The organism is Pseudomonas sp. GW821-FHT04D07, assembly GCF_059420225.1.
Map to the genome: position 1 here is coordinate 173,015 of NZ_JBWKTH010000007.1, position 100,531 is coordinate 273,545.

At 60.9% G+C, this 100,531-nt stretch carries 95 protein-coding genes, 2 tRNA genes, 1 other RNA gene and 1 pseudogene; 53 read left to right on the forward strand and 46 right to left on the reverse strand.

Annotated features, from left to right (window positions below; genetic code table 11):
* Positions 1-120: 120 nt before the first annotated feature.
* Positions 121-546 carry a hypothetical protein gene (locus AC07T0_RS11880; RefSeq protein WP_495001354.1) on the reverse strand — a complete coding sequence of 142 codons (426 nt, stop codon included), beginning with the start codon at positions 544-546 and terminating at the stop codon, positions 121-123.
* A gap of 132 nt (positions 547-678) precedes the next feature.
* Here AC07T0_RS11880 and AC07T0_RS11885 point away from each other — a divergent pair, with 132 nt between their 5' ends.
* Together AC07T0_RS11885 and AC07T0_RS11890 are read left to right on the forward strand one after the other, a co-directional pair.
* Complete coding sequence (locus AC07T0_RS11885) at positions 679-1,338, forward strand: glutathione S-transferase family protein (protein WP_495001355.1); 660 nt, start codon at positions 679-681, stop codon at positions 1,336-1,338.
* 485 nt (positions 1,339-1,823) lie between these two features.
* The gene (locus AC07T0_RS11890; protein WP_495001356.1) at positions 1,824-2,024 is read left to right on the forward strand and encodes a hypothetical protein; all 201 of its coding nucleotides are present in this window, start codon (positions 1,824-1,826) and stop codon (positions 2,022-2,024) included.
* A gap of 483 nt (positions 2,025-2,507) precedes the next feature.
* On the opposite strand, the gene AC07T0_RS11895 is transcribed toward AC07T0_RS11890, so the two are convergent.
* Positions 2,508-2,747, reverse strand: coding sequence for a hypothetical protein (locus AC07T0_RS11895; protein ID WP_495001357.1), 240 nt, complete (start codon positions 2,745-2,747; stop codon positions 2,508-2,510).
* A 437-nt stretch (positions 2,748-3,184) separates the two neighbouring features.
* Between AC07T0_RS11895 and AC07T0_RS11900 the strand changes: the two genes are divergently transcribed.
* The 3 genes from AC07T0_RS11900 to AC07T0_RS11910 all read left to right on the forward strand — a co-directional run bounded on the left by AC07T0_RS11900 (position 3,185) and on the right by AC07T0_RS11910 (position 5,363).
* Positions 3,185-3,931, forward strand: a complete 747-nt coding sequence (locus tag AC07T0_RS11900; RefSeq protein ID WP_495001358.1) for an SDR family oxidoreductase — start codon at positions 3,185-3,187, stop codon at positions 3,929-3,931.
* Between the two features lie 13 nt (positions 3,932-3,944).
* Entirely contained in the window at positions 3,945-4,799 is an 855-nt protein-coding gene (locus AC07T0_RS11905; RefSeq protein ID WP_495001359.1) for a DJ-1/PfpI family protein, read from the forward strand.
* A gap of 81 nt (positions 4,800-4,880) precedes the next feature.
* On the forward strand, positions 4,881-5,363 hold the full coding sequence (locus AC07T0_RS11910; RefSeq protein ID WP_495001360.1) for a YybH family protein: 483 nt from the start codon (positions 4,881-4,883) through the stop codon (positions 5,361-5,363).
* A gap of 69 nt (positions 5,364-5,432) precedes the next feature.
* On the opposite strand, the gene AC07T0_RS11915 is transcribed toward AC07T0_RS11910, so the two are convergent.
* Both AC07T0_RS11915 and AC07T0_RS11920 read right to left on the reverse strand, forming a co-directional pair.
* Entirely contained in the window at positions 5,433-6,386 is a 954-nt protein-coding gene (locus AC07T0_RS11915; RefSeq protein ID WP_495001440.1) for a GlxA family transcriptional regulator, read from the reverse strand.
* A 288-nt stretch (positions 6,387-6,674) separates the two neighbouring features.
* Positions 6,675-7,037, reverse strand: a complete 363-nt coding sequence (locus AC07T0_RS11920; RefSeq protein ID WP_495001361.1) for a winged helix-turn-helix transcriptional regulator — start codon at positions 7,035-7,037, stop codon at positions 6,675-6,677.
* Between the two features lie 113 nt (positions 7,038-7,150).
* Between AC07T0_RS11920 and AC07T0_RS11925 the strand changes: the two genes are divergently transcribed.
* Together AC07T0_RS11925 and AC07T0_RS11930 are read left to right on the forward strand one after the other, a co-directional pair.
* Complete coding sequence (locus tag AC07T0_RS11925) at positions 7,151-7,885, forward strand: SDR family NAD(P)-dependent oxidoreductase (protein WP_495001362.1); 735 nt, start codon at positions 7,151-7,153, stop codon at positions 7,883-7,885.
* Between the two features lie 74 nt (positions 7,886-7,959).
* Positions 7,960-8,562, forward strand: a complete 603-nt coding sequence (locus tag AC07T0_RS11930) for an NADPH-dependent F420 reductase (RefSeq protein WP_495001363.1) — start codon at positions 7,960-7,962, stop codon at positions 8,560-8,562.
* Positions 8,563-9,100: 538 nt separating this feature from the next.
* On the opposite strand, the gene AC07T0_RS11935 is transcribed toward AC07T0_RS11930, so the two are convergent.
* The 16 genes and pseudogenes from AC07T0_RS11935 to AC07T0_RS12010 form a co-directional block, all read right to left on the reverse strand.
* Positions 9,101-9,538 (reverse strand): hypothetical protein, encoded by a 438-nt coding sequence (locus tag AC07T0_RS11935; RefSeq protein ID WP_495001364.1) that lies wholly within the window; start codon positions 9,536-9,538, stop codon positions 9,101-9,103.
* Complete coding sequence (locus AC07T0_RS11940; protein WP_495001365.1) at positions 9,519-10,286, reverse strand: SDR family NAD(P)-dependent oxidoreductase; 768 nt, start codon at positions 10,284-10,286, stop codon at positions 9,519-9,521. Before AC07T0_RS11940 ends, AC07T0_RS11935 begins: the two co-directional genes overlap by 20 nt.
* A gap of 8 nt (positions 10,287-10,294) precedes the next feature.
* Positions 10,295-11,065, reverse strand: coding sequence for an SDR family NAD(P)-dependent oxidoreductase (locus AC07T0_RS11945; protein WP_495001366.1), 771 nt, complete (start codon positions 11,063-11,065; stop codon positions 10,295-10,297).
* Between the two features lies 1 nt (position 11,066).
* Positions 11,067-12,215: an oxidoreductase gene (locus AC07T0_RS11950; RefSeq protein ID WP_495001367.1), complete on the reverse strand. Its 1,149-nt coding sequence runs from the start codon at positions 12,213-12,215 to the stop codon at positions 11,067-11,069.
* Positions 12,216-12,228: 13 nt separating this feature from the next.
* Complete coding sequence (locus AC07T0_RS11955; protein WP_495001368.1) at positions 12,229-13,428, reverse strand: AfsA-related hotdog domain-containing protein; 1,200 nt, start codon at positions 13,426-13,428, stop codon at positions 12,229-12,231.
* A complete protein-coding gene (locus tag AC07T0_RS11960) occupies positions 13,425-13,955 on the reverse strand; it encodes a DUF2867 domain-containing protein (protein WP_495001369.1) in 531 nt (176 codons plus the stop codon). The genes AC07T0_RS11955 and AC07T0_RS11960 overlap by 4 nt, the downstream gene beginning before the upstream one ends.
* A gap of 13 nt (positions 13,956-13,968) precedes the next feature.
* On the reverse strand, positions 13,969-14,562 hold the full coding sequence (locus AC07T0_RS11965) for an NAD(P)H-dependent oxidoreductase (protein ID WP_495001370.1): 594 nt from the start codon (positions 14,560-14,562) through the stop codon (positions 13,969-13,971).
* Positions 14,563-14,706: 144 nt separating this feature from the next.
* Positions 14,707-15,282 carry an acyl-homoserine-lactone synthase gene (locus tag AC07T0_RS11970; RefSeq protein ID WP_495001371.1) on the reverse strand — a complete coding sequence of 192 codons (576 nt, stop codon included), beginning with the start codon at positions 15,280-15,282 and terminating at the stop codon, positions 14,707-14,709.
* 159 nt (positions 15,283-15,441) lie between these two features.
* Positions 15,442-16,158, reverse strand: coding sequence for a helix-turn-helix transcriptional regulator (locus AC07T0_RS11975; RefSeq protein WP_495001372.1), 717 nt, complete (start codon positions 16,156-16,158; stop codon positions 15,442-15,444).
* Between the two features lie 175 nt (positions 16,159-16,333).
* Positions 16,334-16,504: a hypothetical protein gene (locus AC07T0_RS11980; RefSeq protein WP_495001373.1), complete on the reverse strand. Its 171-nt coding sequence runs from the start codon at positions 16,502-16,504 to the stop codon at positions 16,334-16,336.
* A gap of 418 nt (positions 16,505-16,922) precedes the next feature.
* Positions 16,923-17,271 (reverse strand): annotated as a pseudogene (locus AC07T0_RS11985) (integrase arm-type DNA-binding domain-containing protein); the annotation flags it as partial.
* Positions 17,272-17,457: 186 nt separating this feature from the next.
* Positions 17,458-17,849: a transfer-messenger RNA gene (gene ssrA / locus AC07T0_RS11990) on the reverse strand.
* Positions 17,850-17,928: 79 nt separating this feature from the next.
* Positions 17,929-18,207, reverse strand: a complete 279-nt coding sequence (locus tag AC07T0_RS11995) for a PA2433 domain-containing protein (protein WP_495001374.1) — start codon at positions 18,205-18,207, stop codon at positions 17,929-17,931.
* Positions 18,208-18,331: 124 nt separating this feature from the next.
* Positions 18,332-21,148 carry an FAD-binding and (Fe-S)-binding domain-containing protein gene (locus AC07T0_RS12000; protein ID WP_495001375.1) on the reverse strand — a complete coding sequence of 939 codons (2,817 nt, stop codon included), beginning with the start codon at positions 21,146-21,148 and terminating at the stop codon, positions 18,332-18,334.
* Between the two features lie 80 nt (positions 21,149-21,228).
* Positions 21,229-22,374 carry an FMN-dependent L-lactate dehydrogenase LldD gene (gene lldD / locus AC07T0_RS12005; RefSeq protein WP_495001376.1) on the reverse strand — a complete coding sequence of 382 codons (1,146 nt, stop codon included), beginning with the start codon at positions 22,372-22,374 and terminating at the stop codon, positions 21,229-21,231.
* Between the two features lie 70 nt (positions 22,375-22,444).
* Entirely contained in the window at positions 22,445-24,139 is a 1,695-nt protein-coding gene (locus AC07T0_RS12010; RefSeq protein ID WP_495001377.1) for a lactate permease LctP family transporter, read from the reverse strand.
* A 261-nt stretch (positions 24,140-24,400) separates the two neighbouring features.
* Between AC07T0_RS12010 and AC07T0_RS12015 the strand changes: the two genes are divergently transcribed.
* Complete coding sequence (locus AC07T0_RS12015) at positions 24,401-25,168, forward strand: GntR family transcriptional regulator (RefSeq protein ID WP_495001378.1); 768 nt, start codon at positions 24,401-24,403, stop codon at positions 25,166-25,168.
* 165 nt (positions 25,169-25,333) lie between these two features.
* Here AC07T0_RS12015 and smpB read toward each other — a convergent pair whose 3' ends face one another.
* Positions 25,334-25,816 carry an SsrA-binding protein SmpB gene (gene smpB / locus AC07T0_RS12020; RefSeq protein ID WP_100939616.1) on the reverse strand — a complete coding sequence of 161 codons (483 nt, stop codon included), beginning with the start codon at positions 25,814-25,816 and terminating at the stop codon, positions 25,334-25,336.
* A 127-nt stretch (positions 25,817-25,943) separates the two neighbouring features.
* Here smpB and AC07T0_RS12025 point away from each other — a divergent pair, with 127 nt between their 5' ends.
* Positions 25,944-26,378 carry a type II toxin-antitoxin system RatA family toxin gene (locus AC07T0_RS12025; RefSeq protein WP_495001379.1) on the forward strand — a complete coding sequence of 145 codons (435 nt, stop codon included), beginning with the start codon at positions 25,944-25,946 and terminating at the stop codon, positions 26,376-26,378.
* Positions 26,371-26,685: an RnfH family protein gene (locus tag AC07T0_RS12030; protein ID WP_495001380.1), complete on the forward strand. Its 315-nt coding sequence runs from the start codon at positions 26,371-26,373 to the stop codon at positions 26,683-26,685. The genes AC07T0_RS12025 and AC07T0_RS12030 overlap by 8 nt, the downstream gene beginning before the upstream one ends.
* Positions 26,686-26,729: 44 nt before the next feature.
* On the opposite strand, the gene AC07T0_RS12035 is transcribed toward AC07T0_RS12030, so the two are convergent.
* Entirely contained in the window at positions 26,730-27,257 is a 528-nt protein-coding gene (locus AC07T0_RS12035) for an outer membrane protein assembly factor BamE (protein ID WP_495001381.1), read from the reverse strand.
* Positions 27,258-27,354: 97 nt separating this feature from the next.
* Here AC07T0_RS12035 and fur point away from each other — a divergent pair, with 97 nt between their 5' ends.
* A complete protein-coding gene (gene fur / locus AC07T0_RS12040) occupies positions 27,355-27,762 on the forward strand; it encodes a ferric iron uptake transcriptional regulator (RefSeq protein WP_495001382.1) in 408 nt (135 codons plus the stop codon).
* Between the two features lie 99 nt (positions 27,763-27,861).
* Here fur and recN read toward each other — a convergent pair whose 3' ends face one another.
* Positions 27,862-29,535, reverse strand: a complete 1,674-nt coding sequence (gene recN, locus AC07T0_RS12045; protein ID WP_495001383.1) for a DNA repair protein RecN — start codon at positions 29,533-29,535, stop codon at positions 27,862-27,864.
* A 243-nt stretch (positions 29,536-29,778) separates the two neighbouring features.
* Here recN and grpE point away from each other — a divergent pair, with 243 nt between their 5' ends.
* The 8 genes from grpE to AC07T0_RS12085 all read left to right on the forward strand — a co-directional run bounded on the left by grpE (position 29,779) and on the right by AC07T0_RS12085 (position 40,214).
* Positions 29,779-30,345, forward strand: coding sequence for a nucleotide exchange factor GrpE (gene grpE, locus AC07T0_RS12050; RefSeq protein WP_495001384.1), 567 nt, complete (start codon positions 29,779-29,781; stop codon positions 30,343-30,345).
* 100 nt (positions 30,346-30,445) lie between these two features.
* On the forward strand, positions 30,446-32,362 hold the full coding sequence (dnaK, locus tag AC07T0_RS12055; protein WP_495001385.1) for a molecular chaperone DnaK: 1,917 nt from the start codon (positions 30,446-30,448) through the stop codon (positions 32,360-32,362).
* Between the two features lie 194 nt (positions 32,363-32,556).
* Positions 32,557-33,681 carry a molecular chaperone DnaJ gene (dnaJ, locus tag AC07T0_RS12060; RefSeq protein WP_495001386.1) on the forward strand — a complete coding sequence of 375 codons (1,125 nt, stop codon included), beginning with the start codon at positions 32,557-32,559 and terminating at the stop codon, positions 33,679-33,681.
* 10 nt (positions 33,682-33,691) lie between these two features.
* The gene (gene dapB / locus AC07T0_RS12065; RefSeq protein WP_495001387.1) at positions 33,692-34,498 is read left to right on the forward strand and encodes a 4-hydroxy-tetrahydrodipicolinate reductase; all 807 of its coding nucleotides are present in this window, start codon (positions 33,692-33,694) and stop codon (positions 34,496-34,498) included.
* Positions 34,499-34,844: 346 nt separating this feature from the next.
* Positions 34,845-35,981 carry a glutamine-hydrolyzing carbamoyl-phosphate synthase small subunit gene (gene carA, locus AC07T0_RS12070; protein ID WP_495001388.1) on the forward strand — a complete coding sequence of 379 codons (1,137 nt, stop codon included), beginning with the start codon at positions 34,845-34,847 and terminating at the stop codon, positions 35,979-35,981.
* A gap of 105 nt (positions 35,982-36,086) precedes the next feature.
* Complete coding sequence (gene carB / locus AC07T0_RS12075) at positions 36,087-39,308, forward strand: carbamoyl-phosphate synthase large subunit (RefSeq protein ID WP_495001389.1); 3,222 nt, start codon at positions 36,087-36,089, stop codon at positions 39,306-39,308.
* Positions 39,305-39,781 (forward strand): transcription elongation factor GreA, encoded by a 477-nt coding sequence (gene greA / locus AC07T0_RS12080; protein ID WP_248796130.1) that lies wholly within the window; start codon positions 39,305-39,307, stop codon positions 39,779-39,781. Before carB ends, greA begins: the two co-directional genes overlap by 4 nt.
* A gap of 28 nt (positions 39,782-39,809) precedes the next feature.
* The gene (locus AC07T0_RS12085; protein WP_495001390.1) at positions 39,810-40,214 is read left to right on the forward strand and encodes an MFS transporter; all 405 of its coding nucleotides are present in this window, start codon (positions 39,810-39,812) and stop codon (positions 40,212-40,214) included.
* Between the two features lie 12 nt (positions 40,215-40,226).
* Here AC07T0_RS12085 and yhbY read toward each other — a convergent pair whose 3' ends face one another.
* Positions 40,227-40,535, reverse strand: a complete 309-nt coding sequence (gene yhbY, locus AC07T0_RS12090; protein ID WP_100939603.1) for a ribosome assembly RNA-binding protein YhbY — start codon at positions 40,533-40,535, stop codon at positions 40,227-40,229.
* A 106-nt stretch (positions 40,536-40,641) separates the two neighbouring features.
* Between yhbY and rlmE the strand changes: the two genes are divergently transcribed.
* The 16 genes from rlmE to AC07T0_RS12170 all read left to right on the forward strand — a co-directional run bounded on the left by rlmE (position 40,642) and on the right by AC07T0_RS12170 (position 56,637).
* A complete protein-coding gene (gene rlmE / locus AC07T0_RS12095) occupies positions 40,642-41,271 on the forward strand; it encodes a 23S rRNA (uridine(2552)-2'-O)-methyltransferase RlmE (protein WP_495001391.1) in 630 nt (209 codons plus the stop codon).
* A gap of 203 nt (positions 41,272-41,474) precedes the next feature.
* Positions 41,475-43,385: an ATP-dependent zinc metalloprotease FtsH gene (ftsH, locus tag AC07T0_RS12100; protein ID WP_248796133.1), complete on the forward strand. Its 1,911-nt coding sequence runs from the start codon at positions 41,475-41,477 to the stop codon at positions 43,383-43,385.
* 8 nt (positions 43,386-43,393) lie between these two features.
* Positions 43,394-44,245 carry a dihydropteroate synthase gene (gene folP, locus AC07T0_RS12105; protein ID WP_495001392.1) on the forward strand — a complete coding sequence of 284 codons (852 nt, stop codon included), beginning with the start codon at positions 43,394-43,396 and terminating at the stop codon, positions 44,243-44,245.
* Between the two features lie 16 nt (positions 44,246-44,261).
* Positions 44,262-45,599, forward strand: a complete 1,338-nt coding sequence (gene glmM, locus AC07T0_RS12110; protein WP_495001393.1) for a phosphoglucosamine mutase — start codon at positions 44,262-44,264, stop codon at positions 45,597-45,599.
* 66 nt (positions 45,600-45,665) lie between these two features.
* Complete coding sequence (tpiA, locus tag AC07T0_RS12115; protein ID WP_495001394.1) at positions 45,666-46,421, forward strand: triose-phosphate isomerase; 756 nt, start codon at positions 45,666-45,668, stop codon at positions 46,419-46,421.
* A gap of 4 nt (positions 46,422-46,425) precedes the next feature.
* A complete protein-coding gene (secG, locus tag AC07T0_RS12120) occupies positions 46,426-46,806 on the forward strand; it encodes a preprotein translocase subunit SecG (protein WP_495001395.1) in 381 nt (126 codons plus the stop codon).
* A 29-nt stretch (positions 46,807-46,835) separates the two neighbouring features.
* Positions 46,836-46,921: transfer RNA gene (locus AC07T0_RS12125), tRNA-Leu, on the forward strand.
* A gap of 96 nt (positions 46,922-47,017) precedes the next feature.
* Positions 47,018-47,094, forward strand: a tRNA-Met gene (locus tag AC07T0_RS12130).
* A gap of 143 nt (positions 47,095-47,237) precedes the next feature.
* Positions 47,238-47,696, forward strand: a complete 459-nt coding sequence (gene rimP, locus AC07T0_RS12135; RefSeq protein ID WP_495001441.1) for a ribosome maturation factor RimP — start codon at positions 47,238-47,240, stop codon at positions 47,694-47,696.
* A gap of 47 nt (positions 47,697-47,743) precedes the next feature.
* On the forward strand, positions 47,744-49,225 hold the full coding sequence (gene nusA, locus AC07T0_RS12140; protein WP_100939596.1) for a transcription termination factor NusA: 1,482 nt from the start codon (positions 47,744-47,746) through the stop codon (positions 49,223-49,225).
* Between the two features lie 27 nt (positions 49,226-49,252).
* Complete coding sequence (infB, locus tag AC07T0_RS12145; protein ID WP_495001396.1) at positions 49,253-51,778, forward strand: translation initiation factor IF-2; 2,526 nt, start codon at positions 49,253-49,255, stop codon at positions 51,776-51,778.
* Positions 51,779-51,937: 159 nt separating this feature from the next.
* Positions 51,938-52,354, forward strand: coding sequence for a 30S ribosome-binding factor RbfA (gene rbfA / locus AC07T0_RS12150; protein WP_495001397.1), 417 nt, complete (start codon positions 51,938-51,940; stop codon positions 52,352-52,354).
* Between the two features lie 3 nt (positions 52,355-52,357).
* A complete protein-coding gene (truB, locus tag AC07T0_RS12155) occupies positions 52,358-53,275 on the forward strand; it encodes a tRNA pseudouridine(55) synthase TruB (protein WP_495001398.1) in 918 nt (305 codons plus the stop codon).
* Positions 53,276-53,418: 143 nt separating this feature from the next.
* On the forward strand, positions 53,419-53,688 hold the full coding sequence (gene rpsO, locus AC07T0_RS12160; RefSeq protein WP_002555121.1) for a 30S ribosomal protein S15: 270 nt from the start codon (positions 53,419-53,421) through the stop codon (positions 53,686-53,688).
* Positions 53,689-53,886: 198 nt separating this feature from the next.
* Positions 53,887-55,992, forward strand: a complete 2,106-nt coding sequence (gene pnp / locus AC07T0_RS12165; RefSeq protein ID WP_495001399.1) for a polyribonucleotide nucleotidyltransferase — start codon at positions 53,887-53,889, stop codon at positions 55,990-55,992.
* Between the two features lie 291 nt (positions 55,993-56,283).
* Entirely contained in the window at positions 56,284-56,637 is a 354-nt protein-coding gene (locus AC07T0_RS12170) for a BON domain-containing protein (RefSeq protein WP_495001400.1), read from the forward strand.
* Between the two features lie 269 nt (positions 56,638-56,906).
* Here the strand turns inward: AC07T0_RS12170 and AC07T0_RS12175 are convergent, their stop codons facing one another.
* The 16 genes from AC07T0_RS12175 to dksA form a co-directional block, all read right to left on the reverse strand.
* Entirely contained in the window at positions 56,907-57,200 is a 294-nt protein-coding gene (locus AC07T0_RS12175) for a DUF2845 domain-containing protein (protein WP_495001401.1), read from the reverse strand.
* 2 nt (positions 57,201-57,202) lie between these two features.
* Positions 57,203-60,130, reverse strand: coding sequence for a DUF748 domain-containing protein (locus AC07T0_RS12180; RefSeq protein ID WP_495001402.1), 2,928 nt, complete (start codon positions 60,128-60,130; stop codon positions 57,203-57,205).
* A gap of 109 nt (positions 60,131-60,239) precedes the next feature.
* Positions 60,240-61,256, reverse strand: a complete 1,017-nt coding sequence (locus AC07T0_RS12185; RefSeq protein WP_495001403.1) for a class I SAM-dependent rRNA methyltransferase — start codon at positions 61,254-61,256, stop codon at positions 60,240-60,242.
* A gap of 44 nt (positions 61,257-61,300) precedes the next feature.
* The gene (locus tag AC07T0_RS12190; RefSeq protein ID WP_495001404.1) at positions 61,301-62,173 is read right to left on the reverse strand and encodes an oxygenase MpaB family protein; all 873 of its coding nucleotides are present in this window, start codon (positions 62,171-62,173) and stop codon (positions 61,301-61,303) included.
* A 45-nt stretch (positions 62,174-62,218) separates the two neighbouring features.
* Entirely contained in the window at positions 62,219-64,156 is a 1,938-nt protein-coding gene (gene acs, locus AC07T0_RS12195) for an acetate--CoA ligase (protein WP_495001405.1), read from the reverse strand.
* Between the two features lie 241 nt (positions 64,157-64,397).
* Positions 64,398-66,062, reverse strand: a complete 1,665-nt coding sequence (pgi, locus tag AC07T0_RS12200; protein ID WP_495001406.1) for a glucose-6-phosphate isomerase — start codon at positions 66,060-66,062, stop codon at positions 64,398-64,400.
* 248 nt (positions 66,063-66,310) lie between these two features.
* Positions 66,311-66,691 carry an aspartate 1-decarboxylase gene (panD, locus tag AC07T0_RS12205; RefSeq protein WP_495001407.1) on the reverse strand — a complete coding sequence of 127 codons (381 nt, stop codon included), beginning with the start codon at positions 66,689-66,691 and terminating at the stop codon, positions 66,311-66,313.
* Positions 66,692-66,796: 105 nt separating this feature from the next.
* Positions 66,797-67,657, reverse strand: coding sequence for a pantoate--beta-alanine ligase (gene panC, locus AC07T0_RS12210; RefSeq protein WP_495001408.1), 861 nt, complete (start codon positions 67,655-67,657; stop codon positions 66,797-66,799).
* Positions 67,654-68,454 (reverse strand): 3-methyl-2-oxobutanoate hydroxymethyltransferase, encoded by an 801-nt coding sequence (gene panB, locus AC07T0_RS12215; protein WP_495001409.1) that lies wholly within the window; start codon positions 68,452-68,454, stop codon positions 67,654-67,656. Before panB ends, panC begins: the two co-directional genes overlap by 4 nt.
* Before the next feature lie 431 nt (positions 68,455-68,885).
* Positions 68,886-69,368, reverse strand: coding sequence for a 2-amino-4-hydroxy-6-hydroxymethyldihydropteridine diphosphokinase (gene folK, locus AC07T0_RS12220; protein WP_495001410.1), 483 nt, complete (start codon positions 69,366-69,368; stop codon positions 68,886-68,888).
* 4 nt (positions 69,369-69,372) lie between these two features.
* Positions 69,373-70,761 (reverse strand): polynucleotide adenylyltransferase PcnB, encoded by a 1,389-nt coding sequence (locus AC07T0_RS12225; protein ID WP_495001411.1) that lies wholly within the window; start codon positions 70,759-70,761, stop codon positions 69,373-69,375.
* Between the two features lie 784 nt (positions 70,762-71,545).
* Positions 71,546-72,979: a sigma-54-dependent transcriptional regulator gene (locus tag AC07T0_RS12230; RefSeq protein WP_495001412.1), complete on the reverse strand. Its 1,434-nt coding sequence runs from the start codon at positions 72,977-72,979 to the stop codon at positions 71,546-71,548.
* A 22-nt stretch (positions 72,980-73,001) separates the two neighbouring features.
* Positions 73,002-75,956, reverse strand: a complete 2,955-nt coding sequence (locus AC07T0_RS12235) for a sensor histidine kinase (RefSeq protein WP_495001413.1) — start codon at positions 75,954-75,956, stop codon at positions 73,002-73,004.
* Positions 75,940-76,116 carry a hypothetical protein gene (locus tag AC07T0_RS12240; protein WP_003176118.1) on the reverse strand — a complete coding sequence of 59 codons (177 nt, stop codon included), beginning with the start codon at positions 76,114-76,116 and terminating at the stop codon, positions 75,940-75,942. The genes AC07T0_RS12235 and AC07T0_RS12240 overlap by 17 nt, the downstream gene beginning before the upstream one ends.
* Before the next feature lie 77 nt (positions 76,117-76,193).
* Positions 76,194-77,084 carry a tRNA glutamyl-Q(34) synthetase GluQRS gene (gene gluQRS, locus AC07T0_RS12245; RefSeq protein ID WP_495001414.1) on the reverse strand — a complete coding sequence of 297 codons (891 nt, stop codon included), beginning with the start codon at positions 77,082-77,084 and terminating at the stop codon, positions 76,194-76,196.
* Between the two features lie 102 nt (positions 77,085-77,186).
* Positions 77,187-77,633: an RNA polymerase-binding protein DksA gene (gene dksA / locus AC07T0_RS12250; RefSeq protein ID WP_100939578.1), complete on the reverse strand. Its 447-nt coding sequence runs from the start codon at positions 77,631-77,633 to the stop codon at positions 77,187-77,189.
* Positions 77,634-78,069: 436 nt separating this feature from the next.
* Here dksA and AC07T0_RS12255 point away from each other — a divergent pair, with 436 nt between their 5' ends.
* Together AC07T0_RS12255 and sfsA are read left to right on the forward strand one after the other, a co-directional pair.
* On the forward strand, positions 78,070-79,242 hold the full coding sequence (locus AC07T0_RS12255; protein WP_495001415.1) for a pyridoxal phosphate-dependent aminotransferase: 1,173 nt from the start codon (positions 78,070-78,072) through the stop codon (positions 79,240-79,242).
* Entirely contained in the window at positions 79,242-79,949 is a 708-nt protein-coding gene (sfsA, locus tag AC07T0_RS12260) for a DNA/RNA nuclease SfsA (RefSeq protein ID WP_495001416.1), read from the forward strand. Before AC07T0_RS12255 ends, sfsA begins: the two co-directional genes overlap by 1 nt.
* Positions 79,950-79,953: 4 nt before the next feature.
* Here sfsA and AC07T0_RS12265 read toward each other — a convergent pair whose 3' ends face one another.
* Positions 79,954-80,271 carry a Rieske (2Fe-2S) protein gene (locus AC07T0_RS12265; RefSeq protein ID WP_495001417.1) on the reverse strand — a complete coding sequence of 106 codons (318 nt, stop codon included), beginning with the start codon at positions 80,269-80,271 and terminating at the stop codon, positions 79,954-79,956.
* 196 nt (positions 80,272-80,467) lie between these two features.
* Between AC07T0_RS12265 and deoC the strand changes: the two genes are divergently transcribed.
* Positions 80,468-81,250, forward strand: a complete 783-nt coding sequence (gene deoC, locus AC07T0_RS12270; protein ID WP_495001418.1) for a deoxyribose-phosphate aldolase — start codon at positions 80,468-80,470, stop codon at positions 81,248-81,250.
* 235 nt (positions 81,251-81,485) lie between these two features.
* On the opposite strand, the gene AC07T0_RS12275 is transcribed toward deoC, so the two are convergent.
* The 4 genes from AC07T0_RS12275 to AC07T0_RS12290 form a co-directional block, all read right to left on the reverse strand.
* Entirely contained in the window at positions 81,486-82,286 is an 801-nt protein-coding gene (locus AC07T0_RS12275; RefSeq protein ID WP_495001419.1) for a Crp/Fnr family transcriptional regulator, read from the reverse strand.
* A gap of 15 nt (positions 82,287-82,301) precedes the next feature.
* The gene (locus AC07T0_RS12280; protein WP_177090230.1) at positions 82,302-82,574 is read right to left on the reverse strand and encodes a TfoX/Sxy family protein; all 273 of its coding nucleotides are present in this window, start codon (positions 82,572-82,574) and stop codon (positions 82,302-82,304) included.
* A gap of 259 nt (positions 82,575-82,833) precedes the next feature.
* The gene (locus AC07T0_RS12285; protein ID WP_495001420.1) at positions 82,834-83,175 is read right to left on the reverse strand and encodes a pentapeptide repeat-containing protein; all 342 of its coding nucleotides are present in this window, start codon (positions 83,173-83,175) and stop codon (positions 82,834-82,836) included.
* Positions 83,176-83,264: 89 nt separating this feature from the next.
* Positions 83,265-84,818: a bifunctional aminoglycoside phosphotransferase/ATP-binding protein gene (locus AC07T0_RS12290; RefSeq protein WP_495001421.1), complete on the reverse strand. Its 1,554-nt coding sequence runs from the start codon at positions 84,816-84,818 to the stop codon at positions 83,265-83,267.
* A 116-nt stretch (positions 84,819-84,934) separates the two neighbouring features.
* Between AC07T0_RS12290 and mrcB the strand changes: the two genes are divergently transcribed.
* From mrcB to AC07T0_RS12305, 3 genes are read left to right on the forward strand one after another with little or no spacing between them, the layout of a single operon-like run.
* Entirely contained in the window at positions 84,935-87,265 is a 2,331-nt protein-coding gene (gene mrcB / locus AC07T0_RS12295) for a penicillin-binding protein 1B (RefSeq protein WP_495001422.1), read from the forward strand.
* Positions 87,266-87,281: 16 nt separating this feature from the next.
* The gene (locus AC07T0_RS12300; protein ID WP_495001423.1) at positions 87,282-88,064 is read left to right on the forward strand and encodes a tetratricopeptide repeat protein; all 783 of its coding nucleotides are present in this window, start codon (positions 87,282-87,284) and stop codon (positions 88,062-88,064) included.
* The gene (locus tag AC07T0_RS12305; protein ID WP_495001424.1) at positions 88,064-88,396 is read left to right on the forward strand and encodes a YqcC family protein; all 333 of its coding nucleotides are present in this window, start codon (positions 88,064-88,066) and stop codon (positions 88,394-88,396) included. The genes AC07T0_RS12300 and AC07T0_RS12305 overlap by 1 nt, the downstream gene beginning before the upstream one ends.
* Before the next feature lie 107 nt (positions 88,397-88,503).
* Here AC07T0_RS12305 and AC07T0_RS12310 read toward each other — a convergent pair whose 3' ends face one another.
* The gene (locus AC07T0_RS12310) at positions 88,504-88,935 is read right to left on the reverse strand and encodes a DUF4124 domain-containing protein (RefSeq protein ID WP_495001425.1); all 432 of its coding nucleotides are present in this window, start codon (positions 88,933-88,935) and stop codon (positions 88,504-88,506) included.
* A gap of 404 nt (positions 88,936-89,339) precedes the next feature.
* Here AC07T0_RS12310 and AC07T0_RS12315 point away from each other — a divergent pair, with 404 nt between their 5' ends.
* The 12 genes from AC07T0_RS12315 to msrQ all read left to right on the forward strand — a co-directional run bounded on the left by AC07T0_RS12315 (position 89,340) and on the right by msrQ (position 100,037).
* On the forward strand, positions 89,340-91,064 hold the full coding sequence (locus AC07T0_RS12315; RefSeq protein WP_100939711.1) for an acetolactate synthase 3 large subunit: 1,725 nt from the start codon (positions 89,340-89,342) through the stop codon (positions 91,062-91,064).
* A gap of 1 nt (position 91,065) precedes the next feature.
* A complete protein-coding gene (gene ilvN, locus AC07T0_RS12320; protein ID WP_003176102.1) occupies positions 91,066-91,557 on the forward strand; it encodes an acetolactate synthase small subunit in 492 nt (163 codons plus the stop codon).
* A gap of 48 nt (positions 91,558-91,605) precedes the next feature.
* Positions 91,606-92,622, forward strand: coding sequence for a ketol-acid reductoisomerase (gene ilvC / locus AC07T0_RS12325; protein WP_218226383.1), 1,017 nt, complete (start codon positions 91,606-91,608; stop codon positions 92,620-92,622).
* A 175-nt stretch (positions 92,623-92,797) separates the two neighbouring features.
* Positions 92,798-93,487: a YjfI family protein gene (locus AC07T0_RS12330; protein ID WP_495001426.1), complete on the forward strand. Its 690-nt coding sequence runs from the start codon at positions 92,798-92,800 to the stop codon at positions 93,485-93,487.
* A gap of 22 nt (positions 93,488-93,509) precedes the next feature.
* Positions 93,510-94,214 (forward strand): PspA/IM30 family protein, encoded by a 705-nt coding sequence (locus tag AC07T0_RS12335; RefSeq protein ID WP_495001427.1) that lies wholly within the window; start codon positions 93,510-93,512, stop codon positions 94,212-94,214.
* 97 nt (positions 94,215-94,311) lie between these two features.
* Entirely contained in the window at positions 94,312-94,971 is a 660-nt protein-coding gene (locus AC07T0_RS12340) for a DUF2491 family protein (protein WP_495001428.1), read from the forward strand.
* Between the two features lie 13 nt (positions 94,972-94,984).
* Positions 94,985-95,410 carry a DUF350 domain-containing protein gene (locus tag AC07T0_RS12345; RefSeq protein ID WP_495001429.1) on the forward strand — a complete coding sequence of 142 codons (426 nt, stop codon included), beginning with the start codon at positions 94,985-94,987 and terminating at the stop codon, positions 95,408-95,410.
* A 27-nt stretch (positions 95,411-95,437) separates the two neighbouring features.
* Positions 95,438-96,178, forward strand: coding sequence for a DUF1190 domain-containing protein (locus AC07T0_RS12350; protein ID WP_495001430.1), 741 nt, complete (start codon positions 95,438-95,440; stop codon positions 96,176-96,178).
* A gap of 14 nt (positions 96,179-96,192) precedes the next feature.
* Positions 96,193-97,350: a glutathionylspermidine synthase family protein gene (locus AC07T0_RS12355; protein ID WP_495001431.1), complete on the forward strand. Its 1,158-nt coding sequence runs from the start codon at positions 96,193-96,195 to the stop codon at positions 97,348-97,350.
* A gap of 126 nt (positions 97,351-97,476) precedes the next feature.
* Entirely contained in the window at positions 97,477-98,334 is an 858-nt protein-coding gene (gene pssA, locus AC07T0_RS12360) for a CDP-diacylglycerol--serine O-phosphatidyltransferase (RefSeq protein ID WP_495001432.1), read from the forward strand.
* 63 nt (positions 98,335-98,397) lie between these two features.
* The gene (msrP, locus tag AC07T0_RS12365; RefSeq protein WP_495001433.1) at positions 98,398-99,411 is read left to right on the forward strand and encodes a protein-methionine-sulfoxide reductase catalytic subunit MsrP; all 1,014 of its coding nucleotides are present in this window, start codon (positions 98,398-98,400) and stop codon (positions 99,409-99,411) included.
* Positions 99,411-100,037: a protein-methionine-sulfoxide reductase heme-binding subunit MsrQ gene (msrQ, locus tag AC07T0_RS12370; protein WP_495001434.1), complete on the forward strand. Its 627-nt coding sequence runs from the start codon at positions 99,411-99,413 to the stop codon at positions 100,035-100,037. Before msrP ends, msrQ begins: the two co-directional genes overlap by 1 nt.
* Positions 100,038-100,531 lie beyond the last annotated feature (494 nt).

Genomic DNA, 100,531 nt, shown 5'->3' on the forward strand with positions numbered 1-100,531 from the left:
GCGATCCAAGTCACTTCAACCCGTACCGCACACCGCGTCCGCTGCCGTGCTGCTCCAGATGGTTTCGCTCGGTCAGGCTGTCGTCGTTCGGTGTCGGGTGTCAGCCAAGGAGCTGTTCAGTCAGGGCTTCAAGGCGTCACATTGGCTGCGCAGGTCGCTGTTGGAGATCGAAAGGCAGCTACCGTGACCGGTCTTGGCGTAGCAATAGGCTCGCTGGTCACTGTCGGAGATCGAAAGGCAACTGCCATTGCCGGTTTCCGCATCGCAGGCACTGCGCAAGTTGCCATTGGAGATGGAAAGACAGCTGCCATGACCGGTCTTGGCGTAGCAATAGGCACGCTGGTCACTGTCGGAGATCGAAAGGCAACTGCCATTACCGGTTTCCGCATAGCAGGCACTGCGCAAGTCGCCGTTGGAGATGGACAAACAACTACCCTGACCTGCCTTGGCATAACAATAGCTACGCTGATCACTATCCCCGATGCTGAGGCAGTCGGCATAGGCGTAACCACTCAACATCAACAGCATTGCAATGATGACTCTCATCACACCCTTCCATGATTTGCCAGGAAACAGCCTGGTACTGTTGGGTCAATATGTTTCAGCGCCACAGGTGCGCTATCAAATTGACACTATCATGGGGAAAAGTTCCCTTGAGTATTCCTGGAGACTCTTGACATGGCGCTTGTGCTCTACGGTCATCCCTTCTCGTCGTACACACAAAAAGTGCTTATCGCGCTCTACGAAAACGCGACCCTCTTCGAGTTCCGCTGTCTCGGACCGGACACACCGCAGCACTCGGCCGAATGGTTGCGACGCTGGCCGCTGCGCAAGTTTCCGTTGCTGGTGGACGGCGAGCGCAACGTAGTCGAAACCAGCATCATCATCGAGTACCTGCAACTCGCGCATCCAGGGCCGGTGCACTTGCTGCCCGGGGACCCGATGGCTGCGCTGGATGTGCGCTTCCTCGACCGTTTCTTCGATCTGCACGTAATGAGCCCGGTGCAGCACGCGGTAAGCGGTGCGCTGACGGGCGATCCGGTGAGGCGTCAGGAAGGGCTGGCGCTTGCTGAGCAAAAGCTGGAACTTGCCTATGCGTGGCTCGAAGGGCAGCTTACCGGCAGGATTTGGGCCGCAGGTGCGGACTTCACACTGGCGGACTGCGCGGCCGCACCGGCGCTGTTCTACGCGGATTGGACGCACCGGATTTCCGAGGCATTTCCCGTGCTCCGCGCGTACCGCGCGCGGTTGCTTGGCCGACCGTCCTTCGCCCGGGCGGTGGAGGAGGCACGGCCGTTCCGTCCGCTGTTCCCGCTCGGGGCGCCCAATCGAGACTGAAATACACAGATGTTCACCATTGTCATGGCGATAGGGCCAGACCAAAGCAGAGATGGATACACCGGCCTGCTGTTTGGCATGTCCTGCCAAGGTCTCTGCCCAGGCAGCCGCGGCGCTGCTCTTCGCTGCCCCGGTGAAAAGGGCTCTGCCTGGTACCCAAGCCATCGTATACTCGCCACATCAAACAATTATTCTTCTTTCCCTCACCACTGCGGCTTCTCCAGTCCCACCGTACGACTTGAAGTCACTTTTTGATACAGTGTTAATGCTGTTATCCCATGGGTCCCAGTATGTGACAGACGAAACTGAGAGATCATGACCCAGTATAACTACAAAGTGGCCTTTGCTGAAGACCATTACTCCTTTAAAGGTATGGAGAGAATCAAAGAAAAGCTCGTATCGATCAAAATAATGCATTTCCCTAACAATCTTATAACTTATTAGCTGCGATGGCGACGTTGGTGTTGCTGGTGACGATTGCCCCGATGACGATGACGGCCCCGACACTGGCGTTGGCGTTGGCACTGCTGGTGACGATTGCCATGATGACGATGAAGGCCCCGACACTGGCGTTGGCGTTGGCACTGCTGGTGACGATTGCCATGATGACGATGAAGGCCCCGATACTGGCGTTGGCACTGGCACTGCTGGTGACGATTGCAATGATGACGATGAGGGTGAATTAGTCGAAGGAATCAGAACATGGTGATCAAAAGAGGTATGAGAGAAGTAATCACTGTTCATCTTTTGAATTAATGTCTTCCATTGGGATGCATCAATGCCGTCCTTTTTAGCATATCCCGGAAAATAGTTAATGATGGTTTGCTCTGTGACATTAAAGCCATTAATGCGCATCAGTACAGACATACACGCGGCCCAGCAGCTGTAATCTTGCGACTGAAACGTCAACCCACTACATGTGGCAGAAAATTCTTGAGGCGTGATTCCCGCATATGGCATAACCTATCTCCATGCTGGTATGTGGTCATTAGCGAAATTCGTTGAGTATTCCAAAAGCTGATTGCAGCTTGCTTAACCAGTTACGGCGACCTTCGTGCTATGGATGTAAGTAACGCAAATGCTTTTAGAGCAGAGCCCATTGTAGACCGCTTTCAAGGTAGCATCAGGGGCGGGCCAGGCACGGCCGTTCCGTCCGCTGCGATTAAAATTCATTGCAACTGCGCCAGCTTCGCCTCCACGGCATCGTCAAAGATGATGTAGAGCGCTTCGATATCGGCTGGCCGCAAGCGCTTGGCACTTTCCAGGCCGCCGATCCATTCAATCTGAATGGCCCTTTCAGCCTCCACGTCCGCAATGGTGCTGGCGGCATTGAAGGCCCGCACCAGGTCGCTGACGGGGTCCCGGATGGGTTTTGGAAGTCGTAACAGGTCGAGCCTTTCTTGTGGCATGTCTTCCTTAACCGATTGAATTTAATGGTTAATATTGATTTTTAATGCGGAATGAAAACTGGAATATCTTTCGCAATTACACGCCACTGTAACACCCATTTGAACTCGATCTGATAACCGATCGCCTGTCCGCGCAAGGCGCTGGTCCTTGGGATACAACTCCCCCTCACTCAGCCTCGACACTACGGTGTGCAAGCGTTGCAACAATGCTTTCATCGCCTTGGCCGACTCAGGGTTCAAGGGCTCCCGCAGCAAGGCGATTTCACACTCATCGCATGCCGTCACTGTGGCGTTTTTTGAGGGTTATACGACCTTTACGCCATAAAGAAGCTGTTTCCATAATTTGCCCAGGAAATCGAGCGCAGACATGCGCATAACCGTGATGACGCCGTGACCTTTCGGCTTGACCAATCACGAGGCAGAGAAGGGGACAGAAGATGAGGCTCAAGAACAAATCGGTTTTGATCACCGGCGGTACCAGTGGTATCGGGCTCGCCACCGCCAGGCTCTTCATTGCAGAAGGCGCGCGGGTCGCGGTTACCGGTCGCGATGTTGCTGTATTTGAGCGCGTGCAGGCCGAGCTGGGCGAGACCGCGCTGGTGCTCCAGGGCGACGTGCGTTCGCTCAAGGATATGCGGGCGATTGCCGCCGAGGTGAAAGAGCGGTTCGGCGCTCTGGATGTCGTGTTTGCCAACGCCGGTCGAGCATTCCCGTCGGCACTCAACGACATCGACGATGACCTCTATGACGAGATCATGGACATCAACGTCAAGGGTGTGGTGGTCACGCTTCAGGCGGTGCTGCCGGACTTGCGCGAGGGCGCTTCGGTCATTCTCAACACATCCTTCGTCGCGCAGACCGGCAAGCATGGCATCTCCTTGACCGCAGCGGCGAAGGCGGCCGTGCGATCACTGGCGCGCAGTTGGTCATACGAGTTCCTTGACCGGAAAATCCGCTTCAACGCGATTGCGCCCGGCGCGATGGACACGCCCCTGATCAGCAAGTGGGGTATGTCCGCTGAGTGGGTTCGCGAGCGTAAGGCCGAGTTCGCCCAGGCGGTTCCGGTGGGTCACATGGGCAAGGCCGAGGACATTGCGTATGCGGCGCTCTATCTCGCCAGCGACGAATCCTCCTATGTGGTCGGCACCGAACTGGTGGTCGATGGCGGAGCCTCGCAACTTTAAAGGAGAAATTATCGTGACCGACAATAGCGAAAACAACGCCGCCGGCGAGCGTCCACTCAGTACGGGGAGTTCCCGCCGCGATGTGCTCAAGTTCGGCGGCATCGTCACCCTCGGCTCCATCCTCGGCGGTGGAGCCCTGCTTGGCCGTGCCGCTCCCGCGTTCGCGCAGGCCGGCAGCGGTGGAGAACTGGCCGCGAACGAACCGCTGAATATTTTGATCGTGAATTACGACGGCGGCACGCTGCTAGATTTCGCCGGTCCCAGCGAGATTTTTCACCGGTTACCGAATACCAAGGTTCGTTATGCGAGCCTCAATGGTGGCAACGTGACCCTCGAATTCGGGGTCGTGTATGGCAACACTGAGCGACTGGCCGACATTGAGAGGACTGACCTGCTCCTGGTCCCTGGCGGTTCTGACTTGTCGGCGCCGATGCGGCCGGAGTACCAGGCACAGATCCGGCGCCTGGCTGAAAGTGCCAAGCATATTACGTCGGTCTGCAATGGATCGCTCGTGCTCGCCGCCACGGGTATTCTCAAGGGCAAGCGCAGCGCCTGCCATTGGGCCTTCGTCAACAAGCTGACTGAGTACGGAGCTATCGCTGTTCCGGATCGCTTCGTAGAGGACGACAACGGCCGGTTCATGAGCGGCGGCGGCGTGACGGCGGGCATCGACTTCGCGCTTCGTGTTGCCGCGAAGCTGCGCGGTCAACAGGCCGCCGAATTCACGCAACTCGTGATCGAATATGACCCCGCTCCGCCGTTCCATTCCGGTCATCCCAGGGACGCTCGGCCAGAAGTCATCGCGATGGTCGACAAGGAACTGCCCGGCGCGTCCAGGGGGCTCGCTCGCATACCCGGCGTTCGCTGAAACGCCGGCAGGCCATGTTGGCTGCACCTGCCCAATCGGGTGCAGCCCTCTTCCATTCAAGTCAATATCGGAAATTATCAGATGCGACAGATCCGTCTTTTCGCGGCTGCCCTTGCAGTCGGCTTCTCCTTTTTCGCCTTTACCCTGCCGGCCACTGCCGGTGACCCGCAGCATCTGCCCGAAGCGGCTATCAAGGCCGAGAATGCACGATGGGCGCAGGCCTTCGCGCGAGGTGACTATGAGGCGATAGGTCGCTTCTATACGGCAGATGGCGCTCTCTTGCCGCCCGGGGGCGACAGAGTCAGCGGAGCCCGCGCGATCACCGAATACTTCGCCAAGGGCTATGCCGGATCTGCGCCTGGCAGCGTATCTTTCAGCAATTACGAGTTCTACGGTGACGATCAGGCGGTTACCGAGGTTTCGGATGCCGAGGTCCGTGATCACAGTGGAGCGCTCAAGTTTCGCGGTAAACAGATCCTGATCTTCCTGAAGCAGGGGGGCGTCTGGAAGCTGCACCGCGACATGTGGAGTGATTACGGTCCGCTGAAACCTGACGCTCGTTGAGCGCCCGGGTCTGACCGCAGTGGCCCGGGTGGCCACTGACTGCGCTACGCGTGCTGATGGGGCGTCGATCTATCCGCGTTCACCGTTCAATCTGCTCTCGCGGCGGACCGATTGCGGCGGATGTCCATGCAGTTTGACGAAGGCCCGGCGCATCCGTTCCGGATCGGTGAACCCCACCGCCAGGGCAATCTGTTCGATCGGTTCACTACCATCGCGCAGGCGCAGGCACGCCGCTTCAACGCGCAAGCGCTCGACCGCCTTGGCGGGCGTTTCACCCGTTTCCCGGCGAAAGGCTCGTCCGAATTGTCGCAGGCTCAATCTGGCGGCCTCGGCGAGTCGCTCGACAGGTAGCGCTTCAGCCAGATGTTCCCGGGCAAAATTCAGCGCAATGCGGATGCGATCCGACTCCGGCTCCATTTGTGACATGGCGGAGAATTGCGACTGACCGCCTGGTCGACGATAGGGCACGACCAGCAGCCTGGCGGTATCCCGCGCGACTTCCGTGCCCATATCCCGTTCGATCATGGCGAGCGCCAGGTCGATGCCGGCGGCGATGCCCGCGGATGTCCAGATATGTCCGTCCGCTATATAAATACTGTTCCCCCCGACTTTGATGCCAGGGAAGCGCGACTGCAATTGAGCGGCGTACAGCCAGTGCGTCGTGGCCCGGCGTCCGTCCAGCAGGCCGGTTTCCGCCAGCAGAAACGCTCCCGTACACACGCTTCCCACCCGCGAGGCCTTGGCCCCCAGTTTCTTGGCGGCGGCGATGTTTTCCGCTGTCCGCATCGGCTCGATATCGCCACCAATGAACAGGATGGTGTCAAACCTGCGCCTGCCTGCCGCCGGCTGGGTCTCGATCGGAAGGCCGGCATTGCCCAGCACTGATCCTCCCGCCTGCGAGATGACCTGGAGATCATAGGGGGTATGGCCAGCGGCGGTGACCACCTGATTGAACGCCGAAAGGGGGCCGGCAAGATCAAGAGCATCATGGCCATGGCAAACGAAGAATCCGATTCGATGCATGATGAGGTCACTCAAAATCCGGGAGGGCGTATTTTGCGGGAAACCCTCGGATAGCGCCATGGCAAGTCAGTCGCGCTGCGTCACGTTTCCCCCGGTCAGTCGATCGTAGGAAGGACGAACCTTTCACTGAACGTAAGATTGACCCCTATGAGCGGTCCGCCGGTTTGCTGGAGTCGGCGGCATCTTTCCTGAAAGCGCGGAATGAGCAAGGCGGCGAGCGCGCCCGATAGATATGCCCACACCATCGGCAACAAGGTGCGGCGACTCAGCGGTTCTTCAGCCTCCTGCTTAGGGCAAAGCGTCGCGCTTGGCGAAGATGCCTGCCATTTCCGCCGCGTTCTCGGTCCCCCAGGTGCACAGCGGGACGATCGCCTCAGCCAGGCTGCGACCGAGCGGGGTCAGCGCGTAGTCCACACGTGGCGGCACCTCCTTGTAGTCGGTCCGCGCCAGCACGCGGTCGGCTTCCAGATCCTTCAATTGCTGGATCAGCACCTTGTCGCTGACGCCCGGGATCAAACGCTTGAGCTCGCCGTAGCGCTTCGGGCCATCGCGCAGAAAAAACAGGACCAGCGGTTTCCACTTGCCCGAGATGATGCGCAGCGTGGCGTTCAGCCCACAACCGGTATCGCAGATTTCAGAAGTCGTCGTCATTTTTTGATACTTACCAAAAGGTGCATACTTGTCCTTAGGTTATCAGGACCGCATCCTTGTCTTCAAGCAAGCAGTTTCCTGCTTGCGTAGAACTCCTACGAAGGATGCACGACATGACCAGACTGAATGGAAAGACCGCTGTGATCACCGGTGGTGCTACCGGCATCGGCCGCGCAGCGGCAAAGCGCTTCATCGAAGAGGGCGCCTTCGTCTTTATCTTCGGCCGTCGGCAGGACGCGCTCGACTTCGCTGTGGCCGAGCTCGGGCCCAATGCCCGTGCGGTGAAGGGCTCGGTCTCCGATCTGGACGACCTCGATCGACTCTACGCGGCGGTGAAAGCCGAGCGCGGAACCCTCGACATCGTCTTCGCCAATGCCGGGGCGGGAAGCCAGCTTGCGCTCGGCAAGATCAGCGCCGAGCACATTGACGAAACCTTCGACACCAATGTGAAGGGCACGATCTTCACGGTCCAGAAGGCGCTGCCGCTGATGGGCCCGGGCGGCTCGATCATCCTGACCGGATCGAGCGCCGGCACCACGGGCGCTCCGGCATTCAGTGTCTACAGCGCGAGCAAGGCGGCAGTGCGCAACCTCGCACGGACCTGGGCGGAGGACCTGAAGGGTACGGGCATTCGAGTAAACGTGCTGTCGCCCGGGCCGACGGCGACCGATCTCGCGAAGGAGGCGTTGGGCGAGGAGGGCATGAAGGTTTTCGCCGCGATGACTCCGTTGCAGCGCATGGCCGATCCGGCGGAGATCGGAGCGGCGGCGGCCTTTCTCGCATCGTCGGACAGCAGCTTTATGACCGCCAGCGAGCTCGCCGTTGACGGCGGCCTGGCGCAACTCTGACGCGTCACGCCCGAGCGGGCGCTCCATTCGAATATTCGGAGCACCGTAGGGCGTGCTGAACCCAAGGAGAATATATGAGCTACGCAATTATCGGCTTCGGCAAACTCGGCCAGGCCCTGGCCAAGGCGTTTGCCCGCAAGGGTATCGAAGTATCCGTTGCCACCACGCGTGACCCGGAAAGCTTTGCATCCGCCGCGGCCGCTATCGGATCCGAGATTATTCCCAATACACTGGCGGAAGCGGTCAAGGCGGACATCATCTTTTTGGCTGTCCGTTACGAGTCGCACCGGGATGTCGCGAAGGCGCTGCCGACTTGGAAGGGCAAGACCATCATCGATGTGACCAATGCCTACGGCGTGTCCCCTGAGGCGCTGGGAGGTCAGCCTTCTTCCAAGGTCGTCGCGCAGGCTTTCACGGGTGCAAGACTGGTCAGGGGCTTCAACCACCTGGTCGCTAGCGTCCTTGACCAGGATCCGGCTGTAAAGGGTGGCAGGAGAGTCGTGTTCCTGGCGAGCGACGATGATGGCGCCGCCGCGCAGGTAGGTACGCTTGCGGAACAGCTCGGGTTCTCGCCGATCAAACTGGGTGGACTTTCGGAAGGTGGGCTGCTTGTGCAGGCGCGCGGAAATAGCTGGGGTCAACTGATCTTCAAGGACTTGGTCAAGTTCGATGGATGAGTCGGGGTTGCGAGTTTTGATGCGATCCTGCTTGGTCTCACGGTCACGCCATCGATCTGGTGCTCTTCAATCCCATCGGTCAGCGCGGCGCCCGAGAAGCACACGATGCGTAGCGGCGGATAGTTCATCTTCGGTGCACGAGCCTTGTTCGGAATAGCCAGCCAAACCTCAAAATGTGCAAAGCGCCGCATTGTGCTGGCGCAAAGGCGTGAATCGATTGCTGATCGGCGGCCTCTTCCGACGCATCCAGGTCTCCCATATGAAGCTGTGCGCCAGTCGCGCATTTTGGTTGGTTGCGTACCCTCGGGCATCAGGTAGACCAACGCCTTGGCCAGGAACTGGTGATGACCACGGTGCGAGCCGTTGACTTCAACCGTGCAGCCAGCTGTAAGGGGCGCCGTAGAGTTGCTGGACGGTCTGTGCGGAGTCGGGCACCGAGGAGGGCATGGTCATTACCAAAAGGAGATACTTAGTAATGATAAGTATCATCGGCAAGATATTCTACCGTTCCATTGCCCGCAATCGGTGCCCGACGGGATCAGTAAGAGCGGGCTCCTTGTCGGGTGGGTTTGGCGACGTTGCGCTCGAATAATCTGTGGGAAAACTCCAGTACCGCCAACACCAGTTGAACGGCACCCAGCACCAGTAAGAAAGGCGAAGCGCCACCGCTGACGGCCAATACCTGCAGTACCACTACGATCACGCGCAGCAAGGCGCTGAGACGGGCGTGTTCGCGCGTGGGGGCTCGCCAACGCACAAAGCCCCACACAAGGTATGCCCAGGCGCCGATGTTGAGCAGGAACATGGCCGTGGGGTCGAGCGTCGAGAAGCGGCTGTCGAAGCCCAGTTGATGATCGAGCCATTGGATCAGTGAATAGGCCCAGACGGACACCATCGGCAAGGCGAATGGAGCCATTGCAAGAATGTCGTATACAGCGCCGACGCGTATGATTTTCTCATGTGTGGATTGGGTCATTGCGAGTCTCCTCCTGGAGTGGCTGGTTCAACAAGTCGCGAATTTCTTGGAACTCCCCCGATTTCAGTCCGTTACGATGGCGCTCGGCCAAGACTTGGACGATATGCCCAGCGCGGGACTCGGCGTCGACGATGTAGCCGGGAACTGCCGCTCGTTGCCGCAGCGCGACAAGATCGCTGAAACGTTCATCCGCCGCCATGATGGTCCGCGCCACAGTCGTCTGGACGTTGCAGAGCCCCAGAACTGCAAAGAATGTGTGTGGATTTTCCAATTGATAGATTTTTGCCAGAGCGTTCAACGCCGCCTTGGATACCGAATATGAGAGCATCCCGGCACGTTGGCGCAGTGCCGAAATCGATGATGAGAAGACCACGGTACTGGGGGGCTGCGTCGCACTCAGCATGATGTCCAGGACCATTTTCACGGCGCCCAGGTTGAGCGCCAAGACGCTATTGAACTCCTGCATCGAGGTCTGCGTGGCCAGTTGGGGTGCGCTGCCGAACCTTCCCGCATTCAGGTAGACGGTCTCTACCGGGGTAGGGGTGCGCGATAGCAACGCCTGCAAGATTGCCGGTGCGCGCTCGATATCGGTCAAATCGCACCGCAGGAAGTGGAAGTGCTCCTGTGGCGGGATATTGGCCGCAGGATTTCGTGACACCGCGAGCACCTCGTCGCCCCTGGCCAGGTGATAGCGTGCCAGAGCGTTGCCGATACCGGTGCTTACACCGGTGATCAATATGCTAGCCATGATTGCCCCTAGAATTTGCCGATGTGATAGCCACCATCGGCGCTGAGCACCGTGCCGGTGATGTAGCTGGATCTCTTGCTCAGCAAAAACACGATCGCGTCGGCGATTTCCTCTGGCAGGGCAAAGCGCTTCATGGCCGTCACGTCACGCTTGCGCTGGGTGTTTTCCGGATGGGCAGCCAGCCGTTCCGGAGAGTTCATACCTCCCAGTGTCGGCCCGGGCGCTACGGCGTTGACGCGCACGGCAAAGCGGGATTCGCTGTCGCAGGCATTCTCCATGGCGGCGACCTGCGTCAAGGCATTGAGCGCTGTCTTGCTGGCGACGTAGGCCGCCTGATTGGCCATAGGCATCACGCCAGCGCACGAGGACACATTGACGATCGCTCCATCGGGGTACTGGCTGATCAATGCCAGTTCTTTTTGCAGGCAGTAAAGGGGGCCGTTCAGGTTGGTGTGGATGACCCTGTTCCAGTCCTGCGGTTGAACTGTCGCGATCGGCGCGTAGGGGGCGGTAATGCCTGCATTGTTGATTGCGTAGTGCAAGCGATCAACCTCGCCGGCCACCGTCGCGAATGCCTCGGCTACTGAAGTTTCCGACGCTACATCGCAAAAGATGAACTGCGCCGAAGCACCTAGTATCTCCAGAGCGGCGGCGGCCTTTTGCTGGTTCCTGCTCATGAGGAACAGCCGCGCGCCTGCTCCGGCCAGTTGCTTTGCCACCGCCAGGCCGATGCCGCTTGCACCGCCGGTGATGACGATGTTCTTGTCTTGAAATTCCATGTTATTGATTCCCGTAATGGATGTGAGCGGGACGCTTGTAATGCTCATTCACACAGCAATACACCCGCTCGAGTTGCGGATTGCTCTTGTCCCGAAAGCAGTTACCGTCAAACCGGCATTGCTGGACCTGATCTTCATGACCGGAGAGTGACTTGCTGATCAGGTCGTTATCGGCAAAAAGGGCTCGGCTCATGCCGATCAGATCGCAGTGACCAAGCCGCAGTTGATCTTCTGCCTCCTGCAGGGAGCCAATGAAACCGGCATAGCCGACCGGGAGGGAGGTGAACGACTTGATCAGGCGTACCCCTTCGACGAACTGTCGCTGAATCGTCGGATGGGCAGAAAGCATGTAGCGGAAGGTTTCCTTGATGGTGATCGAGCACATGATTGCCGACGTCCCGGCGTCCGACAGGGCCGCCACGACGTCCTCGAGCAGTTCCGGTTGCTGCCCGTTCGCGCCCAGACAATCATCGATGCCCAGGCGCACGGAAACTTCCAGGTCTCCAGCGGTAACCCTGTGAATGCGGTCGATGACTTCCAACAGGAACCGCGCTCGCTTGAGCGGGCTGCCGCCATAGGCGTCACGGCGATGGTTGGTCCAGGGCGACAGAAAACTGCTCAGCAGATAGCCGTTGGATGCCTGGAGCTGGACCATCCTGGCGCCGGCCTGTCTGGCACGCAGAGCCGCTTGGGCAAACTGATCGCAGACAGCGTCGATGTCCTCGACACTCATCTCTACCAATAGATCGGCACCGCTGCTGCCGGATAACGCACTGCGGCTTGGGCAAAGCAGCGGTTGGCCGCTGATCTGCGTGCCACCTTGGGCTCCGTAATGCTGAAGTTGCACCACCACCGGACAGTCCCGCTGGTGGCCGTACTCCACCAGCGGCGCGAGCTTTTCCATGTTGGCATCGCTGTGCAGGCACAGGCCACGCGCATGCAGACGCGTGGAGGGCGCTATGGAGGAGTTGCCCAGCACCACCATGGCGCAGCCACCATCGATCACATGTTGATAGAAAGTGAGCATTTCTTCGGACAGCGAACCGTCCGAGGTGGCCAGGTCGATGCCCATCGGGGCGAAATACAACCGGTTTTTCAGCGAAACGCTCTGACCGATCACCAGTGGGCGTTGTGACATCTCATAGCTCATGGGCGCACGATCCTCATGCCACGATTTGCTCGTGGGCGAGAGGGGCAGGCGAAGAGGCAGCGGCCCATTGCATCTGCCCGGCAAAGAAGCAGTGGCACTTGATCGTTTCACGGAGCTCGCTGGCCTGGTCCTTGGACAGCTTGCCGAACACCAGCACCCGCTGATCGGATTCGCTGGTGGAGCAGATCGAAGCGACTGGCAGGCTGAGGAAACCACCCCCTTCTATGTAGAGCGATACGGTACTGACCGTGCTCCAATCGATGGCCCCGGCTTGATGAGTCACCAGCACTCCCAGTACCGAGAGCAGGCTCAGCCTGGCGTGCAACACGCTATCGGCGTGATGCACGAGGATATTCTTGGGCAAGCGATCGGAAGGGGCAAACCAATGATCCTGAGGGTAGTTCAACGAGCGCATGCGTTTGAACAGCGGTAACTTGATCACTGCGCCTTGCAGCCAAAGACGCGACACCAGCCGACCGTTCTGATAGAAGTTCGCGCACTTGTCGATGGACTTGGGTTGTGATCGCTTGAGGCCCTTGGCCTGCTGCACCACGATTTCGACTTCATAGGCCGATTCGGTGTAGGCATTGAAGGAAATGCGCAAGTCTTCGATGGAAATGGAAACTGCGCCACGCTGGTGTCCCAAGTAGTTGTAGACATAGTGGTACATGGCTTGCCTGGCCACTTCGATCAACATCAGGCCCGGCACATGTTCGTGCTGCTTGTTGTAGAAGTAGTAATTCTTGGTGTCGTTGATCAACAGATAAGACCCCTGCCTGGCCTTATCCCACTGCGCGAGCGCTTCAAGGCATTCGATCATGCGTAATACCTGGTCGGACGGTATCTCGGCATCACCGCCCTGAAAATGCTGGGCCAGGTAGCGTTGGGCCTGCTGGGGGATGAATTCAGCCGTGAGGATGAAGTGGTCGCCGCACTCGGTATAGAAATCGGTCAGGCGGATCTCGAAGGTGGAGAGTGTGCCCGCCTGTTCCGCGCTGATGGTCAAGGGCAGATAGCGCAGCACATACTGGCCATCTTGCGCACGGTACAGCTCCTTGAACAGAGCCTGATCCTGCGCGTTGCCAGCCAGTATTTCGGCACCGATCGGAGCGCTGAGAAAACTGGGCAGAATCAGCCTTGGTCGAGCGATCAGAACATCCTTGGGTGTGTCTTTGTGCAACAGATGAGGGTCAATCGAGTCTGCGCTGTTCATGAGTTGCGATCTCCAAGTGAGCGAGTTGGGGAATGTAGGGGGAGATGGGACAGCAAAAGCTTGATGATGACCCCATGTACCGGCGCCACCGGCAGCATGTACAGGCGGCCGAAAGTATTGAAGGTCTTGACGGAGGTGGTGATATGCAGGCAACGCGGTTGCGTGAGTGTTGCATCGATCGAGACCATGACCGCCAGATGGGTATCGCGTGAGGTCAGTACCAGCTTCTGTGCGCTGATGGCCTCGATGGTGAAGAAATCGAGCTTTTCGCCGACCGCCGGGACGCACTGTGGTGTGACGCCCGAGAACCCGCCGATCCTCTCGACGTGAAAGTGCTGCGAGATGCTGTCGCGCAGCCTGAACGCGCCTTTGAGCCAGGCGGGCGTCGCGGCCGTCATCAGGCAGTACAGTTCGAATACCGTGGATTCGGTGTCGATGATCGCGCTGGCCGAATGCAGAAAACCCAGCTCATGGTGCGCGGCCACCAGGCTGGCGCACGGTGGGATCTGGTCGTTTGGCGTCTTCATGATTGATGACACCTTATTGCAGCAGGGCGATTTGCGCCTGCTCGGCCTGCAACAGCATGTTTTCGTAGAGCTGGTCGGCGGATGCCTGGTCCTCAATGACCTGTTCGGCGACATTCTGAGAGGTGACGTCGATTGACTCGTCATCGATGAATACCGATTCGTAGATCCCGACGACAGGCAGGTAGATACCTTTGACGTACGCCACCGTCTGCTGCAAAGGCCTGAGCAATTCATCCAGTGTGTAACGGTTGAACCCGCCAGCGCGGTAGCCTGTGGATGGTGCACCCACCGTGGTGATGATCATGAACTCCTTGTTCTTGAGCTTGTCGCCGCCGCGTGCGTAGGCATAGCCGGGGGTGAACACTTCGTCGATCCACTGCTTCATGATTGCCGGGCAGGAATACCAATACAGCGGAAACAGCAACACGATGCGGTCATGGGCATCGAGCAACGCCTGCTCTGCACGAATATCGAACCCGGTGGGCGTTACCGCGCTGGCCAGGCTATGGACCTTGACGCCACGATGGCTGATCTTGCTCATGATCGCGATATTGACGCGGGAAACCGAGAGGTCAGGATGGCCAGAAATAACAATGACTTTTTTCACGTAGGGCGCGTGTCCTTTATATAAATAAGTCGGTTGGAATGCCGATGCAGCACTATTTAAGAGCAGGTGCCTGAAGTTGTAACCTAACCTTTTGGGGAGGCGGTTTGGCCAACTTGCCGGCAGCGGCAGGCCACTCGTAGTGCTTCAGGCCACTTCTCGATCAACAAGGCTGGGCGGTACCCTGATCCAGTTGGCCATGATCTTGTGCCCGTCGATCACGGTCAGTTTGTCGTCGCAATGAGCGTCGAAGCCCGCTTTGCGCAACAATCGGGCAATCCCCGGCGGAGATACCGTGATCAATTGGCGAACCCCGTGGAGAGCCGCGACCTTGAGCACTTCGTGCAGTAGCGCCACGGCGTTCGGCGATGACAGTGAATGGCCAGTGAAGGTCCGTTGTTGCAGGTCGACGGCGGCAAAACGGGAGATTTCCCAGATGTCCGCGGAATGGGGGAGTGCCTGGCCGCCGATCACCTGGGGAAACACTTCTCCCAGCAGATAGGGCTTGTGCGTGGGCAGCAGCCGCGCTACGCCGACGATGCGCGGGCCTTGATGGGCGATCACATATACCGTGTCGTCGCGATCGAATTGATCCAATTCCTCACCGATCGCACACTCCAGATGCCATCCAAGCTTCTCGACAAATACGCGATAGCGGTATTGCAGCAGGGCCTGCCACAGTTCTATCGGTAAGGTAAGGCGCGTACCCGTGGTCATATACATGAGGAACCCTCGGCAAATAATCGAGGGGGCATTCGGCAGAATAATCGAATGCTTAGGTACTGCTCTTTTGGGCAGGTGTGTCGTCAAGATGCGAGTATTATTATTGTTGTTATCACTCAGCGATGTTAACGCTTCAGAGGTGCGGAAATGAGTGGTGTGTCAGGTGAGCAAGCCCAGTGAAGTTGCGCGCACTACGGTAGCGGTGCAGTTATGGACGCCCAGTTTCGAGCCTGCATTGCGCAGGTGAAATTTGATGGTTTCCCGCGATAGCGAGAGGATCAAACCGATCTCGTAGGCGGTCTTGCCGTCGGCTGCCCACTTAAGGACTTCACATTCGCGCCGCGACAGCGATTTTTCCTGCGGTAATTGCCAGTGCGGTGTCAGCACGCGCAAGAAACCCTGATGGGCGACATGCACCAAAAACCGCATGTATTTTTGATTGGCGGCAAGCTCTTGGGTAGTAATAGGGTCGCTGGGGCGCGCCAGTGTCAGCATGCCGCCGCTGCCGCGGCCGTCCAGACAGGATTGCGCCCAACCGTGGACTAGTCCGGCGGCGTGGGCCTCCTCCCACATCTGCGGGCTTTGCTGGGTCATTTGCTCGTCCCAGACAATCGGTGTCGTCGATTTCGTGCAGTGTTGTACCGTCGGGTCCACGGCCATGTATTCGCATTGGACATAGCGTTGTCGCCACGAAGGCAGAAAATTGTTGCTCATCACGACCTTGGGGCGGGTGACGGGTATGGGGATTCGGATCCCATAGGCGCAATAGTCGAACCCTAGGTGTCTCGCAGTGCTTACGATCCGGGCCAACAATTCAGCTTCGGTTCGGGCATTGTCGATCGTGTCCAGCAGATCATCCATCCATTTCACTGTCATTCTCCTTGAATTGACTTTGTTACGCTCTATCTGCACCGAAAATTACTTTCGGACACACTGATGACGCAGGGTGGTGTTGTCATGGCTTGGTTGACTGGTCGGGCCAGTGATCGGTATTGGGATTACTGGCCCTAGGCAAGGGTAGCCTGACCGCGACGGGAAAACATTGGGTTCTTCACGGAATCCCGGGAAACACAGAAACAAGAACACCGATTTGATGGATGATGTTCGTGTGAGCAAACACATCTAAAAAACCGGCGTTCTTAGGCACGATATTAATACGTTTCTTCCCTTTTGGGCGGGCTTTTCTATTATCACCATCAAACCTGACGGTGACACGCTTCAAATCACACTGACTCCTATTGCTACCCAATGACCCACTTGAGGAGCTTGCCTCCAGCCGTGCACGACCATTCATGAGTATTGCGAACGATCAATTCGTGACTTGCCGATCCTGGGCCACAGCGTTCAGTTAAAAGTGCTGCTACGCCGGGTGAACTGCCGAAACTGTGGCAAGAAGATGGAAGCAGTCAGTTGGTTCTACAGGCGCGCACTACCTGTTCGATCCGGACTTCTGCAACGTAGCCTCTGGCTGGGAAAAGGGCATTGTCGAGAAGAACGTTCAAGACAGTCGACGGCGCATTTGGCTTACCCAAGCCCCACACAATAGATACAGCTTCTCTTTCCCCTGAAAATACCGCGATTAAGCTACGGCAGGCTGCCACGCTTCGGCTTAATGGAGCGCAAAGTATTCTGCTTCATTTTACGGAGTCTTTCTTCAGCTCGAACCAAGCAGTGGCCACCTTCTCGAAAGTGTGTTCAGTCTCAGCGAGTTTGGTTTGCCTTACCTCATCACGCTGGGTTTTGGGATCAGTGCCAAAAGCGAGCAACCCACGTGCCTCTGCGGCTTTCTTAGAGGTTGGGGTATGGACCAAGCGCCATGTTGATACGGCTTCTGGTCAACGGCTCGCGGTAATTGAAATTCCACATCATTGAGCCGCTCGCGCGTACTCGAAGCTGTAAGCCATCGCCGTCGCTGAGGACGAAGTCTTTACCAGTTGCCTTGACTGCCTTGAGCTGGCGATCGGAGAGGCGGGTTGCGTTAGTAGGCATGGGGGCTACCTCCAGCACCGTTTTGGTATCCTGAAAATAGCATTTGGCAGTCCGGGATACCACTTGGGATACCAAAGCGCCTGGAACTCAGAAACCCGGCAAAGCCCCCATAAGCGCTGAAATCCCGGTATTCACTGGATTTCAGGCACAAAAAAAGACGTCCGTGGACGTCTTTAGATGATGAAGTGGTGGAGCCGGGGGGATTTGAACCCCCGTCCGCCAGTACTCCGCTGTCGGTACTACATGCGTAGCCGTGTCTATTAAGTTAACCCGCAGCGACCCGACGGGCAGGGTGCTTTGGGCGAGTTGTGTAAGTTTTAGCCGATTCGTCCACAACGTACTGCACGGCGATTCTGTTCTATATGACAATCATTTTGGGTTTACAGACATCCCCTGATGATTGCTGGCACCGAAGTAGCCAGGAGGAAGGCTAGCGCCGCTTACGCAGCGAGAGCTTGTTCCCCGTAATGGTCGTCATTGGCAACTATAAGTAGTTGCAACAGTGGATTTACGAGTTCTGTTACCAACTCGGCATGCACCTAGAGTTTCGCGACCGGCGTCGAATCCTAAACGGCCCCGTGCCTGCTGTACGTAACCAGCAGGCATGCACAGTGTACGCCAATCTGGCTCGCAAGGCCATCCCGATGCTGACCCGCTTTACTGGCCGGCTTTGGGGCTGTTGCGGATTTCCTGGAGCGCCCGCTCGGTGATGGCGACGCACTCCCTGGCGCTGTCGTTGGTGTTTCTATCCGCGGCGGCCTTGGCCTGCTGGATGCTGGTCTCGAGGTTGGCCTGCCGGTTGGAGTCCAACTGGGTCTTGGCACTGTTGAGGCTCTGCAGGTTCATCGCGCAAAGGTCCTTCTCGGCCGAGGCAAACACCGGGGCGGCGATGACGCAAGTGCTGACAAACAGGCCCAGCAGCACGGAACGCTTCATGTGTATCTCCTTGAACTGAGTGACCCGATTTCATTGGTGATCAGAGCGGACTGTCGAGTAGGGGGACGTCCCGCGCTCGCGGGACTCGCTCTATGGACTACCGCCGCTGGCCAAGGTTCTATTTTTATCCGTGTGCCGACTTGGCCCGGGTCACCCGATCCACCAGGTACACCAGCCCGTGGTAGTCGATCCCGCCATGCAGGCTCAAGCCGATCTCGCAGGTGCGACTGGTGGAGATCCCTTCTTCGCAATACTGCACGGCGTCCTTCAAGGTCCGCAGCGAGTGGGCATTCAGTTCCGGAGTGGTGAAGCCCTTGTCGCCGGCAAAACCACAGCAGTGAATGCCTTCCGGAATCACCACGTTATGGCTGCAACGCCGCGCCAGGTCGATCAGCGCCTGGCTTTCGCCCAGGTGCTGGGTGCTGCAGGTCACGTGCACCGCAATCGGCGCGTCCTGTGGCGTGAATTCCAGCCGCTCCACTAAATGCGTGCGAATGAAACGCACCGGGTCGTAGAGGTCGAGGCGGGTATCGCCCAGGTCTTGCACCAATCGCAAGGTGCACGGGCTGGTGTCGCAGTAGATCGGGTCGAGGCCGCCACGGCTGGCGTGCAGCAGTGCGCCGATCAGCTCCTGGCGTTTGTGCTCGGCCTGCTCGGCGTAGCCCTTGGAGGCGAACGGTTGGCCGCAGCAAAGCTGGTCGGTGTTGTCCGGGAACACCACCTGGTAACCGGCTTTTTCCAACAGGCCACGGGTCTTGTCCAGCAGCGACATCTGCTCCTTGTCACCCGCCGCCGGACCCATCACCCGCGATACGCACGCCGCCAGATAGACCACCCGTGGTCGCTCGTCGCTGACCGCCGGGCTGAAGCGCACCACGCGCTCTGGCTGCGGCATGGCGCTGGTCCATTGCGGCACGCGGCCCTTGGACAAACGTGTCAGGCCCGATGACAGCTTCGCCAGGCGCGGCGCCCCGAGCAGCATGCGCGCGCCATTGGCAACATGCAGGGTAAAGCGCACACCTTGCAATACCGTGGCGAAATGCGTGCCCAGCCAGTCGACGGTTTTCCCGTGGCTGGCGTGCTCGCCCCGCAGCTTTTTCACCAGCTCGCCGGTATTGATGCCCACCGGGCAGCGTTGTGCGCAGAGCCCGGTCGCGGCACAGGTGTCGATGCCCTGGTACTGATAGGCCGCCTCCAGTTCAGTGGTGTCGACCCCAGCGCGTTTTTTCGCCTGGATATCGCGCCAGATCACGATCCGCTGGCGCGGGCTCAAGGTCAGCCCCTTCGACGGGCAGACCGGTTCGCAGAAGCCACACTCGATGCATTTGTCGACGATCTCATCGGCGGCCGGCAACGGCTTGAGGTGCTTGAGGTGAATCTGCGGGTCGTCGCTGAGCACCACGTCCGGGTTGAGAATGCCCTGGGGGTCGAGCAGGCGCTTGATGGCCCACATCAACTGGTAGGCGTCCTGGCCCCATTCCAGTTCGACAAAGGGCGCCATGTTGCGCCCGGTGCCGTGTTCGGCCTTGAGCGAGCCGCCGAACTCGACGGCCACCAGATGCGCGACGTCATCCATGAACGCCTGGTAGCGGGACACTTCGGCGGCGTTGTTGAAGCCCTGGGTAAAGACGAAGTGCAGGTTGCCTTCCAGGGCATGGCCGAACAGGATCGCTTCGTCGTAATGGTGTTTGTCGAACAGCGCGATCAGGCGGTTGACGCCGATGGCCAGTTGTTCGACCGGGAAGGTCACGTCTTCGATGATCACTGTGGTGCCGGTCTTGCGCACGGCGCCGACGGCGGGAAAGGTATCCTTGCGGATCGCCCAGAGTCGGGCGTTTTCGGTCGGGTCTTCAGTGAAGTCGACCTGCTTTTCCACTGGGAACGGCGCCAGTGACGTCATGATCTGCCGCCTTTGCTCCTGCAGCAGTGACGAGGAGGCCGCGCGGGATTCGATCAGCAGAGCGCAGGCGCCGTCGGACAGTTCACGCACGAACGCCGGCATGCCCGGCTTGTCCTGCACCGAGCGCAGGCTGCGGCGGTCGAGCAGTTCGACGGCGGACACCGGCTGGCTTTTCAATACGGTCACGGCGGTGCAGCAGGTCTCCACATCGGGGAAGACGATCAGCGCCGAGGCCTTGTTCGGGTGGTCGATCACTGTGTCGTAGGTCACCGCGCTGATAAACCCGAGGGTCCCCTCGGAGCCCACCAGCAAGTGGCTGAGGATCTCCAGCGGTTCATCGAAATCCACCAGGGCATTGAGGGACAGGCCGGTGGTGTTTTTCAGCCGGTACTTGTGTCGGATCTTTGCCGCCAACTCGCTGTTGGCTCGGGTTTCCCGGGCTAATACCGAAAGTTGATGGAGCAGCGAGCCATGGCTCTGGCGAAAGGCCGCGACGCTGGCCGTATCCTCGGTGTCCAGGCGGCTGCCGTCGGCCAGCACCAGGCGCATTCCGGCGAGGGTGTGGTAGGTGTTCTGCGCGGTGCCGCAGCACATGCCGCTGGCATTGTTGGCGACGATGCCGCCGATCTTGCAGGCGTTGATCGAGGCCGGGTCCGGGCCGATCTTGCGTCCGAACGGGGCCAGCCAGGCATTGGCCTGGGCACCGATAACGCCGGGTTGCAGGCGGATTCGCGCGCCTTGATCGCGAATCTCTCGAGCGTTCCACTGGTCGCCGAGCACGATCAGCACCGAGTCGCTGATGGCCTGGCCTGAAAGGCTGGTGCCGGCGGCACGGAAGGTCACCGCGACCTGGTCGCGGCTCGCCAGCTTGAGCAGGGCGACGACCTCATCTTCGGATTCGACGCGGATCACCAGCTTGGGGATCAACCGGTAGAAGCTGGCGTCGGTGCCGAAGGCCAGGGTCGAGAGCGGGTCATCGAAACGGCGCTCGCCGGGGATCAGGCGTTCGACCGCGTGGAGGAACGATTGGGGCAGGCTCATGCAAACTCCTCACGGGGGCGCGGCGTCTGGTGCGCGACGTGCCCCGTTCAATCAGGCGGTGATTCGTAGGGGTGCGAGGTTCAGGCGCCCAGTTCACGAACCAGCGAATCACGGTTGATCTCGCTGATGGACTTGGCGCCGGTGAGCACCATGGCCACGCGCATTTCCTTCTCGAACAGGTCCAGCAGGTTCTTCACCCCGGCTTCGCCAGCGACGGCGAGGGCGTAGAGGAACGCACGGCCGATCAGCACGGTGTCCGCGCCCAGGGCGATCATACGTACCACGTCCAGGCCGCTGCGGATGCCGGAGTCGGCGAGGATCTTCAGGTCGCCTTTCACCGCATCGGCGATGGCCGGCAGCGCGCGGGCGCTGGACAGCACGCCGTCGAGCTGGCGACCGCCATGGTTGGAGACCACGATGCCGTCGGCACCGAACTTCACTGCATCCCTGGCATCCTGCGGATCGAGAATGCCCTTGATGACCATCGGTCCCTCCCAGAACTCGCGGATCCACTCCAGGTCCTTCCAGGAAATCGACGGGTCAAAGTTGTTGCCCAGCCAGCCGATGTAGTCGCCCAAGCCCGTCGGGTTGCCGCGATACATCGAGATATTTCCGAGGTCGTGGGGCTTGCCCATCAGGCCCACGTCCCAGGCCCACTGTGGGTGGGTCATGGCTTGCCAGACACGCCGCAGTGGCGCATTCGGGCCGCTCATCCCGGAATGCGCATCACGGTAGCGGGCACCGGGCACCGGCATGTCCACGGTAAAGACCAGGGTGGTGACCCCCGCGGCCTTGGCGCGCTCCAGGGCATTGCGCATGAAGCCGCGGTCCTTGAGCACGTAAAGCTGGAACCACATGGGCCGGTCGATGGCGGGCGCCACCTCCTCGATCGGACAGACCGACACGGTCGACATCGTAAAGGGAATGCCCTTGGCCGCCGCCGCGCGAGCCGCCTGAACCTCGCCGCGCCGGGCATACATGCCGGTCAGGCCGACGGGCGCCAGGGCTACCGGCATGCTCAGGGTCTCATTGAACAGGCGGGTTTCCAGGCTCAGCTCGGACATGTTGTTCAGTACGCGCTGACGCAGGGCGATGTTCGCCAGGTCCTCGACGTTATGCCGCAGGGTGTGCTCGGCGTAGGCGCCGCCGTCGGCATAGTGGAACAGGAACGGTGGCAGCTTGCGTTGGGCGGCTGCGCGGTAATCGGTAGCGGCGGAAATAATCATGGGGGCTCGCAGCGTTGGTTGAAAGGGAGCGGTTGCCGGGGGCTTCGACAGGCCCCCGGTCCTGGTCACTTTAGTGCACCAGCATGCCGGTGAAGATATAGGCCTGGAGCAGCGTGATCAGGCCGACAATCGTGGCGAAGAACAGGCTGTGCTTGAGGGTGAAGCGGAACAGATCCGACTCCTTGCCCACCAGGCCGGTGGCCGCGCAGGCCACTGCGATCGATTGTGGCGAGATCATCTTGCCGGTGACGCCGCCGCTGGTATTGGCCGCCACCAGCAGGATGTCGTTGACGCCGATCTGGTGCGCGGTGGTCGCTTGCAGCGAGCTGAACAGGGCGTTGGACGAAGTGTCGGAGCCGGTGAGGAATACCCCCAGCCAGCCGAGGAACGGCGAGAAGAATGGGAACGCGGTACCGGTCGCGGCCAGGACCAGGGCCATGGTCGAGGACATGCCCGAGTAGTTGGTGACGAAGGCGAAGGCCAGCACCATGCCGATGGACAGGATCGGCCAGCGCAGCTCGTAGAAGGTTTCGCGAAAAGTGGTCAGTCCAGTTTTGATAGTGATCTTCAGGATCAGCATCGACACCAGGGCGGAGAAGAAAATCGCCGTGCCGGTGGCCGCGATCGGGTCGAGCTTGAAGACGGCGGGAATCGCGGTAGGTGTCGCGACGATCGGCGCGCTCTTGATCACCAACTGGTCCAGGTGCGGGATGGCGAAGTTGAACACCGTGCCGTACATCGCGCCGCCAGTGGCGAACAGTGCCTTGAACGACTTCAGGGTCCAGATCGTCACCAGTACGGTGAGGATCAGGAACGGCGACCAGGCCTTGAAGATCTGGCCCAGGCTGTAGGGTGAGGCGAGGCTGCTGCGCGGTTGGCCGAAACCGCCGACACTGGCGGTGCTGACCACGCCCGCGGCGGCGCCGGCGATCTGTACGCCGGCGGTACGCTTGGGTTGCCAGACTTTCAGGAACAGGGTCAGCGAGACCAGGCTGACCAGCGCCGAGGTGATGTCCGGCAGTTCCGGACCGATGAAGTTCGAGGTGAAGAACTGGGTCACGGCAAAGCTCAGGCCGGCCACCAGGGCGGCCGGCCAGGTTTCCCGCACACCGCGCAGGCCGTCCATCATGAACACCAGCCAGAACGGTACGAACAGCGACAGCAGTGGCAACTGACGACCGGCCATGGCGCCGATCTTGAACGCGTCGAGGCCGGTGACCTGGCCCGCGACAATGATCGGGATACCCAGGGCGCCGAAGGCCACCGGTGCGGTGTTGGCGATCAGGCACAGGCCGGCGGCGTAGAGCGGATTGAAGCCCAGGCCCACCAGCAGGGCGGCGGTGATCGCCACCGGGGCGCCGAAGCCGGCGGCACCTTCGAGGAAGGCGCCGAAGCAGAAGCCGATCAGCAGCACTTGCAGGCGCTGGTCGTCGGTAATCGACAGCACCGAGCTGCGGATGATTTCGAACTGGCCGCTCTTGACCGTCAGTTTGTAGAGGAACACCGCCGCGACAATGATCCAGGCAATGGGCCACAAGCCGTAGGCGAATCCGTAACCTGCGGCGGCGAGCGCCATGTCGGCCGGCATCTTGAAGGCGAAGATCGCCACCAGGATCGACAACACAAGGGTGATGCTGCCCGCGACATGACCCTTGAGGCGAAACACCGCCAGGGCCAGGAAGAAGAATACGATGGGAATCACGGCCGTGAGAGCGGACAGGCCGAGGCTGCCGAGAGGTGTGTAGAGCTGTTGCCAGGTTTGCATAGTGGGGTGGCCCCTAATTGTTGTTGGTCAGGCACTGATGTCGATTTGGCTAATTGGTAATACCAATTTACAATCGCCGGACGCTAGGTTAAAAGCCTTGTTGGTGATGTGTCAATTTGCCGCCCTGAAACTTTCGTCTGATAGGTCTTCGGCGGAAGGGCTGAACGGGTGATTTATGTCGCGTCTGGCAGGTGCTGGCGGCGCCTCGATAAGCCAGAATAGACCGTCCCGGCAAGGGTTCGGGATCGTGAGGAGTGAGTGATGGGGTTTGATCAGGTTCGTCAGCGCCGTTTGTCTGACGATATTGTCCTGCGGCTTGAGGAGATGATCCTCGAGGGCACGCTCAAGGCTGGTGAGCGGCTGCCGGCCGAGCGCGCGCTGGCCGAGCAGTTCGGTGTCTCACGGCCGTCGCTGCGCGAGGCGATCCAGAAACTGGCGGCCAAGGGGCTGCTGGTCAGCCGCCAGGGCGGCGGCAATTACGTGGTGGAGTCGCTGGGTTCGACCTTTAGCGATCCGTTGCTGCATCTGCTGGAAAGCAACCCGGAAGCCCAGCGCGACCTGCTGGAGTTTCGCCATACGCTGGAGGCGTCCTGCGCTTATTACGCTGCGTTGCGGGCGACCGAGATGGATCGGGAGCGCCTGCGCATGGCCTTTGAACAGTTGCAGAGCTGTTATGGGCGGGCGGGCGAAGTGGGGCGGGCGGAGGAGGGCGCGGCGGATGCGAGTTTTCACCTGGCGATTGCCGAGGCGAGTCATAACGCGGTGTTGCTGCATACCATCCGCGGCTTGTTCGATCTGCTCAAGCGCAATGTGCTGACCAATATTGGTGGGATGTACAAGCAGCGCAGCGAAACCCGGGACATGCTGATCAGCCAGCACCGCGAGCTGTACCTGGCGATTATCGAGGGGCGTGCCGAAGACGCGCGCGAAGTGTCCAGCCGGCACATTCTGTATGTGCAGGAGGTGCTGGAGGAAGTGCGCCTGGAAGTGCAGCGGGTGGCGCGGGCGGAGCGGCGCAAGGGGTTGTAGGCGAGTGCATGGGTGTCGTCGCGATCTGAATATCACGCAAAACCTGTAGGAGCCGGCTTGCCGGCGATGAGGCCCTCAAGCCTTGCGGCGTTTGCAGGGGCGCCATCGCTGGCAAGCCAGCTCCCACACTGACCGTGTTGAGGTCAAGACGGTCGTGCCTCGGGTTTAGTCTTCCTTGCCCTTGTTGCGCACGGCGCGCTGCAAGTCCCGGTTGGCATCGCGCTCGCGCTCGGTATCGCGCTTGTCGTATTCCTTCTTGCCCTTGCCCAGGGCGATCTCGCACTTGACCAGGTGCTTGCTCCAATACAGCGACAGGCAGACACAGGCATGGCCCTTCTGCTGCACGGCCGCGTGGATCTTTTCCAGCTCGCGCTGGTTGAGCAGTAGCTTGCGCGTGCGCGTCGGGTCGGCAATCACGTGGGTGCTGGCCGTCGTCAACGGCGTGAAGTGGCTGCCAAACAGCCAGGCTTCACCGTTCTTGAGCAGTACATAACTGTCGACCAGTTGTGCCTTGCCTGCACGCAGACTCTTTACTTCCCAGCCGGCCAGGACCAGACCAGCCTCGAACCTTTGTTCGACGAAGTAATCGTGGCGCGCCTTTTTATTTTGCGCGATGGTCCCTGTGGGGTGTTTCTTCTGTTTAGCCATAGGGGCGGCATTATAGGGAGTTGCGCGCCACTCGGCTACGGTGAAGCTGCGTGCTTGAGCGCGTAGGATGAATCCCGGACAATGCGCGCACTTTTGTTTGCCGCCCAGCTGTGGAATCAACGCTGACATGACGACCCATATTCAACGCTCGGCCTTGCTGCCTTACCCGGCACAGGCGCTTTATGACCTGGTGAACGACGTGGCGCGCTACCCGGAGTTCCTGCCGTGGTGTTCGACGGCCCAGGTGCTGGAAAGCTCGGAGCTGCACATGCGCGCTACGCTGGCAGTGGCCAAGGGCGGCTTGAGCCAGCATTTTGTTACCCGCAATACGCTGGTGCCGGGGCAGTCGATTGAAATGAACCTGGAAGAAGGGCCTTTCAATCAACTGCACGGTGTCTGGGTGTTCAAGGCCCTCGGGGAGAAGGCCTGCAAGATCAGCCTGGACCTGACCTTCGATTACGCCGGGCCTATCGTGCGGGCGACCCTGGGGCCGTTGTTCAATCAGGCGGCCAATACCCTGGTGGATGCGTTCTGCCAGCGGGCCAAGCAGCTCCATGTCTGAGTCATTGGTTGCGATAGAGGTGGTTTACGCCGATGTCGGGCGTCAGTGCCTGCGGGCGCTGTCAGTGCCGGCGGGAACGACGTTGCGGGCGGCGGTGGGGCTGTCGGGGATCGCCGGACAATTTCCCGGGCTGGATGTCGTGGGCTGTCCGCTCGGGGTCTTCGGCAAGGCGATTGCCGATGCCGATACCCGCGCAGTGGCGGAAGGCGATCGTATCGAGATCTATCGTCCCTTGCTGGCGGATCCGAAGGAGGTCCGGCGCCTGCGTGCGGAAAAAGCAGCCAAGGCCAAGGCGCAAAACCTGTAGCCATAAAAAAACCCGGACATGCCGGGCTTTTTTCTGTCGCCGTTTTACTGCGGCGTGGTGTCCAGCGGTTGTGGCGTCGGAACCGGTACGGCTTTCACACCGTCGACATCTTTCTGGATCTGGTCCAGCAGCGAGCCCGGTTTGACCGGCTTCTCGGGTTTCGGCTTCTCGGCATTCTGCGCCGGAGCATTCACCGTGGTGCCGCTGTCCTTGCCGAGGATCGCTTCGTCGCGGCTCACGCCGGGCTTGAAGTCGCCGGACAGGCTGGCGAGTTGATCATTGGCATTGAACAGCAGGCTGATGCGTTCCTGTTGGCGTTCACCGCCACCGGGCTGCAGGCTATACAGGTAATCCCAGCGATTGGCGTGGAATGTGTCGGTCAACAGAGGGTTGCCCATGATAAACCTTACTTGCTTGCGGGTCATTCCCGGGCGCAACTGGTCTATCATGTCCTGCGTGACGACATTGCCCTGCTGGATGTCGATTTTGTAAACCCCGGGGAATGAACAACCGGCGAGTGCGAGCAGTCCCACTAAGGTAAAACTGGTTAGCAACAGCTTGGTGTTTTGCATCGGTGGGCGACTTCCACTATCTTGGCTGGGACAACGTAAACCCCGATCATACCCGTATTAAGAGAAGCTGCGAAGCAGCATCGCGAGAAAGCTGACCATGGTTGAAAATAGCGAACTACGTAAAGCCGGCTTAAAAGTGACTCTGCCACGGGTCAAAATTCTGCAAATGCTCGATTCCGCCGAGCAGCGTCACATGAGCGCCGAGGATGTCTACAAGGCGCTGATGGAAGCTGGCGAGGATGTTGGCCTGGCAACGGTCTACCGTGTACTGACCCAGTTCGAAGCGGCCGGGTTGGTGGTTCGCCACAATTTCGACGGCGGCCATGCGGTATTCGAGCTGGCGGACGGCGGGCATCACGATCATATGGTCGACATGGATACCAGCGAGGTGATCGAATTCACCAGTCTGGAAATCGAGAAGCTTCAGAAGGCTATTGCCGAAGAGAAGGGTTTCGATCTGGTGGACCACAATCTGGTGTTGTACGTACGCAAAAAGAAAAAATAAGTCTGTCGCGAATACCGGTTCGCGAAGCGATCGAAGGCGACCCTGGGGTCGCCTTCGTGCTTTTTGTTGCCAGATTTTTCCTGGTGCCGATGTCCGGGCTCAGGCTTTGGCGGTGATCACCATTTTTTTCGCGTGAGCCAGGGACTCCTTGGTCAGGTCGATGCCCCCCAGCATGCGCGCGACTTCTTCGATTCGTTCGGTCTTGCTCAGTTTCGAGACCGCCGTACGGGTGGCATCGCTGCCGCGCATCTTGTGCACGAATAGATGATGGTGCCCTTGCGCCGCCACCTGGGGCAGGTGCGTGACCGTCAGGACCTGCCCGCGTTCGCCGAGGCGGCGTAGCAGCTGGCCGACGATCTCGGCGGTCGGGCCGCCGATGCCCACGTCCACTTCGTCGAACACCAGGGTCGGGATGCGTGAGGTCTGTGCGGTGATGACCTGGATTGCCAGGCTGATCCGTGACAGCTCGCCACCGGAAGCGACTTTGGCCAGCGCCTTGAGTGGTTGGCCGGGGTTGGCGCTGACCAGCAGTTCGACCTGCTCAAGGCCGTAGGGCAGCGGCTCGTTGCCGGTGTTGGCATGCAGTTCGATGCTGAAACGGCCACCGGGCATGCCCAGGCGCTGGATTTCCTGCTCCACGGCGCCGGCGAGACCGGTCGCCGCTTGCTGACGCAGGTCACTAAGTTCCCGTGCCCGTTCCTGATAATGTCGGGCATAGGCCGCGAGTTCTTCGCTGAGGCGCTCGACGGCTTCGTCGTTGGCATTGAGGGTTTCGATTTCATCCAGCAGCTTTTGCTGGAGGGTCGCCACTTCCGTCGGCTGGATGCGGTGCTTGCGTGCCAGGGTGTAGATGGCGTCCAGGCGTTCCTCGAGCTGTTGCAGGCGCGCCGGGTCGGCATCGAAGTGGTCGAGGAAGCGGTTCAGTTCGCCGACGGCTTCCTCGACCTGGATCTGTGCGCTGGCCAGCAGGTTGGTGGCTTCACCCAGGGCGCCGGAGCCGTTGTTGACGCTGGACAGGCGATTGAGGCTTGCGGTCAGGGCGTTGAGCACATTGCCTGAATCGCTTTCGCTGCACTGTTCCACGACCTGGCGGCAAATGCCGAGCAGGGTTTCGGCATTGGTCAGGTTCTTGTGTTCCTGCTCCAGGTCGCCCAGCTCGTTTTCCCCCAGACCAAGGTTCTCCAGCTCTTCAAGCTGATAACTGAGCAGTTGGTGGCGGGCGCGCTGTTCGTCGCCGGAGTTGGAGAGACGCTCCAGTTCCTGGCGGGTCTGGCGCCAGCGCTGGGCCGCGAGCTGGACCTGGCGGGCGAGATCGGTGGCGCCGGCGTATTCGTCGAGCAGGCGGCGGTGGGTATCGGTTTTCAGCAGGGACTGGTGTTCGTGCTGGCTGTGGATGTCGATCAACAGTTCGCCGAGGGCCTTGAGGTCGCCCTGGGGGCAGGGCGAGCCGTTGATATAGCCGCGCGAGCGACCTTCGGCGGTAATGACCCGGCGCAGGATGCACGGACCGTCGTTGTCGAGGTCGCGTTCGGCCAGCCAGGCCCGGGCTTCGGGGATGTCTTCGAGGTCGAAGGTGGCGAGGATATCGGCCTTGTCCGCACCGGGACGGACCACGCCGCTGTCGGCGCGATCGCCCAGGGTCAGCCCGAGGGCGTCGAGCATGATCGACTTGCCGGCGCCGGTTTCGCCAGTGATTACGCTCATCCCGCGATCCAGTTCCAGATCGAGATGTTCGACGATTGCGTAGTTATGTACGGACAGGTGCACCAGCATAAAGGCCGCTCCCAGGCTTTAGGTCTGGTTATTTATACAGTGTTTTGATTTGTGCTGACAATGCTTGCCCTTAGTTCGATTGGCTTGCATGTCGGGCTTTTTTAGCGCGATCGGTAATCTGGCGTGGACATACTGACAGGCGATTGCTGTGCTTGCGGCCCTTGAACCAGGAAATTGCGACCCCATATATCGGGGCAGAAGCGCGGGTCGAGCTCGCGGACGATATTGAAAGGAGGTTTTTTTATGGCTGACGAACAGACTCTGGATTCGCAAAATCAGGAAGCCGGCTCGGCTACGCAGGCACAGGGCGACGACCTGGCCACCCGTGTCCAGGTGCTCGAAGAGCAGTTGGCAACGGCACAGGATCAAGGGCTGCGTGTCGCGGCTGACCTGCAGAACATTCGCCGGCGTGCCGAGCAGGATGTTGAAAAAGCGCACAAGTTCGCCCTGGAGAAATTTGCCAGCGACCTGCTGCCGATCATCGACAGCCTGGAGCGTGGCCTGGACCTGTCCAATCCGGACGATGAGAACATCCGGCCGATGCGCGAAGGTATCGAGCTGACCCTGAAGATGTTCCAGGACACCCTCAAACGTTACCAGTTGGAAGCCATCGATCCGCATGGCGAGCCCTTCAATGCTTCCCTGCACCAGGCCATGGCCATGCAGGAAAGCGCCGATGTCGAGCCCAACAGCGTGCTGAAAGTATTCCAGAAGGGCTATCAGCTCCACGGTCGCCTGCTGCGCCCGGCGATGGTGGTGGTCAGCAAAGCGGTTGCTCCGGTTTCGCCGACGATCGACGAGCAGGCTTGAAATCGGCCGCAAGGCCCCCATCTACAAGTCAAGCGTTTAAGTGCTACCGCAGTTGGCCATAACCGCTGCGGCAAAAAAATCAAAGTTTCGGGAGAGTGAAATGGGCAAAATTATCGGTATCGACCTGGGGACCACCAACTCCTGCGTCTCCATTCTTGAAAACGGCAAGGCCAAGGTCATCGAAAACGCCGAGGGTGCGCGCACCACGCCGTCGATTATTGCCTACGCCAATGATGGCGAAATCCTGGTTGGCCAGTCGGCCAAGCGCCAGGCCGTGACCAATCCGCATAACACCCTGTACGCGGTGAAGCGTCTGATCGGTCGCAAGTTCGACGAAGAAGTCGTGCAGAAAGACATCAAGATGGTCCCTTACAAAATCGCCAAGGCTGACAACGGCGACGCTTGGGTTGAAGTGAACGGCCAGAAAATGGCACCGCCACAGATCTCGGCTGAAATCCTCAAGAAAATGAAGAAAACCGCCGAAGACTACCTCGGCGAGGCAGTGACTGAAGCGGTCATCACCGTTCCGGCCTACTTCAACGACAGCCAGCGTCAGGCCACCAAGGACGCCGGTCGTATCGCCGGTCTGGACGTCAAGCGGATCATCAACGAACCGACCGCGGCCGCTCTGGCCTACGGTATGGACAAGGCCAAGGGCGACCACACCGTCATCGTTTATGACCTGGGTGGCGGTACCTTCGACGTGTCCGTGATCGAGATCGCCGAAGTCGATGGCGAGCACCAGTTCGAAGTGTTGGCCACCAACGGTGACACCTTCCTCGGCGGTGAAGACTTCGACATTCGTCTGATCGACTACCTCGTCGACGAATTCAAGAAAGAAAGCGGCATGAACCTCAAGGGTGACCCGCTGGCCATGCAGCGCCTGAAAGAAGCCGCTGAAAAAGCCAAGATCGAGCTGTCTTCGGCTCAGTCGACCGACGTCAACCTGCCGTACATCACTGCAGATGCCACTGGTCCGAAGCACCTGAACGTGAAAATTTCCCGCGCCAAGCTGGAAGCGCTGGTGGAAGACCTGGTTCAACGCACTATCGAACCTTGCCGCATTGCGCTGAAAGACGCCGGTATCGACGTCGGTTCGATCAACGACGTGATCCTGGTCGGCGGTCAGACCCGCATGCCGCTGGTGCAGAAGCTGGTGACCGACTTCTTCGGTAAAGAAGCGCGTAAAGACGTCAACCCGGACGAAGCCGTTGCCATGGGTGCTGCTATCCAGGGCGCCGTTCTGGCCGGTGACGTCAAGGACGTCCTGCTGCTCGACGTCAGCCCGCTGACCCTGGGTATCGAAACCATGGGTGGCGTGATGACCGCGCTGATCGAGAAAAACACCACGATTCCTACCAAGAAATCGCAAGTGTTCTCGACTGCCGATGACAACCAGGGTGCCGTGACTATTCACGTCCTGCAGGGTGAGCGCAAGCAAGCCGCACAGAACAAGTCCCTGGGCAAGTTCGACCTGGCCGAGATTCCACCCGCGCCACGTGGCGTGCCACAGATCGAAGTGACCTTCGACATCGACGCCAACGGCATCCTGCACGTCGGCGCGAAAGACAAGGCCACCGGCAAAGAGCAGAAGATCACCATCAAGGCCAACTCTGGTCTGTCGGATGAAGAAATCCAGCAGATGGTTCGCGATGCCGAACTCAATGCTGAAGAAGACCGCAAGTTCGAAGAGCTGGCCAGCGCCCGCAACCAGGGTGATGCCCTGGTGCACTCGACGCGCAAGATGATCGCTGACGCCGGTGACAAGGTCACCGCTGAAGAGAAAACCGCGATCGAAGCGGCCGTGGTTGCCCTGGAAGCCGCTGTCAAAGGCGACGACAAGGCCGCTATCGAAGCCAAGGTCGAGGAGCTGTCCAAGGTCTCCGCGCCTGTGGCCCAGAAGATGTACGCCGAGCAGGGCGCCAAGCCTGAAGCGGGTGCACAGCCGGCCAAGGAAGAAGCCCACAAGGATGACGTGGTCGACGCTGAGTTCGAAGAAGTCAAAGACCACAAGTAATCCACTTGTAGGTTGGCCGGTTGACTGCGCTTGAGCGGTGACTGGTAGGATGTCGCCGCGCGGGAGCTTGCTCCCGCGTTGGCGTGTCTGGAATAGACGAATTTTTACAGCATGCGACAGCGTTCGGGTGCTGGTGGTAGGGGCGGGATTGTTCCAGTCGGTTGTCCCGAACATCCTCAAGAGTGCAAAGAATCATGGCAAAGCGTGACTATTACGAGATATTGGGGGTCGAGCGCGGCTCCAGCGAGGCGGACCTGAAAAAGGCTTACCGTCGTCTCGCGATGAAACATCACCCGGACCGCAATCCGGATGACAAGGCGTCGGAAGAGTTGTTCAAGGAGGCCAACGAGGCCTACGAAGTGCTGTCCGACTCCAGCAAGCGTGCGGCCTACGATCAGTACGGCCATGCGGGCGTCGACCCGAGCATGGGGGGTGGCGGTGCGGGCTTCGGCGGGCAGAACTTCTCCGATATCTTCGGTGATGTGTTCAGCGATTTCTTCGGCGGCGGTCGCGGTGGTTCCCGTGGCGGCGCGCAGCGTGGCAGCGACCTGCGTTACACCCTGGAACTGAACCTGGAAGAGGCGGTGCGTGGCACGACCGTCAATATCCGCGTGCCGACGCTGGTCAATTGCAAGCCGTGCGACGGCTCGGGGGCCAAGAAAGGTTCTGCGCCGATCAACTGCCCGACCTGTGGTGGTATTGGTCAGGTGCGCATGCAGCAAGGCTTCTTCTCGGTGCAGCAGACCTGCCCGCGTTGCCATGGCCAGGGCAAGATCATTTCCGATCCGTGCGACGCCTGTCATGGTCAGGGCCGCGTGGAAGAGTACAAGACCCTGTCGGTGAAAGTGCCGTCGGGCGTCGATACCGGCGATCGTATTCGTCTGTCCGGCGAAGGCGAAGCGGGCACGCAGGGCGGTCCGACGGGCGACCTGTATGTGGTGATCAATGTCCGCGAGCACGATATTTTCCAGCGCGACGGCAAGCACCTGTTCTGCGAAGTGCCGATCAGCTTTGTCGACGCAGCCCTGGGCGGCGAGCTGGAAGTGCCGACTCTGGACGGTCGCGTCAAATTGAAGATTCCGGAAGGCACCCAGACCGGCAAGCAGTTCCGTCTGCGCGGCAAGGGCGTTGCGCCGGTGCGCGGTGGCGGTGCGGGTGACCTGATGTGTCGTGTGGCCGTCGAGACCCCAGTGAATCTGAGTCGTCGCCAGCGTGAGCTGCTGGAAGAGTTCCGCTCCTCTCTGGCTGGCGACAGCTCTCATTCGCCCAAGGCCAGCGGTTGGTTCGAGGGGATGAGGCGTTTCTTCGGCGACCTGTAAGGAGCGAGGTATGCGACGTATAGCTGTGATGGGCGCCGCCGGGCGCATGGGCAAGATCCTGATCGAGGCGGTGCAGCAGCGCGTGCCGCTCACCGGCCTGACGGCGGCGATCGTCCGCCCCGGCAGCTCGCTGGTCGGTGCGGATGCTGGCGAGCTGGCCTCGTTGGGGCGCATCGGCGTGCCGTTGTCCGAGGGGTTGGACGCGGTGGCGGATGAGTTCGACGTGCTGATCGACTTCACGCTGCCGGAGGTGATGCTGAAGAACCTGGCGTTCTGCCGTAAGGCGGGTAAGGCCATGGTGATCGGCACCACCGGTTTGGACGTGGCGCAGAAGGCTTTGCTGGCTGAGGCGGGCAAGGACATTGCGATTGTCTTCGCGGCCAATTTCAGTGTTGGCGTCAACCTGTCGTTGAAGCTGCTGGATATGGCGGCGCGAGTGCTGGGCGAGGATGCGGATATCGAGATCATCGAAGCGCACCACCGGCACAAGATCGACGCACCTTCGGGTACCGCATTGCGTATGGGCGAGGTGATCGCCAAGGCGCTGGATCGCGATTTGCAGAAGGTCGCGGTGTACGGTCGTGAAGGGCATACCGGTGCGCGCGAGCGCGAAACCATTGGTTTTGCCACGGTGCGTGGCGGCGATGTGGTCGGTGATCACACCGTGCTGTTCGCCGCCGAAGGCGAGCGCCTGGAGATCACCCACAAGGCTTCGAGCCGCATGACCTTCGCCAAAGGTGCGGTGCGTGCGGCGTTGTGGCTGGATGGCAGGGCGCCAGGCCTGTACGATATGCAGGACGTGCTCGAACTGCACTGACCGGTACGACACGGTACTTAGCTGTGGGGCCGGCTTGCTGGCGATGGCGTCCATCAAGGCGCTGCAAGGCTCCAGGGCCTCATCGCCGGCAAGCCGGCTCCCACAGGGTTGTGGCTCCTTCAGTCTCTGTTTCACACCGTTTGGCGACGCCCTGTCGCATTCCCTGGCCTTTTCGGCTCATTAGCGGTGGATTAAAAAAGCCTTTTTCTGTAAGCTACAGCTTTAGTGTGTCCACTAAAAGCGCGCAGAATAATTCAGTGAACGAGCGGGGTGACGTGTCCATACGTCATTCCGCTTTTTTACAACCTGCGATCGCCCTTTCAGGCTTTATTTACGGGAGGTCTTCTTGACTAAGCCAGCCATACTCGCCCTTGCTGATGGCAGCATTTTTCGTGGCGAAGCCATTGGAGCCGACGGTCAGACCGTTGGTGAGGTGGTGTTTAACACTGCCATGACCGGCTATCAGGAAATCCTTACCGATCCTTCCTACGCCCAGCAAATCGTTACCCTGACCTACCCGCACATCGGCAACACCGGCACCACGCCGGAAGACGCCGAGTCCGATCGTGTCTGGTCCGCCGGCCTGGTCATTCGCGACCTGCCACTGGTAGCGAGCAACTGGCGCAACACGATGTCCCTGTCCGATTACCTGAAGGCCAACAACGTGGTGGCCATCGCCGGTATCGACACGCGGCGCCTGACCCGCATCCTGCGGGAAAAAGGTTCGCAGAACGGCTGCATCATGGCCGGCGACAACATTTCCGAAGCCGCGGCAATTGCCGCAGCACAGGGCTTCCCGGGCCTGAAGGGCATGGACCTGGCGAAAGTCGTCAGCACCACCAAGCAGTACGAGTGGCGCTCGACGGTCTGGGACTTGAAGACCGACAGTCACGCGACCATCGAAGCGTCCGAGCTGCCTTACCACGTCGTGGCCTACGACTACGGGATCAAGCACAACATCCTGCGCATGCTGGTCGAGCGCGGCTGCCGTGTGACGGTGGTGCCGGCGCAGACGCCAGCCAGCGACGTCCTGGCCCTGCAACCGGACGGCGTGTTCCTGTCCAACGGCCCGGGCGATCCTGAGCCATGCGACTACGCTATCCAGGCGATCAAGGACGTGCTGGAAACCGAGATCCCGGTCTTCGGTATCTGCCTGGGTCACCAACTGCTGGCCCTGGCCTCCGGCGCCAAGACCCTGAAAATGGGTCACGGCCATCACGGTGCCAACCACCCGGTCCAGGACCTGGACAGCGGCGTTGTCATGATCACCAGCCAGAACCACGGTTTTGCGGTGGATGAGGCGACCCTGCCGGGCAACGTTCGGGCGATCCACAAGTCGCTGTTCGACGGTTCTCTGCAAGGCATCGAGCGCACCGACAAGAGCGCGTTCAGCTTCCAGGGTCACCCTGAAGCCAGCCCTGGCCCGAACGACGTTGCGCCGCTGTTCGATCGCTTCATCAATGAGATGGCCAAGCGCCGTTGATCGCCTGAATGCCCAGGGCGGCCCCGCAGCGCGGCGGCCCCCTCGGTCTCTTCGAGGATTGTTCAACGGCTTGCCGACTGACCTGCGGATTTGAGTGACAAACCCATGCCAAAACGTACAGACATAAAAAGCATCCTGATTCTCGGTGCCGGCCCGATCGTGATCGGCCAGGCCTGCGAATTCGACTACTCCGGCGCTCAGGCCTGCAAGGCCCTGCGCGAAGAGGGTTACCGCGTCATCCTGGTGAACTCCAACCCGGCCACCATCATGACCGACCCGGCCATGGCCGACGCCACCTACATCGAACCGATCAAATGGCAGACCGTGGCCAAGATCATCGAGAAAGAGCGTCCGGACGCCCTGCTGCCGACCATGGGTGGCCAGACCGCCCTGAACTGCGCCCTGGACCTGGAGCGCGAAGGCATCCTCGAGAAGTTCGGCGTGGAAATGATCGGCGCCAACGCCGACACCATCGACAAGGCTGAAGACCGCTCGCGCTTTGACAAGGCGATGAAATCCATCGGCCTGGACTGCCCGCGTTCCGGTATCGCCCACAGCATGGACGAGGCCAACGCGGTCCTCGAGAAGCTTGGCTTTCCGTGCATCATCCGTCCGTCCTTCACCATGGGCGGCACCGGTGGCGGTATTGCCTACAACCGTGAAGAGTTCGAAGAGATCTGCGCCCGTGGCCTGGACCTGTCGCCGACCAAGGAACTGCTGATCGACGAATCGCTGATCGGCTGGAAAGAATATGAAATGGAAGTTGTCCGCGACAAAAAGGACAACTGCATCATCGTCTGCTCCATCGAGAACTTCGACCCGATGGGCGTGCACACCGGTGACTCGATCACCGTGGCGCCAGCACAGACCCTGACCGACAAGGAATACCAGATCCTGCGTAACGCCTCCCTGGCGGTATTGCGCGAGATCGGCGTGGAAACCGGTGGTTCCAACGTTCAGTTCGGCATCTGCCCGAACACCGGCCGGATGGTCGTGATCGAGATGAACCCACGGGTATCGCGCTCCTCGGCCCTGGCCTCGAAAGCCACCGGCTTCCCGATCGCCAAGGTCGCCGCCAAGCTGGCTGTGGGTTACACCCTGGACGAGCTGTCGAACGACATCACCGGCGGCAAGACCCCGGCGTCCTTCGAACCGTCCATCGACTACGTCGTGACCAAGCTGCCGCGCTTCGCTTTCGAGAAATTCCCGAAAGCCGACGCCCGCCTGACCACCCAGATGAAGTCGGTCGGTGAAGTCATGGCCATCGGCCGGACCTTCCAGGAATCCCTGCAGAAAGCCCTGCGCGGCCTGGAAGTGGGCGTTTGCGGCCTGGACGAGAAGCTCGACCTGAGCAACCCGGAAAGCATGAACGTGCTCAAGCGCGAACTGACCGTGCCGGGCGCCGAGCGCATCTGGTACGTGGCGGACGCCTTCCGCGCCGGCATGACGGTCGAAGAAATCTTCGGCATGAACATGATCGATCCATGGTTCCTGGTGCAGATCGAAGATCTGATCAAGGAAGAAGAGAAGGTCAAGACCCTGGGTCTGTCGGCTATTGATCGCGACCTGATGTTCCGCCTCAAGCGCAAGGGCTTCTCCGACATGCGTCTGGCCAAGCTGCTGGGCGTGACCGAGAAAAACCTGCGGACTCACCGGCACAAGCTGGAAGTGTTCCCGGTCTACAAGCGCGTCGACACCTGCGCGGCCGAGTTCGCCACCGACACCGCCTACCTGTACTCGACGTATGAAGAAGAGTGCGAGGCCGCGCCATCGGGTCGCGACAAGATCATGATCCTCGGCGGCGGTCCGAACCGTATCGGCCAGGGCATCGAGTTCGACTACTGCTGTGTGCACGCGGCCCTGGCGCTGCGCGAAGACGGGTACGAGACCATCATGGTCAACTGCAACCCGGAAACCGTGTCCACCGACTACGACACCTCCGATCGCCTGTACTTCGAACCGGTGACCCTGGAAGACGTGCTGGAAATCGTCCGCGTCGAGAAGCCCAAGGGCGTGATCGTCCAGTACGGCGGCCAGACCCCGTTGAAACTCGCCCGTGCCCTGGAAGCGGCCGGTGTGCCGATCATCGGTACCAGCCCTGACGCCATCGACCGCGCCGAAGACCGTGAGCGCTTCCAGCAGATGGTCGAGCGCCTGAACCTGCGTCAGCCGCCAAACGCTACCGTGCGCAGCGAAGACGAAGCGATTCGTGCCGCCAGCAAGATCGGTTACCCGCTGGTGGTGCGTCCGTCCTACGTACTGGGCGGCCGGGCGATGGAAATCGTCTACGAAGAAGAAGAACTCAAGCGTTACCTGCGCGACGCGGTGAAAGTCTCCAACGACAGCCCGGTGCTGCTGGACCACTTCCTCAACTGCGCCATCGAAATGGACGTGGATGCGGTCTGCGACGGCACCGACGTGGTGATCGGCGCGATCATGCAGCACATCGAGCAGGCCGGCGTTCACTCCGGTGACTCCGCGTGCTCGCTGCCGCCATACTCGTTGCCGGCGCACATCCAGGACGAGATGCGCGAACAGGTCAAGAAAATGGCCCTGGAACTGGGCGTTGTCGGCCTGATGAACGTGCAGTTGGCCTTGCAGGGCGAAGATATCTACGTCATCGAAGTCAATCCGCGCGCTTCGCGTACCGTGCCGTTTGTCTCCAAGTGCATCGGTGTCTCCCTGGCGATGATCGCAGCCCGGGTGATGGCTGGTAAGACCCTGAAAGAGCTGAACTTCACCAAGGAAATCATTCCGAACTTCTACAGCGTGAAAGAGGCGGTGTTCCCCTTCGCCAAATTCCCTGGCGTGGACCCGATCCTGGGCCCGGAGATGAAGTCCACCGGTGAGGTGATGGGCGTCGGCGACACCTTCGGCGAAGCCTTCGCCAAGGCTCAGATGGGGGCCAGCGAAGTGCTGCCGACCGGCGGTACTGCCTTCATCAGCGTCCGTGATGATGACAAGCCACTGGTTGCGGGCGTGGCCCGTGATCTGATCAACTTGGGCTTCGAAGTGGTGGCAACTGCCGGCACGGCCAAGCTGATCGAAGCGGCCGGGCTGAAGGTGCGCCGGGTCAACAAAGTGACGGAGGGTCGTCCGCACGTCGTCGACATGATCAAGAATGACGAAGTCACCCTGATCATCAATACGACCGAAGGCCGCCAGTCGATCGCCGACTCGTACTCCATTCGTCGTAACGCGCTGCAGCACAAGATCTACTGCACGACTACCATTGCTGCTGGCGAAGCCATCTGCGAAGCGCTCAAGTTCGGTCCAGAGAAGACCGTGCGTCGCTTGCAGGATCTACACGCAGGATTGAAGGCATGATCAAATACCCCATGACCGTCCAGGGCGCCAAGGCCCTGGAAGAGGAGCACGCTCACCTGACCAAGGTCGTCCGTCCGAAGCTGAGCCAGGACATCGGTACGGCCCGTGAGTTGGGCGACTTGAAGGAAAACGCCGAATACCATGCTGCCCGCGAGCAGCAGGGTATGGTCGAGGCGCGGATCCGTGATATCGAAGGCCGTATGCAGAACGCGGTGATCATCGACGTCACGACCATCCCGCACACCGGCAAGGTGATTTTTGGCACCACCGTGGAAATCGCCAACGTCGAGACCGACGAAAGCGTGGTTTACCACATCGTGGGTGAGGACGAGGCCGACTTCAAACTCGGTAAGATCTCCGTCGGCTCGCCGCTGGCCCGCGCCTTGATCGCCAAGGAAGAGGGGGATGTGGTGGCAGTCAAAACGCCAGGTGGCGTTATCGAGTACGAGATTGTTGAAGTCCGTCACCTCTGAACGAAGGCGCCCGCTGCGTGCGGGCGCCATGCTCTGGCAGCTGACCCAGATGCTCTGGGTCGGTGGCCTGTGGCTGCTGCACATCGGCTTGTTGCCGGTGTTGACGCAAATAGGCCTGGCACCGCTGTTGGTCGACGAGATCGATAGCCTGCTGGGCTCTTTATTGATAGGGTTTGCAACGGTGTGTGTGATCGTGCAGACCCTGGTGTTGCTCCAGGCCGAAGGCCGGGCAAGCCTGTGGCGCGATACGCGGGGGCAATTGCTGCTGACGTCGCTGTATGCGTGCGGGATGTATTTCGCGGTGCGGACCTGGCTGCCGGATGCGTTGCGTTGGCAGTTGTTCAGTTACCTGGTGCTTGGCCTTTGCGGCCTGGTGCTGGTGCTGCAGCCGGTGCCCGGCGAGAGTGGCAGGGTACGCACCGCGTACCCTTGACCCGTTCCTACGTCACTTGAAGCGATGGACGTTGGACAACTGCTTGTTGACGCTGAAGTTCTTGCGATAAAGCAGCGCCATCTTGCCGATGACTTGCACCAGATCCGCCTTGCCGGCCTTGCACAGCTGCGCAATGGCCTCCAGGCGCGATTCGCGGTCGAGGATATTGAGCTTGATCTTGATCAGCTCATGATCGCCCAATGCGCGTTCAAGCTCGGCTAACACACCTTCGGTCAAACCGTTGTCAGCCACAGTCAATACTGGTTTCAGATGGTGGCCAATGGATTTGTACTGTTTCTTCTGCTCTTGAGTGAGCGGCATAATCTGACCCCTGCGTCTGATCTTGTAAAAAGCGGCGGCCAGTTTACCCGAGCGCGTCCGGGACCGCCCAGTTAATCGCGATTCGACTATTTTTTTGAGGTGGCCCGTGGCCCGTTCCAAGACTAGCCTTAACTGGCTGAAAGAACATTTCAACGATCCGTTCGTCAAAATGGCGCAAAAAGACGGATACCGCTCCCGGGCCAGCTACAAATTGCTGGAGATCCAGGAGAAGGACCGGATTATCCGTCCAGGCATGACCGTGATCGACCTCGGCGCGGCGCCGGGTGGCTGGTCCCAGGTGACCAGTCGTCTGATTGGTGGCAAGGGGCGCCTGATCGCTTCCGACATTCTGGACATGGACAGCATCCCCGATGTGACCTTCATCAAGGGCGACTTTACCGAGGACGCGGTCCTGGCTGAGATCCTCGCGGCGGTGGGAAATTCCGAGGTTGACCTTGTGATTTCCGATATGGCCCCCAATATGAGTGGTACACCCGAAGTGGATATGCCGCGTTCGATGTTCCTTTGTGAACTGGCACTCGATCTCGCCGGACGCGTCCTACGCCCCGGTGGTGATTTTTTGATCAAGGTTTTCCAGGGCGAAGGTTTCGACGAGTACCACAAGAACTTCCGCAAGCTGTTCGACAAGGTGCAGACGCGCAAGCCGACGTCTTCCCGTGATCGGTCCCGCGAGCAGTATCTGCTGGGTCGTGGCTTTCGTGGACGGACTGAGTAACTCGAGGTTCTTGGCCGGGGCGATAGGTTTTTCGTATTTCGCCCCGTGAGAATAAGCGCATATTGTGTAGTGATTGTTTCACAAAGGGTTACAGACGGCGCCTGCAGGATCTGTAGGTAATGTAGTAAGTTATGCCGGTGAATATCATGCGAAGCGCGCGCCAGTAGCGGATCCCGCTTCATGAGGGTAGTTAATTGAACGATATGGCAAAGAATCTGATCCTGTGGTTGATCATCGCGGCTGTCCTGGTGACGGTGATGAACAACTTCTCCAGCCCTAACGAGCCACAGACCCTCAACTATTCCGACTTCATCCAGCAGGTCAAGGATGGCAAGGTCGAGCGCGTGGCCGTGGACGGCTACGTGATTACCGGCAAGCGCAACGATGGTGACAGCTTCAAGACCATCCGTCCGGCGATCCAGGACAACGGCCTGATCGGCGACCTGGTGGACAACCACGTCGTGGTCGAAGGCAAACAGCCTGAGCAGCAGAGCATCTGGACCCAGTTGCTGGTGGCCAGCTTCCCGATCCTGGTGATCATCGCGGTGTTCATGTTCTTCATGCGCCAGATGCAGGGCGGCGCGGGCGGCAAGGGCGGACCGATGAGCTTCGGCAAGAGCAAGGCGCGCCTGCTTTCGGAAGACCAGGTGAAAACCACCCTGGCTGACGTGGCCGGTTGCGACGAGGCCAAGGAAGAAGTCGGCGAACTGGTCGAGTTCCTCCGCGATCCGGGCAAGTTCCAGCGCCTGGGCGGTCGGATTCCCCGTGGCGTGTTGATGGTCGGTCCTCCGGGTACCGGTAAGACCTTGCTGGCCAAGGCGATTGCCGGCGAAGCCAAGGTGCCGTTCTTCACTATTTCCGGTTCCGATTTCGTCGAAATGTTCGTCGGTGTCGGTGCCAGTCGTGTCCGTGACATGTTCGAGCAGGCGAAGAAACACGCGCCGTGCATCATCTTCATCGACGAAATCGATGCGGTCGGTCGGCATCGTGGTGCCGGCATGGGCGGTGGTCATGACGAGCGCGAACAGACTCTCAACCAGTTGCTGGTGGAGATGGACGGTTTCGAAATGAACGACGGCATCATCGTGATTGCCGCCACCAACCGTCCTGACGTGCTCGACCCGGCGCTGCTGCGTCCCGGTCGTTTCGACCGCCAGGTGGTGGTCGGCCTGCCGGACATCCGTGGTCGCGAACAGATCCTCAAGGTCCATATGCGCAAGGTGCCGATGGGCGACGACGTCGCGCCGGCGGTGATTGCGCGTGGTACGCCGGGCTTCTCCGGTGCCGACCTGGCCAACCTGGTGAACGAGGCGTCCTTGTTCGCCGCGCGCGCCGGCAAGCGCATCGTTGAGATGAAAGAGTTCGAGCTGGCGAAAGACAAGATCATGATGGGCGCCGAGCGCAAATCCATGGTCATGTCCGAGAAGGAAAAACAGAACACCGCGTATCACGAGGCCGGTCACGCCATTGTCGGTCGTGTGGTGCCCGAGCACGATCCGGTCTACAAGGTTTCGATCATCCCGCGCGGTCGTGCGCTGGGTGTGACCATGTTCCTGCCGGAAGAAGATCGCTACAGCCTGTCCAAGCGCGCGCTGATCAGTCAGATCTGCTCGCTGTACGGCGGCCGTATCGCCGAAGAGATGACCCTGGGCTTCGACGGTGTCACCACCGGCGCTTCCAACGACATCATGCGTGCCAGCCAGATTGCCCGGAATATGGTCACCAAGTGGGGCTTGTCCGAGAAATTGGGGCCGCTGATGTACGCCGAGGAAGACCAGGAAGTATTCCTGGGTCGTGGCGGTGGCGGGCAGAACGCCAGCTTCTCCGGCGAAACCGCCAAGCTGATCGACTCGGAAGTGCGCAGCATCATTGACCAGTGCTACGGCACGGCCAAGCAGATCCTGACGGAGAACCGCGACAAGCTCGACGCCATGGCGGACGCGCTGATGAAGTATGAAACCATCGATGCCGAGCAGATCGACGACATCATGGCCGGTCGCCCGCCGCGTGAGCCGCGCGATTGGGAAGGTGGTTCGGGAACCTCGGGCACTCCGCCGGTGATCCAGAACGAACGACCTGAAACGCCGATCGGCGGCCCCGCGGCTGATCATTAAGGTTTGAAATGACTTCTGTTCAGTCCTCGACCCGGTTGCCTTGCGGCAACCGGGTTCTTGATTTGGCCCAGACGCATGTCATGGGCATTCTCAACGTCACCCCCGACTCGTTTTCCGATGGCGGTCGCTTCAATCACCTGGAGGCGGCGCTGAGCCATGCCCGGGCCATGGTCGAAGCCGGCGCGACGCTGATCGATGTCGGCGGCGAATCTACCCGTCCTGGGGCTCCCGTGGTCTCTGCGCTTGAGGAGCTGGAGCGTGTCGCGCCGGTGGTCGAGCGTATTCATCGGGAATTGGATGTGATCATCTCGGTTGATACGTCCACGCCGGCGGTCATGCGCGAAACTGCGCGACTGGGCGCGGGCCTGATCAATGATGTGCGTTCGCTGCGGCGCGACGGCGCCCTCGAAGCCGCTGCGGCGACGGGGTTGCCGGTGTGCCTGATGCATATGCTCGGCGAGCCGGGGAATATGCAGGACAATCCGCACTACGATGACGTGACCGGCGAGGTGCTGGCTTTTCTCGTCGAGCGCATGGCGCTGTGTGCGGCGGCAGGCATTGCGCCCGAGCGCATCGTGCTCGATCCTGGGTTTGGCTTTGCCAAGACCCTGGCGCACAATCTGAGCCTGTTCAAACATATGGAAGCGTTGCACGCCCTGGGTCGACCGTTGTTGGTCGGCGTCTCGCGCAAGAGCATGATAGGGCAGGCCCTGGGTCGCCCGGTGGGTGAGCGCCTTTATGGTGGCCTCGCCCTGGCTGCGCTGGCGATGAGCAAAGGGGCGCGGATTCTGCGCGTGCATGATGTCGCCGAAACGGTCGACGTGGTACGCATGATTGCTGCTGTTGACGCTGCGCAATAAGAACGATGGAGCACTGATGAAGAAAAAATACTTCGGCACCGACGGTATTCGCGGGCGCGTAGGACAATTCCCGATCACCCCTGAGTTCATGCTCAAGCTCGGCTGGGCTGCCGGCATGGCGTTCCGCAAGCTCGGCGCGTGCCGGGTGCTGGTGGGCAAGGACACGCGGATCTCCGGCTACATGTTCGAATCCGCCCTGGAAGCCGGCCTTTCCGCGGCCGGCGCCGATGTGCTGCTGCTGGGGCCGATGCCGACGCCGGCTATCGCCTACCTGACCCGGACCTTCCATGCCGAGGCCGGGATCGTGATCAGTGCTTCGCACAATCCCCATGATGACAACGGCATCAAGTTTTTCTCCGGCGAAGGTACCAAGCTGCCGGATGAGGTCGAGCTGATGATCGAGGAGCTGCTCGATGCGCCGATGACGGTGGTCGAGTCGGAAAAGCTCGGCAAGGTCTCGCGTATCAATGACGCTGCCGGTCGCTACATCGAATTCTGCAAAAGCAGTGTGCCGACCGGGACCAGTCTGGCGGGCCTGAAGCTGGTGATTGACTGCGCCCATGGCGCCACCTACAAGGTCGCGCCGAGTGTGTTCCGCGAGCTGGGTGCGCAGGTGACGGCGCTGTCGGCGGCGCCCAACGGCCTGAACATCAACGACAACTGCGGTTCGACGCACATGAAGCCGCTGCAGGCGGCGGTGCTGGCTGAGCAGGCGGACCTGGGGATTGCGTTCGACGGCGACGGCGACCGGGTGCTGATGGTCGATCACACGGGCGCGGTGGTCGATGGCGACGAACTGGTGTTCATCATTGCCCGGGATATGGCCGAGCGCGGCAAGTTGAACGGTGGCGTGGTCGGTACCTTGATGAGTAACCTGGGCCTTGAGCTGGCCTTCAAGGAGCTGGACATTCCTTTCGTGCGTGCCAATGTCGGCGACCGTTATGTGATTGCCGAGCTGCTGGAGCGCAACTGGCTGGTGGGGGGGGAAAACTCCGGGCATATCCTTTGCCTGAATCACAACTCCACCGGCGATGCGATCATTGCGGCATTGCAGACCTTGATGGCACTGCGTCGCCGTGGCGAAAGCCTGGCGCAGGCGCGGCAGGCGTTGCGCAAGTGCCCGCAGGTATTGGTCAATGTGCGTTTCGCCGGTGGCGTCGATCCGGTCAAGCACCCGAAGGTGGTGCAGGCGTGCGAGCGTGTCACCGAGGCCATGAACGGTCGCGGCCGCGTGCTGTTGCGCAAGTCCGGCACCGAGCCACTGGTGCGGGTCATGGTTGAAGGCGAAGACGAAGTCACGGTTCGTGGCCATGCCGATGCGCTGGCAAAACTGGTGACTGAAGTTTGCGCCTGATTTCGGCTTGCCAGTGAGGATGTGGTTGGGTAACATCTGCGCCCACTTTGACCTGCGAGGTACAGCATGCGTCGCCCAATGGTAGCTGGTAACTGGAAGATGCACGGTACCCGCGCCAGCGTCGTCGAGCTGATCAAGGGTCTGCGTGGCCTGGCCTTGCCGAGCGGTGTGGACGTGGCGGTATTCCCGCCGTGCCTGCATATCAGCCAAGTGGTTGAGGGCTTGAAAGGCAAATCGATTTCGGTCGGTGCGCAGAACTCGGCCGTGGAATCCATGCAGGGTGCCCTGACCGGTGAAATTGCACCGAGCCAGCTGCTCGATGCAGGCTGTTCCCTGGTGTTGGTCGGGCATTCCGAGCGTCGCCTGATCATGGGCGAGACGGATCGCACCCTCAATCGCAAGTTTGCGGCAGCGCAAGCCTGTGGTTTGATTCCGGTGCTCTGCGTAGGGGAGACCCTGGAGCAGCGCGAAGCCGGCAAGACGCTGGAAGTGGTGTCGCGTCAGCTGGGCAGCATCATCGAGAAGCTGGGTGTCGGCGCTTTTGCCAAGGCTGTCATCGCTTACGAACCAGTCTGGGCCATTGGCACCGGGCTGACAGCTTCGCCGCAACAAGCGCAGGATGTGCACGCCGCCATCCGCGCGCAGTTGGCGGCAGAGAATTCTGAGGTCGCACAAGGTGTGCGGCTTCTATACGGCGGCAGCGTGAAGGCGGCCAATGCGGTCGAACTGTTCGGCATGCCGGATATCGATGGGGGGCTCATTGGTGGGGCTTCCCTGAATGCAGATGAGTTCGGTGCGATCTGTCGCGCCGCGGGAAACTGAAAAAATGCTGGAAACAGTCGTAGTCGTTCTTCATCTGTTGGGTGCGCTGGGCGTTGTCGCTCTGGTATTGCTGCAACAGGGTAAAGGTGCGGACGCTGGTGCGTCTTTCGGGGCAGGTGCTTCAAATACTGTGTTCGGAAGCCAAGGTTCCTCTACCTTTCTTAGTAAGTTTACTGCTATACTTGCCGCAGGTTTCTTCATAACCAGCTTGGGGTTAGGTTACTTTGCTAAAGAGAAAGCTCATGAGCTGACTCAAGTAGGTTTGCCAAACCCAGCGGTGTTGGAAGTGCCAAAGCAGAAACCGGCATCTGATGATGTACCGGTGCTCCAGGAACCTAAGTCGGCCTCACCGATTGATGTACCCAAGGCTCCAGAGCAGAAGTAAAATGGGTTTCACGCTGTAAACGTTGTATTGCCGAGGTGGTGGAATTGGTAGACACGCAACCTTGAGGTGGTTGTGCCCATAGGGTGTAGGGGTTCGAGTCCCCTTCTCGGTACCAATTATCAGGAGAGCCCGCTGTTGCGGGCTTTCTTGTAGGTGGAAGGTTACATTGACCCTGCAAGGGATCGGTCGTATACTTCCGCCCCAGCTTTGTCGCGGGGTGGAGCAGTCTGGTAGCTCGTCGGGCTCATAACCCGAAGGTCGTCGGTTCAAATCCGGCCCCCGCAACCAGTTTTAGCGGAGCCCCTTTTCAGGGGCTTTTTGTTGGCTGGGTACTTTATGACGCCGCTGTTCGACGGCGTTTCAGGGATGGGCGATTCGCCCATTTTTTGTTTATTTCTATTGCATGCACAGAGATGCACGAGGGGGTTCAGGTGTCGAGCAAGCTAGAACAGTTGCAGGCCTTGTTGGCCCCGGTGGTCGTGGCCCTTGGCTATGAATGCTGGGGTATTGAGTATTCGGCTCAAGGTCGCCATTCCGTGTTGCGCGTTTATATCGATAAAGAAGGCGGTGTGCTGGTGGACGACTGTGCCATCGTCAGCCGCCAGATCAGTGGTGTCCTGGACGTCGAAGACCCCATCACCAGTGAATACACCCTTGAGGTTTCCTCTCCTGGCATGGAACGCCCGCTGTTCACCCTTGAACAGTTTGCCTCGCATGCCGGCGAACAAGTGAAGATAAAGTTGCGCTCGCCTTTCGAAGGTCGACGTAATTTTCAGGGCCTTCTGCGCGGAGTGGAAGAACAGGATGTCGTGGTGCAGGTGGAAGACCATGAGTTCCTGTTGCCGATCGATTTGATCGACAAGGCCAACATTATTCCCAGTTTTGACTGAGACGCGGATCCCGCGGATCCAATGGCTTGCGAAAGGCGAGGCGTACGATGAGCAAAGAAGTATTGCTGGTTGTTGAGTCGGTATCCAACGAAAAGGGTGTACCGGCAAGCGTGATTTTTGAGGCGCTGGAGATTGCTCTGGCGACCGCTACCAAGAAGCGCTTTGAAGACGAAGTTGACCTGCGTGTGGAAATCAACCGCCACACCGGTGCCTATGAGACTTTCCGTCGCTGGACAGTCGTCGAGGAAGCCGATCTTGATGATCCGGCGATCGAGACCTGGCCGAGCAAGGTTGCGGAGACCCACCCAGGTGCCAAAGTCGGCGACGTCGTCGAAGACAAGATCGAGTCCATCGAATTCGGTCGCATCGCCGCTCAGACCGCCAAGCAAGTCATTGTGCAGAAGGTTCGCGAAGCCGAGCGTGCACAGGTCGTCGACGCCTATCGCGAGCGCCTGGGGGAAATCATCTCCGGCACCGTGAAGAAAGTCACCCGTGACAACGTCATCGTTGACCTGGGCAACAACGCCGAAGCCCTGCTGGCCCGCGAAGACATCATTTCCCGCGAGACTTTCCGCGTCGGCGTGCGCGTGCGCGCCCTGCTCAAGGAAATCCGCACCGAGAACCGCGGCCCGCAGTTGATCCTGTCGCGTACCGCGCCGGAAATGCTGATCGAGCTGTTCCGTATCGAAGTGCCGGAGATCGCCGAAGGCCTGATCGAAGTGATGGCCGCCTCCCGTGACCCGGGTTCGCGCGCCAAGATCGCGGTCCGCTCCAAGGACAAACGCATCGACCCGCAAGGCGCGTGCATTGGTATGCGCGGTTCGCGTGTCCAGGCCGTTTCCGGCGAGTTGGGTGGCGAGCGCGTGGACATCGTCCTGTGGGACGACAACCCGGCGCAGTTCGTGATCAACGCCATGTCGCCGGCGGAAGTCGCGGCAATTATCGTTGACGAGGATGCCCACGCGATGGACATCGCCGTCGGCGCAGACAATCTGGCTCAGGCCATTGGTCGCGGTGGTCAGAACGTGCGTCTGGCCAGCCAGTTGACCGGCTGGACCCTGAACGTGATGACCGAATCGGACATCCAGGCTAAGCAGCAAGCAGAGACCGGTGACATTCTGCGCAACTTCATCGACGAGCTGGAAGTCGACGAAGATCTGGCGCAGGTACTGGTTGATGAAGGCTTTACCAGCCTGGAAGAGATTGCCTACGTACCGTTGGAAGAAATGCTCAACATCGATGGCTTTGACGAAGACACCGTCAACGAGCTTCGCGCTCGGGCCAAGGATCGTTTGTTGACTAAAGCCATCGCTACTGAGGAAAAGCTGGCAGACGCCCATCCGGCCGAAGACCTGCTCTCGCTTGAGGGTATGGACAAGGATTTGGCGATGGAACTGGCGGTGCGCGGCGTAATTACCCGCGAAGACCTGGCCGAGCAGTCTATTGACGACCTGCTCGACATCGACGGCATTGACGATGATCGTGCCGGCAAGTTGATCATGGCCGCCCGAGCCCATTGGTTCGAGTAATTAGGCGCGGCCTGAGGAGAGAAGTGCATGACGCAAGTCACGGTGAAACAACTGGCCGATGAGGTCAAAACACCGGTAGAGCGCCTGTTGCAGCAGATGCGTGAGGCAGGTCTGCCGCACACCGCCGCCGAGGAACATGTGACCGACAGTGAGAAGCAATCGCTGCTGACTCACCTGAAAAGCAGCCACAAGGCGAAAGTGGAAGAGCCGCGCAAGATTACCTTGCAGCGCAAGACCACCAGCACCCTGCGTGTTGCCGGTAGCAAAAGCATCAGCGTTGAAGTGCGCAAGAAGAAAGTCTTCGTACAGCGCAGCCCGGAAGAAATCGAAGCCGAGCGCAAGCGTGAGCTGGAAGAACGTCGTGCCGTAGAGAATGCGGCCCGTCAAAAGGCTGAAGAAGAAGCCAAGCGTCGCGCCGAAGAAGAAGCGCGCCGCCAGCCTGCTGCTGCTCCGGGGAATGCTGCGGTGGTCGACGCTGTTGCCCAGGCACCTGTTGTCGCTGCCGAGCCTGTCCGCGAAGCTGCGGCGGCCGCTCCTGCACCGGCCGTCGAGCGCAAGCGCGAAGAGCCGCGTCGTCCAGACAAACCACGTGCCGACGATAACAATCGTCGTAGCGGCGGAGCTGATGGCGAGCGCAAAAACGCTCCGCATCGTGCTTCGGTCAAGGAAAAGGCGCCGGCGCCACGTGTGGCTCCGCGCACTACCGACGAAGAAAGCGACGGTTTCCGTCGTGGCGGTCGCGGCAAGGCCAAGCTGAAAAAGCGCAACGCCCACGGTTTCCAGAGCCCTACCGGCCCTATCGTGCGTGAAGTGAAGATCGGCGAGACCATCACTGTCGGCGATCTCGCCCAGCAGATGTCGGTCAAGGCTGCCGAAATCATCAAGTTCATGTTCAAGCTGGGTACGCCAGCCACCATCAACCAGGTACTGGACCAGGAAACTGCCCAGCTGGTTGCTGAAGAACTGGGCCACAAAGTGACCCTGGTCAGCGACACCGCCCTGGAAGATTCCCTGGCCGAGTCCCTGAAGTTCGAAGGTGAAGCGTTCTCCCGTGCACCGGTTGTGACCGTTATGGGCCACGTCGACCACGGTAAGACCTCGCTGCTCGACTACATCCGTCGTGCCAAGGTGGCGGCTGGCGAAGCCGGTGGTATCACCCAGCACATCGGTGCGTACCACGTTGAAACCGATCGCGGCATGGTCACGTTCCTCGACACCCCGGGTCACGCCGCGTTTACCGCGATGCGTGCCCGTGGTGCCAAGGCCACTGACATCGTGATCCTGGTGGTTGCAGCGGACGACGGCGTGATGCCGCAGACCATTGAAGCTGTCCAGCACGCCAAGGCGGCCGGTGTTCCACTGGTGGTTGCGGTGAACAAGATCGACAAGCCGGGCGCCGATCTCGATCGCATCCGTAGCGAACTGTCGGTTCACGGCGTGACCTCGGAAGAGTGGGGCGGCGACACCCCGTTCGTCTCGGTTTCGGCGAAAGTCGGTACTGGTGTCGACGAGTTGCTCGAAGCCGTCCTGCTGCAAGCCGAAGTCCTGGAACTGAAAGCAACGCCTTCGGCTCCTGGTCGTGGTGTCGTGGTTGAATCGCGTCTGGACAAAGGTCGTGGCCCGGTGGCTACCGTTCTGGTCCAAGACGGTACCCTGCGCCAAGGCGACATGGTCCTGGTCGGTTCGAACTATGGCCGTGTACGGGCCATGCTCGACGAGAACGGCAAGTCGATCAAGGAAGCCGGTCCTTCCATTCCGGTCGAGATCCTCGGCCTGGACGGTACCCCGGACGCTGGCGACGAGATGAGCGTTGTTGCCGACGAGAAGAAAGCCCGTGAAGTGGCTCTGTTCCGTCAAGGCAAGTTCCGCGAAGTCAAACTGGCCCGCGCCCACGCTGGCAAGCTGGAAAACATCTTCGAGAACATGGGTCAGGAAGAGAAGAAGACGCTTAACATCGTCCTCAAATCCGACGTCCGTGGTTCGCTGGAAGCGTTGAACGGCGCCTTGAACGGCCTGGGTAACGACGAAGTGCAAGTGCGTGTTGTCGGTGGCGGTGTCGGTGGTATCACCGAGTCCGACGCCAACCTGGCACTGGCCTCCAGCGCTGTACTGTTCGGCTTCAACGTGCGTGCCGATGCTGGCGCACGGAAGATCGTCGAGCAGGAAGGCTTGGATATGCGTTACTACAACGTGATCTACGACATCATCGAAGACGTCAAGAAAGCGTTGACCGGTATGCTGGGCAGCGATGTCCGGGAGAACATCCTGGGTACCGCCGAAGTTCGCGACGTGTTCCGCTCGCCGAAATTTGGCGCGATCGCCGGTTGCATGGTGATCGAAGGTGTTGTTCACCGTAACCGTCCGATCCGCGTACTGCGTGAGGACATCGTGATCTTCGAAGGCGAGCTGGAATCCCTGCGCCGCTTCAAGGATGACGCTTCCGAAGTCCGTGCCGGCATGGAATGCGGTATCGGCGTGAAGAGCTACAACGACGTCAAAGTCGGTGACAAGATCGAAGTCTACGAGAAGGTTCAGGTTGCTCGCAGCCTCTGACTCGCGCACTTCAAGGGCCACGCTGAGCCGCCGCATGCAAATGCGCGGCACAGTGTCAGGACTCTAAACGCAACGCCCGGTCCGGCTTCTGCCAGGCCGGGCGTTTGCCGCTTTCAGACCTTGCGGGTTTCACCGCAGGGCAGCTACAGGTAACAAGACATGGCAAAAGAATACAGCCGTACCCAACGCATCGGCGACCAGATGCAGCGTGAGCTCGCGCAGCTGATCCGTCGTGAAGTCAAAGACCCGCGCGTCGGCCTGGTGACCATTACCGCCGTCGACGTCAGCCGTGACGTCGGTCACGCGAAGATCTTCATCACCGTGATGGGCCAGGACAGTGCCGAGGACATCGCGCAGAGCATCAAGGTGCTCAATGCCGCCGCTGGCTTCCTGCGCATGCAGTTGGCCCGTGAAATGAAGTTGCGCAGCGTGCCGCAGTTGCACTTCCACTACGATGAGAGTGTCGTGCGTGGTGCTCACTTGTCCGCGTTGATCGAGCGCGCCGTGGCTGAAGACAATCAGCACCTTGGCGAAGCTGCTCCAGAAGACAACCTTCCAGAAGACGGTCGGGAGTAACCGGTGGCTCAGGTCAAGCGTATCCGTCGTAATGTCAGCGGCATCATTCTGCTGGACAAGCCGTTGGGGTTCACCTCCAACGCCGCCTTGCAGAAGGTCCGCTGGTTGCTCAACGCCGAGAAGGCCGGTCACACCGGCAGCCTCGATCCGTTGGCTACCGGCGTGCTGCCACTGTGCTTCGGCGAGGCCACCAAGTTCTCGCAATACCTGCTTGATTCCGACAAGGGTTATGAAACCCTGGCGCAATTGGGCAAGACCACCACCACCGCAGACGCCGAAGGCGAGGTTTTGCAGACGCGCCCGGTGACCGTTGGTCGTGCCGATATCGAGGCGGTGTTGCCGGAATTTCGCGGTCAAATCAGTCAGATACCGCCGATGTACTCGGCGCTCAAGCGTGACGGACAGCCGTTGTACAAGCTGGCCCGTGCCGGGGAAGTAGTGGAGCGCGAACCGCGTTCTGTTACTATTGCGCGCTTGGAATTGCTCGCCTGCGAGGGTGATACTGCCCGACTGGTGGTGGACTGCAGCAAGGGCACCTATATTCGCACCCTGGTGGAGGATATCGGTGAGAAGCTCGGTTGTGGTGCGTACGTGGCTGAATTGCGACGGACCCAGGCCGGCCCCTTCACTCTGGCCCAGACCGTCACGCTCGAAGAGCTCGAGGCGGTGCATGCCGAAGGCGGCAACGAGGCGGTCGACCGCTTCCTCATGCCCTCGGACAGCGGTCTGCTAGACTGGCCGCTGCTGCACTTTTCCGAGCACAGTGCGTTTTATTGGCTTAACGGCCAACCGGTACGTGCCCCGGACGCGCCGAAGTTCGGCATGGTGCGGGTACAAGATCATAACGGTCGCTTTATCGGTATCGGTGAAGTGAGCGAAGACGGGCGCATCGCGCCGCGTCGACTGATTCGGTCAGAATGACCGGAAACCAGCCTGTGTCACCGCAGGCTGGAGAGGGTGGCTGTCAACAGGCACGGTCACTGCTCATTTATAGATACAGGGATCTGTCCCTGGCCTGTTGAAACTGTTTTTCTGAAACAGTTTCTTGATAAAAGGATTGCCTCATGGCTCTCAGCGTTGAAGAAAAAGCTCAAATCGTTACCGACTACCAGCAAGCCGTTGGTGATACTGGTTCGCCAGAAGTGCAAGTTGCACTGCTGACCGCCAACATCAACAAACTGCAAGGTCACTTCAAGGCCAACGGTAAAGACCACCACTCCCGTCGTGGTCTGATCCGCATGGTTAACCAGCGTCGTAAGCTGCTGGACTACCTGAAAGGCAAAGACGTGAGCCGTTACAGCGCTCTGATCGGTCGCCTGGGTCTGCGTCGCTAATCAGCGATTGCGCTATGAGGTTGGTTGTTTGCTGTGCGTCAGCGGGTTTCCCGCTGGCGCATGGCAAGCTCCCAGCCTCTAGTTTTATCTGAGTACCCGCTTTATCTGGACAATGACCGTCGGGCCGATTCCCGGTGTTGCCCAAGAATTTCGCAAGAAGACAAGTTCCCCAAGAGCCACAAAAGAAGGTAGGACACCGTGAACCCGGTCATCAAAAAATTCCAGTTCGGTCAGTCGACCGTTACCCTCGAGACAGGCCGTATCGCCCGTCAGGCCTCCGGCGCAGTATTGGTCACCGTTGACGACGACGTCAGCGTATTGGTGACCGTTGTCGGTGCCAAGCAAGCGGATCCAAGCAAAGGCTTCTTCCCGCTGTCCGTGCACTACCAGGAAAAAACCTACGCTGCCGGCAAGATTCCTGGCGGCTTCTTCAAGCGTGAAGGCCGTCCTTCCGAAAAAGAAACCCTGACTTCGCGCCTGATCGACCGTCCGATCCGCCCGCTGTTCCCTGAAGGTTTCATGAACGAAGTGCAGGTTGTCTGCACCGTCGTCTCCACCAGCAAGAAGACCGATCCGGATATCGCCGCGATGATCGGTACCTCGGCGGCCCTGGCCATCTCCGGTATTCCGTTCGACGGCCCGATCGGCGCCGCGCGCGTGGCTTTCCACGAAAGCACCGGCTACCTGCTGAACCCGACTTACGAGCAGCAGAAAGCCTCGAGCCTGGACATGGTCGTTGCCGGTACCTCGGAAGCGGTACTGATGGTTGAATCGGAAGCCAAAGAGCTGACCGAAGACCAGATGCTGGGCGCGGTACTGTTCGCCCACGACGAATTCCAGGTGGTTATCCAGGCCGTCAAAGAACTGGCCGCCGAAGCTGCCAAGCCAACCTGGTCCTGGACCGCCGCTCCTGAAGCCACCGCCCTGCTGGGCGCGATCCGTGCCGAGTTCGGCGACGCGATCTCCCAGGCTTACACCATCACCGTCAAGGCCGACCGTTACGCGCGTCTGGGCGAGCTGAAAGACCAAGTGGTCGCCAAGCTGTCCGGTGAAGAAGGCCAGCCTTCTTCCAGCGAAGTGAAAGCTGCTTTCGGCGAAATCGAATACCGCACCGTTCGCGAAAACATCGTCAACGGCAAGCCACGTATCGACGGCCGCGACACCAAGACCGTACGTCCGCTGAACATCGAAGTCGGTGTCTTGCCGAAGACCCACGGTTCGGCCCTGTTCACCCGTGGCGAAACCCAGGCCCTGGTTGTGGCCACTCTGGGTACCGCGCGTGACGCCCAGCTGCTGGACACCCTGGAAGGCGAGAAAAAAGACCCCTTCATGCTGCACTACAACTTCCCACCGTTCTCGGTCGGCGAGTGTGGTCGCATGGGCGGTGCTGGTCGTCGTGAAATCGGTCACGGTCGTCTGGCCCGTCGTTCGGTCCAGGCCATGCTGCCGGATGCCGCGACATTCCCGTACACCATCCGTGTGGTCTCGGAAATCACCGAATCCAACGGTTCGAGCTCCATGGCTTCGGTCTGTGGCGCTTCCCTGGCCCTGATGGATGCTGGTGTGCCGATGAAGGCACCGGTTGCCGGTATCGCCATGGGTCTGGTGAAAGAAGGCGAGAAATTCGCCATCCTGACCGACATCCTGGGTGACGAAGACCACCTTGGCGACATGGACTTCAAAGTAGCCGGTACCGCCAAAGGCGTTACTGCGCTGCAGATGGACATCAAGATCAAGGGCATCACCGAAGAGATCATGGAAATCGCCCTGGGCCAAGCCCTGGAAGCGCGCCTGAACATCCTCGGCCAGATGAACCAGATCATTGGTCAGTCGCGTACTGAACTGTCGGAAAACGCTCCGACCATGATCGCGATGAAAATCGACACCGACAAAATCCGTGATGTCATCGGTAAAGGCGGTGCGACCATTCGTGCGATCTGTGAAGAGACCAAGGCTTCGATCGACATCGAAGACGACGGCTCGATCAAGATCTTCGGCGAAACCAAGGAAGCGGCTGAAGCAGCACGTCAGCGCGTCCTGGGCATCACCGCGGAAGCTGAAATCGGCAAGATCTACGTCGGTAAGGTTGAGCGCATCGTCGACTTCGGCGCATTCGTCAACATCCTGCCGGGCAAGGACGGTCTGGTGCACATCTCGATGCTGAGCGACGCTCGCGTAGAGAAAGTCACCGACATCCTGAAAGAAGGCCAGGAAGTGGAAGTGCTGGTACTGGACGTGGACAACCGCGGCCGTATCAAGCTGTCCATCAAGGACGTTGCCGCAGCCAAGGCGTCGGGCGTTTAATCGCGCTTCGACTTTACGCTGAGAAAAAGCACCCTTCGGGGTGCTTTTTTATGGGCGCTGGAAAAGCCCGATATTGCAGAAGGTGCTCGTCGCGCAAAACCGCAACTTGCATGCAGTTTGGCGGCCGGTCATGCATTCTGCACGATTCAGATGTTCGGGTATTATTTTAACTCATTGATTTATATGTATTTATTTCGCTTTAAAAGGTTGGCACAGCGCCTGCAACCTTACAGATAACCCTGCCGCCAGGACCAAGGCGCAGACTTTTCCAGAAGAACAGGAGTTATTTGTATGAAGAAGTTCGCTATTGCTGCCGCCACTGCCACCGCTCTGACCCTGACCTTGGCCAATGCTGCATTCGCTGCCCAATCGACTTCTCAAGCTCCGATGGTTGTCGCGGCCGGTGAAGTCACCAAGGTCAAGGAAGAGACTTCCGACACCTGGATCACCACCAAGGTCAAAGCTGATCTGGTCACCGAAAAAGGTATCCCGGGTACTGACATCAAGGTTGAAACCAACAAAGGTGTGGTTTCCCTGTCGTCCATGACCCCAGTGACTCCCCAACAGAAGGACTTGGCAGTCCAGATCACCAAGAACATCAAAGGTGTCAAAGACGTTTCGGCCGCTGGCCTGAAAACCGAGTAACGCTCATGGATCTCGCTTGAAGCCGCTTTAGGGTGAAGCAAGTGCTGTTGCAGTACGCTTGTTGAGTCTTGAGGTCCAGGTGATGGGTCACAGGAAGTGACCCACCACAGGCCCCGACGTAGTGCGTCGGGGCCTGTTTTATTATGGGCGGACGAAATTGATGTCTTGCACGGCCCCCTGCAGGAAGCTGGCATGCCAGCGATGGCGTCCGTGAAGGCGGTACAAGGCTCCAGGGCCTCATCGTCGGTAAGCCGGCTCCCACAGGTGGGTCAGTTACCGCGCTTGCTGTCGATGCGCTCCAGGCGCCCGCCAACAAAACGCAGGTACTGGACCATGCCACCACTCTGGGGATAGACCCACTCTTCGATCTGCACCTCGGTGCGTCGGTCGAAGCTGCGCTGATAGCCCACCAGGTCCCGGGAGCGCGGCTCGCCGCATTTGTCGAGCACCTCCGACTTGCGGTCGCCGACGCTGATCAACTGGCTGCCACAACGCAAGGTGTCGGCCTGGGCCTGGCCGGCGAGCAACGCCAGCGCCAGGCCGAACATCAGCGGCTTGAACATGCTTACTCGCTATCCAGGTGCAACGGGGTGACGACCCGGCCATCGCTCTGCGCGTCGCCGAGATTGGCATCGATAAAGTACACGCGATCATCGGCCAACTGGCCCTTGTCCACGAGGAAGTCCTTGATACTGCTGGCGCGGTCCTGGCCAAGCTTGCGCAGCAGTGGTTCATTGCCGCTCCAGGCGCTGATCACCCCGGCCTTCAGCTTGGCGGTACGTTCGTCGCTACCCAGCTTGGCCCACTCGGCGGGCGGTTGCTGTTTGAGCAGGGTGCGATAGATACCTTCGAGCATCGGCGCTTTTTCACCGTCCGGTACCTGGATCATCGATTCCTGGGCCGGCACCTTGTCGCCGCGGCGCTGGAGCATCTTGTAGTAGGTGGCCTGGTATTCGCGATCCAGGCGTTGCTGGGCGATCAACGCGCCATCGCTGCTCTGGGCCGCAGTGCCTTCGATCTCCAGGCGCAGGTTGGGACGTTCCTTCAGCGCGGCCGCGAGCTTGGTCAGGGACGACTGGGCGTCATTGCTCAGCTCGCTGGAGCCGGGAGCAAAGGACACGTTACTCAGGTCCTGGGCGTCGCCGCCGGAGATCAGCCCGCCAATGAACTTGAAGGGCGCGGTGGCGGCCCGCACGATCAGGTTGCGCAGGCTCTGCCAGATGATCGGCATCACGCTGAACTGCGGGTTGTTGAGATCGCCGCTGACCGGCAGTTCGATGGAGATCTTGCCGTCGGAGTCCTTGAGCAGGGCAATCGCCAGCTTGATCGGCAGGTCCACGGCATCCGGGCTGTCGACCTTCTCACCCAGTTGCAGTTGTTCGACCACCAGCTTGTTTTCGGCTTTCAGCTGGCCCTTGGTGATCAGGTAGTGCACGTCGAGATTGAGCCGGCCCTTGCGGATGCGGTAGCCGGCGAACTTGCCGGAGTAGGGGGTCAGCGTGGTCAGCTCGACGCGCTTGAAGCTGGTGGCGATATCGAGGCTGGCCATCGGGTCGAACGGGTTCAGCGCACCCTTGATGGTCACGGGCGCGTAGCGGTCGACCTTGCCCTGGATATCGACGCCCGCCGGCTTCGGCTGGCGGCTGTCGATGGTGCCGATCTGGCCGTTGAGCTGTTGGACCGCCGTGGCGAAGTGCGGGGTCAGGCTGAAGTCGGCAAAGTTGGCCGAGCCGTCATTGATGGCAATACCGCCAACGTGGATGCCCAGCGGCTTGCTGCTCGATGCGGTGGAGGGCGCCTTGGGTTTTTCCGTCGACTTGCTCGCCGGCGGTTGCGGGATCAGCAGGTCATCGATGTTGGTGGTACGGTCATCGTTGATCATGAAGCGTGCATAGGGTTGCAGCAGGTTGACCTTGTCGATCGAGAGGCTGTCGCCGTGCTGATAGCTCAGGCCATCGATCGTCAGTTTCTGCCACTTCACGAAGTCGCGGCTCTTGAGGGTGTCGAGGGTGTGCAATTGGTCGACCTGGGCCTTGCCGATCACGCTGAAGGCCAGCGGGTCGACGCTTTTCAGATTGACCGCGAGGTCGCTGCCGAGCATGCCGCTGCGCACTTCCAGGCGAATGAACGGCTCGACATAGGCCTGGGCCACCCGCAGGTCGATGTCCTGGGTATTGACCTTGAGCTTGGCGCTGACCGGGCTCAGGTTGACTTCGCCGCTGGCGAGGATCTTGCCCTGCTTGCCCAGCCCGGTATCGAGCTTGAGGGTGAAGGGCGACTGGTTGAGGCTGTCGAAGTTCTCCAGGTCCAGGTTCAGTGGACCGAGCTCCAGGGCTACCTGGGTTTTCGGCGCGCGGTCGGCCAGGTGCACGCGGTAGTCGCGCAGTTGCACATCCTTGAGCAGGACCTGCCAGGGTTTGCTCGGGGCCGGCGGTTCGGTCTTGGCGCTGTCGGAGGCGGCAGGGGCTGCCTTGGGCGCCGGTTTGGCCGGTTGCTCGGCAAAGAGTTTCTGCCAGTCAAGTTGCCCGTCCTTCTCACGGGCGGCCCAGGTTTCAAGCTTGTTGCTGCGGATCTTACCGACAACCACTTGCTGTTTGCCCAGGTCGACGCTGGTTTCGCTGACGTCGAGGCGCTCCAGGCGTACCAGTGGGCGTCCGTCCGGGGCCTTCATGGCAAAGGGCGCGACACTGACGGCGGTGTTGCTCAGCAGCAACTCGGTGTCTTTGGCGAGGCTGAACTTGTAGTCGGTGCTGAGGTTGATCACACCGTCTTCCAACACCAGCGGCAGGGCATCGCGGACATAGGGCCACCAGGCTTTCATCTGGCTGTCGCTGACCTTGAGCGAGCCCTCGGAGGTGACGGGTACCAGGCTGAGGTTACCTTTCCAGTCGATCCGTCCGCCTTCGCCGCCGATGGCCACCAGGGTCATGTCGGCGTTGTCTTCAGGCAGGGTGCTGAGGTTCTTCAGCGCCAGGTCCATCGGGGTATAAGTGAACTCGATCGGTTCGCTGGGGCGCAGGTCCTGGAAATGCAGGCGCCCGCCGGCCAGTCCGATCTGGTCGATGCGCACCGGGAACGGCTTGCTGTTGGGCGCGGCCGGGGTCGGTTGGCTGGGCGGCAGCTTGAACAGCTGGGTGAGGTTCAGGGTGCCGTCCTTGTTGAATGTCACCTCGGTGTTGGGCTTGTCCAGCTGGATATCGGCCAGGTGCAGGGCGTGGGTCCAGAGACTGTCGATCTGCAGGTTGACGTAGAGACGCTCGAAGGCGACCTGCTCCTTGCCCGGCTCACCGATATTCAGGCCCCACAGGGTCAGTTCCAGACTGAAGGGATTGAACTCCAGGCGTTGCAGGCTGGCGTGCACCGTGGCGTAGTTCGCCAGTTGCTGGTTGGCGATGCGCAGGCCAACCCCGGGGATGATCAGGAATCCCAGTACGCTGTACAGCGCGAGGACGGTCAGCAAGGCGCCGAGGGCGCGTTTCAATCCTTTGGGCATGTGAGTCGTCGTCTCTCTCAGTCGGAGGTGCCTTGGAGTATGGCATGCGTTTGCGGTTCCGAAGCAAGCCCCTTGTTGCGCCGGAATAATGGGTGTTTGCGAGTCATTCCTACAGCTGCAGTACCAGGGTCTTCAGCGGCGGTTGTCGGTCGCGGGAAGGGAAGTCGGCGGCGGGGGCCAGCACCTGCCACTCGCGGACCGGACGCCCGGCTTTTTCCGCGCAGCGCAGGACCTGTTCGCGCCAGTCTTCCAGGCTGACTTTCGCCAGGTTGTTGCAGCAGATCAGCACGCCATTGTCGGCGGTCGCCAGCAGGGCCGGCTTGAGCAGGCTCTGGTAGTCGCGCAGCAGGTCGACGGTGCCGAAGGCGCTCTTGGCCCAGGCCGGCGGGTCGAGCAGCACCAGGTCATACTGGCGTTGTTCCAGGCGCTGGTAGCTGGGCAGCTTCTGCCCGCGGCGCTGGCTGATGGGCAGGCCGGCGAGCTGGCGGATGGCGGGGAAGTAGTCGGACTGGATAAAGTCCATCTCCGGCAACTGCGGGTTGAGCTGGCCGTTCTCCCGGCCGACCGCGAGGTTGCCTTCGGCGAAGTCCAGGTTACAGACCTCCCGGGCCCCGCCGGCCGCGGCGCTGAGACCGACGCCGCAGGTGTAGGCGAAGAGGTTCAGTACGCGCTTGCCGGCACTGTGTTGCCGAACCCAGCCGCGAGCGTTGCGCAGGTCGAGGAACAGCAACGGGTCCTGGCCGGCGTGGCGGCCGCGGACGCGGTAGTTCAGGCCGCCTTCATGACCGACCAGGTCGGCGAGGGCCGCCTCGTCGGCGCGATAGACCGGGTCTTCACGATCGATGCGCGAGTTGCCCCGGGAGCGGTCGTTGTAGACCAGCAGGGTGTCCAGCGCCAGGTGCTGGTTGATCGTCGCGTGCAGGGCGAGCAGGTCTTCGCGTTCCAGGGTCTGATGGAAGGTCTGCACCATCAACTGTGGACCGTAGCGGTCGATGGTCAGGCCACCGGCGCCTTCCTGGCTGCCATGGAACAGGCGATAACAATCGGTGCCCTGGCTGTGCAGCTCGGCCAGCAGGTCCTGGCGATGATCGAGGGCGGCGCGCAGCGCCTGGTTCAAGGAAGACATGCACGGCGCCTTGGGTCGGATTTGGCGCGGGAGTTTACCAGTCTTCAGGGGATCAGGCCCATGCGGCGTTTGGCGCGCTGGGCGGAGCCGTTGCGCATGGCCCAACGCAACAACGGTGCGCTGCGCTTGACGCCGGCGCGGATGACCTGGCGTTGCAGCGGGTTTTGCGACTGGCCGAGCATCTCGCCGGCCCAGTCCGGCAGCAGGTCGATGCCGGCCTGCATCATCAGGTTGCCGAACGGCTGGGCCAGGCGGCTCGGCGCCGGGGTGGCCAGCAGCAGGCGCAACACCTCGCGGCTGCGGGCATCGCAGAGCAGTTGCGGGCGCATGCGTTGCAGGTACTCGGCGATGGCCTGGCGCGAGCGCGGCACGTCCCGCGCGCCCAGGCGTTCGGCGATCAGGGCGACCTCCGCGTAATAACGATCCTGGTCCGCCGCTGACAGCTGTGGATTGCGGTAACGCAGATGGGCCTTGAGAAAGCTGCTGACCTCGGCCACATGCACCCAGGTCAACAGCTCCGGATCGCTGGCGGCGTAGGGCCGACCATCCGGCGCGGTGCCGACCACCTGCAAGTGAATGGTGCGCACCTTGTCGATCAGCCATTCGGCGTCCTTGCGCGAGCCGAAGGTGGTCCCGGCAATGAACTGGCTGGTGCGGCGCAAGCGCCCGAGCATGTCCTGGCGAAAGTTCGAATGGTCCCAGACCCCGGCCAGCGCCAGCGGGTGCAAGGCTTGCAGCATCAGCGCGCTGATACCGCCGATCAGCATGCTGCTGAAGTCGCCATGCACCTGCCAGCACACCGAGTCCGGGCCGAAAAGGCCGGGATCGCCCTTGGGGTTTTCCAGATCGAGCATGCCCAGGGACAGGCCGGTCAGGCTCATGATCTGGGTTTCGATGCGACTACGAAGGAATTCCATGTGGGCTCGGTCAATAGGGCGGTGAACAGTGTTCACCGCTCGGGTTCAGGGATTCAGGCGCTGCTCGATCAGGCCGTCGACCACGCTGGGGTCGGCCAGGGTCGAGGTATCGCCCAGGCTGTCCAGTTCGTTGCTGGCAATCTTGCGCAGGATGCGCCGCATGATCTTGCCCGAACGGGTTTTCGGCAAGGCCGGCGCCCACTGGATCAGGTCCGGCTTGGCAAAGCTGCCGATCTCCTTGCCGACCAGGGCCAGCAACGCTTTTTTCAGTGCATCATCGGCGTCTATGCCTTTCATGGGCGTGACGAAGGCATACAGGCCCTGGCCCTTGAGGTCATGGGGATAACCGACCACGGCGGCTTCGGCGACGCTGTCATGCAGCACCAGGGCGCTTTCCACTTCGGCGGTGCCAATGCGGTGGCCGGAGACGTTGATCACGTCGTCGATGCGGCCGGTGATCCAGTAGTCGCCATCCTCGTCGCGGCGGGCGCCGTCACCCGTGAAATAGTAACCGGGGTAGGCTTTGAAATAGGTCTCGAGCATGCGCTGTGGGTCGCCGTAGACACTGCGGATCTGCGCCGGCCAACTGCTTTTCAGGGCCAGCACGCCGCTGCCGGCACCGCTGATTTCCTGGCCGTGCTCATCCAGCAGGACCGGTAGCACGCCGAACATCGGCTGGGTCGCGCAGCCGGGCTTGATCCGGCTGTTGGCGATCAGCGGGGTGAGCATGATGCCGCCGGTCTCGGTCTGCCACCAGGTGTCGACGATGGGGCAGCGCTGCTCGCCGACGGCATTGAAATACCATTCCCAGGCTTCCGGGTTGATCGGTTCGCCGACACTGCCGAGCAGGCGCAGGCTGGCCCGCGAGGTATTTTCCAGCGCAGCCGGGCCTTCGCGCATCAAGGCGCGCAGGGCGGTGGGCGCGGTGTAGAAGATATTCACCTGGTGCTTGTCGATGACCTGCCAGAAGCGCGAGGCGTCCGGATAGTTCGGCACGCCTTCGTAGATCAGGCTGGTCGCGCCGTTGGCCAGCGGGCCGTAGACGATATAGCTGTGGCCGGTGACCCAGCCGACATCGGCGGTGCACCAGAAGACTTCGCCGGGGCGATAGTCGAACACGTACTGGAAGGTCATGGCGACCTGCAACAGATAGCCGCCGGTGCTGTGTAGCACGCCCTTGGGTTTGCCGGTACTGCCGGAGGTGTAGAGGATGAACAACGGGTCTTCGGCATCCATTGGTTCGCAGGGGCAGTCGCTGCTCATGCCATGCAGGGCTTCGTGGTACCAGAAGTCGCGGTCCGCGACCCAGTTCACTTCGGCCTGGGTGCGTTGCACCACCAAGACGGTGCTGACATTCGGGCAACTGAGCAGCGCCTGGTCGACATTCTGCTTGAGGGGCACATATTTGCCGCCGCGCACGCCCTCATCGGCGGTGATCAGCGTGCGGCAGTCGGCATCGAGGATGCGGTCGCGCAGGGCGTCAGGGGAGAAACCGCCGAAGACCACCGAGTGAATGGCGCCGAGGCGGGCGCAGGCGAGCATGGCGTAGGTGGCTTCGGGAATCATCGGCATGTAGATGCACACCCGGTCGCCTTTCTTCACGCCGCGGGCCTTGAGCACATTGGCCAGCCGGCAGACGTTATGGTGCAGTTTGCGGTAGGTGATCTGCGCCGATTCGAGAGGATTGTCGCCTTCCCAGATCAGGGCGATCTGCTCGCCACGGGTATCGAGATGGCGGTCGATGCAGTTGTGGCTGACATTCAGTTGCCCGCCGGCGAACCAGCTGGCCTGGCCGGTATGCAGGTCGCAGTGCTGGACGCTGTCCCAGGGCGTGGACCAGTCGAGAAAACGTTTGGCCTGTTCGGCCCAGAAGGTGTCGGGTTGGTCGATGGACTGGCGGTAGAGACGCCGGTAGTCGTCCTGGCTCAACTGCGCGGCTTGGCGCACGGCGTCGGCCTGGGGATAGGTACGAAGATCGAACATGGCGATTCCTTGTTCTTGTCTACGACAAGTCTCAAGGGTGCACCCTGTTGCGTTGGGGTTCAAGCGGATAAAAGGTCGACGCAGATCCTTGTGGGAGCGGAGCTTGTCGGATCGCCGCACCGCCGCGAAGGCGCCCTCAAGGACGCTAAAAGCTTCGCGGGCAAGCTCCGCTCCCACAGGTCTGTGTCACAGGTTTCTTCAGTGGTGTCCCGGGCAGATGGGCCTGCCCGGGACGCCGCTATCAACCGCGATGACGGCCGCGGAAGTAGTTGATCAACCCTTGGGTCGAGGCATCTTCGGCCGAAGACTCTTCGTTACCGGTCAGGCGGTTGTAGACGCCCTTGCCCAGTTCCTTGCCCAACTCCACGCCCCATTGGTCGAAGGCGTTGATGCCCCAGATCACGCTCTGCACGAAGACCTTGTGTTCGTACATCGCCACCAGGGCGCCGAGACGCCGCGGGCTGATGCGCTCGACCACCAGGGTGTTGCTCGGACGGTTGCCCGGGATCACCTTGTGCGGGGCCAGTTTCTGCACTTCGGCTTCGCTCAGGCCCTTGTCACGCAGCTCGCTTTCCGCTTCGCCACGGGTCTTGCCGAGCATCAGCGCCTGGCTTTGCGACAGGCAGTTGGCGTACAGCCATTGATGGTGGTCGGCGACCGGGTTGAAGCTGACGATCGGTACGATAAAGTCGGCCGGGATCAACTGGGTGCCCTGGTGCAGCAATTGGTGGTACGCATGCTGGCCGTTGCAGCCGACGCCGCCCCAGATCACCGGACCGGTATCGGTGGACACCGGCGTGCCGTCCTGGCGCACGCTCTTGCCGTTGGATTCCATGTCCAATTGCTGCAGGTGCTTGGTGATGTTGCGCAGGTAGTGGTCGTACGGCAGGATCGCGTGGCTTTGCGCGCCCCAGAAGTTGCCGTACCAGACACCCAGCAGGGCCAGCAGCACCGGCATGTTCTGTTCGAACGGCGCGGTCTGGAAATGCTGGTCCATGGTGTAGGCACCGGACAGCAGTTCCTTGAAGTTCGACATGCCGATGGCCAGGGCGATCGGCAAGCCGATGGCCGACCACAGCGAATAACGCCCGCCGACCCAGTCCCACATCGGGAAGATGTTCTCTTCACGGATGCCGAAGGCCACGGCGGCGGCGTTGTTGCTCGAAACCGCGATGAAGTGCTTGTACAGCTCCGCTTCGGAGCCGCCCTGGGCCAGATACCAGTCACGTGCGGCACGGGCGTTCTTCAGGGTTTCAAGGGTGGTGAAGGTTTTCGACGAGACAATGAACAGGGTGGTCTCGGCGCGGATCTTGGCGGACAGCTCGTGAAACTCACTGCCATCGATATTCGCCAGGTAATGGCAGCGTACGCCTTTATGGGCGTAGGACAGCAACGCCTCGGAAACCAGTTCCGGACCCAGGAACGAACCACCGATACCGATATTCACCACGTCGGTGATCGGCTTCTCGGAGTAGCCGCGCCACAGGCCGTCGTGGATTTTCCCGACCAGCTCGGTCATCTGGTTCAGCACTTTGTGCACGTCGGGCATCACGTTGACGCCGTTGACCGAGAGCTTGTCGCCAACCGGACGGCGCAGGGCGGTGTGCAGGGCCGGACGACCTTCGGAGGCGTTGACCAGTTCACCGGCAAACAGCGACTTGATCGCGCCTTGCAGGTCGACTTCATTGGCCAGGCCCACCAGCAGGTTGCGGGTTTCCTGGGTGATCAGGTTCTTCGAATAGTCGAGAAACAACCCGCAGCTGCTGAGGGTGAACTGATTGAAGCGCTGCGGATCGGCATTGAAAGCTTCGCGCATGCTGAAATCGTGCATGTTGTCGCGGTGTTGGTTCAACGCCTGCCAAGCGGGCAGGGCGGTCACGTCGTGAGGAGTGCGGTAGTACGCCATCGCTGCGGGTTTCCTTTTACGAGAGCTGCCTTTTGGACATTTGGCTTTTTGGACACCAGAAACGCCGGAACGTCCTGCTTTTGTCGGTGGCAGTGTCCGGCAACCTGCGTCAGCACGGTTGAATGATGCAGGGGCGATTACAGTACCGCTCGCGCCTGCATCTGTCTTGGCTTTGTCTGACCTTTACTCGGTACTTTTTCGCACTCTCGGGGCCGAAAGGCGTTTTCGCACAGGCGGTCGGACGGCGATCAGGCGAGCTGCACCGGAATCGACTGGCTGGTGTGGCTCAGCTCGTTGCCCGGGGCCATGTACAGCATGCGTGGCTTGAAGTTGACCAGCTCGGCCTCGCTGTAGTGGGCGTAGGCGCAGATGATCACCCGGTCGCCGACAGCGGCCTTGTGGGCGGCGGCGCCGTTCACCGAGATGATCCGCGAACCTTCCTCGCCGCGAATGGCGTAGGTGGTGAAGCGCTCACCGTTGTCGACGTTGTAGATCTGGATCTGTTCGTATTCACGGATCCCGGCCAGGTCCAGCCACTCGCCGTCGATGGCGCAGGAACCTTCGTAATCGAGTACCGCGTGGGTGACTTCGGCGCGATGCAGTTTGGCTTTGAGCATGATGGCGTGCATGGGATGTTTCCTTGGTCGGATCCTCGTGCGGCGCCACGCATTTGTGCTGCGTGGCGCCGGGCCGCGGCAGTTTGCCCGAAGCCGTGGGGCCGGGCAATCGGGCTGTCAGGCCGGACTGTCGAGGTTCAGGTGCAGGTTGTCGATCAGGCGGGTGGTGCCGAGGAAGGCGGCGACCAGGATCACCAGGTCACGGTCCTCGGCTGTCGCCGGGCGCAGGTTCAGGGCGTGGCGGATTTCCAGGTAGTCGGGCCGGAAACCGGCGCTTTCGATCTGGCGGCTCTGCTCGGCCAGCAACTTGGGGTAGTCGCGTTCGCCTTGTTCGATGGCCGTGGCGATCTGCTTCAGGCTGCGATACAGCGCCGGCGCCTTGGCTCGTTGTTCTTCGCTGAGGAAACCGTTACGCGAGGACAGCGCCAGGCCGTCGGTGGCGCGCACGGTCGGTTCGCCGATGATCTGGATCGGCATGTTCAGGTCATGCACCAACTGGCGGATCACCGCCAGTTGCTGGAAGTCCTTCTGACCAAACACCGCCAGGTCCGGCTGGACCATGTTGAACAGCTTGCTGACCACCGTCGCCACGCCTTCGAAATGCCCGGGACGGCTGGCGCCGCACAGGCCTTCGGAAAGCTGCGGGACGCTGACACGGGTCTGGCCGCCCATGCCGCCGGGGTACATTTCCTCGACGCTGGGGGCGAACAGCAGATGGCAACCGGCCTGGAGCAGTTTTTCCTGATCGGCGGCGAGGGTCCGCGGGTACTTGTCGAGGTCCTCGTTGGCGCCGAATTGCAGCGGGTTGACGAAAATGCTCGCAACCACGAAGTCGGCACGCTGGGCGGCCTTGGTCACCAGGGCCGCGTGGCCGCTATGCAGGTTGCCCATGGTCGGCACGAAACCGATGCGTTTGCCCTCGCTGCGGGCGCGAGCCACGGCGGCGCGCAGTTCGCGAACGGTCTTGACTGTATTCATGCGCTGAATCCGTGTTCGATCCCAGGGAAAGTGACGGCCTTGACTTCGCTGACATAGGCGCTGAGGGCGCCATGCAGGCTGTCCTGGCCGGCCATGAAGTTCTTCACGAACTTGGGCACGCGACCGCTGATGGACAGGCCGAGCATGTCGTGCAGGACCAGGACCTGACCGTCGGTGGCGCTGCCGGCACCGATGCCGATCACCGGGACTTTCACCGCCTGGGTGATTTCCGCGGCCAGCTCGCTCGGCACGCATTCGAGCAGGATCATCGCCGCGCCGGCCTGTTCCAGGGCGATGGCGTCGGCGCGCATCTGCCGCGCCTGGGCTTCGCCGCGGCCCTGGACCTTGTAGCCGCCGAAGAGATTCACCGACTGTGGGGTCAGGCCCATGTGCACGCACACCGGGACGCCGCGTTCGGCCAACTGGCGGATGGATTCGGCGAGCCAGGCGGCGCCTTCGACCTTGACCATATGCGCACCGGCCTGCATCAGCAGGCCGCTGTTGTGAAAGGTCTGCTCGAGGGTGGCGTAGGCCATGAACGGCAGGTCGGCAATGATGAAGGCGCCCTGGTTGCCGCGTTTGACGCTGGCGGTGTGATAGCAGATGTCGGCGACGGTGACTGGCAACGTGCTGTCATGCCCTTGGGTAACCATGCCCAGCGAATCGCCGATCAGTAACACCTCGACACCGGCTGCGCAGCTGGCGTGGGCGAAGGTCGCGTCGTAGCAGGTCAGCATGGTGATTTTTTCACCCTTTTGCTTGAGGCCTTGCAGGGTGGTCAGGGTAATGTCTGGCATGAAAAAGTCCTCATTCAGGCGCCGTGCAAATGACTGCGAGTAACGCGCGTGATTCGTCGTGTATACAGGCGCACGTTCTGGGGTCGTGCTTGCAAAGCCTGGATTGCGCCCTTCAAACGCCGCAGGGGCGGCAACGGGACGCCTATAGTCGTGAGGAGAACTGGGGAAGTCAATCGTGTGTGTTACCGCAATGTTACGCCGTGAGTGTTACCGGCATCACTGATGCGATTCAGCAGTGGGGGGCAGGAGGCAACCTTGCTGGCGACACCGGCTTCTTGTGGAAGCGCAGCTCCGCTCCCACAGGTTTTGTGTCTCTCCCACAGGTTTTGTGTCTCTCCCACAGGTTTTGTGTCTCTCCCACAGGTTTTGTGTCTCTCCCATAGGTCTTGTGTTTCGCCCGTGGGGCGGTGTGTCTCCCACAGGGTTTGTGCTTACTGGGGAAGGCGCTCCAGGCCGACGAACGGGCAATCCGCCAGTAGCGCCCTCAGGCTGCGGCCATCGGCCAGCTGCAAATCGGCCGGTACCAGTTCCGCCAGCGGATAGAGCACGAACGCCCGGGCCTGCATATGGTAATGCGGGACTTTCAAGCGCGGCTCGTCGATCAGGCGCTCACCGAACAACAGGATATCCAGGTCGAGGGTGCGTGGCCCCCAACGCTCATGCCGTTCACGGCCCTGGTCGATTTCGATGGCTTGCAGCGCATCCAGCAGCGCCAGGGGCGCGAGGTCGCTGTCGAGGGCGGCAACGGCATTGGTATAGCGCGGCTGGCCGGGCAGCAACGAATCGCTCTGGTAGAACGCGGAAACGCCTACCAGCACCGTGTCGGGCAGTTGCCCCAGGGCCTGGACGGCGTTGCGCAATTGCTCCGCCGGGTCCGCCAGATTACTGCCCAGCCCGATATACACGTGTTCCATCGACTTACTCGTCCGTACCCGCGGCGCGCTTGCGCTTGCCGGCCGTGCTGCGCCGGCGTTTACGCGGACCGCTGCCGGTGGCGTCGTCCTTGCTGCCCAGGTCGCGGATCATGTCACGCCGCCCGGCATCATTGGCATCCTGGTAATCGGTCCACCATTCACCCAGGCCATCGGTCTGCTCGCCAGCGGTTTCGCGTAGCAGCAGGAAGTCGTAGCCGGCGCGGAAACGCGGGTTGTCCAGCAGCAGGTCGGCACGCTTGCCGCTGCGCCGTGGCAGGCGTTCCTGCATGTCCCAGATCTCGCGGATCGGCAGGGTGAAGCGCTTCGGAATCGCAATCCGCTGGCATTGTTCGCTGATCAACTCGTGGGCGGCTTCCTGCATCGCCGGAATCGGCGGCATGCCCTTCGCCTGCAAACGCAATACGCGGCCCGGCAAGGCCGGCCAGAGCAATGCGGCGAACAGGAACGCCGGGGTCACCGGCTTGTTCTGCTGGATGCGCAGGTCGGTGTTGATCAAGGCTTCGCTGATCAGCGTATGGGTGTAGGTCGGGTTGTGTTCGAGGGCCTCGAAGCTGGCCGGGAACAGCGGTTCGAACAGCTTGAGGTCGACCAGCATTTCGAAGGTGTCGGCGGCATAACCCGAGAGGAACAGCTTGAGCACTTCTTCGAACAGGCGCGCCGAGGGGATCTCGCGCAGCATCGGCGCCAGTTTGCGAATCGGCGCGACGGTGTGCTTCTCGATGCCGAAGTCCAGCTTGGCGGCGAAACGCACGGCCCGCAGCATCCGTACCGGGTCTTCCTGGTAACGCTGGGTCGGATCGCCGATCAGGCGGATCAGGCGGTTGCGGATATCGTGCACGCCATTGGCGTAATCGAGGATGCGTTCGCTGACCGGATCGTAATACAGCGCGTTGATGGTGAAATCGCGGCGCTGGGCGTCGTCTTCGAGGGTGCCGTAGACGTTGTCGCGCAGGATCCGCCCGCTTTCGTTGCGCGAGGACTGGTTGCTGTCCTCGTCTTCGTCCTGCGGGTGGTTGGCGCGAAAGGTTGCGACCTCGATGATTTCCCGGCCGAAGTGGATATGTACCAGCTTGAAGCGGCGACCGATGATCCGCGCGTTGCGGAATTCGGCACGGATCTGCTCCGGTGTGGCGCTGGTGGCGACGTCGAAATCCTTGGGGGTGATATTGAGCAGCATGTCGCGCACGCAACCGCCGACCAGGTAGGCCTGGTAGCCGGCGTTCTGCAGGCGTTCGACGATGTTGACCGCATACCGGCTGAACTGGGCTTTTTGCAGCGAATGTTGGCTGCTGTTGAGCACTTCAGGGGTGCTGCGTTTATGTTGCGTTCGACGCGAGGGAGAACGTAATGACTGGAACAGCTTCTTCAGCATGGGAGGCACTGTTTGAAGGAATATTCGGCCACCTCAAAGAATGACCGCACGATGGGCGAGGATTCTAGCATTTAGTCGAGGGATGGTGTAGGAAGCCGCCGCAGTATCGGCCAGGGACCGTGGTAGAAGGCCAGCCGCAGGCATTGCGAGGCTGCAAATCCATCAATCGAGGGCGGTGGGTCGGGGGGAGCAGGGTGGGCTGGTCGGTATCGCGGAAACTACAAGGGGAGCCGAAGCTCCCCCAGAAGTAGTTGCGTGCTCTATTTTTATTATGGTTGCGGGCTTCTTGTTTTTGTTGATCGCCCTGTGCCACTAGGCTTTACGCCTGTGGGCTCTCCCAATCGGGAGCCAAGAGCAAACGGATTGCTTTGATCGCTGTAGTGTCATGATCCAGAGGATCCAACCAGTTCAGGCGCTGCTTTGAGGGCAGTTTTTGTTGTTCTCAGCCTGGTCGTGGGGCAAGCCCCAATTACAGTACTTCTCCAAAAGAATCAGTTAGCTACGCCTCTCGCCGTGTTGTTTTTATTTTGCGTGAGTCGATACGTCTTGTTTTTATTGTCTGGTGCATTGCTTGTTATTGTTCTTGTACCAAAGCTATAGCAGGTGCCGTGCCAACTTTTACGAAGCCCCGTAAACATTGGGTTTCGTTGGGAAAATGCTTTTCCAAAGGCGAAAAAAAACCGGATCTTCGTTACCGATAGACCCGGCTTTTGTTACGTGAAAATCCTCAGGTAACAGTTTTTTTACCAAGTGCTGTGTTACCCATGGGCGGCGCGCGCCCGGTTCAGCTCTCGCTGGCCACCCCGGTCTTGCGCCGTGGAATGCCCAGGCGCTGGCGCCGTTCCCACAGGCACTTGCGGCTGACACCGAGTTTGCGTGCCAGCTCGGTCTCGGTCATGTGGTCCTGGTGCTCGAGGACGAAGTGCTGGAAGTAGTCTTCCAGCGACAGGTCTTCGGTCGGCTCGTGGCTGGCGTTGCTGGCGCTGGCCTGTTGCGGCGCCAGGCCGATGAATTCTTCTTCTTCCAGGTCGCCGAGCTCGATGTCGATGCCCAGCAGGTCGGCGGAAATTTCCGGGCTTTCGCACAGGATCACCGCACGCTCGACCGCATTCTCCAGTTCGCGGACGTTACCTGGCCAGGCGTAATGGCGGATGGCTTGCTCGGCGTCGGGAGCGAAGCGCAGGTCGGTACGACCCACCCGTGCACTCTGGCGCGCGAGGAAAGCACTGGCGATCTCGTTGACGTCGGCGCCGCGCTCGCGCAGGGCCGGCAGTTTCAGCGCGATGACGTGCAGGCGGTAGTAAAGGTCTTCGCGGAACTGGCCGATCTTGGCCAGGCTCTTGAGGTCGCGGTGGGTCGCGGCGATCAGGCGCACATCGACCTTCTGCGACTGTACCGAGCCGACGCGACGGATCTCGCCTTCCTGCAATACCCGCAGCAAACGCGCCTGGGCTTCGAGCGGCAGTTCGCCGATTTCGTCGAGGAACAGCGTGCCGCCATCCGCCGCTTCGACCAGGCCGGCGCGACCGGCGCTGGCCCCGGTGAAGGCGCCCTTTTCGTGGCCGAACAATTCGGATTCGATCAGGCTTTCCGGGATCGCCGCGCAGTTGACCGAGATCATCGGCGCCTTGGCGCGCTTGGACAGGTTGTGCAGGGCACGGGCCACCAGTTCCTTGCCGGTGCCCGACTCGCCCTGGACCAGGACGTTGGAGTCGGTGGGCGCGACTTTGCGGATCTTGCTGTAAAGGTCCTGCATCGGCGGACAGGAGCCGATGATGCCGATTTCGCCATTGGTGTTGTTGGCGCCGGCTTTTTCCGCCGCGCCATTCTTGCCGGTAACTTTCTCCGCCGGCGCACCTTGGCTGCCCTGGCGATCACGGAGGATGCGGGCCACGGCCTGGAGCATTTCGTCGTGGTCGAAAGGCTTGGCGATGTAGTCCACCGCGCCCATTTTCATCGAGTCCACGGCCGAGCGCAGGCTGGCATAGCTGGTCATGATCAGCACGGGGGTACCCTGGCCGAGCTTGATCAATTCGGTGCCGGGGGCGCCGGGTAGACGCAGGTCGCTGACGATCAGGTCGAACGAGGGGATACTGAAACGTTCCTGGGCTTCCTGCACCGAACCGGCTTCGCTGACCTGGTACTGATTACGTTCCAGCAGGCGACGCAGGGCGGAGCGGATAATGGTTTCGTCTTCGACGATCAGAATGTGCGGCATTGATTCGGTTCTCTCGACGGTCTCAGTTCACAGCGGACGTCGCTTCGACATGACGCGGCAAGGTGACCCGGATACGGGTGCCACGTTGGCTTTGGATGTCAGCCGGGCTGTCGATGGTGATTTGTCCATAATGCTCTTCAACGATGGAATAGACCAGAGCGAGGCCCAGTCCGGTGCCCTCGCCAGGATCCTTGGTGGTGAAGAAAGGTTCGAACAATCGATCCATGATGTTCTTCGGGATACCGGTGCCTTCGTCCTCGACGATCAGGTCGACGGTGTGTTCGAAGGCTTCGCTCTTGACCCGCACCGCGCCGCCGGCAGGCGAGGCGTCACGGGCGTTGGAGAGCAGGTTGATGAGCACCTGGGCGAGGCGTTGGGAATCGCCGTCGACCCAGTGCTCGGGATCGCACAGGTTGAAGAACTGTACTTCGAAGTTGCGCCGGTTCAAGGCCAGCAGACCAATGGCATCCTGGGCGACTTCGGCCAGACAGACGGCTTCGTCGTTATGCTGGTGACTGCCGGCGTGGGCGAAGCTCATCAGCGACTGGACGATGCGCGAGACACGCTTGGTCTGCTCGAGGATCTGCCCGCTGATTTCGGTCAGTTCGCTGTCGTCCTCGCGCTCTTCGCGCAGGTTCTGCGCCAGGCAGGCGATACCGGTGATCGGGTTGCCGATCTCGTGGGCCACGCCGGCCGCCAGCCGGCCGATGCTCGCCAGCCGCTCGGAGTGCACCAGCTTGTCTTCGAGCATCTGCGTTTCGGTGAGGTCTTCGACCAGCAGCACCAGGCCGCTGTTACCCGGCGCCAGTGGCTCGTCGATCGCCGCCTTGTGCAGGTTCAGCCAGCGGGTCTGGCCGTCGAGGGCCAGGTGTTGTTTGTGCAGGTGTTCGTCGGGCAGGTTGATAAAGCCTTGCAGCAAGTCCTTCCACGGCTCGCCGAGGGTGCTCAGACGTGAGCCGACCACGCGTTGCGCGGCGACGCCGGTGAGCTCTTCCATGGCCTTGTTCCACATCAGGATCTCCTGGTCCTTGGCCAGCGAGCAGACGCCCATCGGCAATTCCTGCAAGGTTTGGCGGTGGTAGCGGCGCAGGGCGTCGAGTTCGGCGGCGAGGCCGGTGAGACGCGAGTGGTAGTCTTCCAGGCGGCTTTCGATGAAGTGGATGTCTTCGGTGACATAGCTTTCGCCGCCGGCCTTGTAGGGCAGGAAGGTCTCCACCATGTCCTGGGCCACGCTCGGGCCCATCAGCCCGGACAGGTTGGCCTCGATACGGTCGCGCAGGCGGCGCAGGGCATAGGGGCGGCGTTCGTCGAAGGGCAGGTAGAGATCGCGCAGGGCCTGCTCGACCTCTTTCTGCGCGGCCTTGGCCCCCAGCGGCTTGGCCAGTTGGGTGGCGAATTCCTGTGGCGAGGCGGCGTGCAGCTCACGGCGTTGCGGGCGACGCACATTGTCCACCGCGCAGGCTTCGGCGGCGCTGGCCTCTTCGGGGCTGGCGCTGGTGAACAGCGAGATCAGGGTGAACATCAGCACGTTGGCCGCCAGGGAGGCGATGGCCGCCATGTGCCAGCTGGTGTCGTCGAGCACATAGATCATGTTCAACAACGGTACATAGAACCCCTGCAGGTTACCGATCAACGGCAGCAGCATGGTCACCAGCCAGACCAGGATCCCCGCCAGCAGGCCGGCGATGAAGCCGCGCCGGTTGGCGGTCGGCCAGTACAGCACCGAGAGCACCCCGGGGAGGAATTGCAGGGTCGCGACAAAGGCGACGATGCCGAGGTTGGCGAGGTCCTGCTCGGCGCCCAGCAGCAGGTAGAAACCATAGCCGGCCATGATGATGGCGACGATCAGGGCGCGGCGTGTCCACTTCAGCCAGCGATAGATATTGCCTTCGGCCGGCGGCTGGTAAAGCGGCAGCACCAGGTGGTTCAAGGCCATGCCCGACAGCGCCAGGGTGGTGACGATGATCAGCCCGCTGGCGGCCGAGAGTCCGCCGACATAGGCCAGCAGGGCCAGGGCCTGGTTGTTGGCGGCAATGCCGATGCCGAGGGTGAAGTATTCCGGGTTGGTGGTGGCGCCGAGCTTGAGCCCGGCCCAGAGAATCAGCGGCACCGCCAGGCTCATCAGCAGCAGGAACAGCGGCAGGCCCCAGCTGGCGCTGACCAGGGAGCGCGGGTTGAGGTTCTCGGTGAAGGTCATGTGATACATGTGCGGCATCACAATGGCCGAGGCGAAGAACACCAGCAGCAGGGTGCGCCACGGACCTTCCTGCAACGGCGTGTGCAACGCGGCCAGGGCGGTCTGGTTCTGCAGCAGCCAAAGCTCAAGCTGCTGCGGACCGTCGAACACACCGTACAAGGCGTACAGGCCGACTCCGCCGATGGCGATCAGCTTGATCACCGATTCGAAGGCGATGGCGAACACCAGGCCCTCGTGCTTTTCCCGGGTGGCGATATGCCGCGAGCCGAAGAAGATGGTGAACAGGCTGATCAACGCGCAGAAGCTCAGGGCCACCCGATGCTGCACCGGTTCGCGGGTGAGGATGCCGATGGAGTCGGCCACCGCTTGGATCTGCAGGGCCAGCAGTGGCAGCACGCCGATCAGCATGAACACCGTGGTCAGGGCGCCGGCCCAGGTGCTGCGAAAGCGGAAGGCGAACAGGTCGGCCAGGGACGAGAGCTGGTAGGTGCGGGTGATCTTCAGGATCGGGTAGAGCAGCACCGGCGCCAGCAGGAAGGCGCCGGAAACCCCCAGGTAGCTGGAGAGAAAACCGTAGCCGTACTGGTAGGCCAGGCCCACCGTGCCATAAAACGCCCAGGCACTGGCGTACACGCCCAGGGACAGGGTGTAGGTCAGTGGGTGGCGAATGATCGAGCGCGGGATCACCCCGCGTTCACTGATCCAGGCCACGCCGAACAGTGCCAGCAGGTACGCGGCGCTGATCAGCAGCATCTGGGTCAGGCTAAAGCTCATCGGCATCTTTTTGGCTCTGCAGGATGAAGGTCACGACGATCAGGATCAGCCAGAGCAGATAAGGGCGATACCAGGCGCCGGTGGCGTCGATCCACCAATCCATGATGGCCGGCGAGAACAGGTAGATCCCGACCACCAACAGCAGGACCAAGCGATAGATGTACATCCCGGCCTCTCTTTATTGGGTGCGTGCCCGAAAACGTGCGGCGATGGTAACGGATGGGCGCCAACCTGCAAGGGGCGTCAGTGCAATTGCGCTTCGGCCAGGGTGGCTGTCCTCGGAATCAGTGTGGCATCCCAATGGCCAATCCCCCAGTCGAGCACCTCGCGCGGCGTGCCCTGTTCCAGTGCGACGGGCGGGCGTTGCCCCAGTGTACGCAAGGCGCGCATCAGCAAGGGCGTTGCCTGGTCGGCCGCCAGCGGTGGCGAGCGGTAGGACTTGCCGAGCTTGTGGCCGTCCGGCTGGATGATCAGCGGTATGTGCAGGTAACGTGGTTGTGGCAGCCCGAGCAGCTCCTGCAGGTAGAGCTGGCGTGGCGTGGAGTCCAGCAGGTCGGCGCCGCGGACGATATCGGTCACCCCTTGCCAGGCATCGTCCAGCACCACCGCCAGTTGGTAGGCGTAGAGTCCGTCGCGGCGGCGGATCACAAAGTCGCCGGCTTCACGGCCCAGGTGCTGCTGGAACGGGCCTTGTACCCGGTCCTCGAAGCGGTAGCTCAGTTCCGGCACACGCAGACGGATGGCGGCATTCTCGATGCCGTGGCCGAGGTTGCGGCACAACCCAGGATAGATCCCCTGATAGGGCTCAAGCTCTTTGCGCGAGCAGGTGCAGGCGTAGGCCAAGCCTTGGCTGAATAAGCGCTCGAGCACTTGGGCATAGGTGTCGTGGCGTTCGCTCTGGCGGACCAGTTCGCCGTCCCATTCGAAGCCGTAGCGCTGCAAGGTATCGAGGATCGAGGTCTGGGCGCCGGGTTCTTCGCGCGGCGGATCGAGGTCTTCCATGCGCAGCAGCCAGCGCCCGCCAACCGAGCGGGCGTCGAGGTAGGAGGCCAGGGCCGCAACCAGTGAACCGAAATGCAGGTGGCCGCTGGGCGTGGGGGCGAAGCGTCCGATATAGGCGGGAGTGGCGGTCATGGTTCGGATATTACTGGAAAACCCGTAGGCAAGAGACGGCGTCGGCGGCACAAACGAAAACGGAGCGTTTGCACGCTCCGTTTGCTCAGGTATCGGCGGGGATTACTTGCCGACCTGTTTTTCCTTGATTTCCGCGAGGGTCTTGCAGTCGACGCACATGTCGGCGGTCGGTCGGGCTTCCAGCCGACGGATGCCGATCTCGACGCCACAGGACTCGCACCAGCCATACTCTTCGTCTTCGATGAGCTGCAGGGTCTTGTCGATTTTCTTGATCAGTTTGCGCTCGCGGTCGCGGGCGCGCAGTTCGAGGCTGAATTCTTCTTCCTGGCTGGCACGGTCAGCTGGGTCAGGGAAATTCGCCGCTTCGTCCTTCATATGATCAACGGTGCGGTCGACTTCATGCATCAATTCCTGCTTCCATTTCTGCAGGATCTTGGTGAAGTGTTTGCGCATGGGCTCGCCCATGTACTCCTCGCCCTTGCTTTCAACATAGGGTTCGAAGCCGCCGATCTTTGGCTCAGTGCTTTGCTGCTTTGCTTGGGTGGGCATGAATGGACCGCCTCTACTCTTCTAATCCATTGCGCAGGATTTCAACATCACCGACACCTGCCGGCCCTGCGGCTGCAAGCGGGCGAACTTACCAGATCGAATCGGGGTGCGCTACTCCCGGTTGTCGAGGCTGGACTTGTCGAGCCGAACGTCACGGCTTGACGCCCCTCTTGTAGGAGCGAGCTTGCTCGCGATGGTCGTCAATGATAACGCGGGGGGGCTGATACCCCGCGGTGCCTGGGCCACCATCGCGAGCAAGCTTGCTCCTACAGGGGCTTATATGCCGGATGGAAGGCGTCAGCTTCGTGAAGCAATGGTTAATTGTTCATTTTAGCCAATCTTGCGCGGAACGCAGGATGCTTTAAACACTCCAGGGTGCCCGAGGTTGGGTAGAATCGATCTATCGCCCATTCCCCTGTCCAATCAAGGAAGGCTAATGTCTCAGCACTACAGCGCGCGCAGCCGCGCAATCGAACCCTTTCATGTGATGGCTCTGCTGGCGCGCGCCAACGAGTTGCAGGCGGCCGGGCATGATGTGATCCACCTCGAGATCGGTGAGCCGGACTTCACCACGGCCGCGCCGATCATCCGCGCCGGTCAGGCCGCGCTGGAGTCGGGTAAGACCCGTTACACGGCGGCGCGCGGGCTGCCGCAATTGCGCGAGGCGATCGCGGGTTTCTATCGGCAGCGCTATGGGCTGGATATCGATCCGCAGCGCATCCTTATCACCCCGGGCGGCTCCGGGGCGTTGCTGTTGGCCACCAGCCTGCTGGTGGACCCTGGCAAGCACTGGCTGCTGGCCGACCCGGGCTATCCGTGCAATCGGCACTTCCTGCGCCTGGTCGAGGGCGCGGCGCAACTGGTGCCGGTCGGGCCGGAGGTGCGTTATCAGCTCACCGCCGACCTGGTGGCGCGGCACTGGGACCAGGACAGTGTCGGGGCCCTGGTGGCATCGCCGGCCAACCCCACTGGGACCCTGCTGACTCGCGACGAACTGGGGGCGCTGTCGACGGCGGTCAAGGAGCGCCATGGCCATCTGGTGGTGGACGAGATCTACCACGGCCTGACCTACGGTTGCGATGCGGCCAGCGTGCTGGAAGTCGATGACAGCGCCTTTGTGCTCAACAGCTTCTCCAAGTACTTCGGCATGACCGGCTGGCGACTGGGCTGGCTGGTGGCGCCACCGGAGGCCGTGGCGGACCTGGAAAAGCTCGCGCAGAACCTCTACATCAGTGCACCGAGCATGGCCCAGCATGCGGCGCTGGCCTGTTTCGAGCCGGCGACCCTGAGCATTCTCGAAGAGCGCCGGGCCGAGTTCGGACGTCGTCGCGACTTCCTCCTGCCGGCATTGCGCGAGTTGGGTTTCGGCATTGCCGTGGAGCCCCAGGGCGCTTTCTACTTGTACGCTGATATCAGCGCGTTCGGCGGCGATGCCTTCGCGTTCTGCCGTCATTTCCTTGAGACCGAACACGTGGCCTTTACCCCGGGACTGGACTTCGGTCGTCACCTGGCCAGCCATCATGTGCGGTTTGCCTACACCCAGAGCCTGCCGCGACTGGAACAGGCGGTGGAACGGATTGCCCGTGGTCTGCGGAGTTGGCAAGGCTGATGGATTTTTCTCCCGCCCTCGAAGAAGGTCGTCTGATCCAGCGCTACAAGCGGTTCCTGGCGGACATCGAAACCGCCTCCGGCGAGTTGCTGACCATCCACTGCCCCAATACCGGTTCGATGCTCAACTGCATGGTGCCGGGCGGGCAGGTCTGGTTCAGCCGCTCCAACGACCCCAAGCGCAAGCTGCCCGGTACCTGGGAAATCGGTGAAACCCCGCAGGGCCGGTTGGCTTGCGTGAATACCGCGCGGGCCAACCCCTTGGTCGAAGAGGCGTTGCGCGCCGGGGTCATCAGTGAACTGAACGGTTTTACCGGCCTGAAGCGCGAGGTGGCCTATGGTCAGGAGAACAGCCGGATCGATTTTCGCCTCGACTATCCCCGCGGGCCGGCATTTGTCGAAGTCAAAAGCGTCACCCTCGGTTTCGATGGCACGGCGGTGGCGGCGTTTCCGGATGCGGTGACCCAGCGTGGCGCCAAGCATCTGCGCGAATTGGCGACCCTGGCGCGTGAGGGGGTGCGGGCGGTGCAGCTGTATTGCGTGAACCTGACCGGTATCGAGGCGGTACGGCCGGCCGAGGAAATTGATCCGGGTTATGCCGCGGCGCTGCGCGAGGCGCTGGCGGCCGGGGTCGAGGTGCTGGCCTACGGGGTGAGCCTGACGCCGGAAGCGATCCGCGTCGAGCGTCGTTTGCCGGTGTTGCTCTAGCGGTTCACGGCACCAGCCAGATGCCTTGCGCGTCTTCCGTGCAGGGGATTGCCAGCAGCGCCTGCCCGGCGCAAGGCCCGGCCACGCACTCACCGCTCTCAATCAGGAACAGTGCGCCATGGGTCGCGCACTGGATCAGGCTGGCGCTGGGGTCGAGAAACTGGTCGGGTCGCCACTCCAGGGCGATGCCGCGGTGCGGGCAGCGATTCTGGTAGACGTAGACCTGGCCCTCACGGCGTACGGCCAACAGTGGTTGGCCGTCCATCTCAAAACCACGACTGCTGTTGTCGGCCAGGGTGTTCGAGTCGCAGAGAAATTTCATGCTGATCCTTGGGGTGTGGGATGTTTCTTGTTCTGGTGTGGGCCGAGTCTTTGTCTTTGGCTGGCGCATGCGCCGGCGAAGGCGAGTCCTTTATTGTGACTCCCATAGCGTATTTCGCGCCATCCGGCTGCTCAGGACTGCCGAGGAGGCGCCTTGGACGCTCGTCACGTTTATGCAACGACCCGGGGGAGTGAAGATGAAGCAGATGAATGAAGCCGATCAACAGCTGGCACGTCAAGCCATTGGCCTGCTCGACTTGACCTCGCTGAGCGGCGACGACGATGCCGAGCGCATCATTTCGCTGTGCCAGCGGGCGCAGACAGCGTTCGGTCCGGTGGCGGCGGTGTGCGTGTTTCCGCGTTTCGTCGGCCTGGCGCGACGGGCCCTCGATATCCTTGGCGGGCAGGTGATCCGGGTCGCCACGGTGGTCAACTTCCCCCACGGCGGCCCCAATGTCGCCGTGGCGGTTGCCGAAACCCTGGAGGCGATCGCCGCCGGCGCCAATGAAGTCGATCTGGTCTATCCCTACCGCTCACTGTTGATGGGCGATGCGCAGACCGGCATGAGCATGGTTGCGGCCTGTCGTGACGCTTGCGCGGGCCGGGCCAAACTCAAGGTGATCCTGGAAACCGGCGAGCTACGCGACCCGCAGATGATCCGCCAGGCCAGCCAGGACGCGATTGCCGCCGGGGCCGATTTTCTCAAGACCAGTACCGGCAAAGTCCTGGTCAACGCCACCGAGCAGGCGGTGCGCATCATGCTCGAGGCCATTGCCGAGCGGGGCGGGCTGGTGGGGTTGAAGGCGGCTGGCGGGATACGCACGTTCGACGACGCACGTACCTATATCGAACTGGCGCGCGCGCGGTTCGGGTCGGCCTGGATCAATGCCGATCACGTCCGGCTCGGGGCTTCGGGCTTGTTGGATGAGTTGCTGGCACGACTGGAGAGCCCGGTAGCACCACTGGTCGGGGAGACGTGACGGGGCGTTGGCTTTTCGGACGGGCAAAAAAAACCCGGCAAAAAGCCGGGTCAATAACCGTGATTAGCCTGATGAGGAGATAATCTGAGAGTCCGAACCAGGGCCTTCCAGAAAATCCGACCGATCTCGCGATCAGTTGTGATAATCATAACGATTCTCATTTCTAAGTCAATGTCTTTTTACCGACCGCTTGTCCGGGGTGTTGCCGTGGACCAACGGTCGAGGCGGCTGCGGTTCAGCGTGCCGTGCCGACGGCGCTCAGGCGCGTGACTTCCTTGTTCAGCAGGTCGATGCGCCGCGCCATGCTTTCGATCAGGCTGTGGGCGATGCGCGGGTTGCTCTGGGTCAGGCTGAGGAACTGCTCCTTGGGGATCAGCATGACCGTGCAGGGCTGGCTGGCGATCACGCTGGCGCTGCGTTTTTCGCCGGTGAACACCGCCATGGCGCCGAAAATCTCGTCCTTGGGCACATCGCCGACCTTGTGTCCGTCGACAAAGGCCTCGGCGTGTCCTTCGGTAATGATGAAGACATGGTCGGCATCGTCGCCCTGGCGGATCATCACTTCGCCGCTGGCCACCTGCTGGAAGCCGTTGCTGCTGCGAAATTCCGGTTGTTTCAGGCGGGTGACGGCATCGGAGAGCAGGGCGGTCTGGCCGATCAGGTAGCGTAACAGCGCTTCGGCGCGGCTGTTGTCGGCGTAGATATGGGCAAAGAGATCGGCGCGCTGGTAGGGGATCAGGCGCAGTGGGTTGTCACTGCTCAACACGCAGCGCGGCCAGTCGATGCCCTGGCGCAATCCGACCAGGTCGCCTTCGTGCAGATAGAACAGCGCACGCTCGTCGACCCGCGCATGCAGCAGGCCACTGTCGATCAGGAACACTTGATCGACCGGCAGCAAGGCACCGAGATCAGCGATTTGCTCAAGCTCAAGGGGGGCCGCGCAGGGGGGTAAGCCTTTGAGCAGCTGTGCCGGGATCGCCTGCAGGCGATTGATCAGTTCTTCGGCGTAGGCCGGTTGCTCCCCGAGTAAATACATGCCAAACCTGCGAAATCAGTTTTTGTGACGCGACGATATCGCTTCCAACTGTTTATTCAAGGCTTCTTTGCGTTCTTGAGGGATATCGTTCCAGTGAATGTCCATCAAGGCACCTTCGATCGCATACAACAGCACTTTTGACGCCCGGAATCCGCGGGTCCTGACTGCGCGGTAGGCATCCACCGCGCCCAATCGACGCAAATCCGATGCGCTGTGGATACCCACCGCATGGAGCCATTGCGCCGAGGTCTTGCCAAGGTTTTTCAGGTGTTGCAGTTCATCGTTCATCAAGCCTCCTTGCGACGGCCGAACGCTGCGTGGACGAGAATAGGCAAGCCTGAAAGGAGTGTAGCGGTCAGTAGGAAAAGCGTGGTTCTTTGCTCGGCGCTGGTGCAAACGCTTCTAAGCCGCAGCCTTCGCCCACAGGGTTACGTGGAGCAGGGAAGGGGCGAGTAGGGAAAAATCGTGCAGCACCAGCATTATCCCGGTCGTGAGCAGGCCCCAGGCGGCAAGCGCTGCTGCCATCCTCGTGCCCGCGCCACGAGGGCTAGGCGTTGTAGCGCAGGCGCGTACCGAACTGCATCGACATGAGAATCTCGGCCGGGCTCAGTTCCACGGGAAAGTAAGCGCCGGAAATCTGCGCATGGGCGACGCTGGCACCGATCAGGATGGATTTCTGCAAGTCCAGGCCACGCAGGTCGGCGGAGCGGAAATAGGCGTCGGTGAAGTCGATCCCATCGGCATTCAGCTCGCGCAGGTCGAGGCCGCGAAAGTCACCGCCGCGCATATCGATCGGACCGTCCTTGGGCCGGGCCTTGTTGAAGCCGGCGATGTCATCCTTGTGCAGCAAGGCAAACAAGGGTGAGTCGAGCAGCTTGGGATGGCTCATGAGACGTCTCCTGTTGGATTTATGACGCCAGTATAATGCCACTATGTTTCAGCCGTGAAGCACTTGCGGCGTCACGGCTGAAATAGTTTTTACAGACCTGGCAGGCGCTGGCGAATCTGCTCGACCAGGGCGTCGAGGCTCCCGCTTTCATGGGTTTCGACGCGCTTGGTGCGCAGCACTTCATCGGCGCCCAGGGCTTCGCGGCTGGCTTGCTGGGCGGCGATCACTTGCAGTGTAGCGTCGGACGGATCGACGGCATCGGCCTGACGCTGTGCCAGCCAGCTTTCGATCACGGCTTGCGGGGCGTTGCAGTCGAGGATCAGGCAGGGTACGCCGGTGGCTTCGGCGACCAGGGCGGCGGCGTCGCGTTGTTCGCGCTTGAGGTAGGTGGCGTCGATTACCACCGGGAATCCGGCGCGCAGAACGCTGTCGGCGATCTCATGCAGGCGCTGGTAGGTGCTCACGCTGGCGTCGCGGCTATAGATGCCGTCGCCGACGCGGTTCTCCTGCGACTGTTCGCCGAACAGGCGTTTGCGCTCGACATCCGAACGCAGCCGCACGGCACCCAGCGCTTCCACCAGGCGCAGGGCGACGTGGCTCTTGCCGACGGCGGAGACGCCGCTGGTGATCGCCAGGAAGCGCGACGGAATGGTGCTGTAGCTTTCCGCCAGGTTGGCGTAGTTGCGGTACTGGCGCATGCTGCTGGCGCGTTGCACCGGATCTTCGGGCGGCATGCTGAACAGCGCGACCTTGGCACGCACCAGGGCGCGGTAGGCTTTGTAGAAGTTCAGCAGGGCCAGGCCCTGGTAGTCGCCGGTCAGTTCCAGGTACTGGCTGATGAAGCGCCGGGCCAGGCTCTTGAGGCCACGGTCCTCGAGGTCCATTGCGAGGAAGCCGGTGTCGGCGTAGACGTCGGTGAAGCGGAAGGGTTCGTTGAACTCGATACAGTCGAAGATCACCACCTTGCCGTCGATGACGGTGGCGTTGCCCAGGTGGATGTCACCATGGCATTCGCGGATGAAACCCTCGGCCTTGCGCTGGGCCAGCAGCGGCTTGAGGCGTTCGAAGCTGGTTTCGGCCCAGGCTTGCAGGGCGTCGAGTTGCAGCAGATCGGCTTTTTCGCTGAGGAACGGGCGAATCTGTTCGAAATTCTGCCGGACCGGGTCCATGACCGCTTCCGGGGTGCCCTGGTAGTGGTCTTTCGGCACTTCGGGGGCGCTCTGGTGGAACGCGGCGATCTGTTGGGCCATTGCATCGATGTGCGCGGTGGTCAGTTCGCCGTTGGCCTGCAGGGTGCTCAGCAACTGGCTCTGCGGGAACTGGCGCATTTTCAGCGCGTATTCGATGGCTGGGCCGTCGCCGCCGAGGATCGGAGCCTCGACGCTGCCGCTAATCGGCAGGACTTCCAGGTACAGGTCGTGGGTCAGGCGCTGGTTCAGGCGCAACTCTTCCGCGCAAAAATGCGCGCGCCCGCTCAGTTCGGTGAAGTCGAGGAAGCCGAAGTTGACCGGCTTCTTGATCTTGTAAGCATAGGGCCCGGTGAGCAGGACCCAGGAGATATGGGTTTCGATAACCTGGAAACCTTCCACCGGATGGGGGTAGAGGGCCGGGTTCTGCAGGGCGTTAATCAGGGACTGGCTCACTGGCGATCCTTCAGAGGGCGGTAAATTCAAGGCGCTCATTATGGCCGCTGGCGGCTCAGGTGCAAACCGCCGGACGTACATGTTGATCATCAATAAAGTGCGTATAATCCGCCGCCATGACTCGTACCCGATCCCCCCGTTCCCGTGCTAAATCCAAACCTCCCGCTGGCCGCCTGCGTCCCTGGCTTGGCTGGGCGATCAAGCTCAGCCTGGTCGGCCTCGTCGTGCTGGCCGGTTTTGCCGTCTACCTCGATGCCATCGTGCAGGAAAAGTTCTCCGGCAAGCGCTGGACCATTCCGGCCAAGGTCTATGCCCGGCCGCTGGAGCTGTTCGTCGGCCAGAAGCTGAGCAAGGACGACTTCCTCACCGAACTCGATGCCCTCGGCTATCGTCGCGAAGCCGTGGCCAATGGCCCGGGGGCGGCGGCGGTCAGCGGCAACAGCGTGGACTTGAACACCCGTGGCTTCCAGTTCTATGAAGGCATGGAAACGGCCCAGCCGGTGCGGGTGCGCTTCTCTGGCGATTATGTGACCGAGCTGTCCTCGCTCAACGGCTCGAAGCTCTCGGTGGTGCGCCTTGAGCCGCTGCTGATCGGCGGGCTGTACCCGAAGAACCTCGAAGACCGCATCCTGATCAAGATCGACCAGGTACCGCCGTACCTGCTCGACACCCTGGTGACGGTCGAGGACCGGGATTTCTATCATCACTTCGGCGTCTCGCCCAAGTCGATTGCCCGGGCCATCTGGGTCAATACCTCGGCCGGGCAGATGCGCCAGGGCGGCAGTACCCTGACCCAGCAGTTGGTCAAGAACTTCTTCCTGACCAACGAACGCAGCCTGAGCCGCAAGCTCACCGAGGCCATGATGGCCTTGTTGCTGGAGTTGCATTACGACAAGAAAGAGATTCTCGAGGCCTACCTCAACGAGGTCTTTATCGGCCAGGACGGCCAGCGCGCGGTGCACGGCTTCGGCCTGGCCAGCCAGTTCTTCTTCAGCCAGCCACTGGCGGAGCTGAAATTGCATCAGGTGGCCTTACTGGTGGGCATGGTCAAGGGCCCGTCCTACTACAACCCGCGACGTTACCCGGATCGGGCGCTCGAGCGGCGTAACCTGGTGCTCGACCTGTTGGAGCAGCAGGGCGTGGCGACTGCCGAGCAAGTGGCGGCGGCGAAGAAAATGCCACTGGGGGTGACCGCCCGCGGCAGCCTGGCGGATAGCTCGTTCCCCGGCTTCCTCGACCTGGTCAAGCGGCAACTGCGTGAAGACTACCGCGACGAAGACTTGACCGAGGAAGGCTTGCGCATCTTCACCAGCTTCGACCCGATCCTGCAAATGAAGGCCGAGGCCTCGGTCAACGACACCTTCAAGCGCCTGGCCGGGCGCAAGGGCAGTGACGATATCGAGGCGGCCATGGTGGTGACCAACCCGGAAACCGGTGAGATCCAGGCGATGATCGGCAGTCGCCAGTCCAGCTTTGCCGGGTTCAACCGCGCGCTGGATGCGGTGCGTCCGGTGGGCTCGCTGATCAAGCCGGCGGTGTATCTGACCGCGCTGGAGAAACCCAGCCAGTACACGCTGACCAGTTGGCTTTCGGACGAAGCCTTCTCGGTGAAAGGCGCTGACGGACAGATCTGGAAACCGCAGAACTTTGACCGTCGTTCCCACGGTACGGTTTTCCTTTATCAGGGCCTGGCGCACTCCTATAACCTGTCGACCGCTCGACTGGGCCTGGAAGTCGGCGTGCCGAATGTCCTCAAGACCCTCGGACGCCTTGGCGTTACCCGTGAGTTCCCGGCCTTTCCTTCGATGTTGCTGGGGGCCGCGAGCATGACGCCGATGGATATCGCGACCATGTACCAGACCCTGGCCAACGGTGGCTTCAATACGCCGATGCGTGGTATTCGCAGTGTCCTGACGGCCGAGGGCCAGCCGCTCAAGCGTTATCCGTTCCAGATCCAGCAGCGCTTCGACGCGGGCTCGATCTACCTGATCCAGGCGGCCATGCAGCGGGTGATGCGCGAGGGGACCGGGAGCGGGGTCTACAACGTCCTGCCCAAGACCCTGACCCTGGCCGGCAAGACCGGTACCAGCAACGATTCGCGTGACAGTTGGTTCGCCGGTTTCGGCCAGGATCTGCTGGCGGTGGTCTGGCTCGGTCGTGATGACAACGGCAAGACGCCGTTCACCGGTGCCAGCGGTGCCTTGCAGGTCTGGACCAGTTTCATGCGCAAGGCCGACCCGCTGCCACTGGATATGCCGCAACCGGATAACGTGGTCCAGGCCTGGGTCGATCCGCACAGCGGGCAAGGCTCCGATGCCAATTGCCCGGGCGCGGTGCAGATGCCGTATATTCGCGGCAGTGAACCGGTGCCGGGCGCTTCGTGCGGTGGCGCGGCGCCTGCGCCGGCCACTGAAGTGATGGATTGGGTCAAGGGCTGGTTGAATTGAGCGAAGAGGGTTTGACGTGAACAAGTGGTGGATTCCAGCTTTTGCAGCGCTGACCGTGTTGGGTGGTTGTTCCAGCGTGCCACGGGGTTCGATCCCGGTGGTTGATTCGGGGACCGCGGTCTCCAATAACGAGCGGATCTCGTCCACAGGCGGTTTCCGCAAGTCCGTGGTCAAGGGGCCGGTGCCGAGCCAGACCCAGGCGGTGCCGCAGGATTCCGGCGTGGTGGTGATGATTCCGGGCGGCGGGGCGACAACGTCGGCGCCGATCAGTAGCGAGCCGTTCACGCCGGGGCCGATTACCCCGGGCCCGTCGAACAACGCGCCGATCCAGGCCGCGCCGGTCGACTCGGGTGCCTATAACCAGGGCGCTTACAACCCGCCGGCGAATCAGGGCGGCTACAACATGCCGAGCCCGGTGGCGCCGAGCGGTATTCCGTCGAACAACAACAGCGGTGGCCTGTCCGCCGACGAGCAACTGGATGGCCCGGTACTGGCGTTGTTGACCACCGCCCAGCAGCAGCAATCCAGTGGCGACCTCAATGGCGCCTCGTCGAGCCTTGAGCGTGCCCAGCGTGTGGCCCCCCGTGAGCCGCAAGTGCTTTATCGACTGGCCCAGGTGCGCATGGCCCAGGGTGATGCGCCGCAAGCCGAGCAACTGGCCCGTCGTGGTCTGAGCTTTGCTAATGGACGTCCGGATCTGCAGGCCAACCTCTGGGGCATCATCGCCCAGGCGCGGAGCAAGCAGGGTGATGCCGCCGGTGCCGCCCAGGCGCAGCAGAAGGCCAAGGTCGGTTACTGATGGATGCGCGTTTTCCGTTGATTGCCGAGCAACTCCTGCTGATCGAACGGGAATTGCGGGCCCAGGGCTGCTGGGATGAGGTGTCGCCCAGCGCCGAGGCTTTGGCCAGTGTCGAGCCCTTCAGCGTCGATAGCCTGGAGTTCGAGCAGTGGCTGCAATGGATCTTCCTGCCGAGGATGAAGGTGATCCTCGAGGAGGACCTGCCGCTGCCCAATGCTTCCGGGATTCTGGCCATGGCCGAAATGGTCTATGCCCAGCGGCCAGGGCAGGGGCGCGGCTTGCAGCGGTTGCTGGCGCAGTTCGACCGGTTGATTGCCGAGACCCGCGGCTAGAACCGTCGTTACCTTGTTCGTCGTTCCTTGTGGGGGCCGGCTTGCCGGCGCTGGCTGCCGGAAGAACGATGCCTGGCGTGCCGGCCTCTACACAGGGTATGAGGTGTTTACGAGCAGTTTTCCTCGATGCTCTTGCGCGTCTCCACCAGGCGCGCCTGACGCTCCTCTTCGGTCAGGCGCCGCAGCTCGCCATTGACTTCTTCACGCACCCGCGCATTGTTTTCCAACTGGGCCAGGTTGGTCCGGGCTTTCTCGCAATAGGCTTTGCGAGCCACTTCCTCATCGGCAAGTTGTTTCTTGACCTTGGCGTCCACGGCCTTCTGGTCGCCCACTGCGGTGCTCGCCGGCACGGCGGGGCGTGGCGGTGGCGCGGGGACATTGCCGATCGCCGGGGTCACCACGGTCGCCGTTTGCCCCGCAGGCGGCTGCGCGTCGAAATGCGTCACGCCCTGGGCATCGACCCATTTGTAGATCTGCCCGGCCTGGCACAGCGGGCTCAAAGCGAGTAGCAGGCCCGTTATCAGAATGCTTCTACGCATCAGGTTTCCTTGTCAGACAATGCGATAAGCAACGTAGCACATTCCCTCGGGAAAGGTTTTCTTCTGCGTTGTCATGCGCTTAGTTTGAAGAAAGCTCACAAGATGACTTGACTTGGACCGGACGAATCAGAACAATCCAAAGTCCGCTGTAGAGGGACTGCCAGAAGCAGGCCCACTCGGCAGATCATGAGGCGCACATCCGCGCCGACCTGTTACACCCGCAACGCGTTACCTCGCGCTGGGTGGGAAACCCCCGCAACACTTGGGGCACTCCCAATACTTGCTCAGTCAGTGCTGACGTAGTCGGCGACCACCGTCGCTCATGCTCTGCTGAGAAGTAAACCTATTAAGACCCGTCCTCCAGTGTGCGTGGACGGTATTCTGGCGTTTTAGAGGTGAACAACGTGGAGCTTTTATCTGGCGGTGAGATGCTCGTCCGCTTTTTGCGTGACGAAGGCGTCAAATATATCTATGGGTACCCGGGTGGTGCTCTTCTGCATGTCTACGATGCCTTGTTCAAAGAACCGGACGTGACCCACATCCTGGTTCGTCACGAGCAGGCGGCGACCCATATGGCTGACGGTTACGCCCGGGCCACCGGTAAAGCCGGCGTGGTTCTGGTGACTTCCGGTCCTGGCGCAACCAATGCCATCACCGGTATCGCCACGGCGTACATGGACTCCATTCCGATGGTGATCATTTCCGGTCAGGTGCCGAGCACCCTGGTCGGTACCGATGCGTTCCAGGAAACCGACATGATCGGTATCTCCCGGCCGATCGTGAAGCACAGCTTCATGATCAAGCACGCCTCGGAAATCCCTGAAGTGATGAAGAAGGCGTTCTACCTGGCGCAATCCGGTCGTCCTGGTCCTGTCGTTGTCGATATTCCGAAGGACATGACCAACCCGGCCGAGAAGTTCGAATACATTTTCCCGAAAAAAGCCAAGCTGCGTTCCTACAGCCCAGCGGTGCGTGGTCATTCCGGGCAGATCCGCAAGGCGGCGGAAATGCTCCTGGCGGCCAAGCGTCCGGTGCTCTACGCGGGCGGCGGGGTGATCCTCGGTGGTGGCTCCGCGCCCCTGACCGAGCTGGCCAAGATGCTCAACCTGCCCGTCACCAATACCCTGATGGGGCTCGGCGCCTACCCTGGCACCGACCGGCAGTTCGTCGGCATGCTCGGCATGCACGGCAGCTACACCGCCAACCTGACCATGCACCACGCCGATGTGATCCTGGCCGTGGGCGCGCGTTTCGATGACCGGGTGATCAACGGTCCATCGAAGTTCTGCCCGAACGCCAAGATCATCCACATCGACATCGACCCGGCATCGATCTCCAAGACCATCAAGGCAGACGTGCCTATCGTTGGGCCGGTGGAGAGCGTGCTGACCGAGATGGTCGCGACCCTCAAGGAAATCGGCGAGACCCCGAACAAGGAGTCGGTGGCCAGCTGGTGGAAGCAGATCGACGAATGGCGCGGTGATCGTGGCCTGTTCCCTTACGACAAGGGCGACGGCAGCATCATCAAGCCACAGACCGTGATCGAGACCCTCTGCGAAGTGACCAAGGGCGATGCCTTTGTCACCTCCGACGTGGGTCAGCACCAGATGTTCGCGGCGCAGTACTACAAGTTCAACAAACCCAACCGCTGGATCAACTCCGGCGGCCTGGGCACCATGGGCTTTGGTTTCCCTGCGGCCATGGGTGTGAAACTGAGCTTCCCTGACGCCGACGTCGCGTGCGTCACCGGCGAGGGCAGCATCCAGATGAACATCCAGGAGTTGTCGACTTGCCTGCAGTACGGCCTGCCGGTGAAGATCGTCAGCCTGAACAACGGTGTGCTCGGCATGGTTCGCCAATGGCAGGACATGAGCTACGGCAGCCGTCACTCGCACTCGTACATGGAATCGCTGCCTGACTTCGTCAAGCTGGTCGAAGCCTACGGTCACGTCGGTATCCGTATCACGGATCTGAAAGACTTGAAGCCGAAGATGGAAGAAGCGTTCGCGATGAAGGATCGCCTGGTGTTCCTCGATATCCAGGTCGACACCAGCGAGCACGTCTACCCGATGCAGATCAAAGATGGCTCCATGCGCGATATGTGGCTGAGCAAGACGGAGCGTACCTAATATGCGGCACATCATTTCCCTGCTTCTGGAAAACGAACCTGGCGCTCTGTCCCGTGTGGTTGGCCTGTTTTCGCAACGCAACTACAACATCGAAAGCCTGACCGTGGCCCCGACCGAAGACCCGACCCTGTCGCGTCTGACGCTGACCACCGTGGGGCATGACGAGGTTATCGAGCAGATCACCAAGAACCTGAACAAGCTGATCGAAGTGGTCAAGCTGGTGGACCTGTCGGAAAGTGCTCACATCGAGCGCGAACTGATGCTGGTCAAGGTCAAGGCCACTGGCGCCCAGCGCGCCGAGATCAAACGCACCACCGATATTTACCGTGGGCAGATCGTTGATGTCAGCGCTAGCGTGTATACCGTTCAACTGACCGGTACCAGCGACAAGCTCGACAGCTTCATCCAGTCCATCGGCACCGCCTCGATTCTGGAGACTGTCCGTAGTGGCGTCACCGGTATTGCGCGCGGCGACAAAGTACTCAGCATCTAAACCAAATTAGCGAATGGCCTGAACGGCCTGGATATATAGGGGAATTTCATGAAAGTTTATTACGAAAAAGACTGCGACCTGTCGATCATCCAGGGCAAGAAAGTCGCCATCATCGGTTACGGTTCCCAGGGTCATGCGCAAGCTTGCAACCTGAAAGACTCCGGCGTTGACGTGACTGTCGGCCTGCGTAAAGGTTCGGCCACCGTGGCCAAGGCTGAAGCCCATGGCCTGAAAGTGACCGACGTGGCCAGCGCTGTTGCCGCTGCCGACCTGGTCATGATCCTGACCCCGGACGAGTTCCAGTCCGCGCTGTACAAGAACGAAATCGAGCCGAACATCAAGAAAGGCGCCACCCTGGCCTTCTCCCACGGCTTCGCGATCCACTACAACCAGGTTGTGCCGCGCGCTGACCTCGACGTGATCATGATCGCGCCGAAGGCGCCAGGCCACACCGTACGTTCCGAGTTCGTCAAAGGCGGCGGTATCCCTGACCTGATCGCGATCTACCAGGACGCCTCGGGCAACGCCAAGAACGTTGCACTGTCCTACGCCGCCGGCGTTGGTGGTGGTCGTACCGGCATCATCGAAACCACCTTCAAGGACGAGACCGAAACCGACCTGTTCGGCGAACAAGCCGTTCTCTGCGGCGGTACCGTCGAGCTGGTCAAAGCCGGTTTCGAAACCCTGGTTGAAGCAGGCTACGCGCCAGAAATGGCCTACTTCGAATGCCTGCACGAACTGAAGCTGATCGTTGACCTCATGTACGAAGGCGGTATCGCCAACATGAACTACTCGATCTCCAACAACGCCGAATATGGCGAGTACGTGACCGGCCCTGAAGTCATCAACGCCGAATCCCGCCAGGCCATGCGCAACGCTCTGAAGCGCATCCAGGACGGCGAATACGCGAAAATGTTCATCAGCGAAGGTGCTACCGGCTACCCATCGATGACCGCCAAGCGTCGCAACAACGCCGCGCACGGCATCGAGATCATCGGCGAGCAACTGCGTTCGATGATGCCGTGGATCGGCGCGAACAAGATCGTCGACAAAACCAAGAACTGAGTCGACGCTCAGCCGGTTGCCCGGCCCCCTGGGGCTGGGTAGCGGTACATGCTGTACACAAACGCCCCGACTTGTCGGGGCGTTTTGTTTTGTCACATAAAGCTTTTGTGGCGGGCGTTGAACATTCCAGGCAAACGACGTAATTTACTTACATGTAAGATTTTTCGGAGGACTGATGCCCCGTAAAAAAGCAGCGGATGACAAGCCCTCAGCGGATGACAAGCCCTCAGTGGGTGAGAAGTCGTCATCACCGGCCAAGACCAAGACCACCGCCGACTATGTCCGCGACATGCGTGCTCGTCTGCGTGAAGCCGGCCTGGTGAAGCGGGAATTCTGGATTCTTCCCGAGAATGCGACGGCCCTGCGGGGTATCGAAAAGGCGTTACGCCAGCCCTTCCTGGGTGAACGGATCAAACTGGAGGCTTTCATGACTGAGAACATCAACTGGACGATCAACTCGCTGCACAAGGCGCTGTCGGAGCTGGAGGTAGTGTCCGCTGGGGAGATTGTCCTGACCCTCGCCGAGAACGCCGAGCAGAGCATCAAACTGAGCATGACCGAGTTCGGCGACCTGCCGCTCTACCTCGCCGTGTCCGGTGACCAGATCCTGGTGGACGCAACCTTGGTCGAGGTCAGCCGGGTCAAGGATCCGGCGGTCTTCAACGGCCTGGTGCTGCGCAGCCGCGACCTGTTCCCGCTGTCCTCCGTGGGGATCGAACGGGTCGGCGACGGCACCGAGGTCTACTGCATGTTCGGTGCGCTGAGCGCGGCTTCCACGATCACCGTGATCGTCCAGGAAATCTTCACCCTGGCCGAGAACGTGATCCGTGCAGTGGAAGCGTTCGAAGACCACATCCACGTTTAATGAAGTCCCCAAGGAGTTTTCGATGAGTATTTGGAAGAAAGTCATAACGGCCATTCGTGGTGGTGTTTCCGAGGTCGGTGAGACCATTGTCGATGCCAACGCCATCCGCATCCTCGAACAGGAACAGCGCGACGCCGAGAATGCCGTGGCCAAGGCCAAGAACGGCCTGGTGGACATCAAGGCCCGCTACAAACTGTCGCAACAACGCCTTGATGGCCTGAACAACGACATCGCCAACTGGGAAGGCAAGGCCATGGCCGCGCTGGACAAGGGTGTGGAAAGCCTGGCCGGCGAGTGCGCCAACAAGGTGGCCGAGATCGAGGCCCTGCGCGACCAGGAGAAACTCCTGGCCGATCAGTTCGGCGCCCAGGTCGAGATGCTGCATGCTCAGGTGATCAAGGCGGAAAACCAGATCAAGGGTTTGAAGCAGCAGGTCGAGATGGCCAAGGCTCGCGAGACGGTCCAGCAGGCACGGGTTGCTACCGCGGCGGCCACTGGCGGGGCGAATGGCAAGCTGGAAACGGCGGTCGGTTCGCTGGCCCGGATCAAGCAGCGCCAGGATGAGCGCGACGCCAAGCTGGATGCCGCGCAGGAATTGGCCGACGAGTCCAATGGCGGTGATCTGGAGCGGCGTCTGCAGGATGCTGGTATCGGCGCCAAGTCAGGCAGCGGCAGTGAGGTGCTGGCACGGCTGAAAGCCCGGCAGAATCCTGGCTCGGGCCAGTAAGCAGCAGTCCTAGGGCAAATGCGTGAGCGCTTTGCCCTTTTTGCCGTCTGAAAAACGGGCAGGGTAGCGCGTTGTCGCGACAGGAAGGAGAGACACGATGAGTTGGATCAAGCGCGTCATGGGCTTCGAGGCGCCGACGCCTGCGGCGGGCGCGACTTCGCTTGCGCCGGGTAGCCCCCTGGGGCTGGCCTCGGGGCGGATGCTGTGCCTGGATCGCTCCTTGAAGCTGTTGCTCGAGGGGCAGTCCCATGTGGTGGTGCCTGATGACGAGAAAGTCTGGGCAGTGGGTGATATCGATCTCGGGCAGTCGATGCGTTTGCAGCGGTTTTACCTCGATAACGAGGATTACTTCCTGCAAGTGGTCATGGACGGCCCCGCGGCCGAGGACATTCAGGACCTGATCCTGTTCGGCTACCACGACGTCACCCCGATCAACAGCAAGGAACAGTTGCTGCAACTGACCGGCCCCAATGCGAAAATCGGCATGCCGCTCTACGAGCTCGAGGGCGAGGAGTATGCCCGGCAATGGGGGAGCGAAGACGGGCAGACCGAACTCACGCCGATGCAGGAGTTCGTCAAGAGCCCGGACGGTGCCTACTCGATCAAGCACCTGAGCATGCTCTATGCGCGCGAGACCGGTCTGCTCAACCGTCGGGAGTTCCTGCTCTTCTCGGTCGAGGAAGACGAGGAGGGGGTGATCACCCTGTCCAGCGCTGTTGGCGTGACGCTGCAAATCACCGATATCGAAGTTCTCTGACAAGGAAATCATCATGCTCGAAGCGCTGCGCATGTCGCTCAACGCCACCGCGGTATTCGGCTTCATCGTCTATATGGCGGTGGCGGCTGTTCTGTTCGTGTTGTTCCAGTTCATCTACACCTGCCTGACGCCCCACAAGGAATTTGCCCTGATCCGCGAGGGCAATACCGCCGCGGCGATTGCGCTGGGCGGTTCCATGGTGGGTTTTGCCCTGCCGGCCAGCAATATCATCGCCAACAGCATCAGTGTCGTCGACGTCATCGTCTGGGTGCTGATCGCGGCTGTGGTGCAGTTGCTGGCGTTTGCCGTGACCAGCCTGGTGCTCAAGGGGCTGTCCGCGCGTATCGTGCGCGGCGAGCTGGCGGCGGCGATCTACTTGGCCTCGGTGGCCATCAGTGTCGGGCTGCTGAATTCGGCCTGCATGACGCCGTCGACCTGAGCCCAGGGCAAGGATAAGGATCATTCGATGAGAACCCGTAGCTCCGTAAAACTGTTGCTGGCTGGCACCCTGCCTTTGGCGCTTTCCGCCTGTGGTGCGTCCCAGGACACCGTTGCCGTCAACTCGAAGAGCAACTTCAAGTCAGTCGAGGAGTGTGTGGCGGCGAAGGTCCCGGTGGAGGTCTGCTCCGATGCCTTCATGCAGGCGCTGGCCGATCACCGGCGTATCGCGCCGACCTATGACGACCAGGCGTCCTGCGACAGCGACTTCGTCCCCGGCTATTGCCAGGTCACCCCGGACGGCAAGTACATGCCGAAGATGGGCGGCTTCGAGCTGGCGATGTCCGGCGATGTGCCGCGCAAGGATCTTGAACAAGCCCAGCAACAAGCGGCCGCACAGTCGGGCAATGGTGGTGGCGGTGGGAATGGCGGTCTGCTGACCGGGTTGTTGCTTGGCAATCTGCTCAGCAACAGCGGGGGTGGCGGGCGTTACTATTCCCAGCCGATCTACGACAGTCGCGACAATCGCGGTAGCTATAGCAGTTCGACGCTGTCGCAGCAGATCGAGCAGGGCAAGTCGTTCAGCCGTTCGACCCAGGCCCGCAGCAGCTCCACCAACACCTACACCCCGGCGACCCTCGGCAAGAGCCTGGGCAGCGGTTCCGGCTCGGTTTCCTCGACGGTCTCGCGTGGCGGTTTCGGCAGCCAGGCTACCGCGCGCAGTGGCTGGGGCGGCAAAAGCAGCGGCATCTTCAGTTCCGGTGGTTGAGGGGAGCGACCAGGGTGAAAAAGATCGGTATCGAAGAGCGCCCATACTGGCGTGACAGCGTCGAGCACGAAGGTTTTGCTTTCCACACCATCGGTGGCGAGCGCTATTGGGATGAGCGCGGTTATTACCTGTTTACCGAAGAGCAGATCACCCGGGACCTGGAAGCGCCGACCAAGGCGCTTCACGACCTGTGCCTGGATGTGGTCGAGCGTGTCGTCGACAGCGAGAAGCTGTTGATGGGCCTGGCCATACCGCCGGCGTTTTTCGATCTGGTTCGCGACTCCTGGAAGCAGGGGCATCCGCATTTGTATGGTCGCTTCGACCTGGCGTACGACGGCAGCGGTCCGGCCAAGTGCCTGGAAGCCAATTACGACACGCCCACCAGTCTGCTTGAAGCCGGCTCCGTGCAGTTGCTCTGGCTTGAGGAGCAGATCGCTCGGGGCGTGTTGCCGGCGCGCGCCACTCAGTTCAACACGATTGCCGAGGATCTGGTCAGGGCCTTCGCGGCCTTTCCCGCCGGAGGGGCGTTCTACTTTTCGGCCATGTCCGGTTCGCAGGAGGATCGCGGGACCACGGACTTCCTGCGCAGGATGGCCGCGCATGCGGGGATCGAGGCGCGGCATATTGACATCGAGGATATCGGCCTCACCACCCAGGGCCGCTTTGTCGATCTGCACGGGCGCTGGATCGAGCGGTTGTTCAAGCTGCATGCCTGGGAGCATATCTTCCACGAGGCGTTCGGCCAGGCGGTGCCAGGCTGTGATACCCAGTTTATCGAACCCGCCTGGAAAGCCATTGTCAGTAACAAAGGTATATTGCCGCTACTGTGGAAATTCCACGAAGGACATCCCAACCTGCTTCCCGCCTATGTCGACCAGAATCCACAGCGCCCCGTGCCCAAGGGCTGGGTGCGCAAACCGTTCTTTTCCCGTGAGGGCGCGAACATCGAGATCCGTACCGGTGACGACCAGGTGGTGGCCGAGGATGGGCCTTACACCGATGCGCCCTATATCCTGCAAGCGTTCTCCCCGCTGCCGAAGTTCGACGACAGCTACACCGTGATCGGTTCATGGGTGGTGGGGGATGTGGCGGCCGGGATCGGTATTCGTGAAGACGACAGTCTGATTACCAAGGACAGCAGTCGATTCCTGCCCCACGTTGTCCTGGGCTGATCGACCTGTCTGGCCCGGGTTTTTCCGCAGGCCGGGGCGCTTCTGGTATAAAGCGGGATCGTTTTGCGGTCCTAGAGCGGTCGCCGAGTGCTGTTGAAACCATTCATTTAGCTACAAGGTAATGTCATGACTGAACGTCCCGAAGAGCCTGGTCAGGGCTCCGACGCCGAAAGCCTGCTGCCCATCGACGAACATGTCGAGGAAGGGCATGACGCCAACGGCCAGAAAGTCCGCCATCGCGGTATCTATCTGTTGCCGAACCTGTTCACCACCGCGAACCTGTTTGCCGGTTTCTACGCCATCATCAGTGCGATGAGTGCGCAGAGTGCCGCGAGTGCCGGGGACCCGGCGGGGGCGAGCAAGTATTTCGCTTTTTCCGCCATCGCGATCTTCGTCGCCATGGTGCTCGATGGCCTGGACGGTCGCGTGGCGCGCATGACCAATACCCAGAGTGCCTTCGGCGCCGAGTATGACTCGTTGTCCGATATGGTTGCCTTCGGTGTCGCCCCGGCACTGCTGGCATTCGGTTGGGCGCTGGGGGATATGGGCAAGGTCGGTTGGATGGTCGCCTTCCTCTATGTGGCCGGTGCGGCGTTGCGTCTGGCGCGTTTCAATACCCAGGTCGGCACCGCCGACAAACGCTACTTCATCGGCCTGGCCAGTCCGGCGGCGGCTGGCGTGGTGGCCGGTACGGTGTGGGCGTTCAGCGACTACGGCATCCAGGGATCGAAGATGTCGTTCCTGGTGGCCTTGTTGGTGGCGGCGGCCGGGATGCTGATGGTCAGCAACATCAAGTACAACAGCTTCAAGGAGCTGGATCTCAAGGGGCGCGTGCCGTTTGTCGCGATCCTTGCGGTGGTGCTGGTGTTCGCCGTGGTATTCAGCGATCCGCCGCGCATCCTGCTGCTGATTTTCCTCGCCTATGCGGCCTCGGGTCCTATCCAGTACCTGTTGCATCTTCGTCGGCACAAAGCCGGCGAGTGATGTAATTTCCCGCAGACTCCGTAGTCTATTGGTCCATCAGTCCTCCAATGCTACGGAGTTGCCATGCTTATCAAGCTTCCCAAGCGATCCGATTGCCAAGACTCGGACGTCACGCCCGAATCTCTCTATCTCTCCCGTCGTGCATTACTCGGTGCTTCGGTCGCCGGGCTGGCGATCGGCAGTCTGCCGCGCTGGGCCAGTGCCGCCGAGGCGGCGCGTTATGCCGATGTGGATGCGGGGAATGCGCCGTCCTGGTTTAGCGGGAAACTACCCGAGACCCGATGGGGCGCGGTGACGGTCAAGGGAGAGGCGATTACCCCCTACAAGGACGCGACCCACTACAACAACTTCTATGAGTTCGGTACCGACAAGGGTGATCCGGCACAGAACGCCGGTTCCCTGAAAACCGAACCCTGGTCGGTGGTGGTGGACGGTGAGGTCGGCAAACCGGGGCGTTATGCCCTGGAAGACTTCATGAAGCCTTACCAGTTGGAGGAGCGCATCTATCGCCTGCGCTGTGTCGAGGCCTGGTCGATGGTGATTCCCTGGATTGGCTTTCCCATCTCGGCGTTGCTCAAGCAGGTCGAGCCGACCTCGAAGGCCAAGTACATTCGTTTCGAAACCTTGCAGGACCCCAAGAGCATGCCGGGCCAGCGTTCCGGTTTCGCCCTGATCGACTGGCCTTATGTAGAAGGCTTGCGGCTGGACGAGGCGATGAACCCCTTGGCGATTCTGGCCGTGGGCATGTATGGGCGGGAGCTGCTGAATCAGAACGGCGCGCCGTTGCGTCTGGTGGTGCCATGGAAGTACGGGTTCAAGAGCGTGAAATCCATTGTCCGCATCAGCTTGGTGGAAGAGCAGCCCAAGACCACCTGGCAAAGCATCGCTTCGGATGAGTATGGTTTCTATGCCAATGTGAACCCTGGCGTCGACCATCCGCGCTGGACCCAGGCTCGGGAGCGGCGTTTGCCCAGTGGGCTGCTCAGCCCCAATGTGCGCGAGACGCAGATGTTCAACGGCTACTCGGATGAGGTTGCCTCTTTATATAGTGGCCTGGATCTGCGGAAGAACTACTGATGCGCTATCCGTTCTGGCGTGTGGGGGTCTTTATTGCGGCGGGGATCTGGCCGTTGCTCTGGTTGTATCAGGCCTGGAACCTGGCCTTGGGGCCGGATCCGGGAAAGGTCATGGTTGATCGGCTGGGCTTGGGTACGCTGATTCTGTTGTTGGTGACCTTGAGCATGACGCCGTTGCAGAAACTCAGTGGCTGGCCAGGCTGGATTGCGGTGCGCCGGCAATTGGGCTTGTGGTGTTTTGCCTACGTGGTGCTGCATTTGGCGGCTTACCTGGTGTTTGTGCTCGGGTTGGACTGGTCGCAATTGGTTGTCGAGTTGCGCAAGCGGCCTTACATCATTGTCGGTGCGCTGGGTTTCCTCTGTCTGCTGGCGCTTTCCGTGACCTCGAACCGTTACAGCCAGCGTCGCCTGGGTAAGGGTTGGAAGAAGTTGCACCGCCTGGTTTACGTGATCCTCGGGTTGGGGTTGCTGCATATGTTGTGGATCGTGCGGGCCGACCTGAAGGAGTGGACGGTGTATGCCTCTATAGGGGCGCTGCTTATAGTGTTGCGCATCCCTGTAGTGACGCGCCGAATTCCCCGTCTTGTGGCCAAGAAGCCGCTCCCCACAACAACGCGGTCCTTGTAAGGAGCCGGCTTGCTGGCGATGGCGTCCTTGAGGCCGCTAAAAGCTTCGCGGGCAAGCTCCGCTCCCACAGGACCGAGTCACACTGCAGGCTCTCGGTCAGCCTCGGATCTTGTAGGGGGCCGGCTTGCCGGCGATGGCGTCCTTGAGGTCGCTAAAAGCTTCGCGGGCAAGCTCCGCTCCCACAGGACCGAGTCGCACTGCAGGCTCTCGGTCAGCCTCGGATCTTGTAGGAGTCCGGCTTGCCGGCGATGGCGTCCTTGAGGCCGCTAAAAGCTTCGCGGGCAAGCTCCGCTCCCACAGTGTCCGGGTCTGACCGAGAGTTTGCGGTGTAACGAGGTCCTTGTGGGAGCGGAGCTTGCCCGCGAAGAGGCCAGTCCGGGCGCCGCAAAACCTGGGGTCTCCACGCTGTTTGTGACGCTTATGACAGAAAAGTGAAAATAAGCGTTGACGGGAAATCCTGTGGCTCTATAATTCGCCCCACTTCCGGCGCAGTC

Coding starts and splice junctions, on each gene's coding strand:
- panB (WP_495001409.1), bottom strand. CDS start 68,454: ATGCCAGACATTACCCTGACCACCCTGCAAGGCCTCAAGCAAAAGGGT.
- AC07T0_RS12350 (WP_495001430.1), top strand. CDS start 95,438: ATGAGAACCCGTAGCTCCGTAAAACTGTTGCTGGCTGGCACCCTGCCT.
- AC07T0_RS12225 (WP_495001411.1), bottom strand. CDS start 70,761: ATGCTGAAGAAGCTGTTCCAGTCATTACGTTCTCCCTCGCGTCGAACG.
- AC07T0_RS11970 (WP_495001371.1), bottom strand. CDS start 15,282: ATGTATATGACCACGGGTACGCGCCTTACCTTACCGATAGAACTGTGG.
- AC07T0_RS12025 (WP_495001379.1), top strand. CDS start 25,944: ATGACGACCCATATTCAACGCTCGGCCTTGCTGCCTTACCCGGCACAG.
- acs (WP_495001405.1), bottom strand. CDS start 64,156: ATGTTCGATCTTCGTACCTATCCCCAGGCCGACGCCGTGCGCCAAGCC.
- AC07T0_RS12015 (WP_495001378.1), top strand. CDS start 24,401: ATGGGGTTTGATCAGGTTCGTCAGCGCCGTTTGTCTGACGATATTGTC.
- AC07T0_RS11895 (WP_495001357.1), bottom strand. CDS start 2,747: ATGCCACAAGAAAGGCTCGACCTGTTACGACTTCCAAAACCCATCCGG.
- nusA (WP_100939596.1), top strand. CDS start 47,744: ATGAGCAAAGAAGTATTGCTGGTTGTTGAGTCGGTATCCAACGAAAAG.
- AC07T0_RS11995 (WP_495001374.1), bottom strand. CDS start 18,207: ATGAAGCGTTCCGTGCTGCTGGGCCTGTTTGTCAGCACTTGCGTCATC.
- AC07T0_RS12185 (WP_495001403.1), bottom strand. CDS start 61,256: ATGTCTTCCTTGAACCAGGCGCTGCGCGCCGCCCTCGATCATCGCCAG.
- dksA (WP_100939578.1), bottom strand. CDS start 77,633: ATGCCCACCCAAGCAAAGCAGCAAAGCACTGAGCCAAAGATCGGCGGC.
- AC07T0_RS12265 (WP_495001417.1), bottom strand. CDS start 80,271: ATGAAATTTCTCTGCGACTCGAACACCCTGGCCGACAACAGCAGTCGT.
- lldD (WP_495001376.1), bottom strand. CDS start 22,374: ATGATTATTTCCGCCGCTACCGATTACCGCGCAGCCGCCCAACGCAAG.
- dnaJ (WP_495001386.1), top strand. CDS start 32,557: ATGGCAAAGCGTGACTATTACGAGATATTGGGGGTCGAGCGCGGCTCC.
- AC07T0_RS12000 (WP_495001375.1), bottom strand. CDS start 21,148: ATGAGCCTGCCCCAATCGTTCCTCCACGCGGTCGAACGCCTGATCCCC.
- AC07T0_RS12335 (WP_495001427.1), top strand. CDS start 93,510: ATGAGTATTTGGAAGAAAGTCATAACGGCCATTCGTGGTGGTGTTTCC.
- AC07T0_RS11910 (WP_495001360.1), top strand. CDS start 4,881: ATGCGACAGATCCGTCTTTTCGCGGCTGCCCTTGCAGTCGGCTTCTCC.
- panD (WP_495001407.1), bottom strand. CDS start 66,691: ATGCACGCCATCATGCTCAAAGCCAAACTGCATCGCGCCGAAGTCACC.
- sfsA (WP_495001416.1), top strand. CDS start 79,242: ATGGATTTTTCTCCCGCCCTCGAAGAAGGTCGTCTGATCCAGCGCTAC.
- AC07T0_RS11960 (WP_495001369.1), bottom strand. CDS start 13,955: ATGAAGACGCCAAACGACCAGATCCCACCGTGCGCCAGCCTGGTGGCC.
- grpE (WP_495001384.1), top strand. CDS start 29,779: ATGGCTGACGAACAGACTCTGGATTCGCAAAATCAGGAAGCCGGCTCG.
- AC07T0_RS11880 (WP_495001354.1), bottom strand. CDS start 546: ATGAGAGTCATCATTGCAATGCTGTTGATGTTGAGTGGTTACGCCTAT.
- AC07T0_RS12190 (WP_495001404.1), bottom strand. CDS start 62,173: ATGGAATTCCTTCGTAGTCGCATCGAAACCCAGATCATGAGCCTGACC.
- AC07T0_RS11885 (WP_495001355.1), top strand. CDS start 679: ATGGCGCTTGTGCTCTACGGTCATCCCTTCTCGTCGTACACACAAAAA.
- AC07T0_RS11940 (WP_495001365.1), bottom strand. CDS start 10,286: ATGGCTAGCATATTGATCACCGGTGTAAGCACCGGTATCGGCAACGCT.
- AC07T0_RS12280 (WP_177090230.1), bottom strand. CDS start 82,574: ATGAACGATGAACTGCAACACCTGAAAAACCTTGGCAAGACCTCGGCG.
- AC07T0_RS12085 (WP_495001390.1), top strand. CDS start 39,810: ATGCTCTGGCAGCTGACCCAGATGCTCTGGGTCGGTGGCCTGTGGCTG.
- AC07T0_RS12010 (WP_495001377.1), bottom strand. CDS start 24,139: ATGCAAACCTGGCAACAGCTCTACACACCTCTCGGCAGCCTCGGCCTG.
- AC07T0_RS12235 (WP_495001413.1), bottom strand. CDS start 75,956: ATGCCGATGAGCTTTAGCCTGACCCAGATGCTGCTGATCAGCGCCGCG.
- msrQ (WP_495001434.1), top strand. CDS start 99,411: ATGCGCTATCCGTTCTGGCGTGTGGGGGTCTTTATTGCGGCGGGGATC.
- yhbY (WP_100939603.1), bottom strand. CDS start 40,535: ATGCCGCTCACTCAAGAGCAGAAGAAACAGTACAAATCCATTGGCCAC.
- AC07T0_RS12030 (WP_495001380.1), top strand. CDS start 26,371: ATGTCTGAGTCATTGGTTGCGATAGAGGTGGTTTACGCCGATGTCGGG.
- AC07T0_RS12255 (WP_495001415.1), top strand. CDS start 78,070: ATGTCTCAGCACTACAGCGCGCGCAGCCGCGCAATCGAACCCTTTCAT.
- AC07T0_RS12310 (WP_495001425.1), bottom strand. CDS start 88,935: ATGCGTAGAAGCATTCTGATAACGGGCCTGCTACTCGCTTTGAGCCCG.
- carB (WP_495001389.1), top strand. CDS start 36,087: ATGCCAAAACGTACAGACATAAAAAGCATCCTGATTCTCGGTGCCGGC.
- folK (WP_495001410.1), bottom strand. CDS start 69,368: ATGGAACACGTGTATATCGGGCTGGGCAGTAATCTGGCGGACCCGGCG.
- AC07T0_RS11900 (WP_495001358.1), top strand. CDS start 3,185: ATGAGGCTCAAGAACAAATCGGTTTTGATCACCGGCGGTACCAGTGGT.
- AC07T0_RS12175 (WP_495001401.1), bottom strand. CDS start 57,200: ATGTTCAAGCCGCTGATGTTCGGCCTGGCGCTGGCGTTGCTCGCCGGC.
- AC07T0_RS12340 (WP_495001428.1), top strand. CDS start 94,312: ATGAGTTGGATCAAGCGCGTCATGGGCTTCGAGGCGCCGACGCCTGCG.
- AC07T0_RS11920 (WP_495001361.1), bottom strand. CDS start 7,037: ATGACGACGACTTCTGAAATCTGCGATACCGGTTGTGGGCTGAACGCC.
- AC07T0_RS11935 (WP_495001364.1), bottom strand. CDS start 9,538: ATGACCCAATCCACACATGAGAAAATCATACGCGTCGGCGCTGTATAC.
- AC07T0_RS11950 (WP_495001367.1), bottom strand. CDS start 12,215: ATGAGCTATGAGATGTCACAACGCCCACTGGTGATCGGTCAGAGCGTT.
- smpB (WP_100939616.1), bottom strand. CDS start 25,816: ATGGCTAAACAGAAGAAACACCCCACAGGGACCATCGCGCAAAATAAA.
- AC07T0_RS12345 (WP_495001429.1), top strand. CDS start 94,985: ATGCTCGAAGCGCTGCGCATGTCGCTCAACGCCACCGCGGTATTCGGC.
- AC07T0_RS11930 (WP_495001363.1), top strand. CDS start 7,960: ATGAGCTACGCAATTATCGGCTTCGGCAAACTCGGCCAGGCCCTGGCC.
- AC07T0_RS11945 (WP_495001366.1), bottom strand. CDS start 11,065: ATGGAATTTCAAGACAAGAACATCGTCATCACCGGCGGTGCAAGCGGC.
- greA (WP_248796130.1), top strand. CDS start 39,305: ATGATCAAATACCCCATGACCGTCCAGGGCGCCAAGGCCCTGGAAGAG.
- tpiA (WP_495001394.1), top strand. CDS start 45,666: ATGCGTCGCCCAATGGTAGCTGGTAACTGGAAGATGCACGGTACCCGC.
- secG (WP_495001395.1), top strand. CDS start 46,426: ATGCTGGAAACAGTCGTAGTCGTTCTTCATCTGTTGGGTGCGCTGGGC.
- dapB (WP_495001387.1), top strand. CDS start 33,692: ATGCGACGTATAGCTGTGATGGGCGCCGCCGGGCGCATGGGCAAGATC.
- AC07T0_RS12330 (WP_495001426.1), top strand. CDS start 92,798: ATGCCCCGTAAAAAAGCAGCGGATGACAAGCCCTCAGCGGATGACAAG.
- AC07T0_RS11925 (WP_495001362.1), top strand. CDS start 7,151: ATGACCAGACTGAATGGAAAGACCGCTGTGATCACCGGTGGTGCTACC.
- ilvC (WP_218226383.1), top strand. CDS start 91,606: ATGAAAGTTTATTACGAAAAAGACTGCGACCTGTCGATCATCCAGGGC.
- gluQRS (WP_495001414.1), bottom strand. CDS start 77,084: ATGACCGCCACTCCCGCCTATATCGGACGCTTCGCCCCCACGCCCAGC.
- AC07T0_RS12305 (WP_495001424.1), top strand. CDS start 88,064: ATGGATGCGCGTTTTCCGTTGATTGCCGAGCAACTCCTGCTGATCGAA.
- folP (WP_495001392.1), top strand. CDS start 43,394: ATGACTTCTGTTCAGTCCTCGACCCGGTTGCCTTGCGGCAACCGGGTT.
- AC07T0_RS11915 (WP_495001440.1), bottom strand. CDS start 6,386: ATGCATCGAATCGGATTCTTCGTTTGCCATGGCCATGATGCTCTTGAT.
- AC07T0_RS12240 (WP_003176118.1), bottom strand. CDS start 76,116: ATGTACATCTATCGCTTGGTCCTGCTGTTGGTGGTCGGGATCTACCTG.
- dnaK (WP_495001385.1), top strand. CDS start 30,446: ATGGGCAAAATTATCGGTATCGACCTGGGGACCACCAACTCCTGCGTC.
- AC07T0_RS12180 (WP_495001402.1), bottom strand. CDS start 60,130: ATGCCCAAAGGATTGAAACGCGCCCTCGGCGCCTTGCTGACCGTCCTC.
- AC07T0_RS12035 (WP_495001381.1), bottom strand. CDS start 27,257: ATGCAAAACACCAAGCTGTTGCTAACCAGTTTTACCTTAGTGGGACTG.
- AC07T0_RS12275 (WP_495001419.1), bottom strand. CDS start 82,286: ATGTATTTACTCGGGGAGCAACCGGCCTACGCCGAAGAACTGATCAAT.
- recN (WP_495001383.1), bottom strand. CDS start 29,535: ATGCTGGTGCACCTGTCCGTACATAACTACGCAATCGTCGAACATCTC.
- ilvN (WP_003176102.1), top strand. CDS start 91,066: ATGCGGCACATCATTTCCCTGCTTCTGGAAAACGAACCTGGCGCTCTG.
- infB (WP_495001396.1), top strand. CDS start 49,253: ATGACGCAAGTCACGGTGAAACAACTGGCCGATGAGGTCAAAACACCG.
- mrcB (WP_495001422.1), top strand. CDS start 84,935: ATGACTCGTACCCGATCCCCCCGTTCCCGTGCTAAATCCAAACCTCCC.
- panC (WP_495001408.1), bottom strand. CDS start 67,657: ATGAATACAGTCAAGACCGTTCGCGAACTGCGCGCCGCCGTGGCTCGC.
- AC07T0_RS11975 (WP_495001372.1), bottom strand. CDS start 16,158: ATGACAGTGAAATGGATGGATGATCTGCTGGACACGATCGACAATGCC.
- deoC (WP_495001418.1), top strand. CDS start 80,468: ATGAAGCAGATGAATGAAGCCGATCAACAGCTGGCACGTCAAGCCATT.
- AC07T0_RS12230 (WP_495001412.1), bottom strand. CDS start 72,979: ATGCCGCACATTCTGATCGTCGAAGACGAAACCATTATCCGCTCCGCC.
- rpsO (WP_002555121.1), top strand. CDS start 53,419: ATGGCTCTCAGCGTTGAAGAAAAAGCTCAAATCGTTACCGACTACCAG.
- rbfA (WP_495001397.1), top strand. CDS start 51,938: ATGGCAAAAGAATACAGCCGTACCCAACGCATCGGCGACCAGATGCAG.
- ftsH (WP_248796133.1), top strand. CDS start 41,475: ATGGCAAAGAATCTGATCCTGTGGTTGATCATCGCGGCTGTCCTGGTG.
- AC07T0_RS12285 (WP_495001420.1), bottom strand. CDS start 83,175: ATGAGCCATCCCAAGCTGCTCGACTCACCCTTGTTTGCCTTGCTGCAC.
- AC07T0_RS11890 (WP_495001356.1), top strand. CDS start 1,824: ATGACGATGACGGCCCCGACACTGGCGTTGGCGTTGGCACTGCTGGTG.
- glmM (WP_495001393.1), top strand. CDS start 44,262: ATGAAGAAAAAATACTTCGGCACCGACGGTATTCGCGGGCGCGTAGGA.
- AC07T0_RS12170 (WP_495001400.1), top strand. CDS start 56,284: ATGAAGAAGTTCGCTATTGCTGCCGCCACTGCCACCGCTCTGACCCTG.
- fur (WP_495001382.1), top strand. CDS start 27,355: ATGGTTGAAAATAGCGAACTACGTAAAGCCGGCTTAAAAGTGACTCTG.
- AC07T0_RS11955 (WP_495001368.1), bottom strand. CDS start 13,428: ATGAACAGCGCAGACTCGATTGACCCTCATCTGTTGCACAAAGACACA.
- pgi (WP_495001406.1), bottom strand. CDS start 66,062: ATGGCGTACTACCGCACTCCTCACGACGTGACCGCCCTGCCCGCTTGG.
- msrP (WP_495001433.1), top strand. CDS start 98,398: ATGCTTATCAAGCTTCCCAAGCGATCCGATTGCCAAGACTCGGACGTC.
- pssA (WP_495001432.1), top strand. CDS start 97,477: ATGACTGAACGTCCCGAAGAGCCTGGTCAGGGCTCCGACGCCGAAAGC.